This window comes from Leclercia barmai (assembly GCF_049312895.1).
Taxonomy (GTDB): Bacteria; Pseudomonadota; Gammaproteobacteria; order Enterobacterales; family Enterobacteriaceae; genus Enterobacter; species Enterobacter barmai.
Window position 1 is genome coordinate 1,481,988 of record NZ_JBMNWZ010000001.1, and the last position, 113,534, is coordinate 1,595,521.

Annotated in this window: 103 protein-coding genes and 2 pseudogenes (2 of these 105 cut by a window edge); 46 read left to right on the forward strand and 59 right to left on the reverse strand. The window is 58.2% G+C overall.

The window, feature by feature from the left end; genetic code table 11:
- Both ACOYA6_RS07055 and ACOYA6_RS07060 read left to right on the forward strand, forming a co-directional pair.
- Positions 1-416, forward strand: partial view of a Zn-dependent hydrolase gene (locus tag ACOYA6_RS07055; protein WP_422654353.1) — the 3' end only. It extends 811 nt beyond the left edge of the window; only the last 416 of its 1,227 coding nucleotides appear in the window; the start codon falls outside the window, past its left edge; the stop codon is at positions 414-416.
- A gap of 76 nt (positions 417-492) precedes the next feature.
- On the forward strand, positions 493-810 hold the full coding sequence (locus ACOYA6_RS07060) for a helix-turn-helix domain-containing protein (protein ID WP_039028717.1): 318 nt from the start codon (positions 493-495) through the stop codon (positions 808-810).
- A gap of 89 nt (positions 811-899) precedes the next feature.
- Here the strand turns inward: ACOYA6_RS07060 and ACOYA6_RS07065 are convergent, their stop codons facing one another.
- Positions 900-2,387 (reverse strand): MFS transporter, encoded by a 1,488-nt coding sequence (locus ACOYA6_RS07065; RefSeq protein ID WP_039028716.1) that lies wholly within the window; start codon positions 2,385-2,387, stop codon positions 900-902.
- A 115-nt stretch (positions 2,388-2,502) separates the two neighbouring features.
- Here ACOYA6_RS07065 and ACOYA6_RS07070 point away from each other — a divergent pair, with 115 nt between their 5' ends.
- The 8 genes from ACOYA6_RS07070 (at position 2,503) to mazF (ending at position 12,741) form a co-directional block, all read left to right on the forward strand.
- Positions 2,503-3,078 (forward strand): TetR family transcriptional regulator, encoded by a 576-nt coding sequence (locus ACOYA6_RS07070; RefSeq protein ID WP_422654354.1) that lies wholly within the window; start codon positions 2,503-2,505, stop codon positions 3,076-3,078.
- A 196-nt stretch (positions 3,079-3,274) separates the two neighbouring features.
- Complete coding sequence (locus tag ACOYA6_RS07075; RefSeq protein ID WP_422654355.1) at positions 3,275-4,666, forward strand: NarK family nitrate/nitrite MFS transporter; 1,392 nt, start codon at positions 3,275-3,277, stop codon at positions 4,664-4,666.
- A 66-nt stretch (positions 4,667-4,732) separates the two neighbouring features.
- Positions 4,733-8,473, forward strand: a complete 3,741-nt coding sequence (locus tag ACOYA6_RS07080; protein ID WP_422654356.1) for a nitrate reductase subunit alpha — start codon at positions 4,733-4,735, stop codon at positions 8,471-8,473.
- Complete coding sequence (gene narH / locus ACOYA6_RS07085; RefSeq protein WP_422654357.1) at positions 8,470-10,014, forward strand: nitrate reductase subunit beta; 1,545 nt, start codon at positions 8,470-8,472, stop codon at positions 10,012-10,014. The genes ACOYA6_RS07080 and narH overlap by 4 nt, the downstream gene beginning before the upstream one ends.
- Positions 10,014-10,709 (forward strand): nitrate reductase molybdenum cofactor assembly chaperone, encoded by a 696-nt coding sequence (gene narW, locus ACOYA6_RS07090; protein ID WP_422654358.1) that lies wholly within the window; start codon positions 10,014-10,016, stop codon positions 10,707-10,709. Before narH ends, narW begins: the two co-directional genes overlap by 1 nt.
- Positions 10,706-11,386 (forward strand): respiratory nitrate reductase subunit gamma, encoded by a 681-nt coding sequence (gene narI, locus ACOYA6_RS07095; RefSeq protein WP_039028710.1) that lies wholly within the window; start codon positions 10,706-10,708, stop codon positions 11,384-11,386. The genes narW and narI overlap by 4 nt, the downstream gene beginning before the upstream one ends.
- Before the next feature lie 780 nt (positions 11,387-12,166).
- The gene (locus ACOYA6_RS07100; protein WP_039028709.1) at positions 12,167-12,415 is read left to right on the forward strand and encodes an AbrB/MazE/SpoVT family DNA-binding domain-containing protein; all 249 of its coding nucleotides are present in this window, start codon (positions 12,167-12,169) and stop codon (positions 12,413-12,415) included.
- Positions 12,415-12,741: an endoribonuclease MazF gene (mazF, locus tag ACOYA6_RS07105; protein WP_039028708.1), complete on the forward strand. Its 327-nt coding sequence runs from the start codon at positions 12,415-12,417 to the stop codon at positions 12,739-12,741. Before ACOYA6_RS07100 ends, mazF begins: the two co-directional genes overlap by 1 nt.
- Positions 12,742-12,769: 28 nt before the next feature.
- Here mazF and nhoA read toward each other — a convergent pair whose 3' ends face one another.
- The 4 genes from nhoA to ACOYA6_RS07125 all read right to left on the reverse strand — a co-directional run bounded on the left by nhoA (position 12,770) and on the right by ACOYA6_RS07125 (position 17,038).
- The gene (gene nhoA / locus ACOYA6_RS07110; RefSeq protein ID WP_422654359.1) at positions 12,770-13,615 is read right to left on the reverse strand and encodes an N-hydroxyarylamine O-acetyltransferase; all 846 of its coding nucleotides are present in this window, start codon (positions 13,613-13,615) and stop codon (positions 12,770-12,772) included.
- A gap of 71 nt (positions 13,616-13,686) precedes the next feature.
- Complete coding sequence (locus tag ACOYA6_RS07115) at positions 13,687-15,342, reverse strand: ABC transporter permease (RefSeq protein WP_422654360.1); 1,656 nt, start codon at positions 15,340-15,342, stop codon at positions 13,687-13,689.
- A gap of 38 nt (positions 15,343-15,380) precedes the next feature.
- Positions 15,381-16,349 carry an ABC transporter substrate-binding protein gene (locus tag ACOYA6_RS07120; RefSeq protein WP_422654361.1) on the reverse strand — a complete coding sequence of 323 codons (969 nt, stop codon included), beginning with the start codon at positions 16,347-16,349 and terminating at the stop codon, positions 15,381-15,383.
- Entirely contained in the window at positions 16,346-17,038 is a 693-nt protein-coding gene (locus tag ACOYA6_RS07125) for an ABC transporter ATP-binding protein (RefSeq protein ID WP_422654362.1), read from the reverse strand. The genes ACOYA6_RS07120 and ACOYA6_RS07125 overlap by 4 nt, the downstream gene beginning before the upstream one ends.
- A 136-nt stretch (positions 17,039-17,174) precedes the next feature.
- On the opposite strand from ACOYA6_RS07125, the gene ACOYA6_RS07130 reads away from it, so the two are divergent.
- Entirely contained in the window at positions 17,175-17,750 is a 576-nt protein-coding gene (locus ACOYA6_RS07130) for a flavin reductase family protein (RefSeq protein ID WP_138369003.1), read from the forward strand.
- Here the strand turns inward: ACOYA6_RS07130 and ACOYA6_RS07135 are convergent.
- The gene (locus ACOYA6_RS07135; protein WP_422654363.1) at positions 17,744-18,361 is read right to left on the reverse strand and encodes a S1 family serine peptidase; all 618 of its coding nucleotides are present in this window, start codon (positions 18,359-18,361) and stop codon (positions 17,744-17,746) included. The genes ACOYA6_RS07130 and ACOYA6_RS07135 overlap by 7 nt on opposite strands.
- A gap of 13 nt (positions 18,362-18,374) precedes the next feature.
- A complete protein-coding gene (gene fusA, locus ACOYA6_RS07140; protein WP_422654364.1) occupies positions 18,375-20,477 on the reverse strand; it encodes an elongation factor G in 2,103 nt (700 codons plus the stop codon).
- A gap of 300 nt (positions 20,478-20,777) precedes the next feature.
- Here fusA and ACOYA6_RS07145 point away from each other — a divergent pair, with 300 nt between their 5' ends.
- Complete coding sequence (locus ACOYA6_RS07145) at positions 20,778-21,254, forward strand: DUF2778 domain-containing protein (protein WP_422654365.1); 477 nt, start codon at positions 20,778-20,780, stop codon at positions 21,252-21,254.
- Positions 21,254-21,496, forward strand: coding sequence for a hypothetical protein (locus ACOYA6_RS07150; RefSeq protein WP_422654366.1), 243 nt, complete (start codon positions 21,254-21,256; stop codon positions 21,494-21,496). Before ACOYA6_RS07145 ends, ACOYA6_RS07150 begins: the two co-directional genes overlap by 1 nt.
- 167 nt (positions 21,497-21,663) lie before the next feature.
- On the opposite strand, the gene ACOYA6_RS07155 is transcribed toward ACOYA6_RS07150, so the two are convergent.
- From ACOYA6_RS07155 to ACOYA6_RS07165, 3 genes are read right to left on the reverse strand one after another with little or no spacing between them, the layout of a single operon-like run.
- Positions 21,664-22,926 (reverse strand): glycerate kinase type-2 family protein, encoded by a 1,263-nt coding sequence (locus ACOYA6_RS07155; RefSeq protein ID WP_422654367.1) that lies wholly within the window; start codon positions 22,924-22,926, stop codon positions 21,664-21,666.
- Between the two features lie 3 nt (positions 22,927-22,929).
- A complete protein-coding gene (locus ACOYA6_RS07160; protein WP_223075305.1) occupies positions 22,930-23,997 on the reverse strand; it encodes a tartrate dehydrogenase in 1,068 nt (355 codons plus the stop codon).
- A gap of 15 nt (positions 23,998-24,012) precedes the next feature.
- The gene (locus ACOYA6_RS07165; RefSeq protein ID WP_039028697.1) at positions 24,013-25,320 is read right to left on the reverse strand and encodes an MFS transporter; all 1,308 of its coding nucleotides are present in this window, start codon (positions 25,318-25,320) and stop codon (positions 24,013-24,015) included.
- A 128-nt stretch (positions 25,321-25,448) separates the two neighbouring features.
- Between ACOYA6_RS07165 and ACOYA6_RS07170 the strand changes: the two genes are divergently transcribed.
- Positions 25,449-26,345: a LysR family transcriptional regulator gene (locus tag ACOYA6_RS07170; protein WP_422654368.1), complete on the forward strand. Its 897-nt coding sequence runs from the start codon at positions 25,449-25,451 to the stop codon at positions 26,343-26,345.
- Positions 26,346-26,493: 148 nt separating this feature from the next.
- On the opposite strand, the gene ACOYA6_RS07175 is transcribed toward ACOYA6_RS07170, so the two are convergent.
- From ACOYA6_RS07175 to ACOYA6_RS07255, 17 genes and pseudogenes are all read right to left on the reverse strand, one after another.
- Positions 26,494-27,876 (reverse strand): hypothetical protein, encoded by a 1,383-nt coding sequence (locus tag ACOYA6_RS07175; RefSeq protein ID WP_422654369.1) that lies wholly within the window; start codon positions 27,874-27,876, stop codon positions 26,494-26,496.
- Positions 27,876-28,160: a PAAR domain-containing protein gene (locus ACOYA6_RS07180; protein WP_422654370.1), complete on the reverse strand. Its 285-nt coding sequence runs from the start codon at positions 28,158-28,160 to the stop codon at positions 27,876-27,878. Before ACOYA6_RS07180 ends, ACOYA6_RS07175 begins: the two co-directional genes overlap by 1 nt.
- Positions 28,147-28,854: a T6SS immunity protein Tli3 family protein gene (locus tag ACOYA6_RS07185; protein ID WP_422654371.1), complete on the reverse strand. Its 708-nt coding sequence runs from the start codon at positions 28,852-28,854 to the stop codon at positions 28,147-28,149. Before ACOYA6_RS07185 ends, ACOYA6_RS07180 begins: the two co-directional genes overlap by 14 nt.
- Before the next feature lie 3 nt (positions 28,855-28,857).
- On the reverse strand, positions 28,858-29,565 hold the full coding sequence (locus ACOYA6_RS07190; protein WP_422654372.1) for a T6SS immunity protein Tli3 family protein: 708 nt from the start codon (positions 29,563-29,565) through the stop codon (positions 28,858-28,860).
- 3 nt (positions 29,566-29,568) lie between these two features.
- Entirely contained in the window at positions 29,569-30,276 is a 708-nt protein-coding gene (locus ACOYA6_RS07195; RefSeq protein ID WP_422654373.1) for a T6SS immunity protein Tli3 family protein, read from the reverse strand.
- Between the two features lie 9 nt (positions 30,277-30,285).
- Positions 30,286-32,421 carry a T6SS effector phospholipase Tle3 domain-containing protein gene (locus ACOYA6_RS07200; protein ID WP_422654374.1) on the reverse strand — a complete coding sequence of 712 codons (2,136 nt, stop codon included), beginning with the start codon at positions 32,419-32,421 and terminating at the stop codon, positions 30,286-30,288.
- Complete coding sequence (locus ACOYA6_RS07205; protein ID WP_422654375.1) at positions 32,418-32,600, reverse strand: hypothetical protein; 183 nt, start codon at positions 32,598-32,600, stop codon at positions 32,418-32,420. Before ACOYA6_RS07205 ends, ACOYA6_RS07200 begins: the two co-directional genes overlap by 4 nt.
- Positions 32,601-32,910: 310 nt before the next feature.
- The gene (gene pptA, locus ACOYA6_RS07210; protein WP_039028695.1) at positions 32,911-33,141 is read right to left on the reverse strand and encodes a tautomerase PptA; all 231 of its coding nucleotides are present in this window, start codon (positions 33,139-33,141) and stop codon (positions 32,911-32,913) included.
- A gap of 32 nt (positions 33,142-33,173) precedes the next feature.
- On the reverse strand, positions 33,174-33,794 hold the full coding sequence (locus tag ACOYA6_RS07215; protein WP_138369012.1) for a glutathione S-transferase family protein: 621 nt from the start codon (positions 33,792-33,794) through the stop codon (positions 33,174-33,176).
- A 43-nt stretch (positions 33,795-33,837) separates the two neighbouring features.
- On the reverse strand, positions 33,838-34,725 hold the full coding sequence (locus ACOYA6_RS07220) for a transporter substrate-binding domain-containing protein (RefSeq protein ID WP_422654376.1): 888 nt from the start codon (positions 34,723-34,725) through the stop codon (positions 33,838-33,840).
- A gap of 9 nt (positions 34,726-34,734) precedes the next feature.
- Entirely contained in the window at positions 34,735-35,508 is a 774-nt protein-coding gene (locus ACOYA6_RS07225) for an amino acid ABC transporter ATP-binding protein (protein ID WP_039028692.1), read from the reverse strand.
- Positions 35,492-36,415, reverse strand: coding sequence for an amino acid ABC transporter permease (locus tag ACOYA6_RS07230; protein ID WP_422654377.1), 924 nt, complete (start codon positions 36,413-36,415; stop codon positions 35,492-35,494). Before ACOYA6_RS07230 ends, ACOYA6_RS07225 begins: the two co-directional genes overlap by 17 nt.
- 9 nt (positions 36,416-36,424) lie before the next feature.
- The gene (locus ACOYA6_RS07235) at positions 36,425-36,934 is read right to left on the reverse strand and encodes a GNAT family N-acetyltransferase (protein ID WP_039028690.1); all 510 of its coding nucleotides are present in this window, start codon (positions 36,932-36,934) and stop codon (positions 36,425-36,427) included.
- 9 nt (positions 36,935-36,943) lie between these two features.
- A pseudogene (locus ACOYA6_RS07240) lies at positions 36,944-39,215 on the reverse strand (NtaA/DmoA family FMN-dependent monooxygenase).
- A 15-nt stretch (positions 39,216-39,230) separates the two neighbouring features.
- A complete protein-coding gene (locus ACOYA6_RS07245; RefSeq protein ID WP_422654378.1) occupies positions 39,231-40,352 on the reverse strand; it encodes a M20 peptidase aminoacylase family protein in 1,122 nt (373 codons plus the stop codon).
- Positions 40,349-41,344, reverse strand: a complete 996-nt coding sequence (locus ACOYA6_RS07250) for an LLM class flavin-dependent oxidoreductase (protein WP_422654379.1) — start codon at positions 41,342-41,344, stop codon at positions 40,349-40,351. The genes ACOYA6_RS07245 and ACOYA6_RS07250 overlap by 4 nt, the downstream gene beginning before the upstream one ends.
- 110 nt (positions 41,345-41,454) lie before the next feature.
- Complete coding sequence (locus ACOYA6_RS07255) at positions 41,455-41,994, reverse strand: P-loop NTPase family protein (RefSeq protein ID WP_422654380.1); 540 nt, start codon at positions 41,992-41,994, stop codon at positions 41,455-41,457.
- A gap of 344 nt (positions 41,995-42,338) precedes the next feature.
- Here ACOYA6_RS07255 and ACOYA6_RS07260 point away from each other — a divergent pair, with 344 nt between their 5' ends.
- Positions 42,339-43,874, forward strand: a complete 1,536-nt coding sequence (locus tag ACOYA6_RS07260) for a methyl-accepting chemotaxis protein (RefSeq protein ID WP_422654381.1) — start codon at positions 42,339-42,341, stop codon at positions 43,872-43,874.
- A gap of 136 nt (positions 43,875-44,010) precedes the next feature.
- Positions 44,011-44,157: a hypothetical protein gene (locus ACOYA6_RS07265; protein WP_138369021.1), complete on the forward strand. Its 147-nt coding sequence runs from the start codon at positions 44,011-44,013 to the stop codon at positions 44,155-44,157.
- Here the strand turns inward: ACOYA6_RS07265 and ACOYA6_RS07270 are convergent.
- The gene (locus tag ACOYA6_RS07270; RefSeq protein WP_139565156.1) at positions 44,154-44,768 is read right to left on the reverse strand and encodes a Fic/DOC family protein; all 615 of its coding nucleotides are present in this window, start codon (positions 44,766-44,768) and stop codon (positions 44,154-44,156) included. The two genes, ACOYA6_RS07265 and ACOYA6_RS07270, sit on opposite strands and share 4 nt — an antisense overlap.
- A gap of 233 nt (positions 44,769-45,001) precedes the next feature.
- Between ACOYA6_RS07270 and ACOYA6_RS07275 the strand changes: the two genes are divergently transcribed.
- Positions 45,002-46,246: an MASE1 domain-containing protein gene (locus tag ACOYA6_RS07275; protein WP_422654382.1), complete on the forward strand. Its 1,245-nt coding sequence runs from the start codon at positions 45,002-45,004 to the stop codon at positions 46,244-46,246.
- A gap of 2 nt (positions 46,247-46,248) precedes the next feature.
- Positions 46,249-47,556 carry an HdeD family acid-resistance protein gene (locus tag ACOYA6_RS07280; RefSeq protein ID WP_139565158.1) on the forward strand — a complete coding sequence of 436 codons (1,308 nt, stop codon included), beginning with the start codon at positions 46,249-46,251 and terminating at the stop codon, positions 47,554-47,556.
- On the opposite strand, the gene ACOYA6_RS07285 is transcribed toward ACOYA6_RS07280, so the two are convergent.
- Entirely contained in the window at positions 47,528-47,926 is a 399-nt protein-coding gene (locus ACOYA6_RS07285) for a (R)-mandelonitrile lyase (protein WP_422654383.1), read from the reverse strand. The two genes, ACOYA6_RS07280 and ACOYA6_RS07285, sit on opposite strands and share 29 nt — an antisense overlap.
- A gap of 111 nt (positions 47,927-48,037) precedes the next feature.
- Here ACOYA6_RS07285 and ACOYA6_RS07290 point away from each other — a divergent pair, with 111 nt between their 5' ends.
- Together ACOYA6_RS07290 and ansP are read left to right on the forward strand one after the other, a co-directional pair.
- On the forward strand, positions 48,038-48,928 hold the full coding sequence (locus tag ACOYA6_RS07290) for a LysR family transcriptional regulator (protein WP_422654384.1): 891 nt from the start codon (positions 48,038-48,040) through the stop codon (positions 48,926-48,928).
- A 346-nt stretch (positions 48,929-49,274) separates the two neighbouring features.
- Entirely contained in the window at positions 49,275-50,771 is a 1,497-nt protein-coding gene (ansP, locus tag ACOYA6_RS07295) for an L-asparagine permease (RefSeq protein ID WP_138369026.1), read from the forward strand.
- A 70-nt stretch (positions 50,772-50,841) separates the two neighbouring features.
- On the opposite strand, the gene ACOYA6_RS07300 is transcribed toward ansP, so the two are convergent.
- Positions 50,842-51,231, reverse strand: a complete 390-nt coding sequence (locus tag ACOYA6_RS07300; RefSeq protein WP_422654385.1) for a RidA family protein — start codon at positions 51,229-51,231, stop codon at positions 50,842-50,844.
- Here ACOYA6_RS07300 and ACOYA6_RS07305 point away from each other — a divergent pair.
- Positions 51,167-51,712 carry a TetR/AcrR family transcriptional regulator gene (locus tag ACOYA6_RS07305; RefSeq protein ID WP_422654512.1) on the forward strand — a complete coding sequence of 182 codons (546 nt, stop codon included), beginning with the start codon at positions 51,167-51,169 and terminating at the stop codon, positions 51,710-51,712. The genes ACOYA6_RS07300 and ACOYA6_RS07305 overlap by 65 nt on opposite strands.
- Positions 51,713-51,821: 109 nt before the next feature.
- Here ACOYA6_RS07305 and yncE read toward each other — a convergent pair whose 3' ends face one another.
- Positions 51,822-52,883 carry a 7-bladed beta-propeller protein YncE gene (yncE, locus tag ACOYA6_RS07310; protein WP_422654386.1) on the reverse strand — a complete coding sequence of 354 codons (1,062 nt, stop codon included), beginning with the start codon at positions 52,881-52,883 and terminating at the stop codon, positions 51,822-51,824.
- Between the two features lie 265 nt (positions 52,884-53,148).
- On the opposite strand from yncE, the gene pqqU reads away from it, so the two are divergent.
- Entirely contained in the window at positions 53,149-55,263 is a 2,115-nt protein-coding gene (gene pqqU / locus ACOYA6_RS07315) for a TonB-dependent receptor PqqU (protein ID WP_422654387.1), read from the forward strand.
- 35 nt (positions 55,264-55,298) lie between these two features.
- On the opposite strand, the gene ACOYA6_RS07320 is transcribed toward pqqU, so the two are convergent.
- From ACOYA6_RS07320 to ACOYA6_RS07335, 4 genes are all read right to left on the reverse strand, one after another.
- On the reverse strand, positions 55,299-56,837 hold the full coding sequence (locus tag ACOYA6_RS07320; RefSeq protein ID WP_422654388.1) for a methyl-accepting chemotaxis protein: 1,539 nt from the start codon (positions 56,835-56,837) through the stop codon (positions 55,299-55,301).
- A gap of 179 nt (positions 56,838-57,016) precedes the next feature.
- Positions 57,017-57,685 (reverse strand): GntR family transcriptional regulator, encoded by a 669-nt coding sequence (locus ACOYA6_RS07325; RefSeq protein ID WP_422654389.1) that lies wholly within the window; start codon positions 57,683-57,685, stop codon positions 57,017-57,019.
- Positions 57,686-57,942: 257 nt separating this feature from the next.
- A complete protein-coding gene (locus tag ACOYA6_RS07330) occupies positions 57,943-58,983 on the reverse strand; it encodes an NADP-dependent oxidoreductase (RefSeq protein ID WP_223075323.1) in 1,041 nt (346 codons plus the stop codon).
- A 65-nt stretch (positions 58,984-59,048) separates the two neighbouring features.
- Positions 59,049-59,624, reverse strand: a complete 576-nt coding sequence (locus ACOYA6_RS07335; RefSeq protein WP_039028673.1) for a helix-turn-helix domain-containing protein — start codon at positions 59,622-59,624, stop codon at positions 59,049-59,051.
- 151 nt (positions 59,625-59,775) lie between these two features.
- Here ACOYA6_RS07335 and ACOYA6_RS07340 point away from each other — a divergent pair, with 151 nt between their 5' ends.
- Together ACOYA6_RS07340 and ACOYA6_RS07345 are read left to right on the forward strand one after the other, a co-directional pair.
- Positions 59,776-60,294, forward strand: a complete 519-nt coding sequence (locus ACOYA6_RS07340) for a GNAT family N-acetyltransferase (protein ID WP_422654390.1) — start codon at positions 59,776-59,778, stop codon at positions 60,292-60,294.
- Positions 60,291-60,740 carry a DMT family transporter gene (locus ACOYA6_RS07345; RefSeq protein WP_138369033.1) on the forward strand — a complete coding sequence of 150 codons (450 nt, stop codon included), beginning with the start codon at positions 60,291-60,293 and terminating at the stop codon, positions 60,738-60,740. Before ACOYA6_RS07340 ends, ACOYA6_RS07345 begins: the two co-directional genes overlap by 4 nt.
- A gap of 1 nt (position 60,741) precedes the next feature.
- Here ACOYA6_RS07345 and ACOYA6_RS07350 read toward each other — a convergent pair whose 3' ends face one another.
- Entirely contained in the window at positions 60,742-60,975 is a 234-nt protein-coding gene (locus tag ACOYA6_RS07350) for a YdcY family protein (RefSeq protein ID WP_039028670.1), read from the reverse strand.
- 76 nt (positions 60,976-61,051) lie between these two features.
- On the reverse strand, positions 61,052-62,650 hold the full coding sequence (locus ACOYA6_RS07355; protein WP_422654391.1) for an ABC transporter substrate-binding protein: 1,599 nt from the start codon (positions 62,648-62,650) through the stop codon (positions 61,052-61,054).
- A gap of 281 nt (positions 62,651-62,931) precedes the next feature.
- Here ACOYA6_RS07355 and ACOYA6_RS07360 point away from each other — a divergent pair, with 281 nt between their 5' ends.
- The 8 genes from ACOYA6_RS07360 to ACOYA6_RS07395 all read left to right on the forward strand — a co-directional run bounded on the left by ACOYA6_RS07360 (position 62,932) and on the right by ACOYA6_RS07395 (position 76,658).
- Positions 62,932-64,275, forward strand: coding sequence for an SrfA family protein (locus ACOYA6_RS07360; RefSeq protein WP_422654392.1), 1,344 nt, complete (start codon positions 62,932-62,934; stop codon positions 64,273-64,275).
- Positions 64,276-64,279: 4 nt separating this feature from the next.
- The gene (locus ACOYA6_RS07365) at positions 64,280-67,261 is read left to right on the forward strand and encodes a virulence factor SrfB (protein ID WP_422654513.1); all 2,982 of its coding nucleotides are present in this window, start codon (positions 64,280-64,282) and stop codon (positions 67,259-67,261) included.
- Positions 67,258-69,420, forward strand: coding sequence for a virulence factor SrfC family protein (locus tag ACOYA6_RS07370; RefSeq protein WP_422654393.1), 2,163 nt, complete (start codon positions 67,258-67,260; stop codon positions 69,418-69,420). Before ACOYA6_RS07365 ends, ACOYA6_RS07370 begins: the two co-directional genes overlap by 4 nt.
- 233 nt (positions 69,421-69,653) lie before the next feature.
- Positions 69,654-70,895 carry an MFS transporter gene (locus ACOYA6_RS07375; RefSeq protein ID WP_422654394.1) on the forward strand — a complete coding sequence of 414 codons (1,242 nt, stop codon included), beginning with the start codon at positions 69,654-69,656 and terminating at the stop codon, positions 70,893-70,895.
- A gap of 27 nt (positions 70,896-70,922) precedes the next feature.
- Positions 70,923-72,050, forward strand: coding sequence for a LuxE/PaaK family acyltransferase (locus ACOYA6_RS07380; protein ID WP_422654395.1), 1,128 nt, complete (start codon positions 70,923-70,925; stop codon positions 72,048-72,050).
- A gap of 1 nt (position 72,051) precedes the next feature.
- Positions 72,052-74,460: an acyl-CoA reductase gene (locus tag ACOYA6_RS07385; RefSeq protein ID WP_422654396.1), complete on the forward strand. Its 2,409-nt coding sequence runs from the start codon at positions 72,052-72,054 to the stop codon at positions 74,458-74,460.
- 42 nt (positions 74,461-74,502) lie between these two features.
- Complete coding sequence (locus ACOYA6_RS07390) at positions 74,503-75,777, forward strand: phenylacetate--CoA ligase family protein (RefSeq protein ID WP_422654397.1); 1,275 nt, start codon at positions 74,503-74,505, stop codon at positions 75,775-75,777.
- Complete coding sequence (locus ACOYA6_RS07395) at positions 75,774-76,658, forward strand: GNAT family N-acetyltransferase (protein WP_422654398.1); 885 nt, start codon at positions 75,774-75,776, stop codon at positions 76,656-76,658. Before ACOYA6_RS07390 ends, ACOYA6_RS07395 begins: the two co-directional genes overlap by 4 nt.
- A 9-nt stretch (positions 76,659-76,667) precedes the next feature.
- Here the strand turns inward: ACOYA6_RS07395 and ACOYA6_RS07400 are convergent, their stop codons facing one another.
- Positions 76,668-76,841 carry a GhoT/OrtT family toxin gene (locus ACOYA6_RS07400; RefSeq protein WP_072036615.1) on the reverse strand — a complete coding sequence of 58 codons (174 nt, stop codon included), beginning with the start codon at positions 76,839-76,841 and terminating at the stop codon, positions 76,668-76,670.
- Between the two features lie 421 nt (positions 76,842-77,262).
- On the opposite strand from ACOYA6_RS07400, the gene ACOYA6_RS07405 reads away from it, so the two are divergent.
- Together ACOYA6_RS07405 and ACOYA6_RS07410 are read left to right on the forward strand one after the other, a co-directional pair.
- Positions 77,263-77,592 (forward strand): TehB family protein, encoded by a 330-nt coding sequence (locus ACOYA6_RS07405; protein ID WP_039028661.1) that lies wholly within the window; start codon positions 77,263-77,265, stop codon positions 77,590-77,592.
- A 15-nt stretch (positions 77,593-77,607) separates the two neighbouring features.
- A complete protein-coding gene (locus ACOYA6_RS07410; RefSeq protein ID WP_039028660.1) occupies positions 77,608-77,790 on the forward strand; it encodes a DUF1869 domain-containing protein in 183 nt (60 codons plus the stop codon).
- A 17-nt stretch (positions 77,791-77,807) separates the two neighbouring features.
- Here the strand turns inward: ACOYA6_RS07410 and ACOYA6_RS07415 are convergent, their stop codons facing one another.
- The 8 genes from ACOYA6_RS07415 to ymcF all read right to left on the reverse strand — a co-directional run bounded on the left by ACOYA6_RS07415 (position 77,808) and on the right by ymcF (position 86,835).
- Entirely contained in the window at positions 77,808-79,256 is a 1,449-nt protein-coding gene (locus ACOYA6_RS07415) for a flagellin N-terminal helical domain-containing protein (RefSeq protein ID WP_422654399.1), read from the reverse strand.
- A gap of 200 nt (positions 79,257-79,456) precedes the next feature.
- Positions 79,457-80,881 (reverse strand): aminobutyraldehyde dehydrogenase, encoded by a 1,425-nt coding sequence (patD, locus tag ACOYA6_RS07420; RefSeq protein ID WP_223075336.1) that lies wholly within the window; start codon positions 80,879-80,881, stop codon positions 79,457-79,459.
- 24 nt (positions 80,882-80,905) lie between these two features.
- Positions 80,906-81,712: an ABC transporter permease gene (locus ACOYA6_RS07425; protein ID WP_422654400.1), complete on the reverse strand. Its 807-nt coding sequence runs from the start codon at positions 81,710-81,712 to the stop codon at positions 80,906-80,908.
- Complete coding sequence (locus ACOYA6_RS07430; RefSeq protein ID WP_039028656.1) at positions 81,702-82,646, reverse strand: ABC transporter permease; 945 nt, start codon at positions 82,644-82,646, stop codon at positions 81,702-81,704. The genes ACOYA6_RS07425 and ACOYA6_RS07430 overlap by 11 nt, the downstream gene beginning before the upstream one ends.
- 1 nt (position 82,647) lies before the next feature.
- Positions 82,648-83,661, reverse strand: a complete 1,014-nt coding sequence (locus tag ACOYA6_RS07435; protein WP_422654401.1) for an ABC transporter ATP-binding protein — start codon at positions 83,659-83,661, stop codon at positions 82,648-82,650.
- Positions 83,662-83,678: 17 nt separating this feature from the next.
- A complete protein-coding gene (gene ydcS, locus ACOYA6_RS07440) occupies positions 83,679-84,824 on the reverse strand; it encodes a putative ABC transporter substrate-binding protein YdcS (protein WP_422654402.1) in 1,146 nt (381 codons plus the stop codon).
- 291 nt (positions 84,825-85,115) lie between these two features.
- Positions 85,116-86,534 carry an aminotransferase-like domain-containing protein gene (locus ACOYA6_RS07445; protein ID WP_422654403.1) on the reverse strand — a complete coding sequence of 473 codons (1,419 nt, stop codon included), beginning with the start codon at positions 86,532-86,534 and terminating at the stop codon, positions 85,116-85,118.
- A 112-nt stretch (positions 86,535-86,646) separates the two neighbouring features.
- A complete protein-coding gene (gene ymcF / locus ACOYA6_RS07450) occupies positions 86,647-86,835 on the reverse strand; it encodes a cold shock small protein YmcF (RefSeq protein ID WP_422654404.1) in 189 nt (62 codons plus the stop codon).
- Positions 86,836-87,192: 357 nt separating this feature from the next.
- Between ymcF and ACOYA6_RS07455 the strand changes: the two genes are divergently transcribed.
- From ACOYA6_RS07455 to ACOYA6_RS07485, 7 genes and pseudogenes are all read left to right on the forward strand, one after another.
- Positions 87,193-88,221 (forward strand): LLM class flavin-dependent oxidoreductase, encoded by a 1,029-nt coding sequence (locus ACOYA6_RS07455; RefSeq protein ID WP_223075340.1) that lies wholly within the window; start codon positions 87,193-87,195, stop codon positions 88,219-88,221.
- Between the two features lie 183 nt (positions 88,222-88,404).
- Positions 88,405-88,887, forward strand: coding sequence for an Hcp family type VI secretion system effector (locus tag ACOYA6_RS07460; RefSeq protein ID WP_422654405.1), 483 nt, complete (start codon positions 88,405-88,407; stop codon positions 88,885-88,887).
- Positions 88,884-89,362, forward strand: a pseudogene (locus tag ACOYA6_RS07465) (DUF2778 domain-containing protein). Before ACOYA6_RS07460 ends, ACOYA6_RS07465 begins: the two are co-directional and overlap by 4 nt.
- A gap of 450 nt (positions 89,363-89,812) precedes the next feature.
- Positions 89,813-91,219: a cytochrome ubiquinol oxidase subunit I gene (locus ACOYA6_RS07470; RefSeq protein ID WP_422654406.1), complete on the forward strand. Its 1,407-nt coding sequence runs from the start codon at positions 89,813-89,815 to the stop codon at positions 91,217-91,219.
- Positions 91,219-92,229 (forward strand): cytochrome d ubiquinol oxidase subunit II, encoded by a 1,011-nt coding sequence (gene cydB, locus ACOYA6_RS07475; RefSeq protein WP_138369053.1) that lies wholly within the window; start codon positions 91,219-91,221, stop codon positions 92,227-92,229. The genes ACOYA6_RS07470 and cydB overlap by 1 nt, the downstream gene beginning before the upstream one ends.
- The gene (locus tag ACOYA6_RS07480) at positions 92,229-92,357 is read left to right on the forward strand and encodes a DUF2474 domain-containing protein (protein WP_032610877.1); all 129 of its coding nucleotides are present in this window, start codon (positions 92,229-92,231) and stop codon (positions 92,355-92,357) included. Before cydB ends, ACOYA6_RS07480 begins: the two co-directional genes overlap by 1 nt.
- 165 nt (positions 92,358-92,522) lie before the next feature.
- Positions 92,523-92,753 carry a DUF2554 family protein gene (locus ACOYA6_RS07485; RefSeq protein ID WP_422654407.1) on the forward strand — a complete coding sequence of 77 codons (231 nt, stop codon included), beginning with the start codon at positions 92,523-92,525 and terminating at the stop codon, positions 92,751-92,753.
- On the opposite strand, the gene ACOYA6_RS07490 is transcribed toward ACOYA6_RS07485, so the two are convergent.
- A complete protein-coding gene (locus ACOYA6_RS07490) occupies positions 92,754-94,718 on the reverse strand; it encodes a peptidase U32 family protein (RefSeq protein ID WP_039028646.1) in 1,965 nt (654 codons plus the stop codon). It lies immediately after the preceding gene.
- Positions 94,719-94,798: 80 nt separating this feature from the next.
- Complete coding sequence (locus ACOYA6_RS07495; protein WP_422654408.1) at positions 94,799-95,326, reverse strand: helix-turn-helix domain-containing protein; 528 nt, start codon at positions 95,324-95,326, stop codon at positions 94,799-94,801.
- A 68-nt stretch (positions 95,327-95,394) separates the two neighbouring features.
- On the opposite strand from ACOYA6_RS07495, the gene ACOYA6_RS07500 reads away from it, so the two are divergent.
- The gene (locus ACOYA6_RS07500; RefSeq protein WP_255296768.1) at positions 95,395-96,582 is read left to right on the forward strand and encodes a benzoate/H(+) symporter BenE family transporter; all 1,188 of its coding nucleotides are present in this window, start codon (positions 95,395-95,397) and stop codon (positions 96,580-96,582) included.
- Here the strand turns inward: ACOYA6_RS07500 and ACOYA6_RS07505 are convergent.
- Positions 96,562-97,434 (reverse strand): AraC family transcriptional regulator, encoded by an 873-nt coding sequence (locus tag ACOYA6_RS07505; protein WP_422654409.1) that lies wholly within the window; start codon positions 97,432-97,434, stop codon positions 96,562-96,564. The genes ACOYA6_RS07500 and ACOYA6_RS07505 overlap by 21 nt on opposite strands.
- Positions 97,435-97,618: 184 nt before the next feature.
- On the opposite strand from ACOYA6_RS07505, the gene ACOYA6_RS07510 reads away from it, so the two are divergent.
- Positions 97,619-98,515: a DMT family transporter gene (locus ACOYA6_RS07510; protein WP_422654410.1), complete on the forward strand. Its 897-nt coding sequence runs from the start codon at positions 97,619-97,621 to the stop codon at positions 98,513-98,515.
- Positions 98,516-98,549: 34 nt separating this feature from the next.
- Here the strand turns inward: ACOYA6_RS07510 and ACOYA6_RS07515 are convergent, their stop codons facing one another.
- The gene (locus tag ACOYA6_RS07515; protein WP_422654411.1) at positions 98,550-99,221 is read right to left on the reverse strand and encodes a DUF3313 domain-containing protein; all 672 of its coding nucleotides are present in this window, start codon (positions 99,219-99,221) and stop codon (positions 98,550-98,552) included.
- Positions 99,222-99,358: 137 nt separating this feature from the next.
- The gene (locus ACOYA6_RS07520; RefSeq protein WP_039028640.1) at positions 99,359-100,951 is read right to left on the reverse strand and encodes an ABC transporter substrate-binding protein; all 1,593 of its coding nucleotides are present in this window, start codon (positions 100,949-100,951) and stop codon (positions 99,359-99,361) included.
- Positions 100,952-101,065: 114 nt separating this feature from the next.
- Between ACOYA6_RS07520 and pepT the strand changes: the two genes are divergently transcribed.
- Positions 101,066-102,295, forward strand: a complete 1,230-nt coding sequence (gene pepT, locus ACOYA6_RS07525; protein WP_422654412.1) for a peptidase T — start codon at positions 101,066-101,068, stop codon at positions 102,293-102,295.
- Positions 102,296-102,380: 85 nt separating this feature from the next.
- Here pepT and tehB read toward each other — a convergent pair whose 3' ends face one another.
- Both tehB and tehA read right to left on the reverse strand, forming a co-directional pair.
- Positions 102,381-102,977, reverse strand: coding sequence for a tellurite resistance methyltransferase TehB (gene tehB, locus ACOYA6_RS07530; RefSeq protein ID WP_139565192.1), 597 nt, complete (start codon positions 102,975-102,977; stop codon positions 102,381-102,383).
- Positions 102,974-103,978: a dicarboxylate transporter/tellurite-resistance protein TehA gene (gene tehA / locus ACOYA6_RS07535; protein ID WP_422654413.1), complete on the reverse strand. Its 1,005-nt coding sequence runs from the start codon at positions 103,976-103,978 to the stop codon at positions 102,974-102,976. Before tehA ends, tehB begins: the two co-directional genes overlap by 4 nt.
- 122 nt (positions 103,979-104,100) lie before the next feature.
- Here tehA and ydcK point away from each other — a divergent pair, with 122 nt between their 5' ends.
- A complete protein-coding gene (gene ydcK, locus ACOYA6_RS07540) occupies positions 104,101-105,081 on the forward strand; it encodes a YdcK family protein (RefSeq protein WP_422654414.1) in 981 nt (326 codons plus the stop codon).
- Here ydcK and rimL read toward each other — a convergent pair.
- The 4 genes from rimL to ACOYA6_RS07560 form a co-directional block, all read right to left on the reverse strand.
- Positions 105,076-105,627, reverse strand: a complete 552-nt coding sequence (gene rimL, locus ACOYA6_RS07545; protein WP_422654415.1) for a 50S ribosomal protein L7/L12-serine acetyltransferase — start codon at positions 105,625-105,627, stop codon at positions 105,076-105,078. The two genes, ydcK and rimL, sit on opposite strands and share 6 nt — an antisense overlap.
- Before the next feature lie 105 nt (positions 105,628-105,732).
- Positions 105,733-107,388 (reverse strand): glucan biosynthesis protein D, encoded by a 1,656-nt coding sequence (locus ACOYA6_RS07550; RefSeq protein ID WP_039028634.1) that lies wholly within the window; start codon positions 107,386-107,388, stop codon positions 105,733-105,735.
- Between the two features lie 376 nt (positions 107,389-107,764).
- Positions 107,765-108,538 (reverse strand): ABC transporter substrate-binding protein, encoded by a 774-nt coding sequence (locus ACOYA6_RS07555; protein ID WP_138369062.1) that lies wholly within the window; start codon positions 108,536-108,538, stop codon positions 107,765-107,767.
- A gap of 11 nt (positions 108,539-108,549) precedes the next feature.
- Positions 108,550-109,719 carry a pyridoxal phosphate-dependent aminotransferase gene (locus ACOYA6_RS07560; protein WP_422654416.1) on the reverse strand — a complete coding sequence of 390 codons (1,170 nt, stop codon included), beginning with the start codon at positions 109,717-109,719 and terminating at the stop codon, positions 108,550-108,552.
- Between the two features lie 110 nt (positions 109,720-109,829).
- Between ACOYA6_RS07560 and ACOYA6_RS07565 the strand changes: the two genes are divergently transcribed.
- Positions 109,830-110,672 (forward strand): LysR family transcriptional regulator, encoded by an 843-nt coding sequence (locus tag ACOYA6_RS07565; RefSeq protein WP_039028632.1) that lies wholly within the window; start codon positions 109,830-109,832, stop codon positions 110,670-110,672.
- On the opposite strand, the gene ACOYA6_RS07570 is transcribed toward ACOYA6_RS07565, so the two are convergent.
- Positions 110,659-112,167, reverse strand: coding sequence for a carboxylesterase/lipase family protein (locus tag ACOYA6_RS07570; RefSeq protein WP_422654417.1), 1,509 nt, complete (start codon positions 112,165-112,167; stop codon positions 110,659-110,661). The genes ACOYA6_RS07565 and ACOYA6_RS07570 overlap by 14 nt on opposite strands.
- A gap of 42 nt (positions 112,168-112,209) precedes the next feature.
- A protein-coding gene (hglS, locus tag ACOYA6_RS07575) for a 2-oxoadipate dioxygenase/decarboxylase HglS (RefSeq protein WP_422654418.1) crosses the window boundary here: on the reverse strand, positions 112,210-113,534 show its 3' portion. 19 nt of this gene lie beyond the right edge of the window; 1,325 of the gene's 1,344 nt are visible here — the last part of the coding sequence; its start codon lies off the right edge, out of view; the stop codon is at positions 112,210-112,212.

The following is a 113,534-nucleotide window of genomic DNA, read 5'->3' on the forward strand; positions in this document are numbered from 1 at the left end:
CGCGCAACGTCGTTCCGTCCCGGGTGGTGTGTAGCGTCGAGTTCCGTCATCCGCAAAGCGAGGCGCTGGAGGCGATGGAAGCAGCACTGCATCAGGCGGCGGCGGATCTCTCTGCCCGTGGCGTCAGCGCCAACGTCGAGCGCATCTTCGACTATGCGCCGATTGCATTTGACGAGGCCTGTCTTGCCCGCACGGAAAACGCCGTGGCCGCGCTGGGCTATTCCTCGAAATCGATGGTTTCCGGCGCCGGGCACGATACCTGTTACGTGAGCAAAATCGCCCCGGCCAGCATGATCTTTATCCCCTGCGTGAAAGGCATCAGCCATAACGAAGCGGAAAAAATCCTGCCGGAGTGGTCCGAGAAAGGGGCAAACGTGTTGTTGCACAGCGTGTTGAGCGCCGCGCAGGAATTGTAGGATTGAAAAAACCCGTAATCGTGACTATAGCCATGCTTACGGGTAGCTGATAAAGAACTGATAGAGGTAACTTGTGATGACTGAACGGCTGAAACGTATTCAGGGCATGGCTCAGCGTTACAACAAATTAGGTGTTGTTAAAGATGAGACGCTGGCATCCATAGATGCTGCAGTGGCTGCTCGTCATATTCCGGCAGTTCGCGAGATGACCGGTGGCGAGATTAAAGAAGTACGTACGCGCTATAACATGTCGCAGGCAGCCCTGGCCATAACGACCGGAATGTCGGTTGAAAGCGTATCGAAGTGGGAGCGAAACGAAAGTAAACCCAATAAAGCGGCGCTGCGAATTATTAATATCATTGATATCAAAGGTCCGGAAGTTTTTATGGTCTGACATGAGAGCTTAAAAAAGCCGGATGCGTTGCGCTTATCCGGCCTACGTGAAATTGTAGGCCCGGCAAGCGCAGCGCCGCCGGGCGTTTTTTACCGCTGCGACACCTTCTTCAGACTAAACCAGATCCCCACCGCCAGCACCAGCAGCATCGCCCCCGCACTGCCCAGCGCCACGCTGTGGGAGGTAATAAACGCCGTTTTCGCTGCCTCAATCACTGATTCCGCCAGAGTCGGTGGCAGATCCTGCGCGACTTTCACCGCCTCGCCAATTGAAGATGAAGCCTGCCCGGCAAGGGATGCGTCAAGCCCCTGGGGCAGTTCAATCGATGCCGAAAAACTGCGGGTCAGCAGCAGGCCGAAAATCGCAATCCCCAGCCCCGCACCCAGCTCATAGGACATGGTCTCAATCGCCCCTGCGGCGGCGGCTTTCTCTTTTGGCGCAGCGGCCATGATCGCCGAGGTGGACGCCAGCAGCGCGCTCGCCGCGCTAAACCCCAGCAGCACCATCAGGCTCCAGGCCTGCCACTGCTGGGTGCTGAAATCGAGCATCGACAGGCCCGTGAAGCTGAGCGCGCTTAACCCCATGCCGCCGGTCGCCACGATCCGCAGCCCAAGACGCCCCACCAGCACCCCGGCAATCGGCCCGCTGAAACCGCTGGCCACCATCACCGGCAGCATAAACATTCCCGCTTCAAACGGCGTGAAGCCGTGGACAAACTGCAGCTCCTGAGCCATCAGCAGTTCGAAGCCCACCAGGGCGATCATCGCCGTCATCGCCATCACCACGCCGCTTAAAATCACCCGATGGCCGAACAGCCGCATGTCGATCATCGGCGTGCGGGCGCGCAGCTGGATGCGTACAAAAGCAAACAGCATCATCCCGCCCGTTAAGAGCGTAACCGCCACCAGCCACGGCGAAAGCGCCCCTTTCAGCGCGGTTTTAGCGCTGAAGACCAGCAGCAAAATCGCCACGATCAGCATCAGGGCATGGGTGATGTTCAGCGGCTGTTCGGGCCGCCCTTCCTGCGCAGGCACAAAACGCGCCGCCAGAGAGACCACCAGCAGCACAATCGGGACGTTGATCAGAAACACCGCGCCCCAGTAGAAGTGCGCCAGCAGCATGCCGCCGATCAGCGGGCCAAAGGCCGCACCGCCCGATCCCACCGCCGCCCAGACGCCGAGAGCAATATTGCGCTGCCGTGCGTCGGCAAACAGCGTGCGGATCCCGGCGAGCGTGGCGGGAATAATCATCGCCGCACCGATGGCCAGCAGCGCCCGCGCCGCAATCAGCCACCCGGCCGTGGGCGCAAATGCCGCCGCCAGCGACGACAGCCCGAACAGGCTACTGCCCAGAATCAGCAAACGCTTAAAGCCAATCCGATCCCCAAGCGCCCCCATCGGCAGCACCATACCGGCCATCACCAGCGAGTAAATATCAATGATCCACAGCAGTTCATTGCCGCTGGCATCCAGGGTCATACTCAGCGTCGGCGCGGCGACGTGCAGCACCGTGGCGTCAATCGCGACCGGGATATAGACCAGCACGATAATCACTAACGCTAACCACTGACGAAACATAAATTTCCTTATTTTCCAAAACTGGACACATGTCCAGAACCGGATCCTACGTAAAGTTGAACGCATGTCCAGCTTTTTGTTACACTCGTTGTCCCCGGGTTGAGAGTGAAAAGAAATGAGCTATCTGAGCAAGGACGAACGGCGGGAAGAGATTTTGCAGGCCGCCATGCGCGTGGCCCTAAGCGAAGGCTTTACCGCAATGACCGTCAGACGTATCGCCGCCGAGGCAAAAGTGGCGACAGGTCAGGTCCATCACCACTTCTCCTCCGCAGGCGAACTGAAAGCCCAGGCCTTTGTGCGCCTGATCCGCACCCTGCTGGACGCCGACGTGGTGGCAGAAAACGCCAGCTGGCGTGAACGCCTGCATTCTATGCTCGGCAGCGACGACCGCAGTTTCGAGCCCTATATCCGCCTGTGGCGCGAAGCGCAGCTGTTAGCTATTCGCGACGACGAAATAAAAGGCGCCTACGTATTAACGATGGAGATGTGGCATCAGGAGGCGGTAGACATAATTCGCGCCGGGGCAGACGCAAAGGCTTTTACGCTTAACGATCGCCCGGAAAATATCGCCTGGCGCTTAATAGGTCTGGTCTGCGGCCTCGATAGTTTTTACGTGTTAAATATGCCGGAAATGGACGAGACCGCATTTAATCAGCATCTCGAAACCTTAATTACGCTTGAGCTTTATTAACCATTAATTTCATTTAACTGTTACGATTTGTAACACATTAAGCGAATCCTCTTCTCCCTTCTTTTGTCAGGGGTTCGCTTTTTTATCTATTCTTTCAGAAGACTCCCAAAACCACTCAAAAAATTCTCATCAGAATTTCAGGCATCTGCCTGAATGTATTTCTCTTTCTGCCATTTATGGAATGCAAGAGGGTAATATGTCGCAACAAACTGAGAAGAATAATCATTATCTTTTAAGTAACTGGAAACCGGAAAACGCTGCATTTTGGGAAAATAAAGGTAAGGCGATTGCGCGACGAAATTTGGTTATCTCCGTCGCCTGTTTGCTGCTGGCATTCTGCGTCTGGATGCTATTTAGCGCCGTTGCGGTGAATCTGAATAAAGTCGGATTTAATTTCACTACCGATCAGCTATTTATGTTAACCGCCCTGCCGTCACTCTCCGGGGCAATATTACGCGTTCCCTACTCCTTTATGGTGCCTATATTTGGCGGTCGCTACTGGACGGTATTAAGCACCGTTATTCTGATTATTCCCTGCGTGTGGCTGGGTATTGCGGTACAAAATACATCTACCCCCTATTCGGTATTTATCATCATCGCCCTGTTATGCGGTTTTGCCGGGGCCAACTTCGCCTCCAGCATGGGCAATATCAGCTTCTTCTTCCCCAAATCGAAACAGGGCAGCGCCCTGGGCATTAACGGCGGGCTGGGCAATCTGGGCGTCAGCGTGATGCAGATGGTCGCCCCGGTGGTGATCTTCCTGCCGATGTTTACCTTTCTCGGGGTTCACGGCGTGCCGCAGGAGGATGGCTCAAGCCTGTTCCTGGCGAACGCCGCCTGGATCTGGGCCCCGCTACTGCTGCTGGCGACCCTTGCCGCTTTTTTTGGCATGAACGATATCGCCAGCTCGAAGGCCACCATCGCCAGCCAGCTCCCGGTGCTTAAGCGTCTGCACCTGTGGCTGCTGAGCCTGCTCTATCTGGCCACCTTCGGCTCGTTTATCGGTTTTTCGGCGGGCTTTGCCATGCTGTCGAAAACTCAGTTCCCGGACGTTAAGATCCTGCACCTGGCCTTCTTCGGTCCGCTTATCGGTGCGCTGGCCCGTTCGGCGGGCGGGGTGATCTCCGACAAGCTCGGCGGGGTGCGCGTCACCCTGGTCAACTTCATCTTTATGGCGCTGTTCAGCGCCCTGCTTTTCCTCACCCTGCCGGGCACCGGTTCCGGCAGCTTTACCGCCTTCTATCTGGTGTTTATGGGGCTGTTCCTCACCGCTGGCCTCGGCAGTGGATCCACCTTCCAGATGATCGCTGTCATCTTCCGTCAAATCACCGTTTATAGAGTGAAACTCCACGGCGGCACCGACGAACAGGCGCAGAAAGAGGCGGTTACCGATACCGCCGCCGCGCTGGGCTTCATTTCGGCCATTGGCGCCGTCGGCGGGTTCTTCATTCCCAAAGCCTTCGGCACGTCGCTGGCGATGACCGGCTCGCCGGTCGGTGCGATGAAGGTCTTCCTGGTGTTCTACATCGTCTGCGTGTTCGTCACCTGGCTGGTGTATGGCCGTCGGCAGAAGCACGTCAAATCATAACGATATTCAATACTTTGTGAGCAGTGTAACCCCGGGGTGGTGCGTCGCCCCGTCAGGAGAAACGTCATGAGTAAACTGTTGGATCGCTTTCGTTATTTTAAACAAAAAGGCGACACCTTCGCCGATGGACACGGTCAGGTGATGCACACCAACCGCGGCTGGGAGGACAGCTATCGCCAGCGATGGCAGTTCGACAAAATTGTGCGATCCACCCACGGGGTGAACTGTACCGGCTCCTGCAGCTGGAAGATTTACGTCAAGAACGGGCTGGTCACCTGGGAAACCCAGCAGACCGACTACCCCCGCACCCGCCCCGACCTGCCCAACCACGAGCCACGCGGCTGCCCGCGTGGGGCAAGTTACTCCTGGTATCTCTACAGCGCCAACCGCCTGAAGTATCCGCTGGTGCGCAAGTCGCTGATTGAGCTCTGGCGTGAGGCGCTGGCTCAGCACAGCGATCCGGTCCTGGCGTGGAACGCCATCCAGAACGATCCGCAAAAGAGCCAGAGCTACAAACAGGCCCGCGGCCACGGCGGGTTTGTCCGCTCGAGCTGGAAAGAGCTGAACCAGCTTATCGCCGCCGCTAACGTCTGGACCATCAAACACTACGGCCCGGACCGGGTGGCGGGCTTCTCGCCGATCCCGGCGATGTCGATGGTCTCCTACGCAGCAGGTACCCGCTATCTCTCCCTGCTGGGCGGCACCTGTCTGAGCTTCTACGACTGGTATTGCGACCTGCCGCCCGCCTCGCCGATGACCTGGGGCGAACAGACCGACGTGCCCGAATCCGCCGACTGGTACAACTCCAGCTATATCATCGCCTGGGGCTCCAACGTGCCGCAGACCCGCACCCCGGACGCCCACTTCTTCACCGAGGTGCGCTACAAGGGCACCAAAACCATCGCCATCACCCCGGATTTCTCGGAAGTGGCGAAACTCAGCGACCAGTGGCTGGCGCCGAAACAGGGTACCGACAGCGCCTTAGCCATGGCGATGGGGCATGTGATCCTGAAAGAGTTCCACCTCGATAACCCCAGCGACTACTTCCTCAACTACTGCCGTCGCTATACCGACATGCCGATGCTGGTGATGCTCGATCCCCGGGACGACGGCAGCCTGGTGCCGGGCCGGATGCTGCGCGCCTCGGATCTCGCCGAGGGGCTGGGCGAAGCCAATAACCCCGAGTGGAAAACCGTCGCCTTCACCACCACCGGGGATCTTGTAGTGCCAAACGGCTCTATCGGCTTCCGCTGGGGTGAAAAAGGCAAATGGAACCTCGAATCGCTGGCGGCAGGCCTGGAGACCGAGCTGGCGCTCACCCTGCTCGGCACCCACGACACCGTCGCCGGGGTGGCTTTCCCCTATTTTGGCGGCAACGAAAACCCGCATTTCCGCAGCGTGAAGCAGGAGCCGGTGCTGGTGCGCCAGCTGCCGGTCAAAACCCTCTCCCTTGCCGATGGCCGCCAGCTGCACGTCGCGAGCGTTTACGATCTGGTGCTGGCGAATTACGGCCTCGACCGGGGGCTGGAGGATAACCTCGCGGCAAAAGATTACGCCGAGATCAAAGCCTACACCCCGGCCTGGGGGGAGCAGATCACCGGCGTGCCGCGTCGCCATATCGAACAGATTGCCCGGGAGTTCGCCGATACCGCCCATAAAACCCACGGGAGGTCGATGATCATTCTCGGGGCCGGGGTCAACCACTGGTATCACATGGACATGAACTACCGGGGGATGATCAACATGCTGGTCTTCTGCGGCTGCGTGGGCAAAAGCGGCGGCGGCTGGTCGCACTATGTCGGCCAGGAGAAGCTGCGCCCGCAAACCGGCTGGCTGCCGCTGGCCTTTGCCCTGGACTGGAACCGTCCGCCGCGCCAGATGAACAGCACCTCGTTCTTCTACAACCACGCCAGCCAGTGGCGCTATGAAAAACTGACCGCCAGGGAGCTGCTCTCCCCGCTGGCGGACGCCTCGAAGTTCACCGGGCACCTGATCGACTTCAACGTGCGGGCCGAGCGCATGGGCTGGCTACCCTCCGCGCCGCAGCTCAACCTCAACCCGCTGCACATTAAGGCCCAGGCCGATGCCGCAGGACTGTCGCCCCAGGAGTACACCGCCCGGGCGCTGAAATCCGGCGATATCCGCATGGCCTGTGAGCAGCCGGACAGCGGGCACAACCACCCGCGCAACCTGTTCGTCTGGCGCTCGAACCTGCTTGGCTCCTCCGGCAAAGGCCACGAGTACATGCTCAAATACCTGCTCGGTACCGAAAACGGTATTCAGGGTGAAGAGCTGGGCAACACCGATGACGTGAAGCCGGAAGAGGTGGAGTGGCAGACTGCCGCCATCGAGGGCAAGCTGGATCTGCTGGTCACCCTCGACTTCCGCATGTCCAGCACCTGTCTGTTCTCGGATATCGTCCTGCCTACCGCCACCTGGTACGAGAAAGACGACATGAATACTTCGGATATGCATCCGTTTATTCATCCCCTCTCCGCCGCCGTGGACCCGGCCTGGGAGTCGCGCAGCGACTGGGAGATCTACAAGGGCATCGCCAAAGTCTTCTCGGAGGTGTGCGTCGGCCATCTGGGAACGGAAACCGACGTGGTGCTGCAGCCGTTGCAGCACGACTCTCCGGCGGAGCTCTCCCAGCCGTTCGATATCGCCGACTGGCGCAAAGGCGAATGCGATCTGATCCCCGGCAAAACCGCGCCGACTATCGCCGTGGTGGAGCGCAACTATCCGGAAACTTACGAGCGCTTTACCGCCCTCGGCCCGCTGCTCGACAAACTCGGCAACGGCGGGAAAGGCATCTCCTGGAACACTCAGGACGAGGTGGATTTCCTCGGCAAGCTCAACTACGTCAAGCTCGATGGCCCGGCGAAAGGCCGCCCGCGCATCGAAACGGCGATTGACGCCTCGGAAGTGATTCTCGCCCTCGCCCCGGAAACCAACGGCCAGGTGGCGGTGAAAGCCTGGGAAGCGCTGGCGGAGTTCACCGGGCGCGAGCACAGCCATCTGGCGCTGAACAAGGAAGACGAGAAGATTCGCTTCCGCGATATTCAGGCCCAGCCGCGCAAAATTATCTCCAGCCCGACCTGGTCCGGCATTGAGAGCGAGCATGTCTCCTACAACGCCGGGTACACCAACGTTCATGAGCTGATCCCGTGGCGCACCCTCTCAGGGCGTCAGCAGCTGTATCAGGATCACCTCTGGATGCGCGCCTTCGGCGAAAGCCTGGTGGCCTATCGTCCGCCGATTGATACCCGCAGCGTCAGCCATATGCGCGAGATCCCGCCGAACGGCTTCCCGGAAAAAGCGCTGAACTTCCTGACCCCGCACCAGAAATGGGGCATCCACTCCACCTACAGCGAAAACCTGCTGATGCAGACCCTGTCGCGCGGCGGGCCGATTGTCTGGATCAGTGAAACCGACGCCAGGGAGCTGGGCATTGAGGATAACGACTGGATCGAGTGCTTCAACGCCAACGGCGCGCTCACCGCCCGGGCGGTGGTCAGCCAGCGCGTGCCGCCGGGGATGACCATGATGTACCACGCCCAGGAGCGCATCCTGAACATTCCGGGGTCCGAAGTGACCGGACGGCGCGGCGGCATCCATAACTCGGTGACCCGCGTCTGCCCGAAACCGACGCACATGATTGGCGGCTACGCCCAGCTGGCGTACGGCTTCAACTACTACGGCACCGTGGGCTCCAACCGCGACGAGTTCATCATGATCCGCAAAATGAAAAACATTAACTGGCTGGACGGCGAAGGTCGGGATCAGGTACAGGAGGCGAAAAAATGAAAATCCGCTCACAGGTTGGCATGGTTCTGAACCTTGATAAGTGCATCGGCTGTCACACCTGCTCGGTGACCTGCAAAAACGTCTGGACCGGGCGCGAAGGGATGGAGTACGCCTGGTTTAACAACGTCGAAACCAAGCCGGGCATCGGCTATCCGAAAAACTGGGAAGATCAGGAGCAGTGGCAAGGCGGCTGGATCCGCGGCATCTCCGGCAAGCTGACCCCGCGCCTGGGCGGCAAACTGGGCGTGCTGTCGAAAATCTTCGCCAACCCGCAGATGCCGCAGATTGACGACTACTACGAACCCTTTACCTTTGACTATCAGGATCTGCACCGCGCCCCGGAAGGCGGCCATCTGCCGACTGCCCGCCCGCGCTCGCTGATCGACGGCAAGCGCATGGACAAAATCAAATGGGGACCCAACTGGGAGGAGCTGCTCGGCGGCGAGTTCGAGAAACGCGCCCGGGATCGTAACTTCGACCGGATGCAGAAGGAGATGTACGGCCAGTTCGAAAACACCTTCATGATGTATCTCCCGCGCCTTTGCGAGCACTGCCTGAACCCGAGCTGCGCCGCGACTTGCCCGAGCGGGGCTATCTACAAGCGTGAAGAGGACGGCATTGTGCTGATCGACCAGGACAAGTGCCGGGGCTGGCGTCTGTGCATCAGCGGTTGCCCGTACAAAAAAATCTACTTCAACTGGAAGAGCGGTAAGTCGGAAAAATGCATCTTCTGCTATCCGCGTATCGAATCCGGCCAGCCGACCGTCTGCTCGGAAACCTGCGTCGGACGCATCCGCTACCTCGGCGTGCTGCTGTATGACGCCGATCGTATCGAAGAGGCGGCCAGCACTGAGCACGAAACCGATCTCTACGAGCGTCAGTGCGATGTATTTCTGGATCCGCACGACCCGGCCATCATCGAGGAAGCGGTTAAGCAGGGCATCCCACAGAACGTCATCGATGCGGCGCAACGTTCCCCGGTCTACAAAATGGCGATGGACTGGAAGCTGGCCCTGCCGCTGCACCCGGAGTACCGCACCCTGCCGATGGTCTGGTATGTGCCGCCGCTGTCGCCGATCCAGTCCTACGCCGATGCCGGTGGTCTGCCGCAGACCGACAGCATTCTTCCGGCGGTGGAAAGCCTGCGCATTCCGGTGCATTACCTGGCGAATATGCTCAGCGCGGGCGACACCGGCCCGGTACTGCGTGCCCTGAAGCGCATGATGGCGATGCGCCACTACAAACGTTCCCAGACCGTCGAAGGGGTGACCGATACCCGCGCTATCGAAGAAGTGGGCCTCAGCGTTGAGCAGGTGGAAGAGATGTACCGCTATCTGGCTATCGCCAACTACGAAGACCGCTTCGTGATCCCGACCAGCCACCGGGAGATGGCCCGCGACGCCTTCCCGGAACGCAACGGCTGCGGCTTCACCTTTGGCGACGGCTGCCACGGCTCCGACACCAAATTTAACCTGTTCAACAGCAGCCGCATCGACGCCATCAACATCACCGAGGTGCGTGAACACAGGGAGGGAGAGTGATGCAGATCCTCAAAATTATTGCCCTGCTGATTGAGTACCCGGACGAGGCGCTGTGGGAGAGCCGCGACGAGGCGCTGGCCCTGGTGGCGCAGGACGCCCCGGCGCTGCTGCCCTTTGCACAGCACTATCTCAGCGCCCCGCTGCTCGACCGGCAGGCGTCCTGGTGCGAGGTGTTCGAGCGCGGGCGTGCCACCTCGCTGCTGCTGTTCGAGCATGTGCATGCCGAGTCGCGGGATCGCGGCCAGGCGATGGTTGACCTGATGAACCAGTACGAGCAGGCCGGGCTGCAACTCGACTGCCGCGAACTGCCGGACTATCTGCCGCTCTATCTGGAGTATCTGAGCATTCTGCCGGAAGCCCAGGCCCGGGAGGGTCTGCAGAACGTCGCGCCGATCCTGGCGCTGATCGGCGGGCGGTTGAAACAGCGGGAGGTAGCGCAGTATCAGCTCTTCGACGCCCTGCTGAAATTTGCCGGCAGTAAGCTATCCAGTGACAGTGTCACCAAACAGGTGGCAGGCGAAAAACGGGATGACACCCGCCAGGCGCTGGACGCGGTCTGGGAAGAGGAACAGGTAAAGTTTATTGAAGATAACGCCACGGCCTGCGACAGCTCGCCGATGCAGCAGTATCAACGACGCTTTAGCCAGGACGTCGCGCCGCAGTACGTGGACGTCAGCGCCGGAGGCCCAAAATGACACAGCATCTGAACGTCTTTTTCTTCGATATTTACCCGTACATCTGCGCCGCGGTCTTTTTCCTCGGCAGCTGGCTGCGGTATGACTACGGCCAGTACACCTGGCGCGCCTCCTCCAGCCAGCTGCTGGACAAGCGCGGCATGAACTGGGGCTCGAATCTGTTCCACATCGGCATTCTGGGGATTTTCTTCGGCCATCTGTTCGGGATGTTAACCCCGCACTGGATGTACGCCTGGTTCCTGCCGATGGCGGTTAAACAGCAGCTGGCGATGATCGCCGGGGGGATTTGCGGGGTGCTGACGCTGATTGGTGGCTCGATGCTGCTCTACCGCCGCCTGTTCAACCAGCGGGTACGGGCGACGTCAACCACGCCGGATATCATCATCATGAGCATTCTGCTCACCCAGTGCGTGCTCGGCCTGACGACCATTCCGTTCTCGGCGCAATACCCGGACGGCAGCGAAATGCTGAAGCTGGTCGGCTGGGCGCAGGGGATCTTTACCTTCCAGGGGGGATCGTCTGAAATGCTGACCGGCGTGGCCTTTATTTTCCGCGTCCATCTGGTGTTGGGGATGACAATCTTCCTGATCTTCCCCTTCACCCGACTGGTGCACGTCTGGAGCGCGCCGTTCGAGTACATTACGCGGCGTTATCAGCTGGTGCGATCGCGGCGTTGAGTCCGGCATCTTTGCCCGGTGGCGCTTCGCTTACCGGGCCTACAAAAGCGGAGCGCAAGCCGCAGAGTCCGCACCCCCGCCGGGTGGCGGCTACGCCTTACCCGGCCTACCAAACCGCACCACGCCGTAGGCCGGGCAAGCGCACGCGCCGCCCGGCGTTATTGCCTGCAGAGTCCGAGCTCCCGCCGGGTGGCGGCTTCGCCTTACCCGGCCTACCAAACCGCACCACAACGTAGGCCGGGCAAGCGCACGCGCCGCCCGGCGTTGTTGGCCGCAGAATCCGTGCTCCCGCCGGGTGGCGGCTGCGCCTTACCCGGCCTACCCAACCGCACCACACCGTAGGCCGGGCAAGCGCAAGCGCCGCCCGGCGTTATTGCCCGCAGAGTCCGTGCTCCCGCCGGGTGGCGGCTTCGCCTTACCCGGCCTACCAAACCGCGCCTCACCGTAGGCCGGGCAAGCGCACGCGCCGCCCGGCGTTGTTGCCCGCAGAGTCCGTGCTCCCGCCGGGTGGCGGCTACGCCTTACCCGGCCTACCAAACCGCACCACACTGCAGGCCGGGCAAGCGCACGCGCCGCCCGGCGTTGTTGGCCGCAGAGTCCGTGCTCCCGCCGGGTGGCGGCTACGCCTTACCCGGCCTACCTAACTGCACCACACCGTAGGCCGGGCAAGCGCAAGCGCCGCCCGGCATTGCAGTACGACAAACGTATGGACAATGTTGACACATAAAATCCCTGCGCCTTATGATGTCGATACTATGTATCGACAACTGGAGTGCTGATATGCCACAAGTCACCGTAAAAAAATGGGGAAACAGCCCTTCTGTCAGGCTACCCGTCGCGGTCATGCGTGAGGCTGAATTGAACGTTGATGATGTAGTAAACGTTAACGTAGACGAAGAAGGACGAATTATTTTGACACCGGTCAGGAAGGACGAACCGACACTTGAATCGCTGCTTGCGGCAATCACTGACGACAATCTGCATCATGAAATCTCATTTGGGGAACCGCAAGGTAAGGAGCTGCTGTAATGGACTACATCCCGGAAGCGGGTGATATTGTCTGGCTGGATTTCGATCCGCAGTCAGGACATGAACAGGCAGGACATCGCCCTGCGCTGGTCATATCACCTGCAACCTACAACGGACGCACCGGCCTGATGCTTTGCTGTCCGATCACGTCACAAATTAAAAATTATCCCTTCGAAGTCAGCATTAGCGGCTCACGCCCTAACGTCGCCCTCGCCGACCAAATTAAAAATCTGGACTGGCGGGCACGCAACGCAGTGAAAAAGGGAACCGCAACCGTCGAAGAGTTAAATGCCGTCAGAGCACGCGCAAAGGTTCTCATCGGCTAACAGAAAGGGGCTTGCGCCCCTTCCCACTCTATTTCCCTGCCTGCGGATGGGTTTCAAACCCGGCCATCACCGCCGTCAGTTCGGCCAGGGTAAAGCCGTGCTTCGGATCGTCCACGCCCAGCTCAAAGCGTTCCTGCATCACCTGATATAACGCTGCCGCATCCGGCAGGTTAACCTGCTCAACCGCGTGACCGTCCTGCCAGTGGGTAAAATGGAAGTTGGTGAGGGTCAGCTTGCCACCGTCGGGCAGGTGCCGGCACATCAGCAGATGGTGGCGGAAATGGGACTGCGGCCAGTGCGCGGACCAGAAGTTGCCCATCACGTAATCGGCCTGATACTGCGCGGTGAGATCGAAGTGATACATCGACTGCCAGTGCTCGTGATGGCGGAACTGCAACACCCAGTCGCTGCCGTCGTTGATCAGCCGGTACAGCCCGTGGGGCGTCGCCTGCTCCTCTTCGGCGATCAGACGAATCGGCGCGGTCAGGGTCTGTCCGCCAAAGCCGACGTCGGCTATCCAGGATTCACCGTCGAGCTCCACCAGCAGCAGACGGTGGGTGCGCGGCGGCATGTGCGGCGGGTTCGCCAGTACCACCCTGCCCAGCAGGCTTCGCACGTTGAAGCCCACCTCGCGAAGCACCCGCTCGAACAGGCCGTTCTGCTCAAAGCAGTACCCGCCGCGCCGGGCGGTGACCAGCTTATCGACCAGAGAGTGATCGTCGAGCTGGATCTCGCGCGGCAAAACCACATCGATATTCTCAAACGGGATGGCGCTGTTGTGATGCAGATGCAGCGCCCGCAGGGTGGCGATATCCACGGAAACCGGCTGCTGCCAGCCGGTACGGGCGAAATAAGTGGTCAAAAACGGGGTCATGATGGGCTCCTTTAACATTTCTTCCTTGTTTATAAACTATATTTCTCAGCCCACTGTCGCAAAAGTGCTTTTTACCCGCGCGTTGAGCGCTGCATGATCCCCAGCGCCGTCAGCATCAACACCTGCCCGGTCAGCAGCGTCAGGGTGGCCATCGCCATTCCCTGCCCGACGGAGCCCTGCTCGAACTGCCGCCAGATAAACACCGACACGGTTTGCGTACCCGCCGGAGCCAGCAGCAGCGAGGTGACCAGCTCGCGGGAGGCAATAGCGAACACCATCAGCATCGCCGCCAGCATCGCCGGAGAGACCAGCGGCAACACGATAAAACGCAGCGCCTGCAATGCCGACGCGCCATGCACCCGGGCGGCAGGCTCGAGATTGCCCCCCAATTGGCGCAGCGCGCTACCGACATAGCGCACCGGCCAGGGAAGCAGCAGGCAACAATAGGAGAGCAGCAAAATCGCCCAGCTGTTATAAGGCGATACCGGCCAGAACGGGCGGTTCCACAGCAGGATCAGCCCCACCCCGACCACCACGCCCGGCAAAGCAGCGGGCATCAGGGAGAGCGCATCCAGCAACCCCCGACCTTTGATCTTCTGCACCACCACCAGCCAGGCGGCCAGCAGCCCCAGCACCCCGGTGATACAGGCCGCGCCCAGCGCCAGGGACAGGCTGGTGCCTAACGCTGAGAGCGCATCTCCGTGCTGGCTGAACAGCGCCGAATAGTGAGCGCCGGTCAGATTGGTCAGCGTCATCCCGCCGGACAGGGTTCCGAGTACGCCGGAAAGCGCCATCGACGCACCCGGCAGGATCACCGCAATACCCCCCACCAGCGCCATGAGCGCCACCACCGGCAGCGTAAACACCCCGGCGTTCGCCCCCATATTCTCCGTCGGTTTACCGGTAATGCTGGTCACATCCTGATGACCGGTCAGCTTTTTCTGCAGCCACCAGGCGCTAAGCGCGATAGCCACCAGAACCACGGACAGCATCGACGCTCCCGAGAGATCGATCGGCCAGTCGGCGAGCTTTTTCTCGATATCGGTGGTCAGCATCAGCACGCCTGCACGCGTACCCAGCGCGGCGGGCACGCCAAACTCTTCAATCGCCAGGGTGAAAGCCAGCAGCATCCCCGCCGCCAGCGACGGCGAGAGCATCGGCAAGGTGATATGCCAGAATGCCCGGCCGGGGCTGGCACCGTGAACGCGGGCCACCAGAGCCAGACGCTGCCCGCTCGCCAGCAGGCTGCGCGACACGGCAAAATAGACCACCGGGAAGATATTGAGCGCCATCACCAGCACGATCCCGGTCTTACTGAACAGCAGATCGTTGAGGTTGAGCCCGGTCAGCTGTTGCAGATAGCCGTTGGTTTGCAGCACCAGCATCCACGACAGCGCGGCAATATACGGCGGAGTTAAAAACGGGATCAGAAACAGTAGATCCCAGAGCTTCGGCAGGGGCAAATTAAACAGCCCGCGCGCCACCCCGAGGGGAAAACCAATCAGGGCACTGACCAGCGCCACACCGAGGGCGATTTGCAGCGTCCCGCCCAGCATACCCGGCAGCTGTGGCTCGGCCAGCAGCGTGCCGATGCCGCTGAATGCCCTGGAGAACTGCCCGGCGCTGAACTGCGGGAACACCGCCTGCAGCAGAATAAAGGTGAGCGGAAACGCCACCAGGATCAGCAGTAGCCCCAGCGTCGTCACCGAAAGATATTTAGGATTCACAAAGCAGTCCTGAAGACGGGGTTGCCCCCGTCGCATGATTATAAGGTGAAGAGCGTGTTGAAACGCTTGAGGATGTCGCTGCGTTCGCTGGAACCGTCACTTTTGGTCGGCAGGATTTTCAGGTCGTTAAGCAGCGGACGTTTGGCCTGCACGTCGCCACGGGCGGGCATTAGCCAGGCATCGGCTACCATCGCCTGGCCTTCTGGCGACAGAACGTAATCCACGAACGCTTTGGCGTCATCCGCATGCTGGCTGGATTTGAGGATCATCATTGGACGCGGGGCAATCACCGTGCCGCTGGCCGGGAAGATAACCTTCAGGGATTCGCCCTGGCTGATGTTGCCATACGAGACGTAGTCCACCGCGCCAAAGACCGCCGCTTTCGCCCCCTGCATCACCGGCGTCACCGCCTGCGCATTCGGGCCGCTCACCACCATGCCGTTCTTTTTCAGCTCATTAAACAGGGTCCAGGCCTTATCGCCCATACCATTTTGCAGCCCGATCAGCAGATCCAGCGACGCCCCAGACAGAGCCGGGTCCGGCGTAGTGACTTTATCTTTAAACGCGTCGGTGGTCAGATCGCGCCACTCTTTCGGCTCCGGGGTGCCGCTTTTGGTGTTCCAGACGATGCCTAACGCCGACACGCCCTGGGCGACAAAGTCGTCTGATTTCAGCTCCGCAGGCACGTTGGCCGCGTTAGCGCTCTGGTACGGCAGCAGCCAGCCACGGTTGTGCAGATCTTCTGCGGTATCCCATGAAGCGGAGATCAGAATATCGGCCTGCGGGTTGGCCTGCTCTGCCTCGAGGCGGGCCATCACTTTACCGGTGGTGGCCTGGAAAATATCCACCTTCACGCCGGTTTTCTTCTCAAAACCGCTGGCCAGATTTTTGGCAAGCGACCCCGGCCCCGCGGTGTAGACGGTCAGCGCGTGGGCGCTGGACATCATAACGGACGATAACGCCATGGCTAACAGCACTCCTTTTTTGACGGACATTGCAGCTTTCATGCGAACTCCCCTGAGGTGGTAATCAAACGATCGGCAGCGACGCTGCCAGCAGACAAATGCACGATGCGATCGGCCAGGATTTCAGCCTCCCGGCGGTCGTGGGTAACATAGACGGCGGTGGTGCCGAGCTGGCGCAGCAGCGTGGCCATCTCGTGACACAAGGTTCCACGCAGTTCGCTGTCGAGGTTGGAGAGCGGCTCGTCAAACAGCAGCACCCGCGGCTCGGCGACAATGGCCCGGGCCAGCGCCACGCGCTGTTGCTGCCCGCCGGAAAGCCCGGCCGGTTTGCGATCGGTGAAATCGCTTAAGCCAACGCGCGCCAGAGCCTGCGCCACGCGGCTGTCGCGCTCCTGACGCGGGACATTGCGCATTCTCAGCGGGAACATCACATTCTGTGCCACGGTCATGTGCGGCCAGAGGGCGTAATCCTGGAACACCATGCCGATGTCCCGGGCTTCCGGCGGCAGTGCCCATCCGGTTTTCGCCACCAGACGATCGCCAAAATGGATCTCCCCCTCTGCGGGCTGGGTTAACCCCGCCAGCAGACGCAACAGGGTGCTTTTGCCGCAGCCCGACGGCCCCAGCAGCGCAACCACTCTACCCGGCTCGATATGCAGATCGATTTGATTCAATACGGTATTCGCGCCAAAAGCGTACGACACGCCTTTGAGCGAGATGGAAGTGAGCATATTGTTATCCTCTTTGGGATTTGATGCTCGCCACTCTAGGCAGCTTATGTGACGTATATATGACGTGTTTGTTGCATATTGATTTCTGATGGCTTTCAGGCGTTTAATGCCTGCACCTGTCCTGCGAGGAAAATCTATGAGCCACTTCCGCCCCGTTGAGTTAATGCACGCCAGCCGCCTGTTGAATCACGGCCCGACCATCCTGATCACCAGCCGCGACGACACCCTTGATCGGCGCAACGTGATGGCCGCCGCCTGGTCGATGCCGGTCGAGTTCGAACCGCCGCGCATCGCCATCGTGGTGGATAAAAGCGCCTGGTCGCGGGAGTTGATTGAGCGCAGCGGCATGTTCGGGATCGTGGTTCCCGGCGTGGCGGCCACCAACTGGACCTACGCCGTGGGCAGCGTCAGCGGGCGCGAGGAGGATAAGTTTAACTGCTACGGTATCCCGGTGATTAACGGCCCGGTGCTGGGGCTGCCGGTGATCGAAGAGAAGTGCCTGGCCTGGATGGAGTGCCGTCTGCTGCCCGCCACCTCCGCCGCAGAAAAATATGACACCCTGTTTGGCGAAGTGGTTTCTGCCGCCGCAGACGAACGGGCGTTTGTGGCCGGACGCTGGCAGTTTGACGACGATAAACGCAATACCCTGCATCATCTCGGCGCGGGGACTTTTGTCACCAGTGGTCGGCAGGTGAAAGCGCCCGGTCAGTAAGTTTTATAGGGGATGCGCATCCGGTCCAGCACGTTAGTAAAATCCTGCACCGCGATAAAGACCACCGCTCCTTCCCCCGGGATGACGTTGGTGATGATCCCCACCGTCTCCCCGGTCAGGCTGTCGATCACCGGTCCGCCTGACATGCCGGAAACCGCCCCTGCCCCGGTCACAATCCCGTAGTAGCAGCCGTTGCGCTTAACGAAGCCGTCGATCTTGCCCCGGCTGGATTTCGGCAGGCTGTTGATGGCGCTGTAGCCGAACAGAGTGACGTTGCGCCCGGCCCGGGCGTAGGCCAGTTGATGCACGATCTTTCCGAGGTTGTTATCGGCAATTACCGCCACATCGCAGATGGGATGCTGGGCTTTGATCGGTTTCAGGAGCGGCACCGCGACGTGCGCGGCAGTGAGCGACAGAGTGCTGGAGACCGGAAACGTGGTGCCCTGCATCCCGGCCACCAACCAGTTCAGCGGTGCCGGCAGGCCGATAAAGACCATATCCGCCTGTTTCGTGGCGGCAAAGTCGGTCTTGCTGGTACCGGACATCACCACGCACCCCAGAAGCAACAGGGGGGCGGCGGTGACGGCGAGAGCGAGATGCAGGCGCTTCATGGTTCGCCCGGAGCTACTTTTTCGAGCGTCCGGCGATGATCTCATCGGCCACAACGCGCGGCGCTTCGGCGTAGTGGTGGAACTCCATGCTGTAAGTCGCCCGCCCCTGCGACATCGACCGCAGCGTGGTGGCGTAGCCGAACATCTCCGCCAGCGGCACGTCGGCGCGGATTATCTGGCTGCCGAACTGCTCCTCCATCCCCTGCACCAGCCCGCGCCGGGACGAGAGGTCGCCCATGATATTCCCGGCGTACTCTTCCGGGGTTTCGACCTCCACGTGCATCATTGGCTCCAGGATCACCGGGTCGGCCTTGCGCGCCGCGTCCTTGAAGCCAAAGATCGCCGCCATACGAAACGCCATCTCCGAGGAGTCGACGTCGTGATAGGAGCCGAAGGTCAGGATCGCTTTGATATCCACCACCGGATAACCCGCCAGCACGCCGCTGTTCATCGCCTCGCGCAGCCCTTTCTCAACCGACGGAATATACTCCCGCGGCACCACCCCGCCCTTGGTGGCATCGACAAAGGCGAAGCCGCTGCCCGGCTCCTGCGGTTCGAGGCTCAGCACCACGTGGCCGTACTGCCCTTTGCCTCCGGACTGGCGGACAAATTTGCCTTCGACGTCGCTCACCGTTTTGCGGATAGTCTCCCGGTAGGTCACCTGCGGACGGCCAATGTTGGCCTCGACGCCGAACTCGCGCTTCATGCGGTCGACGATGATCTCCAGATGCAGTTCGCCCATCCCCGAGATAATGGTCTGGCCGGATTCTTCATCGGTATGCAGGTGGAAGGAAGGATCTTCCGCCGCCAGACGATGCAGGGCGATGCCCATTTTCTCCTGATCGGCCTTGGTTTTCGGCTCGATGGAGAGGGAGATTACCGGGTCCGGGAACTCCATCCGCTCAAGGGTGATCACCGCATTGGGGTCGGTCAGGGTATCGCCGGTGGTGACATCCTTCAGCCCCACGCAGGCGGCGATATCCCCGGTTCTGAGCTCTTCAACATCATGACGGTCGTTGGCGTGCATCAGCACAATGCGCCCGATGCGCTCCTTTTTGCCCTTCACCGGGTTAAACACCGCGTCGCCTTTTTTCAGCACCCCGGAGTAGACGCGGATAAAGGTCAGCTGGCCGACGTAGGGGTCCGACATCAGCTTGAACGCCAGCGCCGAGAAGGGTTCGTCGTCGTTGGGATGACGCTCGGCGTGCTGGCCTTTTTCATCCACGCCGTCGATAGCGGGCACGTCGAGGGGCGACGGCATCAGCTCGATCACCGCATCGAGCATCCGCTGCACCCCTTTGTTTTTAAAGGCGCTGCCGCAGAGCATCGGCTGGATCTCCCCGGCCACCGTGCGTTTACGTAAGCCACGGATAATCTCCGCTTCGTCGAGATCGCCGGTTTCGAGGTATTTATCCATCAGCTCGTCGCTGGCTTCCGCCGCCGCCGAGACCATTTTTTCCCGCCAGGTTTGCGCGGTCGCCAGCAGATCGTCCGGCACCGGGGCATAGCTGAAGGTCATCCCCTGGGTAGCGTCATCCCAGAGGATGGCCCGCATGTGGATCAGGTCGACCACCCCGGTAAAGTGATCTTCCGCGCCGATGGGGATGACAATCGGCACCGGATGGGCTTTCAGCCGGTCGATCATCATCTGCACAACGTGAAAGAAATCGGCTCCCGGCCGATCCATCTTGTTCACAAAGGCAATGCGCGGCACCCGGTACTTGTTGGCCTGACGCCAGACCGTTTCCGACTGCGGCTGCACCCCGCCCACCGAGTCGTAGACCATCACCGCGCCGTCCAGCACCCGCATGGAGCGCTCCACCTCAATGGTGAAATCGACGTGGCCGGGGGTGTCGATAATGTTGATGCGGTGCGGCTCAAACTCGCGATCCATGCCCGACCAGAAGCAGCTCACCGCCGCCGAAGTGATGGTAATCCCCCGCTCCTGCTCCTGCGCCATCCAGTCGGTGATCGCCGCGCCATCATGGACCTCCCCCATCTTGTGACTCACCCCGGTATAGAACAGGATGCGCTCGGTAGTGGTGGTTTTACCGGCATCAATATGTGCCGAGATACCGATGTTGCGATAACGCTCGAGAGGAATGGGCCGGTTCATGATGCATCCTTATTTAATGGACATGAAAATCACGCGCTGGGTTAGCGCGTGGAGGTATGTAGATCAGTGTAGTGCCCTGTAAACCGGGGGACGGGTGATTTGGCGGTGGGAAGTCTGAGAAAATTTGAATGCGTGTGATTTTAGATGCCTGCCAGTTCAGTTGAATTTACTTTCATAAATGCAAAACCGCATCTGTTATCTGACTAAATATTTTTGCAAATAAACCTTATTTTAAGTATGGTTTTATTGAATTTATCAACTGTATAAAGGATTATATATCTCGGATAGCTGGAATTAACGATGATTCAATGCACCTTTCATCTAAATGGCAATCAACTCAGTAATCTGAGCTGCCCCGGGATAGGTTTTTTCCCTGCTTATTCTGGTACAGGCACGTCACGCAACAATGCTAATGATATTGCAATACCCTCTATCGGGCCGCTACCGCCAGGTTTGTACTACATTGTAACGCGTGGTACTGGCGGCATATTAACAGGGTTAAGTGATGCTTTTGCGTCATTTGTATCAGGCTCTGACAGGTCAGTATGGTTTGCTTTATACAGACATGACGCACAAATTGACGATATTACATTCATAGGATATGTAGAAAGAGGACACTTTCGTTTACATCCTGCAGGTTATAAGGGCGTAAGTGAAGGTTGTATTACTATGCCGCGTCTGTCTGATTTTATGCTTTTACGTGATGTTTTGCTTAAAACGCCAACCATACAAGTAACGTCCTCATTAACTGCTTTCGGTACTATACAGGTGTACTAATGAAGCCTATGCATTTCGTATTTTTATGGATTGGGGAAGTATTTCTGTTCACTCTGGCATTGATAACCTTGTATTTATTTATACCAGAAATGAAAGCCTATGATTTAATAAGATTGTATACTGGCGTTATTCCTGGTGATACATGGGACAAATATTACTTCCTTGCTATTTGCATCACTGCATTATTAACAGTTAGCGTCATTGTTTATATCCTTGCATTGTTTAAGAAAAGACAACATTAAAACATTTGTATAATTGATTGATATCAATATACAACAAGAGGAATTTCCTGAAGTAGCCTCTCAAAACGTTGAGAAAAACGCCGGGTGGCGGCTTCGCCTTACCCGGCCTACAGGGTCGGTGCAGTTGTAGGCCGGGCAAAGCGAAGCTGCCGCCCGGCGATACCCCCTCACCTGACCACTACCACCCGTATATCATTCACGTTGGTTAACGTCGGGCCGGTCACCACCAGATCCCCCAGCGCAGCGAAGTAGCTGTAACTGTCGTGTCCGCGCAGCATCGCCTTCGCATCCAGCGCCGTGCGCGACAGCGTATCCGGCGTGACGATGGCCCCTGCGGCATCCTCGGTGCCGTCAATGCCGTCGCTGTCCCCCGCGATGGCGTAGATCCCCTCCTCGCCCTTCAGCGCGCAGGCCAGCGCCAGCAGGAACTCGGTGTTGCGCCCGCCGCGTCCGCAGCCGGTGTCGCCGATGGTCACCGTGGTCTCGCCGCCACTCAGCAGCACCGCAGGGCCTTTCACCGGCAGGCCGTGCTGCTTCACGGATTTCGCGATCCCGGCCATCACAATCCCCAGTTGGGCGCTTTCGCCCTCCAGCGCATCGCCCAGAATCAATGGGGTGTAGCCCATCCGCCGGGCCACCTCTGCTGCGGCGGCCAGCGCCCCGGACGGCGTGGCGATCAGGCGGATATCCTCGTCAATGTCCGCAGGCGTCACCGGCGCGCGCGGGGTTCGCATCACCCGCATCACCGGCTCCGGCAGATCCAGACCGTAGCGGGCGATAATCTCCAGCGCCTCTTCGGTTGTTGAGCTGTCCGCCACCGTCGGGCCGGAGGCGATGCTTTGGGGATCGTCGCCAGGCACGTCGCTGATGATAAGCGTGATCACCCGGGCGGGTCTGGCGGCCAGCGCCAGGCGGCCGCCTTTAATGTCAGAGAGCTGCTTGCGAACGGTATTCATCTCGTTGATGGTCGCCCCGCTCTTCAACAGCGCCTTGTTCACCGCCTGCTTGTCGGCAAGCGTGATCCCCTTACGCGGCAGGGCCAGCAGCGACGAGCCCCCGCCGGAGATCAGCGCGATGACGCAGTCGTCGGCGGTAAGGTTTTTCACCTGCTCCATCATCAGCATCGAGGCCACTTCGCTCATCGCATCCGAGACCGGATGCGCCGCCTCGACGATGCGGATTTTTTGCGTCGGGGCCGCGTGACCGTAGCGGGTCACTACCACGCCCTGCAGATCCACATCCGGCCAGGCGGCCTCCAGCGCGGCGGCCATGGCGGCGCTGGCTTTCCCGGCTCCGACCACAATGCAGCGGCCGCGCGGTTTCTCCGGCAGAGCTTTGATAAGCGCTTCGTGGGGATCGGCACTCTTCACCGCCGCCATGAAGATCTCAGTAAGCGCCCCTCTCAGGGCGCTGTCGTCGTGTTGAGCCATAGGTCAGCCTTCTGCGATGGCGCGGATCACCGCCTGGGTGACCTCGCGGGTATTGGCCGTGCCGCCCACGTCCGGGGTCATGATCCCCTCGGCGCAGACCTGCTCCACGGCGGTCATCAGACGGGCGGCGGCTTCGCCTTCACCAAGATGCTCCAGCATCTGCGCCGCGGTCCAGAAGCTGGCGACCGGGTTGGCGATGCCCTTGCCGGTGATATCAAACGCCGAGCCGTGGATCGGTTCGAACATCGACGGGAAGCGGCGCTCCGGGTCGATATTGGCAGTCGGTGCCACACCCAGGCTGCCCGCCAGGGCGCCTGCCAGATCGGAGAGGATGTCGGCGTGCAGGTTGGTGGCCACGATGGTGTCCAGCGACTCCGGGTGCAGGGTCATACGGACGGTCATGGCATCCACCAGCATTTTGTCCCAGGTAACGTCCGGGAACTCACGGGCGACTTCGGCGGCGATCTCATCCCACATCACCATCCCGTGACGCTGGGCGTTGGACTTGGTCACCACGGTTAACAGCTTGCGCGGACGCGTCTGCGCCAGGCGGAAGGCATAGCGCATAATGCGCGTCACCCCGGTGCGGGTGAAAATCGCCACCTCGGTGCCCACCTCTTCCGGCAGACCGCGGTGCGCTCGCCCGCCGTGACCGGAGTATTCCCCTTCCGAGTTCTCACGCACAATCACCCAGTCGAGGGTGCCCGGCACCGCCTTGCGCAGCGGAGACTGAATGCCCGGCAGGATTTTGGTCGGTCGCACGTTGGCGTACTGGTCGAAGCCCTGGCAAATCGGCAGACGCAGCCCCCACAGGGTGATGTGGTCCGGCACGTCCGGGGCACCCACAGCGCCAAAGTAGATGGCATCAAAAGCTTTTAACTGCGCCAGTCCGTCCTCCGGCATCATCACGCCGTGGGTTTTGTAATAGTCCGAACCCCATTCAAAGGTGTGTACCGAGAAACGCATATTTCCCTGACGCTGCGCCAGCGCATGTAACACCTCCACCCCTGCGGTGATCACTTCCGGGCCGATACCGTCTGCGGGGATGGCTGCAATCGCGTAATCTTTCATCTGTGTTTCCTTTAATTAATGTTTTGACTGAACTAAGGGTTCGCTGGTCTGGGTTTTACGGCTGGATGCCGACAGCCAGAGCACAACAAGCGAGGAGAGAATCAGTAACCCGGCGACAAACCACAGCCCCCAGGTGTAACTGCCGGTGTGCTGCTTAATCAGGCCAATCATGAACGGGCCGACAAAGCCGCCGAGATTGCCGAGTGAGTTGATGGTGGCGATACCTGCAGCCGCCGCCGAACCGGAAAGGAACAGCGTTGGCATGCTCCACAGCGGCGGTTTAGAGGCGCTGATGCCGCAGTTAACGATGGTCAGGGCCAGGATCACGCCGACAATGCTTGCCGTACTGCCCGCCATAAACAGCCCGGCAGCAGCCACGATGCAGGCGGCAATCACGTGCCACGAGCGCTCGCCGGTTTTGTCCGAATGACGCGCCCAGAGCACCATCGCCACCACCGCAATCACCGCCGGAATAGCGTTCAGCAGGCCGACGGTCATGGAGGAGACGCCGAGGGTTTTGATGATCTGCGGTGACCAGATACCCAGGGTATAGAGTCCGGCGGAGGTGCCGAAGTAGACCAGGGAGAGCGCCAGCACGCGTTTATCCAGCAGCCCTTTCCAGACGCTGTGCTGCGCCGTGGCCTGTTTCGCCGCCTGCTCGCGTTGCAGGGTGCCAATCAGCCAGCCGCGCTCCTCTTCGCTGAGCCATTTCGCTTTTTCCGGGCGGTCGGTCAGCCAGAACAGCACCACCACGCCGAGGATCACCGCCGGAACCGCTTCCAGAACAAACATCCACTGCCAGCCGGCAAAGCCCATCATGCCGTGCATCTCCAGCAGCGCGGCGGAGATCGGCGAGCCGAGCGCGGTGGAGATGGGGGCCGCCGCCATAAAGATGGCTGTGACCTGAGCGCGCTTTTGTGCCGGGAACCAGTAGCTTAAGTAGAGGATGATCCCCGGGAAGAACCCGGCTTCCGCCACGCCGAGCAGGAAACGCAGGGTGTAGAAGCTGGTGGTGCCCTGAACAAAGGCCATGCCACCGGAGACCAGCCCCCAGGTGATCATCACCCGCGCAATCCAGATGCGCGCCCCGACCTTGTGCAGGATGAGGTTGGACGGGACTTCAAACAGGAAGTAGCCGAGGAAGAAGATCCCAGCCCCAAAGCCAAACACCGCCGGAGAGAATCCGAGGTCGGCATTCATGGTGAGCGCCGCGAAACCGATGTTCACGCGGTCAAGGAAGGCGATGAAGTACAACAGCATGATGAAGGGCACGATTCGCAAGGTGATTTTGCGCATTACCCGTTGTTCGATTGTGCAGGTCATGTGAGGTGTTCCTCTAATTATTTTGTAGGGTACGCAGTCGGGCTGCTTTGATGAGTATGCTGATATTTCTTGCATGATCATGCGCATCGGTTTATACAAAAAAATGCAATAATCACGAGCGAGCCAAAATGGAACTACAACACCTGCGCTGTTTCCTGGCGGTGGCAGAGACCCTGCATTTCGGCCAGGCGGCACAGCGGCTGGATATGCTGCCCTCCGCCCTGGGAAGAAACATTCGTCTTTTAGAAGAGGCACTTGGCACGCGTCTGTTTACCCGATCGACCCGCCGGGTGGCGCTCACCGAGAACGGCGTCCTGCTACGGGAAGAGGCGCGAAAACTGCTCGCCCATGCCGACGCGATTATGTTGCAATTTCGTCAAAATCCGCGCCGCTCGCAGCCGCTTTTACGCGTCGGAACTATCGACAGTGCGGCCATCGGCTTACTGCCCGGGCTGCTGCAGCTGTTCCGCCAGCACTACCCGGAGGTGGAGATCCAGCTGTTCGAGGATAAGACGGTGCATCTGCTGCCGAAGCTGAAAAGCGGCAGGCTGGACCTGGTGTTTATCCGCCCGCCTGCCCAGCTCGACGTGCAGTTTGGCCGGGCGTTTTTGTGCAACGAGCCGGGTATTCTGGCCCTGCCCGCCAGCCATCCTTTTGCGGAGCGCGACGCGGTGGATATTGTGGAGCTGGAAGGGATGCCGATGATCCTGCCCGAGCGGCGTTCACGCCCGCACAGCCACGACCTGACCATGAAGCTGTTCCATCACGCTGGCATTGAGGTGACAGTGTCACAGATGGCGGATGAGAAGCAGACCATTATCAATCTGGTGGCGGCGGGAATTGGGCTGGCGATTGTGCCCGCATGGAGCAGTCGCTATCTGATGCCGGGGGTAAAGTTTGTGAAGCTGAACGGTGCCGATCGGATGGGAATGCCGCTGGAGGCAGTGTGGATGGCCGGAGCACAGGATGAGATTCGGGATAATATGCTATTGATGCTTGACGAGCATCCGGAGTTGTATGTTTAGCACCGTGCGGTATGTTTGCCGGGCGGCGCTGCGCTTGCCCGGCCTACGAGTTCCGTGCCCGTGTAGGCCGGGCAAGGCGTAGCCGCCACCCGGCAAATCCAGGCTGCGGCCTGAACCCGGGAAGCACTCCTCGTGATAGAACCGCACACTAATATCCCATTTCCCTATAAGCTTCATTGGTTTTTAAAAAAAACGCTAAGCAACCTGTACTAATAAACCCGACGAAAGGGATGAAGATACTCGCAATAAGCCCCAAAAGAGATAGCGGGTCATTTTTATCTGAGAAACTAATGTGATACGCAAAGAGTGAAACTACACAGAAAAATGCAGCCATAACCGAAGGCATAATTGGATTACTCCAGTTCCCCCATTCGAGGTTTGCAGGGATACTGGTCTTCTGGGAAGAAAGCGCAGTAATACTAAATTTGTTTTTTTCTGAAGAAGCTACCAACTGCTCCCCTTGGGCATATTTTACCGCATCTGCGGCCATCGCCAGCGCCAGCCATCGATACCCGACACTCTTTTCACCGAAAGAGGCATCTACATCCAACCGCGCCGCTGCCAGCCCCCTTTCATCCAGAGCCTGCATTAACGGGTATTTCTCAGTGCGCGACAGACCAGTATGCCAGAGCGTTTTCGGTGTAAGTACCGATCCTGCCTCCAGATAGACAGGCATTTTTTCCTCAACGTCTGCCACACCGGCCATGGGCTGATACATATAAACCGGTTTTTCACCTTCTACCCGGACATAATGATTGGTTAGCAGGTATGCACTCGCATTTTCCATCCGCTTTGATTCGCGGTCTTCTTCATGCAAATCAACAATAACGATTAACCGGTTTTCAACCCTGTAATCCGACAGGTTGACCCACTTGTTGATAAGCGAGTAATCAGGGCATTCCGTACTGTACTCAATGTTGCAGGTATTGGTAGGAACCACACCTAACCGTTCCAGCGAGCGTTTCAATTCGTCAACGCAAGCTTCATTCCCCCCGCAAACCCAGACTACGATTTCAAGAACGCGATAATTATTTCCCTTTAGCTTTTCAGCCATTGGGGCCAGTAGACGGTTAAATATCTGTTCATTACGGGTCTGGTCGAACGACGCTTCCAGCTGAATTTTAACCGGTGTTTTTGGTGCAAGCGGAAACTCCCCTTCCAGCTTCAACATATTTAGCGCCGGATGTTCCAGCGGAGTAATTGCAGACCAGGATGCAATAGCTATATTTTTCCGGGCATAGGTTTGTAAATTAATTTCCCGTTCTTTTGCAATGAATTTACGGGTTTCAAAATAGTGAATACTGGCGTTATGAAACATGAAGGCTGTATAAACCAATACAGAAACCAGGCAGATGGGAAGAATAACTGAAGGCACAAAAAAAATGCCCGTAACATGTTCCTTTTCAGGCCAGGTTAATGCTCTGATCAACAGACCCGCGCCAGTGGCAACAACATATAAGACAATAATAACCGCGACGGGCACATCTTTATCTGCGTCTGGCTGTTTAGGGTATAACCACCACGCTTTCATCACGAAGCCCCCGCAACAGGCAAGGTACTTTTGATTTCGCAGCCACAGGCCGCATGACAACCATCCACCACAACCCCTCTGCCGTGCATAGTCCAGGTGGGATGACATTCATTGATAGGAAAAGTCCCTTTGTGCGTCGGGCATTGCACAAAATCACCTCTCAGGGCCACGGGCTTACCCATAAAGTCTGCACAGGAGGCTGTTGTTACCTTTCCACCGCTTACCAGCGGGTCATTTAATCGAATTACACCTTTCATTATTTTTATCTCCTTATTGTCCTGCATCCATGTCACAGCGCATACGATCCCAGCCGGTGTAGCCTTTAACTTCAGGTACTTTGTCGGGTAGGCCCTGATAGTTTGCTTTAAACTGGGCTGTATTATCTTTAAGAGCTTGTTTAGTGATGTAATCCATTCCCCAAGCTGGCCCTGGGAAACGGGGTTCCAGCCTCCCATTTACTGTGCTTCCCATACCGTCATCGACGGTATATTCAATCCCCGGTCCACCAGGCAGTATGCGCGGATCTTCAAACGGCTTTGACGACATATAGAGCCCATGTTTGGTCTGCAAAAAGCCCTGATCGTTGACAACGGTGAAAGATACGGCATCTTCGGCAGGCGCTCTGTTATCCCCGTTCGGTTCATTATGTCCGGGAGCAAAGCCAACCGCCCTCCAGGTTTGACCATAATCTTTTGAAACAAGGAAGCCATCAACTTGCCAGTTGGTAATTGCTATATATTTCTCAGAAGGATGGATGAATTTTCGTGTAAAAATTCGATAAAACTGACTGGCTGGTGTGGTGTGAATACCTCGTTTAGTATCCGTATACCAGAGTTCCCCTTCGCAACCCCAGCCCTTAAGCTCCAGGTAACGGTGATCATCAAACCGATAAACCACTTGTGTAGGCGGCTCTTTCGCCAAACTATTCGCAGTCAGTAAAATAGTGGCAACTGCGAGAACAATACATAATCCTTTCATTATTTATCGCCTCGCATCCATGTCACAGCGCATACGATCCCAGCCGGTGTAACCCTTCACTTCAGGAACTTTGTCGGGTAAGCCTTGCCAGTTCGTCTTGAATTGCTGTGTACTGTTTTCAAGTCCTTGCTTAGTCATGTAGATCATCCCCCATGACCACCCAGGTGAGCGTGGCTCTAGCTTCCCATTTACTGTGCTTCCCATACCATCATCCACGGTAAATTTAATACCCGGTCCACCAGGCAGAATGCGCGGATCTTCAAACGGCTTTGACGACATATAGAGCCGATGTTTGGTCTGCAAAAAGCCCTGATCGTTGACAACGGTGAATGATAATACGTCTTCGGCGGGAGCGTAGTCATCACCATTTGGTTCATTATGCCCTGGAGCAAAGCCAACCGCCCTCCAGGTTTCGCCATAATCTTTCGAAACAAGGAAACCATCCACTTCCCAGTTTGGGATAGAAATATAACGTTCTGAAGGATGAATAAATTTGCGGGTGAATATTCGATAAAACTGAAAGTAAGGCTGTGAATGAATGCCACGCTTTGTATCGGTATACCAGAGCTCTCCCTGACAATCCCAGCCTTTGAGTTCCAGATAGCGATGGTTATCGAACCGATAAACCACCTGAGTCGGCGGCTCTTTCGCGATACCCTTCGCAGTCAGTAGAATAGTCATCACTGCGAGAACAGCACATAATCCTTTCATCTCTTATCGCCCCGCATCCATGTCACAACGCATACGATCCCAGCCGGTATAGTTTTTCACTTCAGGGACTTTGTCGGGTAGGCCCTGATAGTTTACTTTAAACTGGGCCGTATCATCTTTTAGAGCTTGTTTAGTAATATAATCCAGCCCCCAGGCAAGGCCAGAAGAGCCAGGTTTCAGTTTCCCATGTACAGTGCCTCCCATACCATCGTCTACAGTATATTCAATGCCTGGGCCGCCAGGCAGAATACGCGGATCTTCAAACGGCTTTGACGACATATAGAGCCGATGTTTGGTCTGCAAAAATCCCTGATCGTTGACAACGGTAAAGGACACGGCATCTTCGGCAGGCGCTCTGTTATCCCCGTTCGGTTCATTATGTCCGGGAGCAAAGCCAACAGACCTCCATGTTTGACCATAATCTTTTGAAACAAGGAAGCCATCCACTTGCCAGTTGGTAATTGCTATATATTTCTCAGAAGGGTGGATAAATTTTCGTGTAAAAATTCGATAAAACTGACTGGCTGGTGTGGTGTGAATACCTCGTTTAGTGTCCGTATACCAGAGTTCCCCTTCGCAACCCCAGCCCTTAAGCTCCAGGTAACGATGATCATCAAACCGATAAACCACTTGTGTAGGTGGCTCTTTCGCCAAACTATTCGCAGTCAGTAAAATAGTGGCCACTGCGAAAACTATACATAGTCCTTTCATGCTCAATCCTTAAGCCAGCTGGCTGTCACTTTTAGGTTTTGGCATTTCCCATTGCAATAACTTCCTTTCCTGAAAGTCTTCTGCTTTGAAAACGCCCATATCGATATACTTCGGGTTACGAACATTAGGTCGGATACCGGCATAATTATTCTCCACGCCGTATTCCCCTTTAGGCAGCACTCCATCGGGCTTATTCATGTGAAATTTGGTAAGTATTTCTGGTAACCTACCTGACCGGAAGTACTCTTTCACGTCACTCTTTTTATTCAATGGATCTCGCCAGTCCGCCAGATGTAACAACTCTTCCCAGAACTTCCCGGCCTTATAATCAAACGATTTGCACTGCCCAATCGCCACGTCAAAGGCCATCGCCTGAGACGGCGCAAATTCACTCATCACAATGGAAGAGTGCTGGCTGTAGCCTACCGGATCCGTTTTCTGCCACTCTTTTTCCAGCTCTTCACGGGTTTTTAACCAGGTAACAGACAGTACCGGATACTCTTTTGAACCCGTAACCTTCCCTTCAATGACTGTATGTTTCCGGGCAATACTTTCAATCTCAAGTTCATCAGGCGTTAAGACATGCCCCGGTTTCCAGCTAATACGCTTATAGCTGTTGAGCATATACATTGCACAGTCCGTGCGCTTAATAGCGCGGGCTTTGGCGGAATAGGAGATGTAAGCGTCCGGACTGTCCGGATCGATATAATAGGTATAAGGTTTGTCACTGGTTTTTGGATCGTTATCAGGACGGTTATCCTGCCCCTGGAGTTTAAACGTAAACGGCTCCGGTAATTCCTCGCCGTTAATGACCACATCACGAAAGTTATAACTGCTGTTCGTCAGGAATGCATATTCTGCATCCCCCTCCTTTTGTGGCGGTAACTTAAAGGGATTTGCGTTCGGGGCTTTTCCCACCTCACCGTGCTGGTAAAAGACGCGCTGATACAGATTAGGAATATCACGGGCTATTTTCTGAGGGATGCCCCGCCAGCCGAACCCCTGCACATTCTCCAGCGATACGACGCCGTCGTTCGGGCAAAAATAGTTGTACACCTTGCCGTCATTGCTCCGACAATATCGGTCATCGGTTCGCAACGGGTTATCGGAAGGTTTACGCAGGGTACAGGAGGCTTCCAGCGCCAGTATGTCACTCTCCGATATATTTTCACCCCCTTTCCATTGCGTATACATCAGGTTACAGAAGTTTTTGAAGGTGTTCTGTCTTGCGGCGTTGGTCTGTTGATATCCAGGCTGAATATTTTCAGCCACACGCGATTCCAGGGAATAGGGGGAATGGTTAAGAATGACACAATTTACCGGGTCATAACCGGCTTGCTTAACCAGCATATTCGCCAGCATGGTTATGATCGTGCCCTGACTGTGTGCCACCACATTGATAGTATCATTTGCTGTTATGGGCTCTCGGCGGATAGTCATAATCAAATCCGCCAGTCGTTGAGCGGCAAAAAACTGATAAATGCGGTGCGGGTTTTCATAAATGGGATGCGTAAAGTCACCTCCATTGAAGTGCAAAGACGCAAATCCCGCTGCGGCCACACCAAAGCCACCCGCACCCGGCCCTAACATATCCGGGATAGTGGTAGTGGCATTAGCGAAGGTCCCGCCATTTTTGGCAAAGTGCATATCAAGCACATTTTTGAAGTTATCGTTCTGGTACTTAAACGGCCCTTGTCCGTCATTACCCAGCGCCTTTTTATTTTCCAGGTTATGTTCCTGATACGCATCATAGGGCAAACGGGCGTTATCACTCAGCTTGCCAACCTCCTCGCGGTAGCGCTTCTGGTCTTCCCGGTAGTCGTCAAATGTCACCGGTTTATATCCCCAGTAAAACGGGATGATGGGCGAGCGACCGGGAGCGGTGATTCTGTAATCTTTCCATTCATGGGGATAAAAATCCTGCCGGTTAAGCCGTTTGCCCAGTCCTTTAAGAATTCCCTTCTCCTGATTCTGGTAGGCTTCACCCACGTCGTTCACCCCGTGAACCAGAATCACGATACCCGGCATCGGGCGCGGCACCCCGACACTGCGCGTCTGGGCAACTTCACCCAGACTTTTATGTACCGGAATATCGCCCTCAGAAATCACACGCGGTGCGTAGGGTCTGGTCTTCGTCTCCGTCATTCCATCAGCTCCATCAGCTCCATTTTGTAATAATAGTTTCTGTCCAGCGAAGGCTCGCTTATTCCCTCAGTTCCTGTAAATGAATGGACATCAGGAATAATGTTTTTGTTATGAAGTATATATAATAAATATCGGTTTAAGGTGGCCTGCTGCTGAACCGCCTCGGTTTTCCCTGCCATAGCCGAACATCCTTTAATAAACGGTAATTTTATTTACATAATAACACCAAGCCTTATATTAAATATGATTTAGCCATGCAAAAACAAACATCGTAGAAATAAAAACATTCATTTAATGGATTTATAAATATAAGAGAATGATTGCGCGAATATAAAATACGCACCCTCCACCCAAATTTGAATAAAAAATGAAGAATAGATTCTTTTAATCGGCAGCTCCATTCGCCGGGCGGCGGCTACGCCTTACCCGGCCTACACGGGCACGGAACCCGTAGGCCGGGCAAGGCGTAGCCGCCGCCCGGCAAAGCACTTACATCGAATAACCCGGCTTCTTAATAAGCTCATCCAGCTTCGGGCCAATCTCCGTATCCCAGACCTGTGCTTTCCAGTCCGCTTCCTGAACTTCGTTCAGGGCCACGGAGATGGAGCGATCTTTACTGTTCAAATGACGGGTGATCACCTCGGCGATATCCGCTGCCAGGGCGGTTTTTTGTTCGTCGTTCAGGTCGCGGGGAAAACATTTGATATCAACGTGTGGCATATGCAGGGCTCCTTTTGAATGTGCATTCCAGACTAGCAGAGAATGTTGTTGTCTTTTAACACCTTGTGCAGTTTCGGGAGCTTGCACAGGCTATCGGCAATCGCCGTGATGTTCGGCGTGTTGGCGGCAAACCAGTCCGGGCGGGGTCCCCAGATGCGCATCACGCACAGGTAGCAGTCCACCAGCGTGATCTCTTCGCCAAAGGCATAGGGGGCGGCCTTCAGGTGATTATCCAGCCACAGATAGAGCGATTTACGGTATTCAATGCAGTTTTTTTGCAACTGGTCAGGCGCATCCGGCGCCCAACGCTCCGGGTAATCCGCATAGGTAAAAGTGGGATAAACGTTAGCGACCAGCCAGATCAGCAGGCGCTGAAACTGCTGACGCTCCGCGCGTCCGACCGGGGGCGCCAGCTCCGGACAGCGGTCGAGGATCATCAACGCGATCGCCGCCGTTTCTGTCATGATCTCGCCATTTTCCAGCTCGAGGGTCGGGACCTGACACAGAGGATTGAGTTTTTCCAGCAGCTCTCGCGTGGCACCCGGTTTATCGAAACCCTCGACGTCGATGAACTGATAGGGAATGTCGGCCAGGGTCAGCATCACCTCACTGATGGCTGAGCCCCAGCCCGGTACGCCATAGACTTTAATCATGCTCTCTCCACTTGCGGGTCAAAACCCTAAGTGTAGAGCAGCATCAGTAGGTGATCCCCGGCGGATTGACCACCGACTGCGCCACCGCTTCACCCTGCTCGCCCCAGCGCGCCAGCACCCGCTGGTACTCACCCCGCTGGATAGCCCCGTCCAGCGCGGCCTGTAAGGCATACACCAGCTCGTTACCCTTTTTGGTGGTGGTCGCCACATAGGCTTTTTTCGGCCCCAGCCCCACCACCTTTGTTTTGCCGGTAAGCGCCGCTTTATAGGCCGAGACCGACTGCGGGCCAAAGAACACATCCGCCCTGCCGGACTGAATATAGAGATTGCCGGAGGCGTCGTCGGTCAGGTAAACCGGTAGCGCTGGCTCACGCCCGGCATTTTTGTTCTCCTCGTTCCAGCCCAGCAGGATGCGTTCCTGGTTGGTGCCGGACCCGACAATCACCTTCTTGCCCGCCAGATCGGCGGCGTTTTTGATCGTCTGCACCTCACTGGTGGATTTCACCGAGAAGGCCAGGTTATCGACGCGATAGGTGGCGAAATCAAACTTCTGTTTCCGCTGCTCGGTCACCGCAATGTTCACCAGCGCCACGTCATAGCGCCCGGAGGTGATGCCCAGCGGCCAGTCCTCCCACGCCGTCGGCACCAGTTTGAGCTTTAAGCCGAGGCTGCCCGCCAGCAGCCGGGCGATGTCCGGGTCGCTGCCGATGCGGGTGCGGTTGTCGCTGGCCAGCAGCGCCAGCGGCGGTGAGTTGAGGGCCGAAATCGCCACGGTTAAGGTTCCTGGTTCAACAAACTTGTAGCTGGCCGGGATCTTCGCCACCGCCTGCGGATCTACCGTCACCGGCAGCGGCTGCTCGTTGGCCTTTAAATCAATCTCCGCGTGGCTTGCAGAGGCCACCAGTAACAATGCCAGTACTCCCTTTTTCATCTTCTCTCCTCAAAGCACTTTGGACAGGAACTGCCGCGTTCGGGCGTGGGACGGACGGTTCAACACCTCGTCGCTGCTGCCCTGCTCAACAATTTTGCCGTCGACCATAAACACCACCTGATCCGCCACTTCACGGGCAAAGCCAATCTCATGGGTCACCACCACCAGCGTAGTGCCGGAGCGGGCCAGCTTTTTGATGACGTCCAGCACCTCGCCCACCAGTTCAGGATCCAGGGCCGAGGTCGGTTCATCAAACAGGATCACCCGTGGGCGCAGCGCCAGAGCGCGGGCAATGGCGATCCGCTGCTGCTGTCCGCCGGAAAGATGGCGCGACCAGGCGTCGGCTTTATCCCGCAGCCCCACCACGTCCAGCAGATCGTAAGCCCGCTCGATGGCCGCTTTACGGCTCAGCTGTTTGTGGGCAATGGGGGCCTCAATCAGGTTCTCCAGCACCGTCAGATGCGGGAACAAGTTAAAGTTCTGGAACACGTAGCCCACGTTAACGCGCTGCTTGAGAATCGCCTTCTCCTTCAGCTCGTAGAGCGTGTTGCCCTCCCGGCGATAGCCGATGTAGTCCCCGTCAATCTGGATAAAGCCTTCATCCACGCGTTCAAGGTGGTTGATGGTGCGCAGCAAAGTCGATTTACCCGAGCCGGACGGCCCGAGGATCACCGTTACCGAGCCCGGGGGGATCTCCAGCGAGACGTTATCCAGCGCCTTGTGGCGGCCAAAAAACTTGCTTACGCCGGTAATGGAAATATGTCCTTCAGGAGAGGCTTGCATGGACAGGCTCCTGTGTCGATTGGGTGGTCACGGAACGGCTGCGGGTGGCGCGGGTGCTGTTCACCGCCGAGCGTCGCTCGCTGCGGGCCAGACCGCGTTCAACCAGATGCTGAATGGCGGAGAGCACGGTGGTGATCACCAGATACCAGACGGCACCGACCATCAGCAGCGGGATCACCTCCTGGGTGCGGTTGTAGATCATCTGGATGGTGTAGAACAGTTCCGGCATCGCCAGGACGTACACCATCGCCGTGCCCTTGGCGAGGCTGATAATTTCGTTGAACCCGGCCGGGAGAATGGTGCGCAGCGCCTGAGGCAGAATGATGCGCAGGGTGCGGCGCGATGCCGGTAAACCCAGCGCTGCGGCGGCTTCGTACTGGCCGTGATCGACCCCTAAGAAGCCGCCGCGAATGATCTCCGCGGTATAGGCGCTCTGCACCAGCGTCAGCCCCACCACCGCGGTGGAGAATTGCCCCAGTACGTTGATCGTTTCATAGCTGCCCCAGGTGATGCCGGTAAAGGGCACGCCAAGGGAGAGCGTGTCGTACAGATAGGAGAAGTTGTAGAGGATGATCAGGACCACAATCAGCGGCAGGGAGCGGAACAGCCAGATATAGCCCCACGCCAGACTGCTCAGCAGCCACGAGGAGGAGAGCCGTGCCAGCGCCAGCATGCCGCCGATCACCACGCTGAGGGCGGTGCCGATCAGCGTCAGCAGCAGCGTCTGTCCCACCCCTTCGAGGATCACCGGGTCAAAGAACCAGCGGGCAAAGACCGCCCATTCCCAGCGCGGATTAAAGGCCACCGACTGGATGACCACCGCCAGGACAAACAGCGCGACAACGGCGCCTGCGGTGCGCAGCGGGTAGCGCGCCGGGACCACTTTGATGGTTTCAACGTTGCTCATCGTCGTTCCTCATGCTGATTTACTGAACGCTTCGCGTACCAGCGTTTTGGTGAAGCGCAGCCGTCCATCGAACGGCGGCTGGCTGTACTCTTCCGGGTCGCGGGACAGGTCGAACTGCGCCGCGTAGCCCTGGCTCAGGTAGAGCCGTACCGCTTCCGGCTGGCGAAAGCCGGTGGTGAGGTAGATCTGGCTGTAGCCGGCCAGCACCGCCCGCCTCTCCAGCTCCTGCACCACCCGGGCGGCAAGCCCCTGCTGACGCAGGGATTTGTCGGTCCAGATACGTTTGATCTCGGCGGTCTGCGCATCAAAAGGTTTATATGCGCCGGTGGCGATAATTTTTCCGTCGCGCTCCAGCACAATAAACAGCCCCTGAGGCGCCAGATACCACTCGGTCAGTTCCACCTCGGCATCTTTAGAGAAGTAGTCGCCGTAGCGCGCCGCGTACTCGCCGAACAGCCCCTCGATAATGGGCTGAAGATCGGCGTCCTCCGGCGATACGTCGCGAAAAAGGTCGCTCATGGGATCTCCTTAGTCGCCGAGGCCGGCCGGGTTAACTTCTGAATTCGGGATGCGCTCCACGCCTTCACCCCAGCGGTTCAGCACCTTGTCGTAGTCGCCGTTCTTGATCACGCCGTTGAGCGCGGTCTGCACCGGCTCCGCCAGGCCGCTGCCTTTTTTCAGGGTCACGGCAATGTGCGCCGCTTTTGGCCAGCCGCCATCCACGCTGCCCACCAGTTTGGTCTTCCCGTTCAGGGCTGCTTTCCAGGCACCAATCACGTTCGGGCCAAAGTAGGCGTCCGCGCGGCCAGACTGCAGCGCCAGCGTCTGGGCGGCATCATCCTTGGTGTAGATCGGCGTGAACGGCTTCAGCCCCTTCTTCTGGTTTTCGGCATCCCACGCCAGCAGGATCGCTTCCTGGTTGGTGCCGGAACCCACGATAATCCGCAGCCCGGCGATGTCTTCCGCCGTCTCAAGTTTCTTGATTGGACTGGTGGATTTCACGTAGAAGCCCAGCGAGTCTTTACGGTAGGTGGCAAAGTCGAACTTCTCTTTGCGCTCTTTGGTAACGGTGATGTTGCTGATTGCCGCGTCGTATTTCCCGGACGTCACGCCCAACGGCCAGTCCTCCCAGGAGGTCGGCACCACATTTAGCTCCAGCCCGAGGCTGTCAGCCACCAGACGGGCGATATCGGCCTCGCTGCCAATCAGGGTTTTGTTGTCATCGGCAAACACCGTCAGCGGCGGCTGGCTGAGCCCGGCGATCGCCACGGTGAATTTCCCCGGCACTACCGGCTTAAAGCTGGCCGGGAGCTGGGCGATAGCTTCCGGGTTTTTCGCGGTATTGATCGGCGTTTTGTTGGCCTCGAGGCTCACCCCGGTGCCGTTAATATTGACGTTCTCTGCCCAGACGGCAGGGGTAAAGGCCAGCGCGAGCGCCAGAATAAGCGATGATTTTTTCATGGCAGGTTCTCTTAAGATTTCATTATTGTTGTGTGAACTGATTTACAGGCTGCTCTAACCCCAGGCTCTCACGCAGGGTGGTGCCGGGATATTCAGTGCGGAACAGGCCGCGCGCCTGCAACAGCGGCACCACCTGGTCAACAAAACGCGGGAAGGTGTCCGGCGTGCCGCCCTGGATGATAAAGCCATCCGCCGCATAGCCTTCAAACCACTGCTGCAGGCCGTCGGCCACCTGCTCCGGGGTGCCGGAAAAACGCGGACGCGGCGAGGCGGCTTCCAGCGCCACCTGACGCAGGGTTAAGTTGCGCTCCCGGGCGTTGCGTTTGATCTCGTCCGTGGTGCTGCGGAAGCTGTTTTTGCCAAGATCGCCGATATCAGGGAAGGCCTCATCCAGCGGATACTGGCTGAAGTCGTGATGCTCGAAGTAGCGGCCAAGATAGTTCAGGGCATCGTTGATGGAGACCAGCGCCGCGGTGGTCTGGTACTGCTCCTCCACGTCGTCAGCATCGTTTCCGACAATGACGCTCACCCCCTGGAAGATGTGCAGCTCGTCGGCACTGCGACCATGCTGTTTGAGCTGGCTTTTCACGTCGTGCCAGAACGCCTGGGCCTCCTCAAAGGTTTCGTGATGGGTGAAGATGGCGTCGGCATGTTTCGCCGCCAGCTTTTTGCCGTCGTCAGAGGCCCCGGCCTGGAAGACGATCGGCCTGCCCTGTGGGGTGCGGCCAATGTTCAGCGGCCCCGCCACCTTAAAGAAATCGCCGTGGTGATCGAGGGTGTGCAGCTTTTCAGGGTCGAAGAACTGCCCGGTCTCTTTGTTGCGCACAAAGGCATCGCCCTCCCAGGAGTCCCACAGCCCTTTCACCACGTCGAGATACTCGTCGGCGATGCGGTAACGCAGGGCGTGTTCGGGGTGCTTGTCGCGGGAGAAGTTCTTCGCCGACCCTTCCAGCGGCGACGTCACCACGTTCCAGCCTGCCCGGCCATTGCTCAGGTGATCGAGGCTGGCAAACTGACGCGCCACGGTGAAGGGCTCGCTGTAGGAGGTGGACAAGGTCCCCACCAGCCCCAGCCGTGAGGTGACGGTCGCCAGCGCCGACAGCAGGGTCAGGGGCTCAAAGCGGTTGAGGAAATGCGGAATCGACTTCTCGTTGATGTACAGGCCGTCGGCGACAAAGATAAAGTCGAGCTTGCCCGCTTCGGCCTTCAGGGCCGTCTCTTTGACGAATTCAAAATTGATGCTGGCATCGGCGGGAGCCGCCGGGTGACGCCAGGCCGACATGTTCCCCGATGCGCCGTGCAATATGGTGCCAAGACGCAGCTGTCGTGTTGCGGACATATTCACTCCTTACCCTTAAAGTTGATTCAGTGCTTTTTCCGCAAGCCGGGCGAAGTATCGCGCGGCGGGTTCGATTAAGGCTTCGTCCGGGTTAAAGGCCGGATGATGCAAACCATACTGGCTGGCGCTGCCGATGCTGACGAAGGCGCCGGGGATCTGCTGCAGGTAGACGGCGAAATCCTCCCCACCCATGTGCAGCTCGGCCTGCTGCGTTTCGTAGCCGGTTTCCCGCGCCACCGAGGTGGCAAACTCGGCCCAGGTCGCATCGTTGACCAGCGCGGTGGGCCCGGCGTACCAGGTGATATCGATCTGCGCGTTAAAGGCGCTGGCGAACCCGGCGGCGATCTCCGCCACCCGGGCCTTCACGTTCTGCTGCACCTCGGTGCGATGGGTTCTGAGGGTGCCTTCCAGCTCGACGCTTTCCGGCAGGACGTTCCAGGTGTTGCCCCCGGTAATGCGCGTTACGCTCAGCACCACCGAATCAAGCGTGTTTACGTTGCGGCTGGCGACGCTTTGCAGCGCAGTCACCAGCTGGCTGGCGATCACGATGGCGTCGTTGCCTTCATGCGGGCGGGCGGCGTGGGCCCCTTTGCCGGTAATGCGAAATACAAAGCGGTCGACGTTGGCGTAGAACGGGCCGCCACGGGTGGCAAAGTGCCCCACCGGTAAGCCCGGCTCGTTATGCATGCCGAAGATGGCGCTGACGTCGCGCAGGGCACCGGCGCGGACCAGGCTTTTCGCGCCGCCGAAGTTCTCCTCCGCGGGCTGGAACAGGATCCGCACCCTGCCGTTAAGCTCGCTTTCCCGCGCTTTCAGCTTCAGGGCCGCGCCGAGGATCACGCTGGTGTGAACGTCGTGGCCGCAGGCGTGCATGACGCCGGCGCGCTGAGAGGTGAAGGCCACGCCGCTGCGCTCCTCAATCGGCAGGGCATCGATATCCGCACGCAGGGCGATCTGTTTGTCGCCCTTGCCCACTTCGGCCACCACGCCGGTCGCCAGGTCGTAAGGCAGAACCTTAATCCCGGCATCCCCCAGCCACTGACGCAGGCGGGCGGTGGTTTCCACTTCTTCGCCGGAGAGCTCCGGGTTCTGGTGCAGTTCGCGGCGCCACGCGATCAGCTGTTGTTCGAGGCTCATACCGCCACCTCCTTTTGCTGTCTGGCCTGGGCCAGCAGACGCAGGGACTGTACGCGGGCCGCGCCGTCGGCGACGGGGGTATCGATGATGAACTCATCAATGCCCCACTGCTGATGCAGCGCATCCAGCTGTTCGAGCACGGATTCTGCGGTGCCTGCCAGCAAAGACTGGGCGCGACGGGCGATACGCAGCGGCTCGCTGCCCGCCTGACGGGCAAAGGCGTAAGCCTGCTCTTCGCTGGCGACGGTCACCCGCTGGCCGTTGGCAAGCTCAACGCCCCACACTTCTACTGCGCTTGCCAGCGCTTCGGCCTGCTCCTGGGTTGGGGCCACGATGGCCTGCACTGCGACAATCACCTCCCGGGCGCTGTGGGCGCGCCAGGTGCCGATCACCTCGCGAAGCAAATCGGGATCGCCATTCAGATGGGCGGCAAAAACGAAGTCCCAGTCGAGGCTGGCGGCGAGGCGCGCGCTCTCCGTGCTGGCTCCCAGCAGGAAACCCGCCGCAGGCACCTGCGGCTGCGGGGTGGCGCGAACCGCCTCCTCCTGTGACGTCGGCTTGATCCAGCCGTTCAACTGAGCCAATTGGGACGCGAAATCGCCCTTCTCCTGCTGGCTGAGGCCGAGCTGTAACGCCCTGGTCGAGAGCGGCAGACCGCCGGGTGCTTTGCCGACGCCCAGATCCACGCGACCGGGTGCGATGGCCGCCAGCAGGTTGAAGTTTTCCGCTACTTTGTACGGGCTGTAGTGTTGCAGCATCACCCCGCCGGAGCCGACGCGAATGCGACGCGTCTGCCCCAGGATCCAGGCAATCAGCAGCTCCGGCGACGGGCTCGCCAGCTGAGGGGTGTTGTGGTGTTCGGCAATCCAGAAGCGGTGATAATCCAGGGTTTCGGCCTGCTGCGCCAGGCTCAAGGTGCGCGCCAGCGCATCGGCGGCCGTTTCGTGTTCTGCGACAGGACTTTTATCCAGAATGCTGATTCGCCAGGACATGTTGCAATCTCGTTTGACTAAACATGTCGCCATTATTAAAGGGCGATTTCACCTCTGAGAAACAATTAATTTACATTTGGTTTGCCGGATTTCAGATATACAGCACTGGATTACAGCGAAGAACGTAGCCCGGCGATCAGGGCGTCGGCCTGCTGGCGGGAGGTGATGCGCACGAAGCGAATGTGGGCATAGTTCGGGTTGTGCATGTCTGATTCATAGCGGGCCCGGTTGCTGCGCCAGGTTTTGATGGTCCACAGCAGGATGGAATCACGGCTGAAGAAGGAGCGGCGAAAGCTCTCCCGGTTGCCGGTACCGGGCCACAATTCCTGCTGCGTCCAGGCGCGTTTCGCCGCGCGGGTCACCGCCTGGCGCAGGGTGCGGGCCAAGCCGTAATCCACCCACACCACCAGATCGACCTCACGCCACTTCACGGGGCGGGTGCGGTTGTAGTTACCGTCCAGCACCCAGCCGGGGCTGGCGCTGAGGGCGGTCTCCAGCTTCGCCAAGAGGACGTCATCCGGGGTGCCCTGCCAGTCAGGGCGCCAGTACAGGGTGTCCATTTCGATACAGGGAAGCGCCAGTTCGGCGGCAATTCTGCGGGCCAGGGTGCTTTTTCCGCTGCCGCTGGTGCCAATAATATTAATTTTCATCGTTTCATCGCGGATCGGATAACGGGGTCAATATCATAATGTTTAATCAGTGTTAATGAAACGCTATTTCTGGTAGTCCGGTTTTTGTCATGGATCCATTAATTCCTTTATATTTGGCTTAAGTCGGGTTATTCCCCGTCGGACTTTATATCTGCGCTTTGTTGATTGCATTTTTATTACATCAGATGCCGTTAACAGATAAAAAATAGTTAATTGTGACGCTATCCAACTGATTAGATTTTGTGGAGAATACGCCGTCCGTTCTTTTTAAAAATAACAATTTTCTCTTGCCTGAACTCTTTTTGGGCGGCTTTACTTTACTCAGACATCACCCGGAGTTATTCATGAGGCGTAACATTCACGTTACACAAAACGAGTATTTGCTTAACGAAGGCTCGACCTTAATGTCGACCACCGATACACAAAGTCATATTACTTACGCGAATTCAGCCTTTATTGATGCCAGTGGTTATAAAGAAGAACATCTTATTGGTGAGCCCCACAATGTGATCCGCCACCCGGATATGCCTCCTGAGGCGTTCGGCGATATGTGGTTTACCCTGCAGCAGGGCGAGAGCTGGACCGGCATGGTGAAGAACCGTCGTCACAACGGGGATCATTACTGGGTGCGGGCCAACGTGACGCCGGTTTATCAAAATGACGCCCTGACCGGTTATATCTCTGTGCGAAATATACCCTCGCGCCAGGAGATTGACGCCAGTGAAGCGCTTTACGAGCGGGTGCGAAATAATGAGTTAAAAGGCCACCGTTTTTATAAAGGCGTGCTGGTACGTCGGGGTGTTCTCTCTTTTCTTTCACTATTTAAACGGCTCAGCATCACGAAACGCGTTAATTACGCCCTTGGGATTACCGCCCTGCTCACTTTCGCCGTTCCTTTATTTCTTCCTGCCGGGATAATACAGACAGTGGCGCTGACGCTGCTGTTTATTATGCTTGGGTTGTTTCTTAACAACCAGATTTGTCAGCCGTTAAAAACCATCGTAAAACAGATGCAGCGTGTGGTTTCGGGTCGCAAAACGGATCACAGCCATTTCGATCGCGTCGATGAATTAGGCTTAATGATGCGGCTGGTTAATCAATCCGGCTTAAACCTCAACTCGCTGGTGGATGATGTCGGGGCGCAGATCGGCGGCATCCGCGATATCAGCCAGCAGGTGGCGCAAGAAGGCGATGCGCTGCAGGCCCGCTCGGAGGAGACGGCGGACGATCTGCAGCAGACCGCCGCCGCGGTAGAAGAGATTGCCAGCGCGGTTAAGCAGACTGCCGAAACCGCAGAAGAGGCGATCCAGATGGCCGACCAGACCAGCGCCAGCGCCTACCGCGGCGAGGCGGTGATGAAGCAGACCATCGGCGTGATGCAGTCTGTCTCGCGCGATAACGGCCAGATTGTGGATATCATCGCGGTAATCGACCGTATCGCTTTCCAGACCAACATCCTGGCGCTCAATGCCGCGGTGGAAGCCGCCCGCGCCGGGGAAGCCGGACGCGGATTTGCGGTAGTGGCCGCAGAAGTGCGTAATCTGGCCCAGCACTCAGCCTCTGCGGCGAAAGAGATCGCGGCGCTGATCGAGAAAAACGTCGCCAGCGTCAATGCCGGGGTGGATATGGTGGAGCAGACCGAAACCCAGCTGACCACTATGATTGGCAACGTGCTGAACATGTCGGCTCTGATAAAAGAGATTGGACACGCCACCCAGGAGCAGACCCAGGCCCTGAGCCTGATTAATGAATCCATTTCCCGTATTGGGGTGATGACCCACAACAACAGCGGGATGGTGGAGCACGTCACCCAGGCGGCTAACCACCTGACCCAGCGCACCACCCGCCTGCAGCAGGCGATTGCGGTGTTCGGGGGCTAAGATCGTTGGGGCGAAAATGTATTTTCGCCCTAATATTAAGAGAAGTGGTATCTGGACCTGGGTAAATTGACGAACCACCTTGCTAAAGGTTATGTTCATCCCTGGAATTTCCAGAATCGTTCAGAAGGTAACTGGCATGAGAAAAAAAACCGTCACAAAAGCCCAAATTTATCGTTCCGTTGCCAGTTCAACAGCCATCGAAACAGGCGTGTCTGTGCAAAAAATTGAGCAGCAACTTAAACAGAATCTGGCTCAGGCTAAAGCCGTTGGTCTCGCCCGTTAATCGGGCAAAATATCGTTAACCAGTTGCATCATTGGGCTGTAGTTCCCCGCTACACCGGCCTGGATAGCTCTGAAATAGAAATCTTTATGCTCGTCCCACAGGCTGTAATCCAGTACGCCTTTTCCCGCCAGAACCGAATGTACATCGCAAAGTAGGCGCGACAGACGCCCATTACCCTCTCTGAATGGATGGATTAAAATAAACTCAACATGACATTCAGCCAGATACTTCACCAGCTCAATACGAGTCAGGGATTTTAGTCCATCGGAACGGGTAAGAAACTGCTTCTCAAAGCCAGCAATCAGTAAAGGGATCCTGTCGGCTGCGGCAAATTGAAAACCGTCTTTCCTAAGGTTGGCATTGCGCAATCTCCCGGCCCAATCGTAAACATTCCCCAGCCACTGGCGATGCCACTCCCGGATATGTTCAAAAGTCAGCGGTGCAGTTGGTCGGTCTTCGATAAACAATTGTTCATACAGCAACAGCAATAAGCCGGACTCCAGTGCATCCATTTCACTGGCATCAATGATCCCTAACCTGTTCACCAGAACCGAGTCATCTGAGCCAGGCTGGTAACGCTCTTCAGCGGAATTAAGTTCATATTTTGGCAAGCATTAACCTCCCCTCCAATAAATTCACAACGTTGCATCCTGCATGATCTGGATGGTAATCGAACGATCGTAGCGTTTTAGATTCACCTTATCTACCGCGATTCAGTGAATGGTCGCTGCGTGGCCTGATATCTTACGCCCTGTTCCTGACGACTCACCACCGCCGCAAAAATGGCTAACCCGGCGAAAAGGTCATATCTTTTTATAGCGACGATCGCCGCCGGGGGCCCTGAATGAATGCAGAGAAACTGACGTTAGCGTGCTCACTGCTCGCCTGGGGGGTGCTCTATTATCTGCTGGGCTGGCTCTCGCTCTTCCTCGACGGGCCCGACATCCGGACCGCCTTTATCTGGTTGCCATCTGGCGTCGCCGTCGCCGCTTTTCTGCTCACCGCTAAAAAACAGTGGCTCGCGCTGGGGCTGGTGCTGTTTATCGCCCGTCTTGCACTGGGCATAACCTTCCACCATACGTTTCACGTGTCACTGGTGCTGGGGACGTTTTCACTCCTCAGCCATCTGGGTATCGCCTGGTCGGTGCGCCACTTCTCTCGGGGTTACGATCGGCTGCACAAAATCGTCAACTGGATCATTGCCACGGTTGTCTTCAGCACCCTGAGCGCGCTGGCGGGCGTGGTCTGGCTCTCTTACCTTGCGGGCACCCTGCAAATGGCGTGGTTCTGGCTCGCCTGGAGCGCCAACGTTACCGGCACGCTGTTCGTTACGCCGCCGCTGATGGGTCTGCTGGCACCGGATAAAGATCCGCGGCGTGAGTCGCTGGGGGGCGTTTGTCTGGTGTTCGCGATCCTGCTGGCCACGCTGTTTATCTTCAGCGAGGTGCCCGACCGCAGCGATAATATCGCCCTGATCTACTCTCTGGCCTGCCTGCCGTTGATTCTGCTCACCGCCACCACCGTGGTGTGCGGTAATCGCCTGGCGTCGCTGGCGTTTATCCTGTTCAGCGCGGTGGTGATCTACGCCTCCTGGCGGGAAACCGGCCCTTTCTGGCTCGCCCGCCTGACGGCTGAAGAGTCGATTTTGCTGGCGCAGTGCTACCTCTCCGCCGCCGCCCTGCTGCTGGTCTTTATCCGCGCCCAGAAAACGCACCGGCAAAGGGATATTCAGGCCCGGAGTATTGCCTACTCCCTCGATCCTGAGACCGGCAGGCTGGTGTGGGATCCCCATGCTGACCCGACACTTGCCGCGGCATTAGCCCCGGTTAACAGCCGGGAGGCGCTGCTCTCCCGCATTCCCGACCCGGAACAGCAGGCGCAAATGGCCGCCCGCTGGCAGGCAACGGCAAAAGGCCAGCCGGTCGCCGAACGATTTCGCTTTACGCTGACCCTTGCAGGCCACCCGCCCGTGGCGATAACAGAGCGAAATATGCTGCTGATGGCGGACAGGGATCGCCCGGTGATTGTGGCATTCTGGTCTGAGGATAAAGGAAGCCTGTTTCAGCCCACGCCGCAGGAGGAGAGTTAACGATGCTGCAAATCGCCTTTTTACTCGCCGGGGCAGGTTTTGTCCGCAAAGCGGCACCCTTCTTTATGCTGGCGGGCATTTTGTGGGGCGGACTGGGGCTGGCGATTTTTATCGACGGCTTACAGGGCGGGCTGCATTTTCCGCTGCATGTCTTTGGCCTGTTTCTGCTCCTCGACAGCCTGGTTTCTCTGACGCTGGGCTCGGCGGCGAAGGGAACCCAGCGCGGGATCTTCTACTTCAAGGGCGGTCTGTTTCTGCTGATCGCCATGTTGATTTTATCCGGGCGGCATGACGGCACCCTGGCGCTGGCCATCGTCTTTGGCATTGCGTACTTCATTACCGGCCTGTTCACCATCGCCTCTGCCGTGGTGGTGCGGTTCAGCCACTGGCGACGCGCCCTGATGGCAGGCGTAGCGCAGATCCTGTTTGCGATTTTCTTGTTCCTGCCGTTTCCTACGGAGCACGACGGCACCGTCTCGCAGTTTATCGGCATGGTGATGCTCACCGGCGGGGTGCAGTCGGTCATCCTCTCCCTGCGCATGCGCCAGATCCGCCACGGCCGCTCGGTGTTTGATATTCTCGCCCCGCAGGCGCTGATCCCCGGCCCGCGCGAGGCGCTGCCGCCTGTCGTTACGAACACCTCGGGCAATCAGCTGATCGTCCACGTCTGGACCCCGGAAGGATCGGCAAAACAGCAGACCCTGCCGCGTCCGGTGATTAACCGCTATATCGCCGCGGTGGATGCCAACGGCGTGATCTCAACCGGCCATGCGGCGCTTGAGTGCCCGCCGGAACTCTATATCAGCCTCTATCCGGCGGCGGAGATCGACCGTTCCCCTTCCGAGTTCTTTAACCTGCTGAAGGCCGTGGAGGCGAACACCGTGGCGGGAAAATACCAGCCCAGCTACCGCTACGAGGCAGGGATCTGGTGCGAGTCGGACCGCAAAATCCACTTCTCGACCTTTAATGCCGCCTCGTTAACCGGATTCTGGACCCAGTACCGGCAAACCGAAACGTACAACCTGACCTGGCGCAACTGCTCCAGCAGCGTGGCCTATGCTCTGGAGGCGGCGCTGGACGGCGCGCTAAAAGAGCGCTGCGCCCGGGGCGGCTTTGTGCGCCTGCTGTTTATACCGGAACTGTGGATCGCCGCGCAGTTGCGCAAACGCGCCACCAATATGGCCTGGACGCCCGGGCTGGTGCTGGACTACACCCGGGCGCTGCACGCCATCGTTCATCCCGGCGACGTCTCGCTTGTTGCGCTGATCAAAAAGCGGCTATTTACGCCTGCGGATACTGCTCGTCGCTAACCTTTTCCAGCCACTCCACCGGGCTGCCTTTCACCGCTTCGGCAATGGCGATATGGGTCATCGCCGTCTGAGCGCAGGCACCGTGCCAGTGTTTAACGCCCGGTGGGATCCACGCGATATCGCCCTGATTGAGTACTTCTGCCTCTTTGCCCCACTCCTGCAACCAGCCGCGCCCCTGGGTGACGATCAGGGTCTGGCCCAGCGGATGGGTGTGCCATACGGTGCGCGCACCCGGCTCGAAGGTGACGGTCGCCCCACCCACTTTCGCCGGTTCGGTGGCCTGAAACGGCGCGTCGATGCGCACGGTGCCGGTAAACCAGGCTTCCGGGCCACGGGCAGACGGTAATGAACCACTACGGATAATTTTCATGCTGACTCCTCGTTTGCTGTTGCGTTAACAGTAGCGCATGCGAACGGCGAGGATTAGACTGCATAATCAGAAAGGAACCATGAGCAAAATTCATATATCCGGAGAGACGCGATGCTGAAAGACAACTTCAACGATCTGCTGTCGTTTATGGTGGTTGCCCGGGAGCGCAGCTTCACCCGCGCGGCGGCCCAGCTTGGCGTGTCGCAATCGGCCCTCAGCCACGCCATGCGCAATCTCGAAGCCAGGCTGGATATGCGCCTGCTTACCCGCACCACCCGCAGCGTGGCCCCTACCGAGGCGGGAGAACAGCTGTTTATGCGCCTCAGCCCGCACCTGCTGGAGATTGAGCAGGAGCTGACCGCCCTGCGCGATATGCGTGACAAACCGGCGGGCAATATCCGCATTACCGCCGGAGAGCACGCCATGAGCGCGGTGCTGTGGCCGGTGCTGAAGCCCTTTATGGCCCAGTACCCGGACATTCATGTGGAGGTGACGGTGGATAACGGCCTGACGGATATCGTCGACGGGCGTTTTGATGCCGGGGTGCGCTTAGGCGAGCAGGTGGCGAAGGATATGATTGCGGTGCGCATCGCGCCGGATATGCGGATGGCGGTGGTCGGCTCCCCGGACTATTTTGCCCGCTTTGGTGAGCCGCAAAGCCCGGAACAGCTGGCGGATCACCGCTGCATCAACATGCGTCTGCCGACGCGCGGCGGTCTGTACGCGTGGGAGTTTACTCAGGAGGGGCGGGAGATCCGCGTCCGGGTGGACGAACAGCTCACCCTGAACAACCTGCCCCAGCGACTGGATGCCGCTGAGGCCGGTCTGGGGCTGACGTATGTCCCGGAGGACACGGTGCAGGAGGCCATCAGCCAGGGGCGGCTGTTACGGGTACTGGAGGCGTACTGTCCGGCGTTTGACGGCTATCACCTTTACTACCCCAGCCGCCGTCAGCACACCACCGCCTTTGCCCTGCTGGTAGAAGCGCTGCGGCGTAGCTGATCTATTTTCCGACGCGGGACATCAGATGCTGCAATACGTTTTTCTCTAAACGCATTCAATGTAGGCAGATTCATTTATGTCTACTACAGCCACAAACTGCTTGTGGTTATGAACAGAGTTCATCAATTACCGGCACGAACTATTTACTTCGATACGCATCACTTTCACTCCGTTATTTTTTGCGTCGAATATTAATTGCAGGTAGGATGCTTCGCCATGTTTTGCCTTATCCATACGCAGAATGACTGGAAAGGCAGAATATTTCCGCGCGGAAGCAATCGTTTGTATTGCCGCTGCGGGTTACGGACATCATGAAAGTGATTTTGACAGGTAAACAGGTAACTCAATGAAAACAAGCAATAAAAGCGCAGCCGATCATCATGCTGCGAAACGTCGCTGGTTGAATGCCCACGAAGAGGGCTATCACAAGGCGATGGGCAACCGTCAGGTGCAGATGATCGCCATCGGCGGCGCTATCGGTACCGGGCTGTTTTTAGGCGCAGGCGCACGTCTGCAGATGGCGGGCCCGGCCCTCGCGCTGGTCTATTTGGTGTGCGGGATCTTCTCCTTCTTTATTCTCCGTGCCCTTGGCGAACTGGTGTTACACCGTCCGTCCAGTGGCAGCTTCGTCTCCTACGCCCGTGAGTTCCTCGGTGAAAAGGCTGCCTACGTGGCGGGCTGGATGTACTTTGTGAACTGGGCGATGACCGGGATCGTCGACATCACCGCCGTGGCACTGTACATGCACTACTGGGGCGCGTTTGGCGATGTGCCGCAGTGGGTGTTTGCCCTTGGCGCGCTGGCTATTGTCGGTACCATGAACATGATCGGCGTGAAGTGGTTCGCCGAGATGGAGTTCTGGTTTGCGCTGGTAAAAGTGCTGGCGATCGTTATCTTCCTGGTAGTGGGTACCGTGTTCCTTGGCACCGGCAAACCGCTGGACGGCAACATGACCGGCTTCCACCTGATCACCGATAATGGCGGTTTCTTCCCGCACGGCCTGCTGCCCGCGCTGGTGCTGATCCAGGGCGTGGTCTTCGCCTTTGCCTCCATCGAACTGGTGGGTACGGCGGCGGGCGAATGTAAAGATCCCGAGAACATGGTGCCGAAAGCGATCAACAGCGTGATCTGGCGTATCGGCCTGTTCTATGTCGGCTCCGTGGTGCTGCTGGTGCTGCTTCTGCCGTGGAACGCCTATCAGGCGGGCCAGAGCCCGTTCGTGACCTTCTTCTCGAAGCTCGGCGTGCCGTACGTGGGCAGTATCATGAACATCGTGGTCCTGACGGCGGCGCTCTCCAGCCTGAACTCCGGTCTGTATTCAACGGGCCGTATTCTGCGCTCCATGTCTATGGGCGGCTCTGCGCCGAAGTTTATGTCGAAGATGAGCAAGCAGCAGGTGCCTTACGCGGGCATTCTGGCGACGCTGGTGGTCTACGTCTTTGGCGTGTTCCTGAACTATCTGGTGCCGTCGCAGGTGTTTGAGATCGTCCTCAACGTCGCGGCGCTGGGCATTATCGCCTCCTGGGCCTTTATCGTGGTGTGCCAGATGCGTCTGCGCAAAGCGATCAAAGAAGGCACTGCGGCTGACGTCAGCTTTAAAATGCCGGGCGCACCGGTCACCTCCTGGCTGACCCTGCTGTTCCTGTTCAGCGTGCTGGTGCTGATGGCGTTCGATTATCCGAACGGAACTTACACCATCGCCACTATTCCACTGCTGGCGGTTCTGCTGGTAGCAGGCTGGTTTGGCGTGCGTAAGCGCGTGCATGAGATCCACAGCACCGCACCGGTACACCCGAATGATGAAAAGCGGGATGGTCCGCTGGTGGAAGAAACATCACGGTAAAAGCGTAGATTAAAAAGGGAAGGCTTAGCCTTCCCTTTTTTTTGCCCGGCGGCGCTGCGCTTGCGCGGGCCTAGGGTTTCGGAGGGATCCGCGCAATCACCTTAATTTCGAAATCAAACCCTGCAAGCCAGGTCACCCCGATGGCGGTCCAGTTCGGATAAAGAGGCTTCGGAAAGAGAGACTGTTTAACCTGCATGATCGTTGAAAACTGATTTTGCGGATCGGTATGAAAGGTGGTGACATCAATTAGATCCTCAAAAGTACACCCCGCCGCAGCCAGTGTCGCTTTCAGATTATCAAACGCAAGCTGCACCTGAGCGGCAAAATCCGGCTCCGGCGTACCGTCGGCGCAACTTCCTACCTGACCAGAAACAAACAGCAAATCACCGGAACGGATCGCGGCAGCGCGAAAAGCCTTTGCTGAGAAGGGCTTTGCTGAGGCATCAATGGATGAACTCACGGCCAGCGTGGGGCTGACCCGCGGGGCGCTGTACCACAATTTTGGCGATAAAAAAGGTCTCCTCGCCGCCGTTGTCGCTCAGATGGACGGTGAAATGGCGCAACGCGCTAAGGCTGAGGCCGCAGATGCGGGTGATGATTGGGAGAAACTGTTAGCGGAAGGCGTCGCCTATATCAAAATGGCGCTCGACCCCGAAGTCAGACGTATCGTTCTGCTTGATGGGCCCGCTTTTCTGGGCGATCCCGCGCAGTGGCCTGGCCAGCTGAGCTGCCTTGAATCCACCCGCCAGAGCATCCAGAAAATGCTCGATCGCGGTGTGATAAAAGCGGTGGATGCTGACGCCGCGGCCTATATGTTAAACAGCGCAGCCATGAATGCTGCTCTGTGGATAGCCGCCAGCCAGGATCCACAGAGGGCGCTGCCTGCCATTACGGAGGTGTTTACACTGCTGGCAAGCGGCCTGTGCCAACGTCCGCAATAAATGTACCGCCTTTTGCCCGGCGGCGCTGCGCTTGCACGGGCCTACAAAACCGCACACAACCGTAGGCCGGGTAAGGCGCAGCCGCCACCCGGCACAACCACGCGCGAACTTACAGCGCGATACGGATCACGTCATCCGGTTGGGTGGCTTCCTGCTGGCGGGTCGACTTCTGCTTCACCGTCACGTACAGGGTTTTACCGTCGGCGGAGAGCGCCAGGCTGTTCGGGAAGGTCGGGGTGTCGTGGGTTTTGGTCACTTTATAGGTTTTCGCGTCAATCACGCTCACCTTACCCGCTTCACGGTGGGTCACGTAGGCTTCATCACGTGCCGGGTTGAACAGCACCGCCAGGGATTCAGGCGCGGCCACTTTGCTGATGACGCTGCCGTCTTTCAGGGAAACCACCAGCACTTCCGGCTGTTTGGAGTCGGTAATAAACGCACGCTGGCCCTTCACGTCGAGGCTCAGGTTCAGGTAGAAGTGCTCTTTCCCGTCGTCCTGCAGCTTCTTACGCTCGATGATTTTGTTGATGGCAGTGTCGATAGTCACCAGCTCGCCGTCGCCGTTAGTGGTGTACAGACGCTTCGCCTGCGCATCCAGCGCCAGGCCGGTGCTGAACTTGCCGGTACCGGAGATGGTCTCTTTCAGCTTCAGCGTTTCGCCATCCACCACCCAAATCACGCTCTCTTTACCGATGCCGGTAATGTACACGCTGTTGGTAGTGTCATCCGCGACCAGCTCGCGCGGCTGCAGCGGTTTTACCGTTTCGCTACGCTTGCGGTCATCAAGCACCAGACGGCCCTTCACGTCACCGGTTTTAGCGTCAATGGCGGTTACCGCACTGTTGGTGGTGTTACCAAACCACAGCGTCTGGGTGGCGTTGTTGATGGTGGCACCAAACGGTTTCAGGTCGCTATGAATGGCCTGCGTCACTTCCAGCGTCAGCGGATCGAGACGGTACACCACCCCACCTTTATCCGTTTTGCGGCTCTGGGTGGTGGCAACCCACAGCGCATTCTCCTGCTGGCTGACGGCCATTTCGTACGCGCCTTTACCAACCGCTTTACGCAGCATCTCTTCTGCGGCATGAACATTAAAAGTACCGGCGACCAGCAGAGAACCCAACAGCAATGAGCCACGCAGACGCGGCGAGCACAGGTGACGTAAATTCATAACAACTCCCTTTTGAGTAAATGGTATCGCTGACATCGCTTCCGGCTGGCAAAGTCATCGCTTCGCCTGATTATTGATGAGAATAGTAATCATTATTTATCTCAATGTGGAGTAATTCTTGCTCGCAACGGGCCCGTTCGCTGATTTAACCTACACTTGGGTTAACGCTATGTGCTGTTTTGGTTTTCAAAATATTTACAAAAGATTTACCATACACGCACATGTTCCATTTGGTTCGTCCTTTCCTTAACCGGTTTCTTAATCCATGAAAATCTTTTCTGCCCGCAGGGAAACGCTTCCCCTGCTGTTGGTTCCTGTTGTGTTAGTCCCTGTCGGGGCGATGGCCGCCGACGAACAGACCATGATCGTCAGCGCATCGCCGCAAACGCTCTCCGAGTTAGATACCCCTGCCGCCGTCAGCGTGGTAAACGGCGAAGATATGCGTCAGGCCGCGCCGCGCATTAACCTCTCTGAATCTCTCGGCAGCGTGCCGGGGCTACAGATCCAGAACCGGCAGAACTACGCCCAGGATCTCCAGCTCTCTACCCGCGGTTTTGGTGCCCGCTCCACCTTTGGGGTGCGCGGGATTCGCCTCTATGTGGACGGTATCCCGGCGACCATGCCGGACGGCCAGGGGCAAACTTCGAACATCGATCTCAACAGCATCGAGAGCGTGGAAGTGCTGCGCGGCCCCTTCTCCGCCCTGTACGGCAATGCCTCCGGCGGCGTGCTTAACATGACCACCGAAACCGGACGTGAGCCCAACACCGTCGAGGCCAGCAGCTACTACGGCAGCTACGGCACCTGGCGCTACGGCATGAAAGCCACCGGTGCGATGGGCGACGGCACCCACCCGGGCGACGTGGATTACACCGTCTCGACCACCCGCTTCACCACCCACGGCTATCGCGATCACAGCGGCGCGCGTAAGAATCTTGCCAACGCCAAACTGGGCGTGCGCATCGACGACGCCAGCAAGCTGAGCCTGATTTTCAACAGCGTGGATATGAAAGCCAACGATCCGGGCGGACTGGACTATCAGGAGTGGCGGGACAACCCGCGCCAGTCACCGCGCGGGGATCAGTACAACACCCGTAAAACCATCAAGCAGACCCAGGCTGGCCTGCGCTATGAGCGCCAGCTCAGCGCCCAGGACGACCTCAGCGTGATGGCCTACGCCGGTGAACGCGAGATGACCCAGTACCAGTCGATCCCGTATCAGCCACAGCTCAGAGCCACCCACTCCGGCGGCGTGATTGATATGCAGCGCCACTATCAGGGGATCGACACCCGCTGGACCCACCGTGGGGAGCTGCTGGTGCCGATGACCTTCACCACCGGCCTGAACTACGAAAACATGAGCGAAGATCGTCGCGGGTATGAAAACTACGTGATGAACAACGGGGTGCCGGACTACGGCGTCAAAGGGGCGAAACGCCGCGACGAACGCAACCTGATGTGGAACGTCGACCCTTACCTGCAAACCAACTGGCAGCTGACGCAGAAGCTCTCTCTCGACGCGGGCGTGCGCTACAGCTCGGTGTGGTTCGACTCGAACGACCACTACGTGCAGGGGGCCAACGGCGATGACAGCGGCGACGCCAGCTATCACAAATGGCTCCCGGCAGGCGCGCTGAAGTACCGCGTGACCGACGCCTGGAACCTGTATGCCGCAGCGGGTCGCGGGTTTGAGACCCCGACCATCAACGAGCTCTCTTACCGTACCGACAACCAGAGCGGCCTGAATTTCGGCCTGAAGCCGTCGACCAACAACACCTATGAGGTGGGGAGCAAAACGCGCATCGGCAACGGCCTGTTCACCGCGGCGCTGTTCCGCACCGATACCGACGATGAGATCGTGGTCGATGCCAGCGCGGGCGGGCGCACCAGCTACAAAAACGCCGGTAAAACCCGCCGTCAGGGTGTGGAGCTCTCCCTCGATCAGCAGTTTGCTGAGAACTGGAAGCTGAAAATGGCCTGGACGTACCTGGATGCCACCTACCGCACCAACGTCTGTGGCGATGGCGACTGTAGCGGCAACCGGATGCCGGGCATTGCGCGCAATATGGGCTATGCCTCCTTTGGCTGGCAGCCTGTCGAGGGCTGGTACGCGGGCTCTGACGTGCGCTACATGAGCGACATCATGGCCGACGACGAAAACAGCGCCAAAGCGCCGTCCTACACGGTTGTGGGCCTGAACACCGGGTATAAGTTCAACTACGGCAACTGGGGAATGGACGTGTTTGGTCGGGTGGATAACCTGTTCGACAAAGAGTATGTCGGCTCGGTTATCGTCAACGAATCGAACGGTCGTTACTACGAACCTGCGCCGGGGCGTAACTACGGGGTGGGTCTCTCCGTCTCGTATCGCTTCGAGTGATAATAAGACCGGCAGCCCAGGCTGCCGGTTCTGTTTTACGCCATCTGCGCCTGCTGATCGAGGCGGAACGCCGCCACCAGCGACTCCAGCAGACGGGCCTGATCTTCCAGCGCCCCTGCCGCCGTCGAAGAGGCTCCTACCAGCGAGGCGTTTTGCTGGGTGGTCGTGTCCAGCTCCATCACCGCACGGGAAATCTGCTCGATGCCGCGACTCTGCTCCTCGGAGGCCGAGGAGATCTCACCCATGATGTCATTCACCCGGGTCACCGAGTCCACCACCTGCTCCATGGTCTGCCCGGCTTTCGCCACCAGGTCGCTACCGGTTGAGATGCGGGAGACGGACTCGCTGATCAGCTGTTCAATATCTTTAGCCGCCTGGGAGCTGCGCTGGGAGAGGCTGCGCACTTCGCTCGCCACCACTGCAAAGCCTCGCCCCTGCTCGCCCGCCCGCGCCGCTTCAACGGCGGCGTTCAGCGCCAGGATATTGGTCTGGAACGCGATGCTGTTGATGACCGCGGTGATATCGGCAATTTTTTGCGAGCTGGTGTTAATGTCGCTCATGGTGCTGACCACATCGCGCATGACGCGTCCGCCGTGGGTGGCGGTTTGCGAAGCTTCAGCCGCCAGCTGGCTGGCGTGACGGGCGTTATCGGCGTTGTTTTTCACCGTGGCGGTCAGCTCTTCCATGCTGGCGGCGGTTTGCACTACCGCCGCGGCCTGCTGCTCGGTGCGCGAAGAGAGGTCGGTATTGCCTTCGGCAATTTCACTGGCCGCCAGCGACACCTGCGCCACGCTGCTGCGCACCTCGCCAATCATCAGGCGCAGTTTGTCGTTCATCCGCCCCATCGCCCCGGTCAGTTTGCCCAGCTCGTCTTCGCCCTGCGGGCGGATTTCAGAGCTGAGATCGCCGCTGGCAATGCGTTCCGCAAGCTGAAGGTTATGTTTGACCGGACGGGTGATCTGGCGGGTCACCCACCAGGAGACGAGGATGCCGAAGAGGATCGCCGCCACTCCGATGATGGCGGTGATGGTGCTGGAGCTGTAGGCCAGCGAGTCGTTATGGGTTTTGACCAGGGCGATGATGTCGCGGATAGAGGCACTGCTGTTATCCCCGGCGGTTTTGACCTTGTCTTCCGCCGCTTTCAGGGCTGCGGTGGCCGCCGGGTCGTTTTTGTCGGCGTTTAAGGCCGTCATTGCGGTCTGCATTTCGCTCACGCTGCTGGCAAACTGGGCCAGATGCCCGGCAATCGCGTCAACGATAGCCTTCTCTTTTGCCGTCCACTCCAGCTGCTGTGCCTCTTCGGTCAGTTCCGCGGCGTGTTTGACGTAGTTCGCCATCAGCTGGCCGGACTTTTCGTCGCCGTTGTAGAGGAATTTCAGGCGGTTAATCTTGGCCTGGAAGACCTCGATATTGATGTTGTAGATCAGGTTGGTTTGCTGGTAAACGTCGCGAATCTCTTTAAAGCGCTGCACGCTGAGCAGGGTCGAAACTGCCACCAGCAGCAATACCAGACCAAAACCCGCCGCGAGCTTTCTGCTCATTTTTATATTACGTAATCGTTGACTGACACTCATTCCTGGCTCCTTAAAAGGCGATTGTGCCTTTTAAGGTTATCGGCAGGCTTCAGGGTTATTTCATAGTTAAGCTGGTCTTATCTGTAGGATAAAAAATAGCCTCTTCCGGCAGCGACTTGTCTGCCGGAAAATAATTACCGAGCGAAATTAGCGCTATTACCGCTTCGCTTATTTAGCAGTTAGTTTTGAAACTGTCTGATTAATATTTCATTCGCTTCGTCGATCACTTTATCGATAGCCGCCCGACTGGCGTTCTGATCGCCCTTTTCCAGTGCATCAAGCAGTTCATCGTAGCGATAGGATTTGCAGGGAAGCACAAGGTCGGGATCGTACAGACAGTTAAAACAGGGCCCGATGCGCACCCAGAGCTGCTCGATAAGCGAGGTCAGGGTTGGCATGTCGGCAAAATGGTAAAGCGTGAAGCGAAACGCCCGGTTGGTATGCAGCGCGCGCTCCACTTCCCCGTTGCTCATCGCATCATGAAATTTCTCTGAGAGTTCGCGCAGCGTATCTAACTTTTCGTCAGACATCTGGTTGCAGGCCGCCGCCACCGCCATGCACTCCAGCTCCTTGCGGATAGCGTTGACTTCGTTGTAACGCTCGAGCGTCACTTCCGGCACCAGAAAGGCCTGCGCCGGGGTAGCGTGCAGCGCGCCTGCGGAGACCAACCGCAGCAGCGCTTCACGAACAGGAGTAATACTGGTACCGAGTTTATCCGCAATCTCTTTAGTGACGAGCCGTGCCCCTGGTTTTAGTGCCCCGGCAATCAGCGCACTTTTGAGACTCATTTCCACCTGCATCGTCAGGCTCATTCGTTGAGCTTTTTCAAAATTATCCAAATCCAGCATGTTCTATTCCTGTAACCAACACTTAACTTATATTCCACAGGCGGTTAAATACGGACCGCTGAGTATTTGATATATCCTGTATCTGCATGCCTGATTTACGTCAAAAGAAAACCATCAATCAAAACAAAAATTGATTGATTAAATAATAAAAACCGTTTCGTATACTACGTTTTGACTATTCTATGCCTGTATAATTAAAGACGTTATTTGAAATTTTGCACAGTTTAGTATGGCGGAATAATCCGCCATATACGTTACTATTCGTTATTGTTCGCGACGCGTATCACGACTTTGCCAAAGTTTTTACCATTCAGCAAACCTATAAGTGCCTCTGGCGCATTTTCGAGGCCATCGGTCACCTGCTCGCGGTAGTGGATCTTGCCCTCTTTGACCCAGCGCCCCATCTCCTGCTGAAACTCTTCGATGCGGTGGCCGTAATCCTGGTTGATGATAAAGCCCTGCATGCGGATGCGTTTTTTCAGGATGGTGCCCATCAGCAGCCCGAGACGATCCGGCCCTGGCGGCAGGTCGGTGGCGTTGTATCCGCTTACCAGCCCACAGACCGGCACCCGCGCCTGGGTGTTCAGCAGCGGCAGTACCGCATCAAACACTTTCCCGCCCACGTTCTCGTAATAGATATCGATGCCGTCCGGGCAGGCCTGCTTAAGCTGTTCGGCAAAATCGTCGGCATGGTGATCGAGACACTGATCAAAGCCCAGCACCTCGGTGGCGTGGCGGCACTTCTCCGCCCCACCGGCAACGCCTACCACCCGGCAGCCTTTCAGCTTGCCCACCTGGCCGACGGTGGAGCCCACCGGACCGGTCGCCGCGGCCACCACCAGCGTCTCGCCCGCTTTCGGTTGCCCGATATCCAGCAGCCCCATATAGGCGGTGAAGCCCGGCATCCCCAGAATGCCTAGCGCCCATGAGGGGTGATCCGGGTTTTCGCCCAGTTTAACCAGGCCGCTGCCGTCGGAGAGTTCATACTCCTGCCAGCCGCTGTAGCCGAGCACCCATTCACCGGACTTATAATCAGGATGGTTCGACGCCTCAACGCGGCTGACGGTGCCGCCTACCATCACGGCATCGATCTCCACCGGCGGTGAATAGGACGGCGCGTCGCTCATGCGGCCACGCATATAAGGGTCGAGAGAGAGCCACATTGTGCGCAGCAGAAGCTGGCCATCGGCGGGCTGGGGAATATCGGTGGTTTCTAAGCGAAAGTTGTCTGCGGTGGGTGCGCCCTGGGGACGAGAAGCCAGAACCCATTGACGATTCTGCGTTGAAGATTGACTCATACCTCACTCCTTTTTATACAAACGTCCTTAGAGCCTAGCTTCATCTGCTTCTGTCTGCTTTGGCATTATGAGCCAGACTGGTTAAGCCTGACGACCAGATAGACACACGGCGCATCGCTCTCGTTGATAAACCGGCAGTCGTTCGGCGGGCCCAGTTCCAGACAATCCCCGGCCCGCATTTCATGGCGGGTATCCCCCTCCTGAAAGACCAGTTCCCCTGACTGGAGCCAGATAAGCTGGCGCGCCAGGGCGTAAGAGGACGCGGGCATCGGCACATCGCTGGCGGCGGGCAGTTCCACCTGCACCAGGTCGATTGGCAGATCGGTACGCGGGGAGACGTGCCGACGCAGATAGTGCGTTTGCGGGTCGCGCCAGACGGGCTGGCTTTCAAAGCGCAGCAGCTTGCCTTCCTGCATCTCGGCGCGGGCGATCAGCGTGGACATGCTGATGCCAAAGGCGCCAGAGAGACGGGCCAGCAGGGTCGCGGTGGGGCTGCTGTCGGCGCGTTCGATCTTGTGGATCATCGCCCGTGACACTCCCGCCCGCTCGGCAAGTTCGCTCAGGGACCATCCCCGCGATTCGCGTTCAAGGCGAATGCGCGCGCTGATCCGTTGATTCATATTGTCTGACATATTGTTCATCCCGTCATACTATAGTGAAAGTAATGGATTACAACGGGCTTTTTTCATAACTAAAAGATATGAGTTATGCCGTAGCCATTCCAGTGTCTGTTTGTGTAATATCGTGACAAATCGTACTACTATAGTGAACAACACAGACTGAGGTTTCACCATGCTTATTCGCCATGCCCTTAAAGAGGATTGCGCCGCTATCGGCGAGATCTATAACCACGCCGTGCTGCACACCGCCGCCATCTGGAATGATACAACCGTCGATACTGATAACCGCATCGCCTGGTTCGAGGCGCGTCAGCTGATGGGCTATCCGGTCCTGGTCAGCGAGCACGACGGCGTGGTCACGGGCTATGCCTCCTTTGGCGACTGGCGCGCTTTTGACGGCTTCCGCCATACGGTTGAGCATTCGGTTTACGTCCATCCGGATCATCAGGGCAAGGGCATTGGGCGGGCGCTGATGAAACAGCTGATTATCGAGGCGAAGCGCATCGGTAAACACGTGATGGTGGCAGGAATTGAAGCGCAGAACAGCGCCTCCATTCATCTGCACGAGACGCTGGGCTTTGTCACCACCGGCCAGATGCCGCAGGTGGGCACCAAGTTTGGCCGCTGGCTGGATCTGACCTTTATGCAGCTGCAGCTCGACGAGCGCAGCGAGCCGGATAACATCGGATGAACCAGTCCCTGACGCTGGTATTTCTGGTTGCGGCGGGCATTGGCCTGGTGGTGCAGAACACCTTAATGGTGCGCATCACCCAGACCTCCAGCACCATTCTTATCGCCATGCTGCTTAACTCGCTGGTGGGGATTGTGCTGTTTGTTTCGATCCTGCTGATTAAAAACGGCGTCGCCGGGTTCAGCGAGCTGGTGCACCATGTGCGCTGGTGGACATTGATTCCTGGCCTGCTGGGGTCGTTTTTTGTCTTCGCCAGCATCAGCGGGTATCAGTACGTCGGCGCCGCGACAACCATCGCGGTGCTGGTCGCCAGCCAGCTGATTGGCGGTCTGGTGATGGACGTGGTGCGCAGTCAGGGGGTGCCGCTGAAGGCGCTGATCGGCCCGGCGTGCGGCGCGGTACTGCTGGTGATTGGCGCCTGGCTCGTCGCAAGACGCCAGTTCTGAATTACAGGATCACCCCGCCTTTGGTCAGGCTGTCATGGCGGGCATCCTGATCTTCTTTATACTGCTTCCCGTGATGGGCAATGGCGTTGCGCAGGCGCTGCTGCTGGGCATAGCGATCTTCACGGGTCAGTTCTGTGTCTTCGCTTAAGGCGATCAACAGTTCGTTCATATGTGTAATCACGCTTTCGGCGATCGCCGCGTCAACGCGGGCGATCACATCCTCTAAATGTGACATTGTCACTCCTTGTACGGTTTTTTCCCTCTCCCCTATGGGGAGAGGGTCAGGGTGAGGGGCTCAGGCCGCACCAGACTTAATTAACTTTCGCCTTCGAGAAATCACTTCCCATCAGGCTCACGCTGTACCCGGTAATATTGCTGCGGGTGGCGTAGAAGGTTTTGCCGTTAGCCAGCGCAATCCAGGGTGCCTGCTGGTAGAAAATCTCCTGCGCCTGGCCGTAGAGCTTCGCGCGGGCTGCCGGATCGCTGGTCAGCTTCGCTTTCTGCACCAGGTCATCATAGCCCTTGTCGCACCAGCGTGCAGCATTGGAGCCGGTTTTGATGCTGTCGCAGCCCAGCAGCACGTCGGCAAAGTTATCCGGGTCGCCGTTATCCGACATCCAGCCAAACAGCGCGCTGTCGTGCTCACCTTTGCGCATGCCGGAGAGATATTCGCCCCACTCATAGGAGACAATCTTCGCCTTGATACCCACCTTCGCCCAGTCGCTCTGGATCATCTCGGCAATACGGCGTGAATTCGGGTTATACGGACGCTGCACCGGCATCGACCAGAGCGTCACTTCCGCCCCCTGCTCCAGCCCGGCCTGCTTCAGCAGCGCTTTCGCTTTTTCCGGATCGTAACCGTAATCCTGCAGATCTTTGTTAAAGCCCATCATGTTCGGCGGGATCGGCGATTTTGCCACCGTGCCGGAGCCGAGGAACACCGCGTTGACGATCGCTTTTTTATCGGTGGCGTAGTTCAGGGCCTGACGCACCAGCACATTATCAAACGGCTTTTTCTCGGTATTGAACGCCAGGTAGCCGACGTTTAACGCATCAACGGTATGCAGGGTCAGGTCTTTGTTCTTCTTGATCACGTCAAACTGCACCGGCGATGGCGCAGGAATGATCTGGCACTCGTTGGTTTGCAGCTTCGCCAGACGGGTTTCCACGTTCGGGGTGATAGAGAAGATCAGGTGTTTTGTCGGAACCGCGCCATCCCAGTAGTTCGGGTTAGCCAGATAGCGGATCTGCGAGTCGACCTTGTACTGCTGGAGCACGTATGGCCCGGTGCCAATCGGCCAGGTGTCCACGTTCTCCGGGGTGCCCTTTTTCAGCATCGCGTCGGCATATTCCGCAGAGAGGATCGAGGCGAAGTCCATTCCCCAGTCGGCGAGGAAGGCCGCATTCGGTTCGCTCAGGACAAACTGAACGTGGTTATCGTCGATCTTTTTCACTTCCTGGATCAGCTTATCCAGGCCGACGTCGTTAAAGTATTCGTAGTTGCCCTGGGAGACATTGTGGTACGGGTGCTTAGGGTCTTTCTGACGCAGCACCGAGAAAATAACGTCGTCGGCATTAAAGTCGCGGGTCGGTTTGAAGAATTTATTACTGTTGAACTTCACCCCTTTGCGCAGGGTAAAGGTATAGGTTTTGCCATCCGGAGAGATGGTCCAGGACTCCGCCAGCGATGGCACCGGGGTGTTTTTCACCGGATCGAAGTTAATCAGGCGGTTATACAGCACCTGCGAGCTGGCGACAAAGGTCGGGCCGGAGCTGGCAATCTGCGGGTTAAACGACTCCGGCGAGGCTTCAGAGCAGTAGATAATGGTGTCGGTATTGGCCGCCCATGCGGCGCCCGCTGGCAGCAGCGCGCTTAACGCCAGCGCAAGGAGAGTTTTCCCTGTAGACATAGTTATTACCTGTTTGGTTTTATTATAAAGAACTGTAATAACAGCACAGCCCTATTCCTGTGGCAAATAACGAAACACTATCAGGTTATTCTAAAGCAGTTATTTCCGCTGATTTTCCCGCCAATGGCCGGACGGTGATTTGCCTTAAGGTACATTCAACGTCAAGCACTTTCCGTCATCTCAATGCTGCAAGAAATCGCCCCTTTTGCCGTCTCTTCTGCCGTTTGCTTGCCGGCAGATTTCGTAAAGTAGACGCGTGAAAAAGTCTATGGGACCAAATCGTGGCAAAAACCCTTTTACGCAGCGGCAATCTGGATGATTTTCAGGCCGTTGGTGGCGGCGGACAGGCCGTTTTTGAATCAGCATTGCAAATCCGTGAGGCGCTGCGTCTGCGCAAACAGCAGGCGATCGTCGATTGTCTGGCTATCCCGCAGGTCAACGATGAAGGCGACCGGGTGGACTGGTACTCCCCGGTAGACGGCGCGGTTAGCAGCTGGAAAGCCGCCGACGAAGATGCGCGCTTCCGTGCGCTGCGCCTGCTGGAAAGCACCCTGTCGAGCGTGGAGTCCCTGAGCAAAAAGTCGCTTCAGTCGCCGAAAACCGCCCAGCAGCTGTTTGGTTCCCTGCTGTCAAAAGCCTTTCAGTTCCCGGGTGAAAACTTCCTGTTCCTCGTCGACGGTAAACCGGTGATCACCTTCTGGGGGTTTGTGAACCTCAATGAAAACGCGCGCGAGGATATTCTCGACTGCCTGCGCGCCTCCCTGCTGCCGGTCCCGATGCCTGCCGCCGAGCCTGAGCCTGAGCCAGAGCCGGAAGCCGCCCCGGCCATCGTCTTTGAAAAGGCCGATGAACCGCTGGTTGCCGCCCCTGCAACGGTAAGCATCACCGCGAACGATCTGTACGAAACGCAGCCTGCGCCGGTGATGACCGCCAGCGAGCCGGAGCCAGAGCCAGCTCCGACGGTCGTGGCGAAGAAAAAGCGCCGCGTTCCGCTGTGGTCCCTGCCGGTTGCCGCCGTGGTGGTTGCCGCCGTTGCCACCCCGCTGCTGTGGCCGAAACAGTCCCCGACCGCCGAGCCGGTAAAAGCCGCCGTCGCCGCCGCTCCGGTGGCGATTGAGCCCAAAGCGGTTGCCGCGGTTGAACCTTTGCCGCTGAAGCTGCCGTTACATCAGGCTGAAGTGGCGGAAGTAAAAGCCCCTGAACCTGCCCCTGCGGAGCCGGTCGTGATTGCCGCGATCCCGAAAGACGCCCTGGTGATGGAAGCCGGTCAGGTGAAATCCGGCTCGACGCGCTTTCTCAACGGGAGCTGGCGGGTGATGCTGGACGTGACCGATCCGATCACCGGCAAGCCGCCGTCAATGCGCTATCAAATTCAGAACAACAAAGGGTCGGCCCGCGTCGTTCATGGCGATAACGTGGTCTGCCGCGTGGAGGTCTTCTCCGGGCTGCACAGCAACGGCGAGCTGCTGATTAAAACCCGTGGCAACGCCCGCTGCGCTGACGGCTCGCGCTACCCGATGCCGGAAATTACCTGTAAGGCCGGCACCAGTGACGTGGCGGAATGCAGCGCGCGCTACGACGCGAAGACCGTGGTTCCATTGACATTCAGGAAGACAGGTGCGTGATCCTATGCTGGTAAACCTTTGCGACTACAAACAGAGCGTCACGCTGATTGCCAACAGCGGCGTACAGTTTCTTGATTTCGGCCTGACCCCGCAGGACTCCGCCCAGAGCGGGCGTTTTGTGCGTAAAACCGCCAACGGCCCCCTGTTGCGCCTGGATTACGATCTGGTCAATGGCCGCTACACCCTGCCCGCCACCCACGGCGGACAGCCGGAAGTGGTTAAACCGGAAAGCACCATCCCGCTGCAGCAGTCGCTGGCGGTGCTGGACGGCGTCTGGCTGCCGGTACCTTTCCTGCGCTTCAACCCGCCGCGCACCTTCGTCGAAGGCCCGGATAACTGGGCGCGCGTGCAGGTCCGCAAGCTGGAGACCCCGGATAACGCCGGAAACAGCCACCGCGTCACCCTGGCGCTGGACAGCCAGATTGCTGCCCACGCCACCAGCCCCCTGTCGCCGGTGGAAAATGACATTCTCAACGGTACCCGCTTCGCGCTGGCCTGGCGCGATGACGAAGTGGCGAACTTCCTCGACCAGACCTGGATTGACGGCTGGCTGCGCGAGGCCTTCACCCAGTACGCGACCGGCGTGGAGAACCGCGCTGAACGCGATCTTCAGCTGGCGATGCGCAACTTTGAGTACCAGGCGCACTGGCTGAACATTCTGGCGATGCTGGGCGAGCAGCTCACCGTCCCGGAAGTGAAATTTGTCACCCACACCCTCAGCACCCCGGCGATCCCGGTGGATCTGATTCTGGATGTCGGCAACACCCACACCTGCGGGGTGATCATCGAAGACCACGGTGACGCCAACGACGGCCTGCGCCAGACCGCCGAGCTGCAGGTGCGCTCGTTAAGCGAGCCGCAGTTCCTGAATGAGCCGCTGTTTACCAGCCGCCTGGAGTTCTCCGAAGCCCGTTTCGGCAAGCAGCACTTCTCGGTGGAGAGCGGGCGCGAAGACGCCTTTGTCTGGCCCTCCATCGTGCGCGTGGGCGACGAGGCGCGCAAGCTCGCCACCCAGCGTCTGGGCACCGAAGGCAACAGCGGCATCTCCAGCCCGCGCCGCTACCTGTGGGATGAAACCCCGGTGGTGCAGGACTGGCGCTTCAGCCAGATGAATGCCAAAACCCAGCGCGAGCCGCTGGCGACCGCCTTCCCGCTGATGAACCTGATGAACGACGACGGCCAGCCGCTGTTCACCCTGCCGCAGGATGAGCGTCTGCCGGTGTTTTCCCCGCAGTACAGCCGCAGCACCCTGATGACCCACATGCTCTGCGAGCTGCTGGCGCAGGCGCTGGGCCAGATCAACAGCGTTGCCACCCGTCTGCGTCTGGGCTTCCCGGCCTCACCGCGTCAGCTGCGCACCCTGATCCTCACCTTGCCGTCGGCGATGCCGAAGCAGGAGCGGGAGATCTTCCGCCGCCGCATGTTCGAAGCTATCGCCATCGTCTGGAAAGCGATGGGCTGGCACCCGCAGGATGACGACTTCTCCAGCCGTAAGCAGCAGGAAAAAAGCGTAGTGCCGGTGCCGGAGATCCAGATGGAGTGGGACGAGGCCAGCTGCGGCCAGCTGGTGTGGCTCTACAACGAGGCCATCTCCCACTACAACGGCCAGACGGAAGCGTTTTTCGCCGCCCTTGCCCGCCCGGATCGAGAGCCGGAGCCAGGTTGTCAGCCGGGGCGCGCCCTGCGCGTGGCCTCGATTGATATCGGCGGCGGTACCACTGATATGGCGATCACCCATTACCAGCTCGACGATGGTTCCGGCAGCAACGTCAAGATCACCCCGCAGCTGCTGTTCCGCGAAGGCTTTAAGGTGGCGGGCGACGACACGCTGCTGGACGTCATTCAGCGCTACATCCTGCCAGCCCTGCAGACGCAGTTGCAGAAATCCGGCATTGCCGATGCCTCCCTGCTGATGGCCTCGCTGTTTGGCGACTCCGGGCGCATCGACACCCAGGCGGTGCTGCGCCAGCAGACGGCGTTGCAGTTGTTTATGCCGATTGGCCATGCGATCCTCGCCGCCTGGGAAGCCAGCGACGTCGACGATCCGCTGGACGGGCTGCACGCCACCTTTGGCGATCTGCTGACCCGCAAGCCAACGCGCAACGTGATGAACTACCTGCAACAGGCTATCGAACACGCCCTGCCTGCGGGCTCCGCGCCGTTCGACCTGTTTGCCGTGCCGCTGCACGTCAACTTCCGCGAGATGCAGGACGCGATGCTGGCCGGGCACTTCACCCTGGCCGCGCCGCTGCACGCGGTGGCCGAGGCGATCTCTCACTACGCCTGCGATATTCTGCTGATCACCGGGCGTCCGGGCTGTCTGCCGGGCGTTCAGGCGCTGATCCGCCATCTGCAGCCGGTTCCGGTCAGCCGTATGGTGTGGCTGGACAAGTACCGGGTGCATGAGTGGTATCCGTTCAGCCAGCAGGGGCGCATCGGCAACCCGAAATCCACTGCCGCGGTCGGGGCGATGCTCTGTAGCCTGGCCCTGGATCTGCGCCTGCCGCGCTTCAACTTTAAGGCGGCGGATATCGGCGCCTACTCCACGGTGCGCTACCTGGGCGTGCTGGATAACACGGTGAATACCCTGCGCGACGAGAACGTCTGGTATCAGGACATCGACCTCGACAAGCCGGGAGCGAAGCTGGATACCCGGCTGCACTTCCCGCTGCGCGGCAACGTCACCCTCGGTTTCCGTCAGCTGGCGAACGCCCGCTGGCCTGCCACCCCGCTTTATACCCTGAGCATTAACTCGGCCGAGCTGGCAAAGTCCATCGCCGGGGACGGGGTGCTGAACGTGCGCCTGAAGCTCTGCGGCGGCACTAAACAGGAAGGCCCGGAAGCCTTTGAGCTGAGCGACGCCTGGCTGCAGGACGGCACGCCGGTGGCGGCTGATGCCCTGACCTTTAAACTGAATACTCTGGCCGATCGCCGACACAGCGGTAGCCATTACTGGATCGACAGCGGGAGCGTATACCTGAAATGACAGCCACGACGACCACTACTCAGGCGTTAATCGGGTGGATCAACGCAACGCGTCAGCACGCTCCGATCCTCGATAATGACGCCGACGCCCTGCTGGCGCGACTGGCGATGGCCGACGCGCGGGAAAACGCGATTGCACGTGCGCTGACCGCAGGCAGCACCATCGGCCTGTACGGCCACTCCCAGGGGGCGAAAGCGCATCTGCTCGCCACCCTGTGTGGCAGCGACAGTCAGCGAATGAACGTGACCGTCGGCCAGCGAACCTTTGACTATTTTTCGCATATCAACCCCGGCCACGCTCTGACCAACATGGCGCTGCGCTTCACTCCGAACGCGGCAGAAGTGGCAGACGACGCCTTTCCACTGCGCCTGAGCCTGCTCAGCGAAGCCGAACTGGTGCAGGTGTTTCTGGCCCGCGCCACGCTTCCGGCGGTGGATAAATCGGTTATCGAAGCGCGTCTGGAGAAGTGGCGCGCCCTGCGCCAGCCCCAGAGCGTACCGGGGATCACCCCCGCTGACGTTGGGACTATCGCCCACTACTGGCGCGACACGGTTCCCGCTGCGGCTCAGCAGATGGACGATGCCCTGTGGCACCAGTTCGCCCTGCTGCTGCCGTCGCTGGATCTGAGCACCCGGGCCAGCGTCTGGTCTTTACTCTGGGGCGAGCAGCAGGAGCTGACCCAGGAGTGGCTCAAGCTGGCGCATATTCTGCACCAGACCAGCCATGCCCAGGAGCTGGCCGCGCCGCTGAGCCTGCTGGTGGACAACTTTGGTCTGCCGACCGAAGGGTTCCTCACCCGCGGCGACATCGCCCTGCCGGACGTTCAGCAGGCGGTGCTGCATCCGCTGCACAACGGCGAACTGCTCAACGCCATCAGCATTCCGCTGGACGTGCTGGCCCTGCTGACCCGGGAGCTGATCCTGCCGGTTGAACAGTGCGCCCTGGCCGGGGTGGATATCATTGATATTCCTGCCCCGTCGGCCCAGCCGGATCTGCCTCTCGCCCAGGCCAAACAGCAGTGGCTGCTGGAGCACTATCGCCAACAACTGCAGCCGGACGTGCTGGTGATCTGCAATGCCACCGCCCATCACGGCCAGACCGCCCGAACCGCGAAAATGCTGCTCAACTGGGTGAAAGCCACCCAGCCGGGCGACGATGCCGCTCTGCCGGGCCTGGTGTGGGCCATTACCCCGCAGGATGCGCGTTTCACCCGCCGTACCAATCTTGACGAAGCCGTGCAGCAGCTGCTGGGTAAACCCGGCCAGCACTGGGGAACCTTGCAGGCGCTCGACACCAGCAGCATGCAGCGGGTGATCGAGTGGTTGTCCCAGGCGACGTTGTCCTCCCAGCGCCAGACCCGTTTGCAGGCGTTACGCCAGCAGCATCAGCGCCAGCTCCACCAGCTGATGCAGGGGTATATCGCCCCGCTGACTCAGGATCCTGCCGCTCAGCGCCTTGCCGCCGAAGCGATGGTGCGAGCCCTGCAAGGGAGCGCCGCCCGTCACGGCGAGCTTCTGGAGGGGCTACTCCCGCCGCTGCGCGCCTTTGAGACGCTGCTCGCCGTGCAGCAGCCGCGCGAGGAGCAGGTCAATGGTCTGTTTACCGACGCCATCGACCTGTTTGCCGACAGCGCCCATGACAGCGATGAGATCCTACAGCCCACCGACAAGGCCCGTCTGGCGCATCAGGTGTGGATCAATCACCTGCGCCAGTGGAGCCGTGACGAGGCGGTCGCCAGCCGTCTGGGTCTTGAGACCGCGATCCTCCAGCAGATCGGCGATGTGCTGGTGATCGCCAGCTACCGCCTGAACCTGCTTGCGCAGCTGAAGAAAATTGTCGATACCGATAAAAGCAGCGCCGCGCAACTGCATGCCGCCCTGGGTAACTTTGTCGGCTGGGTCGGCTACGCGCAGACCCCAGCCTCTGAACGCCCGGTCAGCCGCATCCGCAAGGGCCAGCCGGTGTTTGTGACGCCAGCGGTCATCAGCAGCGCGCCACGCTTAACCCGCCTCGGGGAGCAGCCGGTGCATGCCGCCACGGCCTATGTTTACGACTGGCTGGTGGCGCTGTACACCCAGGCGATTGATAACATCGGGTATCAGCATCCCCATGACCTGACGCAGGAAGACCGTCGCCAGTTGCAGGGCTTGCTCGCCTGAAACCGACGCCTGATGGCGCTACGCTTATCAGGCCTACAGTCAATGCAGATTGTAGGCCTGATAAGGTGCTTGCACCGCTTCCGGCGAATATAAATTTCACTGATGTTCGAAAATATATTAATTCAGCAAAATAATATGAAATAAACCAACGCGTAATTTCAATAAAACTTGAGAGACATTTTTCTTCATACGGTGTTAAAAACACAGGCTAATTAAATACCTCTCAGGCCATTATGTTTAATTCCCTGCTCTATATTTCACGCCGTCAGGCGTTGCTGTTTTGCTTATTACTCGCCTTCTTTGAACTTCTGACCTATATCGCCAGCGATGCCATTATGCCCGGCATGCTGGCGGTGGTCGCCGATTTCCACGCTGAGCCGCACTACGTGCCCTGGTCGCTGAATGCCTATCTGCTTGGCGGCGTGGCGTTTCAATGGCTGCTGGGACCGCTGTCAGACTGCCATGGCCGACGCCCGCTATTGCTGGCAGGTTCCGCCCTGTTTGCCATCGCCTGCGTGATAACGCCCTTTACCGTCACCATTGAGCAGTTCACGGCGCTGCGCTTTATTCAGGGTATGGGGCTGGGGTTTGTGGTGGTGGTCAGCTACCCGGCATTGCAGGAGAGTTTTAACGAGGCGGACGCAATACGCCTGATCGCGATCATCGCCAACATCGCCCTGCTTTCCCCTCTGCTGGGGCCGCTGCTGGGAACCGTACTGCTCACCTGGATCTCCTGGCAAAGCCTGTTTATTCTGCTTGCCGCCTTCGCCGCGCTGTGCACGCTCGGGCTGCTGCGCTGGATGCCTGAAACCCTCGGCGTCGCACGGCGGGACGCCAGTCCCCTTGCCCGTCAGCCCTTTAATCTGAAAAGCCTTGCCCGGACCTATGGCGAACTGCTGCGTAACCGCCGTTTTCTGGCGGGGTGCGCCGCGCTCGGCCTGACCGGACTCCCCCTGATGGCCTGGATCGCCCTTTCTCCGCTGCTGCTGGTGAAAAATCTGGGTATGAGCAATCTGGAATATGCCCTCTGGCAGCTGCCGATATTTGGCGCGTTAATCGCCGGAAATATCACGCTCAATTTCATCGCCGATAAATACGATCTTTCCCGACTACTGTTTTTATCTTCCATTCCGCTGTTTGCCGGTCTGGTTATTGCGTTAATTAGCACTCTGCTGTTTGACTCAATTTATGTGCTGGCGGCGGGGCTGGGGATTTACGCCTTCGGGCTGGGAATTTGCAACGCCACGCTGTACCGCCTCACCCTCTTCTCCTCGTCGCATGGTATGGGTTCGGTCTCTGCCATGCTGGGGATGATCTCGGTCGGCATCTTCAGCCTCGGCGGCACCCTGCTGGCCCTGCTGGGAGCCGGAGAGAGCCTGGTCGACTTTATTGTTCTTACCGCGCTCCCGGCGCTGGTTGCGCTGCTGCTGATAAAAACACTTCTCACCCGGACGGATGAACCGGTTGCCGCTTAAGTCACTAACAGAATATGGACGTTAATTATGATGACTATCCCCAGTGTTGAGGCGCTATGCGCGCTTGCACACCCCTACCAACGCAGTGCCGAAACGGATCGGCTGTTCGACTCGGCCATGCGCGAAATTGTCGCCTATCATGCGCAAAACACGCCCGACTATGCCCGCTGGCTGAGCCACCATGGCATCGATCCCGCATCCCTGACGCTGGATTCCTGGGCGCATCTTCCGCCCGTTTTCGCTAACTACTTCAAGCGCAACCTTCTCCTCAGCGCCAGCGGACAAGAGGCGCTGGAGCTGACGTCGTCGGGCACCAGCGGTCAGAAAAGCCGGATGCGGTTTGATTCCCGCAGCATCGGAGCCGCGCAGTTTATGGTGGACAGGATCTTTGACCATTACGGCTGGAACACGCCGGATACCCCCTGCAACTATCTGCTGCTGAGCTATGAACCGGCAGAGACCATCACCCTCGGCACCGCCTATACGGATCAGTTTCTTTGTAAATATGCCCCGGTCAAATCCGCCGTCTACGCCCTGCGCCACACCGGTCGCGGCCATGAGTTTGATCCTTTTGGCGTGATCCGCGCGCTGCAGGCCTTTGCCGAAGATGGTGCCCCGGTGCGGATCCTGGGCTTCCCGGCGTTTATGTGGTTCGTGCTTGAACGGATGCGGGAGATGGGGCTGCCTGACCTGAAACTGCCTGCCGACTCACTGACCTTTTTTGGCGGCGGCTGGAAGACCCACGCCGACCAGGAGATCCCGAAACAGCACTTCTATTCCCGCCTGGGGGAGCAGTTGGGGATCGACGATGGTCGTTGCCGGGATGGCTACGGCTCAGTTGAGCACTGCGTGCCTTACGTGGAGTGCGCCCATCACCATTTCCATCTGCCGGTTTACGCCCGGGCGTGGACCCGCGATACCGCGACCTTTGCCGTTAACGACTACGGCAAGAGCGGCTTTTTGCAGTTCGTCTCGCCTTATATCACCTCCAGTCCGGCGCACAGCGTGGTGATGAGCGACCTAGCGGTGCTGCACCGGGCAGAAACCTGCGGCTGCGGTCTGCAGACAGACTGGTTTGAACTGCTGGGACGCGCCAGCAACAGCAAGGCCCGCAGCTGTGCGCTGGCGGCGTCTGAACTGATTCGGGAGAAATAATATGTATCTGATCCATGGAGAGTGTCATTCACAGATGACCCCAGAGCAGGCGCTGGCTCTGCTGAATAAAAGCGTGCCAACCACCCTCAGCAAGCCGCTGCCGCCGGAGATCCTGCTGGCCTGCGCCGGACGCTTTGTGGCGCGCTTAGCCGACCCGGCTTTTCTGCCGGAGATCGCAGGGACTGTCCGGGAGGACGTGCGCCAGTTCTGCCAGCCTGAGACACTGCGCAACAAAATGGAGCATGAGCTTGGGGAAAGCCCCTTCTCGCTGCGTCGCCGGGATTTCCGCAAACCTCACTTTGAGAGCTGGCGTCCGCTGGGCGTGGTAGTGCATATCACCCCGGCGAATGCCGAGCTGCTGCCGTTTATGGCGACCCTGGAGAGCCTGCTGGCGGGCAATATCAACTGGCTGCGTACCAGCGCCAGAGATAACGGAATAACCCGCATCCTGCTCCAGGCGTTTATACGCTGCGATGAGACCGGGATGCTGACCAACAGGGTGGCCATTCTTCCCGTTGCCACGAAAGCGCTGCCGCTGCTGCTGAAACACGCCGACGGCGTCTCCGCATGGGGCGGTGATGCGGCGCTGGATGCCATCCGTCAGCAGCTGCCGGGCGGCTGCCGCTGGATCCCCTGGGGACACAAAATCAGCTTCGCCTGGCTGGTGCCGGATGCCATCACCGACACTACATTGGGTGCGCTGGCCGACGAGATCTGCCAGTTTAACCAGCAGGCCTGTTCCAGTCCGCAGGTGGTCTTTGTGGATACCTGCAATATGCGCACGATGAAAGAGACCGGCGAGCGGCTGGCAACGGCGATGCAGCGTCGTTGCGTCCACTGGAGCACGCTGACGCCGGACGAGAAATCGGCGGCCGATATCACCAGCATGGCGGCGTTTCTTGAACTGGATAGCGTTTTTACCGGCACCCAAAGCCAGCAGTGGACCGGTGACGGCTGGCGAATTCTGCTGCAAAACAGCGTTGCGCTCGAACCCTCACCGCTCTATCGCACCGTACTGCTGCGCCCGCTTCCCCGCCACGAGCTGGTTCAGACCCTTCTCCCCTGGCGGCACTACCTGCAAACCTGCGGCCTGCTGGCTCGCGACAGGGATATCGTGACCCTGAGCCAGCTTTTACTGGCGGCGGGCGTGAACCGGGTCACCCCGGTGGGCGGAATGCATCAAAGTTATGACGGCGAGCCGCACGACGGCGTGTTTGCCCTTACCCAACTGACGCGCAGAGTCAGCGTCACGCTGGATGAGGCGACCCTGCCTCGCCAGGCAACGCTGGATCTGAATCCTGGTGCGCCGCAGCTGCCCGCGAATCAGCCGATTATGGATAAATTGGCCTTCAATGAAAGCGCCATGCAGGCCAGCGCCCAGCTCTGGTTCCGCAGCGGCGGCAGCAGCGGCGTGCCGAAGCTCTCGGGCTTTACCTATCGCGATTATCACCGCCAGATGCAGGCTGCCGCCCACGGTATGTTTGCCGCCGGGCTCGATCCCGCCCACGACAAGGTACTCAACCTGATGTATGCCGGAAATCTGTATGGCGGCCTGCTCAGCTTCTTTACCGTGCTAGACAATCTTGGGGTGACGCATCTGCCAATGGGCGGGCCGCACGATGAGGATTACGCCGGGATTGCCCGGACCATTGTGGACCAGCAGGTTGATACGCTGATCGGCATGCCAAGCACTCTTTATCAGCTTTTCTGCCGGGAAGAAAAACAGCTGCGCGCCTACGGCGGCGTCCGCAAGCTGCTGCTCGGGGGCGAACATATGGGAGCCGTCCAGCGCAAGTTTATCGAGAGTTTTGGCGTCGGGACGATCCGCTCCGCGCTGTACGGCTCGGTGGATGCCGGGCCGCTGGGGCATGCCTGTACGGCCAGCCCTGACGGTGTATTCCATTTGATGGCGGATATCCAGTGGCTGGAGATCGTCGATCGGGAGTGCGACAAACCGGTCGGCGTCGGGGAGGTGGGCCGCCTGCTGTTCACCTCCCGGGCGCGCGAGGGGCAAAAGGTGGTGCGCTATGAGATTGGTGATCTGGGACGCTGGGTTGAGGGCGAGTGCGCCTGCGGTGCGGTCACGCCGCGTTTCGAACTGCTGGGCCGTCACGGCAGCATGGTGCGTATCGGCACGATGTTTATCCAGCCTCAGGCGCTGGCGGCACTGGCGGGCGTGCAGGTGCAGCTGATCCTTGAGCATAACGCCGTGAGCGGGCTGGAGCGTATCAGGGTGCTGACCGAGGGCGATCGGCGGGAAACCCTCCACCGCATCAGCAGCGACCCGGAGCTGGCGATGGCGCTGGCGTCGTCGTTACTCGAAGTGAAAGTGGAGCGGCGCGATTACAGGGAATTTGAGCGCCATTCACAAAGCGGTAAGACGCCGTTAGTGATTGATAGACGTCGATAAGCTCTGTACCAGGATGGTATGAAATTTAAAGGAATATGACAGATGACAAACTCAGATAGTCTGCGACAGCTGGTCGATTTCGCCCGGCAACACTCGCCGTTTTACGCGCACCATTTTCAGCATCTGCCGGATCGCGGCTGGACGCTGACGGACCTGCCGCTGGTCGACCCCGAGCGCTACTGGAAAGAGAGCGCGGGCTTAAAGAACTGGCCGGTGCTGACGGGCACCGTTGAAAACGGCATTGTCTTTAAAACGGGCGGCACCACCGGCGGAGGGAAACTCTCCGTTTACAGCCGCGAAGAGTGGCAGGTGTTCGTCACCAGCTTTGGCCGTAGCCTGTCGGCCCAGCTTAAGGCCGGGGATCGCGTGGCGAACCTGTTCTTCGCCGGGGATCTCTATTCCAGCTTTCTGTTCATCCACGGCGCGCTGTCGCACATGGAAACGCCGGTGTGTGAATATCCGTTCAGCGGGATGATGGAGCCTCACGCCCTGGCGGGGCAACTCGTCCAGCACGACATCAACGTGCTGGTGGGCGTACCCGCGATGCTGCTGAATTTTGCCGCCATCATGGCGGAACAGCAGCGCCAGTTTCCGGCCATCACCACCCTGCTGTTTGGCAGCGAAAGCCTGTTCGCGGAGCAGATGCAGCTGCTGAAACAGGTCTTCCCCCACGCCCGCGTCGCCTCCATCGGCTGCGCCAGCGTGGATGCCGGACTGATAGGCGCAAGCACCCTGGATTGCCGCTCCGGCGAGCACCGGGTGTTTGAGCCCGAAACGCGGGTAGAAATTATTGACGAAGTGACAGGCGAACCTATCGACGAGATGGACCGCAGCGGGATGCTGGTCGTGACCAACCTGACCCGCAGGCTGATGCCGTTAATTCGCTATCCAACGGGAGATCGCGCCGCGTGGCGTGAACCTGTCGGCAGCCCGACGCGCAAATTTGTACTTCAGGGGCGCAGCAGCCTGGGCCATCGGCTGCGGGTGGGCTATGCGTCGATATTCCCGGATGAGATCGACGCCCTGATAACAGAGCAGCTCGGCAAGACGCAGTGGCAACTGCTGCTGGAGCACAACGATAACTGTGATTATGTCACCCTGCGCATCGCCTGTTCCGGCAGTGAGCATCACGCCGAACGTGTGATTCACGGGCTGGTCGATGGCGATCATGCCCTGGCGGAGATGATCGCCGCCCGCCAGCTGCATCTGCGCATTCAGTGGTGCCAGCAGGTGGAACTCATCTGCAATCCTCGCACCGGAAAACTGCTGCGGGTTATCGATCTTCGCGCCTATCAAACCGTCGGAGAGACATCGTGATCGCTATCCGCTGCTTTCAGCCAGATGATGCCTCGGGCGTCAGCGCGCTGTTTCGCCTGGTGTATGGCGAACGTTATGTCTATCCGGATATCTATTTGCCGGGCATGATCGGCTGGCATAACAGCCAGGGCCACTGGCGCAGCGCCGTGGCGGAACAAAACGGCGTGATTGTCGGGCATGCCACGCTCTGGCGGCAGCAGCCAGAGGATCGGCACGCGGAACTGGCGATGTTCGTCACCCATCCGTCGATACGCCATCGCGGTATTGCCACCGCCCTGGGGCAGCATCTGTGTGCCACGGCGCAAAAGATGCGGCTCAGTACGCTGACCATCAAAATGGTATGCAGCCATCCCCACTCCCAGCAGCTGGCAAAAACGCTGGAATTTCACGCCACGGCACTGCTGCGGGATTACGTCGCATCCCCCTTTGCCGCCGGGCAGCGCGAGAGCGTGATTTTTGGCGTGCGGGCGCTGAAACCGCGTCCCGTTCCCCTGCTTTGTGCGCCGCATAACGGCTGGTTATCGTTGCTGGCAAACGGGTTTGGCTCAGCCCCGCTGCCCCAGGCCAGCCCCGCAATCGTCCCCGTAGAAACGACGCTCGCCGGTGAGCGGGTGGATATCACGGTTCATGCCTTGCAGGGAGCCATTTGCGACGACCTCGCCCGCTTCCCCGAAAATCGCCTGGTCTATGTTCGGATACCGGTTGATGACGGGCTGATGACCCACCTGCCGGTTTTACATCATGCGGGATTTCGGGATATGGGGCTTAAACCTGCCAGCGAGGGCCGCTGGTGGTGGTTGTTACAACGGGGATTCAGTACGCAGGAACTGCCGCTCAGTTGCCCTTTCGCCAGCGCATTGCAGGCGAACGCGCGGGTCTGAGCGGGAACATCAAAACAGCGAGATCAGCAGTGCGACCGGGAAGCTCATCGGCCAGGTGGAGCCCACCAGAAAGGCGCTCAGAAAGCGGATACGTTTACGATCTTTGGAGAGAAACCAGGTGATCAGGGCGCTAATCGTCGCCATGACGGCGTAAAACATTAACATCTTTTGGTACAACGTCATTTCAATGACCCAATTTGCTGTTCAATAACCGCGCGCAATATGCGACATATGTTGATAAGGATCAAGTTTTTTTGTTACACATTATCCACGTTTTTTGCGTGGTAATAACAGTTGGGTAGCATTCGCTACAACTTTTTGACGGGGTTTTTCGGGGCTATCAATAACCAGAGCCGCACTAAGCGGCCCTGGTTTCCGGCTCTATTTCTTAACCGGTTGAGGCTTTTTGTTACCCGAATCGGGTACTTTACGGGATTTGTCTTTATCGACTTGTAGCATCAGACTCTCCTTTGTGGCCCTCGGAATAAGTAAGTATAGCCTACCTGAGGAGTACCACTTAAAAGCGCATTTTAAATGCACATTTTAGCAACTACTGCGCATCCATCCGTGCTGTAATAACCCTAATTCTTACAGGGAGGATGTTATGCTGCGTATTCCGCAAAGTTGTATTCATACCCGTTCCACACCGTTCTGGACCAAAGCCTCTGCCCCACCGGGCATCTTTAAGCGCCATCTCGATACCGGCACCCGGCCGGGCGTCTATCCACGTCTTAGCGTCATGCAGGGCGCGGTACGTTATCTCGGCTACGCCGACGAAACCTCACCTGAACCGGACAGCATCCTGATTATTGAAGCTGGCCATTTTGGCGTCTTTCCGCCTGAACGCTGGCATCACATCGAGGTGATGACCGAAGACACGTATTTCAATATCGACTTTTTCGTCGAACCCGACGTGTTGAGAAGTCGTAAATAGAGAAGGAGTTACATCATGGGTAAAGCAACCTATACCGTCACCGTTACCAATAACAGCAACGGCGTATCGGTGGATCATGAGACGGAGACGCCGATGGAGCTGTTGATCCCGGACGTCGCCGCTGAGGTGGTGAAAAACCTGGTGAATACCGTGCGCGCTTACGACACGGAAAATGAGCATGAGGTGTGCGGCTGGTAGTTTACCGCCGCAACCAGTTACATCTTAAGCAGTTCAAGCACCGTTTGCGGCACCTGATTCGCTATTTTCAGGGCCGCATTCTGGCTCTGCTCCAGGATCTGCGCCCGGGCAAGCTGGCTGGCCTCGGCGGCATAATCGGCGTCCTGAATTCGGCTGCGGGCGGTTTGCATCGCCACGCTCTGCTGGGACAGCACCGCTTTGCTCGATTCAAACCGGTTCATCATCGCGCCATACTGCCCGCGATAGCTGCTCACCTTGTCCAGCGCAGCATCCAGTAATCCCATGCTTTTCCGGGCACCCGCTTCGGTGGTCATGTCGGTACCTTCCAGCTGCAGCGTCTTCAGATCCGTCGGGGTCGGCTCAATGGTGGTGGTCTGCATCTCCTCCCCGAAGTTGGCGCTGGTGACGACCTCTATCGGCCGACTCTGCTTCGGCGGAACCGCAGGCGTAATAGTGGGCGCTGGCAGCGTTCCCCAGGTAATGTTGCTGGTGAAAGAGCCGCTCCCCACCACCATCACCAGCAGATCTTCCGTCACCGTATCCAGCGTGACGCGTTCGATGCGGTTAGAACCGTTGGCACCATCGTTCCAGGCACCGCTCGCGACGTCTTCATACCGGTCGCCATCGCCGCTGTAGGTAATAGTCATGCCGTTATAGTTGAGCGCTTCGCCGCTCAGGCTCCAGCTGGGGCCACCGTCGATCAGCTGAGAGTCATCGTAGACCGCCCCGCTGCTGAAACCGTTTTTGGCGGTTAGCACCGATGCGGTGGCTTTCGCCCCGTCGGTGATTCCCCGGCTGACCCAGGTGTAATCCGCATCCGGGCCGTTTAACGGCGTGCCGGCGAGATGTTTCCCGTCGCGGGTAAATATCTGCAGATCGTCATCCAGGCCCAGTGAATCAATAGTGATGGTGATATTTGTCGATCCGGCGGGAATATAGGCCAGTGGAATAATTCCCGAGCTGAAGGAATAATCGGTACCCGCCACCGGGAATTTGGTATTCAGCGGCGCGACATCGCCAATTAATTGTGGTGGTAATACCGGCTTGTCAGTCGCCAGCGGATATTGGCCAAAAATCTCAGTTTGTTCAGATATCTGGGTAATGGTTGCCAGGATCTGCTGATACTCCTGGTTAATACTGTCCCGATCCGACTGCGATAAGGTGCCGTTCGCCGCCTGGATAGCGAGACCTTTGGCTTTGATCAGCATATTACCGATATCGCTGAGGCTCCCTTCCGCCGTCTGCGCCAGGCTTATGGCGTCGTCGAGCCCCCGGGTGATAACGCTATCGGCATTGATATTTGAGAACATCCGGTTGGCAATTGCCTGTCCGGCCGCGTCATCCTTTGCGCTGTTAATACGAAGTCCTGAGGAGAGCCGCTCAATGGATTGAGAAAGCAACGTGGTGTTAGCTTTCCGGGACTTAAGCGAGAGCCCGGCAATCTCGTTATGATTAATTGCAAGCATGATGAACAGGGCCGTTTGTCTGGTCTGACTACTCTATCGGCCCGCTCAAAATTTTATTTAGGAAATATTTAATAAAACCAAACGATATATTTTCCAGGTGGCAACGTGGTCATTTTAATATATTCACCAAGCCAATGTATTTAAAAAAATATATTCCGTTCCCGCCGATTGCAAGGGCTGCAAGCGGCGGAAACGCAGGATCAGTGTTTGATCATGATATGGCGAACCACGGTGTAATCCTCCAGGCCATACACCGACATATCCTTGCCATAGCCAGACATTTTCATCCCGCCGTGAGGCATTTCACTCACCAGCATAAAGTGGGTGTTGACCCAGGTGCAGCCATACTGCAGATGGGCGCTGACGCGGTGCGCGCGGCCAACGTCCTGGGTCCATACCGAAGAGGCCAGCCCGTACTGTGAATCGTTGGCCCAGTTGAGGACCTGCTCTTCATCGTCGAACGCCGTTACGCTCACCACCGGGCCAAAGACTTCCCGCTGGACGATGGCATCCTCCTGCTTCGCCCCCGCCAGCACGGTAGGCTGGAACCAGTAGCCTTTGCCGTCGTGCTTGCTGCCGCCGGTGATCACCTGCACATGCCCCAGCGCCTTTGCCTCATCCACCGCTTTGCACACCCGATCCAGGTGCGCCTGAGAGCTTAGCGGGCCCAGTTCGGTGCTTTCGTCATCCGGCGCGCCGATTTTCAGGCTCGAGACCGCAGCTCCCAGCTTTTCAACCAGCGCGTTGTAGATCCCTTTTTGGGCGTAAATGCGGCAGGCGGCGGTACAGTCCTGCCCGGCGTTATAGAAGCCGAAGGTGCGAACGCCCTCCACCACCGCGTCAAGATCGGCATCGTCAAAGACAATCACCGGCGCTTTGCCGCCCAGCTCCATATGGGTGCGCTTAATCGTCGAGGCGGTATGGCCGATGATGTGCTCCCCGGTAGCGATTGAACCGGTGAGCGACACCATTCGCACCTTGTCGTGCCCGGTGAGCGGGTCGCCAACGGTTTTACCCCGGCCGAACAGGACATTAAGGACCCCGGCCGGGAAGATATCTTTTGCCAGTTCCGCCAGTTTGAGCGCCGTGAGCGGCGTAATCTCGGACGGTTTGAGCACTACGCAGTTACCGGCGGCCAGCGCGGGGGCCAGCTTCCACGCCGCCATCATCAGGGGATAGTTCCAGGGTGCGATTGACGCCACCACCCCCACCGGGTCGCGGCGGATCATCGAGGTATGCCCCTCAAGATATTCTCCCGCCGCCGAGCCGTGAAGGGTGCGCGCCGCCCCGGCAAAGAAGCGGAACACATCGGCAATGGCCGGGATCTCATCGCCTTTAACGCAGTGCAGCGGCTTGCCGCAGTTTTGCGACTCCAGCCCTGCTAAGGCGTCGGCATTGTCTTCAATGGTGTCCGCCAGTTTCAGCAGGCATTCGGCGCGGCTTTTCGGCGTGGTACGTCCCCAGCTGGCGAACGCCCGGTCGGCGGCCTGCACGGCGGCATCCACCTGAGCCGCCGAGGCTTCGGCGATCTCCAGCAGCACCTCGCCGGTGGCAGGGTTATAGACCGGCTGCTTTTCCCCTTCGCCGTTGACCAGTTCACCATTTATCAGCAGTTGAGTTTGCATAGCATTTTCCTGTTGAAATCAATGTTATTTGCCGCTTCCGGCTAGGTTTTCGCCGTCGCGGGTTAGCCACCAGGCCCCCAGAATTGGAATGGCGGTCACCAGCATCACCAGCAGTGCCACCACGTTAGTTATCGGGACATCACGCGGGCGTCCGAGCTGATTTAACAGCCACAGCGGCAACGTCCGCTCGTGTCCGGCGGTAAAGGTCGTCACGATGATCTCATCGAACGACAGGGCAAACGCCAGCATCCCTCCGGCCAGCAGCGCCGACCCGAGATTCGGCAGCACCACGTAACGAAAGGTTTGCCAGCCGTTCGCGCCCAGATCCATAGAGGCTTCAACCAGGCTCCAGGATGTGCGCCGGAAACGGGCAATCACATTATTGAACACCACCACCACGCAAAACGTGGCGTGACCGAGAATGATGGTAAAGAAACCGGGCTCCAGGTTGATGGTTTTGAAGGCCGTCAGCAGCGCCAGACCGGTAATAATCCCCGGCAGAGCGATGGGCAGGATCAGCATCAGCGACACGACGTTTTTGCCAAAGAAATCCCGACGCCACAGCGCCGCGGCCGCGAGAGTGCCCAGCACCAGCGCAATGACGGTAGAGAGCGCGGCGATTTTGAGTGACAACGTCACGGATTCGATGATATCACTGCGTCCCGCTGCGGCGCTGAACCACTTCAGCGTCAGCCCCTGAGGCGGGAAACTGAACGCCGCATCCTCGGTATTAAAAGCATAGATGGCAATAATCAGCAGCGGGAAGTGCAGAAAGATCACCCCGCCCCAGGTGGCTATTTTCAGAAACAGCGGCGCGCGTTCAGAGTGCATCAAAGGCTCCCAGGCGCTTCACGAACGCCAGATAAACAGTAATGAGCACAATCGGCACTAAGGTAAAGGCTGCCGCCATCGGCATATTGCCAATCGCCCCCTGCTGGGAGTAGACCATCTGGCCGATAAAGTAGCCCGGCGGGCCCACCAGCTGCGGCACGATAAAGTCGCCCAGCGTCAGGGAGAAGGTAAAAATCGATCCGGCGGCGATGCCCGGGATCGCCAGCGGCAGGACGACATAGCGGAAGGTCTGCCGTGGACGGGCACCCAGATCAGCCGAGGCCTGCAGCAGCGACGGCGGCAGACGCTCCAGCGCCGCCTGCACCGGCAGGATCATAAACGGCAGCCAGATATAGACGAACACCAGGAAGCGCCCCAGCCCGGAGGTGGAGAGCGTACTGCCACCCACGCCCGGCACCGTCAGCAGCGAGGTCAGCAGCGGCTCCAGCCCCATATGGCTGAGGAACCACTGCGCTACGCCGTCTTTCGCCAGCAGCAGCGTCCAGGCGTAGGCCTTGACGATATAGCTGGCCCACATCGGCAGCATCACCGCGATATAGAAGAACGCTTTCCACTTCCCGCTGGTGTAGCGCGCCATATACCAGGCCATCGGAAAGGCCAGAATGGCGCTGCCGATGGTGACGGCAATCGCCATCGTCAGGGTTCGCAGGATGATGTCATAGTTGGCGGGATTGAACAGCGCGCGGATATTGGCGAAGGTCAGATCTGGCGTCACCGCCATGGTGAAGTCATCAAAGGTGTAGAACCCCTGCCACAGCAGGGCAAACAGCGACCCGAGATAGACGATGCCGAACCACATCAGCGGCCCGAGCAGGAGTAAAAACAGACCCAGCGACGGCCTGCGCCAGAACAGCGCCGACAGACGCCCCGGCAGGCCGTGGGAGGCCGGTGGAGGTGACACGCTCATGTCCATCTCACCCCTCCTCATTCAGCGGCACCATGGCGTCGCGCGCCCACGAGGCGGTGACCAGCTGGCCGGGCTCAACCCCCGAAACCTGGGTCAAACCGCTCAGGTTGGCCTGGCTTACCAGCAGTTTCTCCCCTTCGGCAAGACGCAATTCGTAGCGGGTGGCCGCCCCCTGGAACTGAACCGCCTGCACCTGGCCCTGTACCTGAATTTCACCCTGCCCGTCCAGACGGATATGCTCCGGGCGCAGGGAGTAGCTGCCGGACATGCCGCAGACGCGCCGTGCCGTCGCGTCGGTAAAGACGTTCGAGGTGCCGACGAAGCTGGCGACAAAGGGCGTGCGCGGGCGCAGATAGAGCTCGCGCGGGGTATCCACTTGTTCAATACGCCCGTTGTTAAACACCGCCACCCGGTCAGACATCGACAGCGCTTCGCCCTGATCGTGGGTGACGAAAATAAAGGTGATCCCCAGCTCCTGCTGCAGCTTTTTCAGCTCAAACTGCATCTGCTCGCGCAGCTTAAGATCCAGCGCGCCGAGAGGTTCATCCAGCAGCAAAACCCGGGGCTGATTGACCAGCGCCCGGGCAATCGCCACCCGCTGGCGCTGGCCACCGGAGAGCTGCGAGGGCTTGCGCGCTTCGGCAAAGCTGAGTCCGACCTTCTCCAGCGCTTCCCGCGCCTGTGCCTGGCGGGTGGATTTGTTGATCCTTTTAACCATCAGCCCGTAGGCCACGTTCTCAAGGATCGACATGTGGGGAAAGAGCGCGTAGTCCTGAAAAACGGTGTTGACGTCGCGCTCCCAGGGCGGAAGCAGGCTGGCGTCTTTACCGAAAATGGAAATCGTGCCCCCGCTCAGCTGTTCGAAACCGGCAATCAGGCGCAGGCAGGTGGTTTTGCCGGAGCCCGAAGGCCCCAGCATGGAGAAAAACTCGCCGTCACGTATCCGGATCGTCACCCCATCCACCGCACGCACGTCGCCATACAGGCGTGAGACTTCGTTAAACTCGACTGCGTACGTCATAATCCGCTCCCTGGCGCTTAACGACCGCCCATAATGGCGATGTAGTCCTGAACCCAGCGGCTGTACGGAACGAATTTCCCGCCGTTGGCGGTCGGCGTTTTCCAGAACATGATTTTGTCGAAATAGTTATAGCCGTTGGTTTCGCAGCCCTTGTCGCCGAGCAGGGTGCTGGCTTTACAGCCTTCCGCAACCACCGGCAGCGAGCCGAACCACCCCGCCAGATCGCCCTGCACTTTCGGCGTCAGGGACCAGTTCATCCACTTATAGGCGCACATCGGGTGTTTGGCGTCGGCGTGCAGCATGGTGGTATCCGCCCAGCCCGTAACGCCCTCTTTCGGGAAGACGGTGCCAATTGGCTGATTCTCACCTTTCAGGGCGTTGGCCTGATACGGCCAGGCGCTGGAGGCCACCACCCCTTCGTTTTTGAAATCACTCATCTGGACGGTGGTGTCGTGCCAGTAGCGGTGAACAAGCGCATGCTGATCTTTCAGCACCTTCACCACCGCCGCGTACTGTTTTTCCGTCAGCTGGTAAGGGTCGGTTATGCCCAGATCCGGCTGGGTGGCTTTGACGTACAGCGCCGCATCGGCCACGTAAATCGGGCCATCGTAGGCCTGGACGCGCCCTTTGTTGGTTTTGCCATCCGGCAGGTTTTGCTCTTTAAACACCACAGCCCAGCTGTCAGGCGGCGTCGGGAAGGTTTTGGTGTTGTACATCAGCAGGTTTGGCCCCCACTGGTAGGGTGTGCCATACGCTTTGCCCTCGACGTTAAACCACTCGCCTTTGACGATGCGCGGGTCGATGGTTTTCCAGTTGGGGATTAAATCGGGATTGATCGGCTGCACGCGTTTGCCCATGATCAGGCGCAGGGAGGCGTCGCCGGAAGCGGTGACCAGGTCATAACCGCCCTTCGCCATCAGGCTGACCATCTCATCCGAAGTGGCGGCAGTTTTAACGTTAACTTTGCAGCCGGTCTCTTTTTCAAACTGGGTGACCCAGTCATAATTTTTATCGGTCTCACCCCGTTCGATATAGCCCGGCCAGGCGATGATATCCAGCCGCCCTTCACCCTTGCCGATCTCTTTTGGAGGCTCTGCCGCCTGCGCAGTCAAAATAGTCATGCCGAGCGCGCACAGGCTGCTACGGGCAAATTTTTTGCTCATACGTAATACTCCTGTCGTAATGAAATCAGACGGCAGCCGTGCCGGTAGAATATCTCCTTAATTAAACGTAGACCGCGCCATTGCGGCGCACCCGGCAGGCCTGAGAAATTTCACCAGGTTGTGACCGGGGGCGCATTCCCCGGTAACTGGATTATAGACAAGGGGTTAGCAGACGAAGGGGTTATGCATATTTCCTATGAGCGGTAATAAAAAACGCCGCAAATTAATTGCGGCGTTATTAACGGGATAAGAAATAATTATTCAGACCGGCAGATCACTAGCGCAAAAAACCTATTTTTGAGTTTTTAACATGTCGCTAATTATCCGCGCTAACTGGATCACCGCCTGCTCTTCCCGCTCTCCCCAGGCCCACGAGGTATTAAAGCGGAAAAACGGCGTCCAGGTATCGGAGGTGGAAAACATTTTACCCGGGGCGATACTGATGTGATGCCCCAGCGCCCGGGCGCTAAGCTCCCCGGCATCCAGCGGCGCGGGCAGTTCCAGCCATAAGAAGTAGCCGCTGTCGCTGTGGTGGATTTTGACCTCGGCGGGCAGATGGCGCAGCAGCGCCTGCCACGCCTGCTGTTTGCGGTCGGCCAGGGTACGGCGCAGACGCCTGAGATGGGCGTCGTAGCGTTTGGTGGCGAGATAATCCACCAGCGCCAGCTGCATCGGCGAACTGGTGGATAAGGTGCTCATCAGCTGAAGCTGCTGGATGCGGCGTGCATGTTTCCCGGCGGCGACCCAGCCAATACGAAATCCGGCCACCAGGCATTTGGAGAACGACGAGCAGTGCAGCGTCATGTCGTTTCGATCCCAGGCTTTCGCCGGGAGCGGCTTTTCGCGGCCGTAATAGAGCTCGCTGTACACATCATCTTCAATCAGCGTGACGTTATGTTGCGCGAGCAAAGCAATAAGCTGCGCTTTCTTTTCGGCACTGAGGGTAAAGCCCAGCGGGTTCTGCCCGTTGGTCATCAGCCAGCAGGCTTTCACCGGATAGTCGTTCAGCGCCTGTGCCAGCGCATTGAGGTCGATCCCGTCGCGCACGTCGGTGGCGACCGACAGCGCCTTCAGCTTCAGCCTCTCCAACGCCTGCAGCGCGCCATAGAAACAGGGGTTTTCGACGATAACCCAGTCGCCCGGTTCGGTCACCGCCTGCAGGCTGAGGTTGAGGGCTTCGAGCGCCCCGGCGGTAATAACGATTTCATCCGGGGAGATATTCATCCCCTGCTGGGCATAGCGGCGGGCGATGGCATGGCGCAGATCGACGTTCCCCGGCGGCAGGTTCTCGATCACGCTCATGGCGGTAGCGGTTTTGCTGACGTTCGCCAGGGAGCGGTTCAGCTGCTGTAAGGGGAAGAGGCGCGGATCGGGAAAGGCCGAGGCAAAAGGCACCACTGAGGGATCGCGGCTGGCCTGCAGGACGTCGAAGATATAGGTATTGATATCGACCGCCTCGTCGCGCATCACCTGCGCGGGCGGCACCGGCTGTTGCCCGCTGGGACGGGCCGCGACGTAATACCCCGACTGCGGACGCGCCACAATATGGCCCTGACTCTCCAGCATCTGGTACGCATGACCGACGGTCATAAAGCTCATTCCGCTGCTGGTCACCTGCTCGCGCAGCGAGGGAAGCTTATCGCCGGGCTGCCAGACGCCGAGTTCGATCTGCGAAATGATTTGCTGCGCCAGGCGCTGGTATTTTTTCATCGGGTTCTCCTTGCTGCGTTCCATAGTATATCAGCAGGAGAAAAAAGGCAGAATTAATAAACTGTTATAGGTGTGAGGGGGATGTCAGCAGGCGTGACGGCGCCTGGCTGGATTACTTACGCAGCTCAAACGGCACCTGGCGGGCATGACGGGAAGCCGCTAAGTGGTCGAGGGCGATCATGGATGATTTGCAGAAAATGCACTTTGCGCCGTGTGGATTTTTTTCAGACACGTCAAAAATGGAAGTGCGGAACTGCGAGCCATGACAGCATGGGCAACGAAAATGGATAGTAGAACTCATGTAAATCTCCTGTACGTATACACGTAAAACTAATGGGCCTTAAAGGCAAAAGGGTCTGAGACAAAACTAATCAGAGCGTAAAGATAAAACCCAGGAGCGACTGTGGAGAGGCACAACGTGATGAGAGATGCTTTAAATACTGCTTAGATATCTTTTGGATTTCAAACCGAAAGAGCATTAACGCATGAATCCAGGAAGGAGGCAAGCGTTATTTACGCTAAAATTCTGTCGGTTACTCTACTCGCTGTATTCATTCAAATTTTTTGATGGGTTCTGTGAAATAAACGGCATTTCATCTCTTTACGTAATCCGTAAAGTAACGATCACGCTATTTCTCTGACATCAGGAAAACCCGGAATGAAAAAGATCGGTTTTTTATCATTTGGTCACTGGACCCCGTCGCCGCAGTCCGGCACCCGCAGCGCCGCTGACGCGCTGCTGCAGTCCATCGATCTGGCGGTCGCCGCCGAAGAGCTGGGCGCCGATGGCGCTTATTTCCGGGTGCACCATTTTGCCCGTCAGCTCGCCTCCCCCTTCCCGCTGCTGGCAGCGATTGGCGCGAAAACCAGCCGGATTGAGATTGGGACCGGCGTTATCGACATGCGCTATGAAAATCCGCTCTACATGGCGGAAGATGCGGGCTCGGCCGATTTGATCGCCGGCGGGCGCTTGCAGCTGGGCATCAGCCGCGGCTCCCCGGAACAGGTGATCGACGGCTGGCGCTACTTTGGCTACGTGCCGGGCGAAGGTGAAAACGAGTCGGATATGGCGCGTCGTCACACCGAAGTATTGCTGGACGTGCTGCGCGGCGAAGGCTTTGCCAAACCCAACCCGCAGCCGATGTTCCCTAACCCGCCGGGACTGCTGCGCGTTGAGCCGCATTCCGAAGGGCTGCGGGATCGCATCTGGTGGGGCGCAGGCTCCAATGCCACCGCCGTATGGGCCGCTAAGCTGGGGATGAACCTGCAAAGCTCCACCCTGAAAGACGACGAAACCGGCGAGCCATTCCATATCCAGCAGGCAAAACAGATCCGCGCCTACCGCGAAGCCTGGGCCGAAGCGGGACATACCCGCACGCCGCGCGTCTCGGTCAGCCGCAGCATTTTTGCCCTGATGGACGATCGCGATCGCATGTACTTCGGCTCCAGCCGTAACGAAAGCGACAGCGTGGGCTATCTGGATGAGAAAACCCGCGCCATCTTCGGGCGCAGCTACGCCGCCGAGCCAGACAAGCTGATTGCCCAACTGAAACAGGACGAAGCCATCGCCGAAGCGGACACGCTGTTATTGACCGTACCGAATCAGCTGGGTGTGGAATATAACGTGCACGTGATTGAGTCGATTCTGAAGCATGTGGCACCGGCTATGGGCTGGCGTGACGCGTAACTAAAATGACGTCTCGCGTGATAGCATTACGCGAGACGTTAAGGGCTGATGGTTAAGGTCAGTTATTTATATAACTGCCTGATATATTTGCAATAACTATGGCACGTTATGCCTGGCCTTTGTCATAAAACTGATGTTAAGTAATGCCTGTTTTTTTAAGCTTACTGACAAAAGGAGTTTGGCATGGCAATTCCGGCGTACTTATGGTTAAAAAATGATGGCGGGGCAGATATCCGCGGTTCTGTAGATGTTCGTCATCGCGAAGGGAGTATTGAAATATTAGGATTTGGCCACGGTCTTCATTTACCTACAGACAGCAACACTGGAAAGATAACGGGTACACGTATCCACAGCGCGTTAGTTTTTGAAAAAGAGTTCGATTCTTCTAGTCCTTATCTTTATAAAGCTGTTGCCCATGGGCAAACCCTGAAGTCAGCTGAATTTAAATGGTATCGCATTAATTACGCGGGACTGGAAGAAGAGTACTTTAATATGCTCCTCGAAGGGGTAAAAGTCGTATCTGTTTGCCCGCTCATGCATGATGTAAAAAATCCTTCAACAGTTAAACACAACCATCTTGAATCAATCGCCCTGCGCTATGAAAAAATCACGTGGAAACACTGTGACGGGAATATCATTTTTTCCGATGCGTGGAATGAAAGATGATTCGTTGCACATTTCATTTGAATGGTGGGCAGTTGTCTACCCTGAGTTGTCCGGGGGTCGGGTTCTTTCCTGCATATTCTGGACACGCCGGAGCCAACAGAAATAATCCAGATTCTGTTGCCTTGAAAAAGAAAGGGCCTTGCCTCCTGGGAAATATTTCATTGTTACTCGTTACCGTGGAGGTCTCGGTTCCCGTTGGCACGATATGTTCAAAGAACTTGAAAGTGGTTCAAACCGTGACTTTTGGTTTGCACTTTACCGGGACGATGGGGTTTTCGATGACTCAACATTTATAGAAAACGTAGAGCGCGGTGCTTTTCGTCTTCATCCAGCAGGCAGTTCAGGAATTAGTGAAGGATGTATTACATTGCCAAATCATTCCCACTATCGAATTCTCCATCATGCATTGTTAAGCACAGGTTCTTTGCCTATTACAGCCGAGCTTAAAGCATTTGGCACAATACAGGTCTATTAATGAAACCCAGCACCAGCGTAGTTATATGGTTAACAGAGTTAGCTCTTCTGTGTCTCGTTTATTCTTTTATTTGTCTCGTTATGCCCGACGTCTGGTTATATGACATCTACACAGATACGTTTGGTTTTCTGACCGAGGCTCAGTGGTACGATCGTTACATATTTGCTTTGTCCATTTTATCTCTGTTGTTTACCACGCTTTTAATCTGGCTGTTCGCTCGCTACAGGTTTAAGCGTCATACCCGTAGAGAATAACGCCCAAACACAATGCCAGCGCCTAGGCCCGTGCAAGCGAAGCGCCGCCGGGCAATAAGCCCATCGACTATAACAGTCCCGGTTAACTCACCATTTCATTCAAACTGTTATACATAAATTCCCCGTTTCTGTCTCTGATACTCACTTTTGCGCTGATTTACCATAACAGACACACCGATTGACCTTGAGGCTGTGCATGTTTGGTTTAGATGCGTTTCACCTTGCGAGGATCCAGTTTGCGTTTACTGTCTCCTTCCACATTATTTTCCCGGCGATCACCATTGGTCTCGCCAGCTATCTGGCGGTGCTGGAGGGGTTATGGCTGAAAAGCAAAAACCCCGTCTGGCGCTCGCTGTACCATTTCTGGTCGAAGATTTTCGCCGTCAACTTTGGTATGGGCGTGGTCTCCGGGCTGGTGATGGCCTACCAGTTTGGCACCAACTGGAGCGGCTTTTCCCAGTTTGCGGGCAGCATTACCGGCCCGCTGCTGACCTATGAAGTGCTGACCGCGTTCTTCCTCGAAGCCGGTTTTCTGGGCGTGATGCTCTTCGGCTGGAACAAAGTTGGGCCGGGGCTGCACTTCTTTGCCACCTGCATGGTGGCGCTGGGCACTATCATCTCCACCTTCTGGATCCTTGCCTCGAACAGCTGGATGCAGACCCCGCAGGGCTTTGAGATCGTCAACGGCCAGGTGGTGCCGGTGGACTGGTTCGCGGTGGTATTTAACCCCTCCTTCCCCTATCGCCTGCTGCATATGTCCATTGCCGCGTTCCTCAGCAGCGCGCTGTTTGTCGCGGCTTCTGCGGCCTGGCATCTGCTGCGCGGAAATAACACCCCCGCCATTCGCCGCATGTTCTCGATGGCGCTGTGGATGACGCTGATCGTCGCCCCCATTCAGGCGATGGTCGGGGATATGCATGGCCTCAACACCCTCAAGCATCAGCCGGCCAAAATTGCCGCCATTGAAGGCCACTGGGAGAACCCGCCCGGCGAGCCGACCCCGCTGCTGCTGTTTGGCTGGCCGGATATGGAGCAGGAGCGCACCCGCTACGGGCTGGAGATCCCAGCGCTCGGCAGCCTGATCCTCACCCACAGTCTGGATAAGCAGGTTCCGGCGCTGAAGGAGTTCCCGAAAGAGGATCGCCCCAACTCCACCATCGTCTTCTGGTCGTTCCGCATTATGGCCGGGCTGGGCATGCTGATGCTGATGTTGGGTGCCGTCGCCCTGTGGCTGCGCTACAAGCAGCGGCTCTACCACTCCCGGCCGTTCCTGTGGTTTGCCCTGTTGATGGGGCCGTCGGGACTCATTGCCATTCTCGCCGGGTGGGTGACTACCGAGGTAGGCCGCCAGCCATGGGTGGTGTACGGGCTACAGCGCACCAAAGATGCGGTTTCTGCCCACGGCGACCTGCATATGAGCGTCAGCCTGCTGGCCTTCATCGTGGTCTACACCTCGGTGTTTGGCGTGGGATACAGCTACATGGTGCGCCTGATTAAAAAGGGGCCGCAGGAAGAAGAGACCTTCCCGACCGAAAACGATGGACGCCCGGCACGCCCGCTCTCAGCTGCGAGCACTGAGTTTACTACCAAGGAGACACCATAATGGGCATCGATCTCTCCCTGATCTGGTTTGTGATCATCGTCTTCGCCACCCTGATGTACATCGTGATGGACGGCTTTGACCTCGGCATTGGCATTCTGTTTCCCGCGATTCAGGACGCGGACGATCGGGATGTGATGGTCAACAGCGTCGCCCCGGTGTGGGACGGGAACGAAACCTGGCTGGTGCTGGGCGGGGCCGCGCTGTTTGGCGCCTTTCCGCTGGCCTACGCGGTGATCATCGATGCCCTGACCATCCCGCTGACCTTGATGCTGATTGGGCTGATTTTCCGCGGCGTGGCGTTTGAATTCCGCTTCAAGGCGACGCCCGCGCACCGCCCCTTCTGGGACAAGGCGTTTATTGGCGGCTCCTTGCTCGCCACCTTCACCCAGGGCGTGGTCGTGGGCGCGGTGATCAACGGTTTTCCGGTTTCAGGCCGCGCCTATGCAGGCGGTCCATTCGACTGGTTCACGCCGTTCAACCTGTTCTGCGGCCTGGGACTGGCAGTAGCCTATGCCTTTTTAGGCGCCACCTGGCTGGTGATGAAAAGCGAAAACCCGCTGCAGAGCCGGATGCGACAGGTCTCTAAACGCCTGCTGCTGGCGCTGCTGGCGATCATCGCGGTTATCAGCCTCTGGACACCGCTGGCGCATCCGGCCATCGCCGAGCGCTGGTTTAGCCTGCCAAACCTGTTCTTCCTGCTGCCGGTGCCGGTTCTGGTCGTCATTCTGGGGCTGTGTCAGTGGCGTAGCCTGAATAACCCGCACAGCCATCATCTGCCGTTTGTATTGACCCTCGGGTTAATCTTCCTGGGCTTTAGCGGGCTTGGGATCAGCATCTGGCCGCACATCATTCCACCGTCCATTACCTTATGGCAAGCCGCTGCGCCTGCCCAGAGTCAGGGCTTTATGCTGGTGGGGGCGCTGTTTATTATCCCGATCATCCTTGTCTACACTTTCTGGAGCTACTACGTATTTCGCGGAAAAGTCCAGCCTGGGGAGGGCTATCACTGATGAATCAACCGGTCTGGAAACGTCTGATGTGGATGGTGATTATCTGGGGCGGCAGCGTGTTAGCGCTGGCGCTGGTGGGAATGTTTTTCCGGGTGCTGATGACGGCGGCGGGGTTTAAGTCTCACTGATTTTCACCCTCACCCTAACCCTCTCCCTGAAAGGGAGAGGGGATAGTCTGGTGCCCTTCTTACCGACGAATCCTGACAAAACCTTTTCCGCGTTTGAATATTTGAATAATAACCTAACGTAACTGTTGGCATCATACCCTGTAAAGGTAATCAACCGGTGGCAAGATGTTTACAAAAGCGTTATCGATAATGTTACTGACCTGTGCGTTATTTTCGGGTCAGCTGATGGCAGGCCACAAAGGGCACGCGTTTTTTTGGGTGAAGAACGTCGAGCAGCAGTTACGCCACGAGGCGGACAGCGATGAGCTGCGGGTAGCAGCAGAGGAGTCGGCTGACGGCTTGCGCGAACATCACCACTGGCAGAAGTCGCGCAAACCGGATACACATTTTCGCTAATTAACTGCCTTTGCGCTTCGGCAGCGTTTTCAGCAGATCGTCAGGGCTGACGGAGGCCACCACGCTGCCCGGCTGAGGCATTTTGAAGATGTGGTTTTTCATCTTGCCGATGACGTGCATTTCGCACGGACGGCAGTCAAATTTCAGGGTTAACACCTCGTCCCCATTCACCAGCTGCATCGGCGTCGCTTTCCAGCTTTTGATATTGCCCTTCGCCTGTTTCGGGCACAGGTTGAAGGCGAAGCGCAGGCAGTGCTTGGTGATCATCACCGGCACGTCGCCCTTCTCTTCATGGGCTTCATAGGCGGCGTCTATCAGCTCCACGCCGTAGCGCTGATAGAACGCCCGCGCTTTATGGTTGTAGACGTTCGCCAGGAACGAGAGATGCGTATCCGGGTAGACCGGCGGCGGCACGGAGACCGGTTTGCGGCTGCCGCGAGGGTAGTTTTCCAGACGCGCCGCGTCCAGCATCTCTGCCGTTTCACGACGGAACTGGTTCAGCAGGCTGTTAGGGACAAACAGCGCACCCGGCAGATTGACCTGAATATCACGCGCGTAATAGATGGTCTGGCCCAGTTTAGCGACACCGTCTTTCAGGTTGTTCAGCGCCTTTTCGGCGTTGTTCGCCACCTCAAACTGCCCGTCCAGCGTGTGAGTCACGCTGGTGCCGTCTTCGCTGGTCATGGTGAGGATCAGCTGCTCTTCCCAGCCGCCCAGCTCGATATCCACCGCAATGCGACGCTCGCTGGAGGTTTTCAGCAGCGCCTGCTGCCAGTTGTGGTCGAGGTTACGATTAAGCGCCGCATGCGGACGCGCTTTATACAGGTCGGCAGGCATCTCGTTCGGCCAGACGCGGTAGCGGTTTTCTGCGGTTTTTTCTACCGTATTGGCGCGGAAGCCGACCACTTCACGCTTGATCATCACGTTCAGACCGTCGCCGTTGGCCAGCGGTTCGGTCACTTCGACATCCAGATACTCTTTCGTCACCTTCAGCACTTCACCCACCGGCAGGCCGATAAACTTCGGTGAATCGAATGCGCCGATATCGTCTTTACGCGCGTTCACGAAGTAATCGGTGCTGCCGCGATGGAAGGTCTTGTCGGTGGACGGGATAAAGAAGTGCTCGGTGCGCCCGGCAGAGCTGCGCGCCAGACCGCCGCGATCTTCGATGATGGCATCGAGCATCTGACGGTAATGGGCGGTGATGTTTTTCACGTAGCTCATATCTTTGTAGCGCCCTTCAATCTTGAAGGACTGCACGCCCGCGTCGATCAGCGCGCCCAGGTTGGCGGTCTGGTCGTTGTCTTTCATCGACAGAAGGTGTTTTTCAAAAGCCACCACGCGGCCCTGATCGTCTTTCAGGGTATAGGGCAGACGACACGCCTGGGAGCAGTCGCCGCGGTTGGCACTGCGTCCGGTCTGGGCGTGGGAGATGTTGCACTGGCCGGAGTAAGCCACGCACAGAGCGCCGTGAATAAAGAACTCAATAGTGGCGTCGGTCGCCTGGCGGATGTCGCGGATCTGATTGAGGTTCAGCTCGCGGGCCAGCACGATCTGGGTAAAGCCCGCATCAGACAGAAACTTCGCTTTCTCTACGCTGCGGATATCGCACTGGGTGCTGGCGTGCAGCTCAATCGGCGGGATATCCATTTCGAGGACGCCCATATCCTGGACGATCAGCGCGTCGACGCCGGTCTGGTACAGATCGGTGATCAGACGCTGCGCCGGTTCCAGTTCATCATCATGAAGAATGGTGTTCAGGGTCACGAACACTTTCGCCCCAAAACGGTGGGCGAACGGCACCAGGTCGGCGATATCGCGCAGGCTGTTGCTGGCATTATGGCGGGCGCCAAATCCAGGGCCGCCGATATAAACCGCATCGGCACCGTGAAGAATAGCTTCACGGGCAATGGCGGCGTCACGAGCCGGGCTTAAAAGTTCAAGATGATGGGATGGCAGGCGCATACTTCGTCGTTATCCGTTATGGTCAAAATGGCGGCTATTGTAGTCAGAAGTATGGGCCAGTGAAACAGTTTTGCGTGCCTTTAGCGGGGATAATGGATGAGTGAGTGAAAGTGCACCGTCTGGCCGCTGCTGTTGAGGTAGGCGTGCGGTTTATCCCCGGCAAATCGCAGGCCGGTATCGGGCATAAGTGTCTGCCAGACGCCGTCGATCTGCATCTCCAGTTCGCCGCTGATCACCACCACGTGTTCAATCACCCCCGCCTCGTGCGGCGTGGATTCGCTGAGCGCGCCGGGTGCCAGGGTTATGGAAAAATGATCGTACTTCAGCGCGTCATCCCATGGGAACAGCGGTTTCACCACCATCGCCTGCTGCTGGGGATCAAACACAGCCGGGTTCTCCGCTTCGGGGGTGATAAAGGTCGAGAACGGCACGTTAAGCCCGGTGGCAATTTTCCACAGCGTCGAAACCGTCGGGCTGGATTCGTTGCGTTCCACCTGGCCGAGCATCGCTTTCGACACCCCGGTCTCTTCTGCCAGCTTCGACAGGCTCCAGCCGCGCGCCTGACGCAGCGTTTTCAGTGTGATGGCAAGATGTTGTGTGATGTCCATGGTCCCTCCCGTTGCCGCGAGTGTAGCACTTGTATGCTATAACGCACAGTGCTACATTCACGGCTGTTATAACGCACAACGGAGTTCCCATGCGCGCATCCTCGCTCACCTTTCCCACCGTCCTGTCCGGCTTTGTCGCCGTGCTGGTGGGCTACGCCAGTTCCGCCGCCATTATCTGGCAGGCCGCCGCTGCCGCAGGTGCAACGGCACCGCAGATAGCAGGCTGGATGACCGCATTAGGGCTTGGTATGGGCATCAGCACCCTGGGGCTGTCGTGGTGGTATAAAGCCCCGGTGCTGACCGCCTGGTCGACGCCGGGTGCCGCCCTGCTGGCGACCAGCCTGCAGGGGGTGAGCCTGTCGGAAACTATCGGCATCTTTATCTTCGCCAATGCGTTAATCCTGATTTGCGGCGTCAGCGGCCTGTTCGCCCGGCTGATGAAGATCATCCCCCACTCGCTGGCGGCGGCGATGCTCGCCGGGGTGCTGCTGCGTTTTGGTTTGCAGGCCTTCAGTAACCTGGAGGGGCATCTACTGCTGTGCGGCAGCATGCTGCTGGCTTGGCTACTGACTAAAGCCTTTGCCCCGCGCTATGCCATTGTCGCCACCCTGCTGGTGGGCGGTGCGGTGGCGGCCCTGAACGGTGACGTTGTCACCGACAGGCTCACCTTCGCCGTGGTGATGCCAGAATTTATTGCCCCAACCTTTAATCTGACCACGCTTATCAGCATCGGTCTGCCCTTCTTCCTGGTGACCATGGCTTCGCAGAATGCGCCCGGGTTCGCCACCATGAAAGCCTCCGGCTATCCGGTGGCCGTCTCGCCGCTGATTATCGTCACCGGCGGGCTGGCGCTGCTGCTGTCGCCGTTCGGCGTGTACTCCATCTGCATCGCGGCCATCACCGCCGCCATCTGTCAGAGCCCGGACGCGCACCCGGATGCCAGCAAGCGCTGGCTGGCCGCAGCGGCGGCAGGCGTGTTTTATCTGCTGGCGGGGATTTTCGGCGGCTCGATTAGCGGGCTGATGGCGGCCCTGCCGTTAAGCTGGATCCAGACCCTGGCGGGCCTGGCGCTGCTGGGCACTATCGGCGGCAGTCTGCACCAGGCGCTGCACAATGAAGCCGAGCGCGATGCGGCTATCGTGACCTTTCTGCTCACCGCCAGCGGGGCAACGCTTGCAGGAATTGGTTCGGCGTTCTGGGGATTAGTGGCGGGCGGCGTCTGCTACGCCCTGCTGTTACGCACTCGCCGCGCGTAGCTGGGACGGCGTAAGCCCTGTCGCGGCGCGAAAGCGGTTGCTGAAATGGCTGGCGGAGCTGAACCCGCAGGCCAGCGCAATATCGGTAAGCGGCTGACGGGTGCTGCGCACCAGGGTTTTGGCCTTCTCCATCCGCCGCTGCATCACATACTGGTGCGGGGCCATCTGCATCGACTGACGGAACATGCGGGCAAAGTGAAACTCACTCAGGCTCGCCTGCGCCGCCAGATCCGCCAGGGTCAGCGGCTGGGCCAGATTCTCTTCGATAAACGCCAGCACGTTGCGCAGCACGAACGGCGACAGCCCGCCGGTAACGGTCGGCAACGTCCACTGAACGTTGCTGTAGTGCTGCACCAGATGGGTCAGGAGCAGCGTCGAGGCGGTGCTCAGCGTCAGCTGATTGGCAGACTGCTGCCAGTCGCAGCCAAGGATAAAATGACGGTACAGGGCGGTAATGCTGGCGTCATCGCCAAACAGATTTTCGTCGAGGGTAAAACTGTACGGGCTTTTGTCCCATACCTGCTCCCCCACGTTGCGCAGGTGATCGTCGGTACAGTAGAGATGCACAAATGACAGATCGTCGCGAATATCCCAAGTGGACTCGCTCTCTTTCGGCATCAGACAAAAACGATCCGGCCCGCCGCCGTTTTTCCAGCCTGCGGTGGTTTTGTGATAGCTCTCGTAACCGTCGGCGATATAAAGGCTCAGCGTGTGGTGATCGCAATATTGCGTAATGGTGTCACGTTTATTTGACCATGCCGCCAGCTGGATCCCTGAATTCAGCGCCACGGCATTATGTAATACCGCTTTATGCTTGCGCAGATTTTCAAAGGCACCGTAGGTCTCAGCCATAACCACTCACACACTGTTAATAAGAATTAACAAGTCTAAAAAGATCTGCCCTTCAGTGCCAGTCCTCTTCTGCCTGCGTCAGGAAAAAAGCGCAAGAATATGCAAGTCCGCCGCAAGTCCGTGAAAGAAGGCATGAGCCTCTGTCGCCATACTGAGCGCAGACTTTGCTGAGAAGAGAAATAAGATGAACGCATTTTTGTACGCGCTGGTTGTTGTTATCTGGGGAACCACCTGGATTGCCATTTTCCTGCAACAGGGGCCGGTCCCCGCGCCGGTCTCTATTTTCTGGCGCTTTGCCGTCGCCACCGCCACCATTATGACGGTGCTGCTGATCCTGCGACGCCTGCGCCCGCTTGCCTTACGTGACCACCTGTTTTGCGGCCTGCAGGGGTGCTGCGTCTTCTGCTTTAACTTCTGGTGTTTTTACACCGCCGCGGCCTATATCAATACCGGACTGGAGTCGGTGATTTTCTCAATGGCGGTGCTGTATAACGCCCTGAACAGCTTCCTCTTTTTTGGTCAGCGCCCGCCTGCCCGCTTTTATCTGGCGGCGGCGCTTGGGCTGCTCGGCATTATTACCCTGTTCTGGAACGACCTGCTGGCCAGCGGCTGGAGCGCCGGTCTGCTGTTCGGGATTGCTCTGTCGGCGCTGGGCACCTACGGTTTCTCGCTCGGGAATATGATCAGCCTGCGCCACCAGCGCAAGGGGCTGGAAACTATGACCACCAACGCCTGGGCGATGCTGTACGGCACCCTGGTGATGGGGGCGATTGCGCTGATCCGCGGGGATGACTTTACGCCGGTCTGGTCGGTGAGCTATATGGGCGCGCTGCTCTATCTGGCGCTGTTTGGCTCGGTGATCGCCTTTGGCGCGTACTTCACGCTGGTCGGAAGGATTGGCGCGGGCAAGGCTGCATACAGCACGTTGCTCTTTCCGCTGGTGGCGCTCTCATTTTCGACGATGTACGAGGGATATGTCTGGCACAGCAACGGGATAGCGGGGTTACTGCTGATTTTAACGGGGAATCTGGTGATGTTTGCCCGACCGGAGAACTGGTTCAGACGTATGCGGACGGCATAAAAAAACGGCCTGCGCAATGCAGGCCGTTTTTGTGTTATTGGGTTTTATGCACATCAAACATGGTGGCATCGGTCGCCATGTCATCCACAACCTGTTTCAGGGTCGCGAAGGTCATCGGCGTGCTTTCGTTATTCAGCTCTTTACCTTCACCCTTACGCACTACTTTCATGACCGGTTTGTTGGTCTTAGCGTCAATCAACTCGCCTTCAAAGTAGAGGTGGGTATCCATGGTACGGTGACCCGTTGCCATCTGCGTACCGGCAACGACCAGCGCAACAGGGACAACTTCATAGAACTGCAGGCCTTCTTTCTGCGAGCTAACACCGGTAATAGCACCACGGAAGATCAGGCTACGTGGGCCCGGCGTCGCCACGATTGGCTTACGCTGGCCAATCGCGTTTTTCATTTTATCGTTGGTGTAGTTCAACAGTTCATCCAGCGTACGCTGACCGATCTGGGTGGTTGGCTTCGGCGCCGGATAATAGGTGATGTGGTTCCAGACAATGCTGTCGTAATTCGCTTCGTTATATGACGGATCAACCCAGCGAAGCGTCGGTTTACCCGTTGCTGACGTGGTTGATTTCAAACCGGAGTAATCTTTTAAAAAGCCTGAATATTGATCGGGCTCTGCCACTTTTGACGCACAACCCGCCAGCAGCAACAGGCCGGAAAGCGCGGCAACTTTAAATAAAGTATTAGTACGCATGGGTGTATCCCTGTGAAGTGCAAATATGCAATTGAAGTTATAGCAAATGTTTGCTGAAAAAAAAGTGACAAAAAATGAGGGAGGCAGCATAAATAAGAAAAAGACTGCCCGTAACCATTACGGGCAGCGTTAAATGATTATTTTATATCCACTTGCCAGAATAAATGCTTACCGAACGGGTCAATTTCGTAGCCTGTGACTTCTTTGCGTACAGGCTCAAAAATAGTTGAGTGCGCAATCATTACCGCCGGCATTTGATCGTGCATCATTTGCTGCGCCTGTTTATATAGCGCGACGCGTTTATCGTGATCGGTAATAGATTTAGCCTCGGCAATAATTTTATCAAAAGGTTGATAACACCATTTTGCGGAATTAGAACCGCCGTTGGCTGAGGTGCAGGTAAAGAGCGGACCAAAGAAGTTATCCGGATCGCCCGTTGCCGTGGTCCAGCCCATCAGCGCCGCCTGGTGTTCGCCCCCCTTCACGCGCTTGAGGTATTCTCCCCACTCGTAGGTGACGACTTTGGTCTGCACGCCAATTTTCGCCCAGTCGGCCTGAATCATCTCGGCCATGCGTTTGGCATTCGGGTTGTACGGACGCTGCACCGGCATTGCCCACAGGTCAATGGTCATCCCGTTGGCAAAACCGGCCTCTTTCAGCAGGGCTTTGGCTTTTTCAGGATCGTAATCGTAGTCTTTCAGCTCGCTGTCGGCACTCCACACGCCCGGCGGCAGCAGATTTTTCGCCGCCGTACCGGTGCCCTGGAATACCGCCTCAATGATGGCCGGTTTATTGATGGCCATCGCCAGCGCCTGGCGCACTTTGACGTTATCCAGCGGCGGTTTCTGGGTGTTAAATGACAGGAAGCCGGTATTCAGCCCCGCCTTGCTCATCAGATTAAGATCTTTGTTCGCCTTCATCCGCGGCAGATCGGCGGGGTTCGGGAACGGCATCACCTGGCACTCGTTTTTCTCAAGTTTGGCGAAGCGCACCGACGCATCCGGGACGATGGTAAACACCAGACGATCCAGCTTCGCCTTGCCCTGCCAGTACTCCGGGAACGCCGTGAACAGAATGCGCGAGTCTTTCTGGTATTTCGCAAGCTTAAACGGCCCGGTGCCAATCGGCTCCATATCCACCTTCTCTGGCGTGCCGGCTTTGAGCATCGCGTCCGCATACTCGGCGGAAAGGATCGACGCAAAGTACCAGGCCAGATCGGGGACAAACGGCGCTTCCGGGTGCGCCAGGGTGAAGCGCACCGTGTGTTCGTCCACTTTATCGATGGCGGTGATCAGCTTGCCGAATTCCAGGCTTTCGAAATTCGAGTAGTTGCCGTTAGAGACGTTGTGATACGGATGCTTAGGGTCTTTCTGCCGCATGAAGGAGAAAATCACATCATCGGCATTAAAGTCGCGCGTCGGGGTGAAGAGCTTGTTGCTCTGGAACTTCACCCCTTTGCGCAGATGGAAGGTATAGACCTTGCCGTCCTCGCTCACGTCCCAGCTTTCGGCCAGGCTCGGCACCAGATCGGTGGTGCCCGGGGTAAAATCCACCAGCCGGTTGTACACCGGCACCGCGCTGGCATCCACGCTGGTGCCAGAAGTATAGAGCTGCGGGTTAAAGTTCTCCGGCGATCCTTCGGAACAATAGACCAGCGTTTTAGCGGCAACGGTGGAACTGACCGTCAGTGCAGCTACGGTTAGCGCCAGTTTTGTGAGGTTGCTTTTCATCGCGTTTTCCTGTCTTTTAATTTGACGGCTAATGAATTTTTGTCGTGCCGAACCATAAATATCATTAAAGTGATTTTGCAAACACCTGATAACTCAAATAAAGAAGGATCCACCATGGCTTCTGCGCTCGCCAGACAATTAACCCAACGCTTCTTTCGCTACCTGGCCGTCACCAGCCAGAGCGATCCGAAGGTCAAAACTCTGCCCTCCACACCCGGCCAGCACGAGATGGCGCGGATGCTGGCGGCAGAGCTGCAAACGCTGGGCTTGTCGGATATCGTCATTGACGAATTTGCCACCGTTACCGCGGTGAAAAAGGGGAATGTGCCGGGCGCGCCGCGGATCGGTTTTATCACCCATATCGATACCGTCGACGTGGGATTGTCACCGGACATTAATCCGCAGATCCTGACATTTACAGGCGATGATCTCTGTCTCAACGCCGAAAAAGAGATCTGGCTGAAGGTCAGCGAGCACCCGGAAATTCTGGCCTACCCCAATGAAGAGATCATCTTCAGCGACGGCACCAGCGTGCTGGGCGCCGACAACAAATCGGCGGTGACCGTGGTGATGACGGTGCTGGAAAACCTCACCGCTGGGCACAAACATGGCGATATCGTGGTGGCTTTTGTGCCGGATGAAGAGATTGGCCTGTGCGGGGCGAAGGCGCTGGATCTGAAGCGTTTTGACGTCGATTTCGCCTGGACCATCGACTGCTGCGAGCTCGGGGAGATCGTCTATGAAAACTTCAACGCGGCGGCGGCGGAAATTCGCTTTACCGGCGTGACGGCGCATCCAATGTCGGCCAAAGGCGTCTTAGTGAACCCGCTTCTGATGGCGATGGATTACATCAACCACTTCGATCGCCTGCAAACGCCGGAGCACACCGATGGCCGCGAAGGCTATATCTGGTTTAACGGCATTCAGGCCGGGCAAAACGAGGCGCTGCTGAAGGCGAGCATTCGTGATTTTGATCGCGACAGTTTCGCCGCGCGCAAAGCGCAGATTGGCGACGTGGCAGAGAAGATCGCCGCCCAGCACCCAACGGCTAAGGTGAGCTGGCACATCGAAGATACTTACAGCAACATCAGCAACGCGGTGGGCGAAGATCGCCGGGCAATCGACCTGATGTTTGAGGCGATGGAAAGTTTAGGCATCACGCCAAAACCGACCCCGATGCGCGGCGGCACCGACGGCGCAGCGCTGTCGGCGAAAGGGCTGTTAACCCCGAACTTCTTCACCGGAGCCCACAACTTCCACTCGAAGTTTGAGTTTTTACCGTTGAAGTCGTTTGAGGCGTCGTATAACACCGCGCTGCAGATTTGCCTGCTGGCGGCGCGTTAAGCCGGGTGGCGGCTGCGCCTTACCCGGCCTACAACGGCACTCACCCGTAGGCCCGTGCAAGCCTAGCGCCGCCGGGCAATGCCCGTTAAGCCGGTTTACGCGCCAGAAGCGTGGCAAAACGCAGCTTGATGCGGTTTCCCTGGGCGTCGGTGCGGTGCAGCTCGCCGACGTCCTCGTTATATTTCAGCTGCTCCCAGCCCGCATAGTATTGGCTCAGTTCGCCGGTTTTAAACGCAAACGGGAAGCCCACGTTGCACGGATAATCTTCGGTATCCATTGCCGCCACAATCAGGTTATAGCCGCCGGGTTTGGTGCAGCGCTGCATATTGTCGATAAGGCCCGGAATAGTTTCTGACTGCAGGAACATCAGCACCACGGTGGAGAGAATAAAATCGTATTCACCGTCGAAGCGCAGGCTGTTGAGATCCTGAATCGCCGTCTGCAGGTTAGTGATGCCCTCTTTCGCCTTGATGCTCTCGATATTCTCGATGCTCATCGGGTTCTTATCCCACGCGGTCACGTCGTAGCCGTTGGCCGCCAGGTAGAGGCTGTTACGTCCGTTGCCACAGCCGAGATCCAGCGTTTTGCCCGGCTTAACAATCCCGGCGCTGTACAGCACTTCTGAGTGGGTGCGGGTCAGGCCATATTTTTCGGTGAAGTAGTTCTCATCAAACACAGTCATTCTTTTTCCTCAGCTTGCATAAGCGTTGCTTTGTCTGCACGAACCAACAGTTTTCCCTGCATCAACAGGATAAAGGTTCGCACCAGTAATAGCGCAATGATGGCATTGGTAAAAATAAACAGCGGGATGGCGATGGCGTGGAAGAATCCGGACGGGCTGCTCTGCCCCAGATGTAGACCGGTGGTGGCCAGCGCCGACACGCCGAACGAAAAGCTCCAGAACGACGCATTAAACGGCTGCACCAGATACCAGGGCATCAGCCGCAGAGTAAACAGCAGCTGCAGCAGGCCGTATCCGAACAGCATTTTGGCGAAGGTATCCGCTTCTCCACCGTTCACGCTGAACCAGGCGCTACAGGCCACCAGCGCCGGTGCCAGCTGAATACCGAGGGATGAACGCATCGGCGCAGGCAGTTCCCCCGCGCTGCGCAAGCGCTGCAAAATCACCGGTTCAAGGCTCAGCCAGGAGAAGACTCCCGCGCCGAGAAACACCAGCCCGGCATCGTGAAAACCCAACGCGCCGCAGGCCATGGCGCTGATAAAGTTGTTCGCCACCGTCGGCAGATAGAGACCCGGCGTCGTCGCCTCCTCCGGATGTTTGCCGCGCCACAGCCCGGCGGACTGCCACGCCGCATAGCTCAGTTGAACCACTACGCCCACGCTAAACAGGCACAGCGCCAGCGGGCGATACCAGGGCACAAAGCCAATCGCCACCAGCATCGTGGTGGCCGGAAACAGGCTGACAAAACTGCTCATCACCGGATGGCGCATCTCCGCCAGCACGCTGCCCGGGAAACGCACCAGACGGGTGATAAACGCCACGGTTAACAGCAGCCAGATAACCATTGCCAGCGATACCAGGATCTCGCCCGGCCAGTGCGATACCGGCCAGATCGTGCTGGCGTAACGCCAGGCAAAGCCCATACCGATGGTCCCCAGCACCATGCCGTAGTAGCCAGCGGGCAAATTCAGAACGCGTTCAGTGGATTGAGTCTTATACATTTATTTTAAGGTATAAAATATATTTGAAATGCTAGTTTAAAGCGTTTCATTTGCGTATGCCACTCTTTCGATCAACGTAAACTTTGCTACGTTTAGTGAAGAGGACAACGGCGGGCACAGTGATGAATAAATATCGACTCAGCGATGAGAGCCGTCTGCACCACTGGCAGGACGGCGAGACCAGAACAGCGGTAAAAGTGCGTCAGATTATCGCCGCGCGGGATTTTAGCGATGTAAAAAGCGGCACGCGGGGCGGTTGGGTTGATGACGAATCGGCCTTGTCACACGAGCACGACTGCTGGATCTATGACGAGAACAGCGTGGTCTTTGCCGGAGCCCGGGTGAGCGGCAATGCGCGTATCACCCAGCCCTGCGTCATCAGCCATCAGGCATCAGTGGGCGATAACGTCTGGGTGGATGGCGCGCAGATCAGCCACGGCGCACGAATAAGTGACAACGTCACTATTCAGTCGTCAGTGGTGCGCGGGGAGTGCCACCTTTTCGACAATGCCCGGGTGCTGCACAACAGCATGGTGATTGCCGCCAAAGGCCTCACCCCGGACCATGAACAGATCCTGCGTATTTTCGGTGAGGCCACGGTCAGCCAGTCGCGGGTGGTGCATCAGGCGCAGATCTACGGTAACGCCATCGTCAGTTACGCCTTTGTCGAGCATCGCGCCGAAGTGTTCGAGAACGCGCTAATCGAAGGCAACGAGGTGAATAACGTCTGGGTGTGCGACTGCGCCAAAGTGTACGGCAACGCGCGCCTGCTCGCCGGGCTGGAGGACGATGCTATCCCCACCCTGCGTTACAGCTCCCAGGTGGCGGAAAATGCGCTGGTTGAGGGCAACTGCGTCATCAAACACCATGTCCTGATTGGCGGTGAGGCCTGGCTCCGCGGCGGGCCGATCCTGATTGATGACAAAGTGGTGATCCAGGGTCGGGCACGCATTCAGGGTGAAGTGCTGATCGAACATCATATTGAAATTACAGATGATGCAGTGATCGAAGCCTCTGACGGGGAGATGATTCACCTGCGCGGTGCGAAGGTGATTAACGGCGCGCAGCGCATTATGCGCACGCCGCTGCTCGGGGCATTATGAAGCGCTGATACGGGCGTAGATGTTCTGGTCGTCATAATTCCCGTTGAGGAACTCGGCCTCTTTCAGGCACCCCTCCAGCACAAAGCCGTTGCGCTGCGCCACCTGATTGCTGGCGGCGTTGTCGACGCGGCACTTGATGACGAAGCGGCGGATCTCCCCACGCGAGGCGTAGTAGTCAATAAACGCCTCCAGCGCGCGGGACAAAATCCCCTGCCCCTGATGCTTTTCATCCAGCCAGTAGCCGATATAGCCGGTCTTATTCAGCGGCTCGATGGCGTTAAACGACAGCACCCCCACCAGCGCGTTATCGTTAAAGATCAGGAACATTTTGGCGTAACCGCGCTGGTGCAGCATCTGGTTGCTCAGGATGTTCTGGCGGGTATCAGCTTCAGTGCCGACAAACTGCGGCCAGTTGAGGAAGTCCTGCAGATATGCCCGGTTTTTAACCACCAGATTGTGCAGTTCGGTAGTGTAACGTTCGTCGGCGGCGCGAAGTTCGATATGCGCGGTGACGGGGATAATTTCTTCTTCGTTAGTGGTGTTCATCAGTCAGCCTTTGTAGGCCGGGTAAGGCGTAGCCGCCACCCGGCGTGAACACGGACCCTGCGGTCTGCAATGCCGGGCGGCGCGTGCGCTTGCCCGGCCTACGGTTTATCGCATTACGCGGTCATCAACGTACTGGCGTTTATCCGGCGCAGGCGGGAAGTAGTGATACAGCCAGGTCTCGCTAATTGCTTCACCCTGGCAGCGCAGGAACATACGCATATCCACCGTATCGGTCGAATCGCTGGTCGGATACCAGTCAAACAGAATGCGGTATCCGTCGAACGGCTCCACGTACAAAATTTCAATCTGCTTCGCTTCGCCGCTGGAGAGGGTGATCACCGGCTCGATCCCTTTCGGGGCGGCCGCTTTCAGATCGCCGCCAACGAAATCAACCGCGAAACGGCGCGCCCAGACTTTCGGGTAGTTCTCGCCCGGGGCCCAGCCTTCCGGGAAGCCGCCCATGCCGGTACGGGTAGCCATCACGTTTGCCAGCGGGGAACGCACCGGCGGCTTAGCGCTCCAGTAGAGACGGTACTGGAAGTCCAGCTTGTCGCCCGCCTTCACCGGTTTTTCCGGCTGCCAGAAGCAGACCACGTTATCCAGCGTTTCACCGGTGGTTGGGATCTCCATCAGGCTCACGGTGCCTTTACCCCACTGGTTACGCGGCTCAACCCACAGGCTTGGACGCTTGTTGTACCAGCCCATAATGTCCTGATAGTGCGAGAAGTCGCGATCGAGCTGTAACAGACCAAAACCTTTCGGGTTTTTGTCTGTATAGGCGTTGAACTGCAGCTTTTGCGGGTTATTCAGCGGACGGCAAATCCACTCCCCGTTGCCGCGCCACATCGCCAGACGGTCGGAGTCGTGGATCTGCGGGTGAATGGTGTCGCACATGCGGCGTTCGTTGTTGCCGCAGGCGAACATGCTGGTCATCGGCGAGATCCCCAGCTGCTGGATGTCCTTGCGGGCATACAGGTGGTTTTCGACGTCCATGATCACCTGGGTCTTCTCGCAGTGGATCACGAACTTATAGGCACCGGTGATGCTCGGGCTGTCGAGCAGGGTGTAGACCGTGAAGGTGGTCGCGCCCGGTTTCACGGTTTCAAACCAGAACGAGGTGAAGTCCGGGAACTCTTCGGTGCTGTCGGCGTAGGTGTTCAGCGCCAGGCCGCGGGCGGAGAGCCCGTACTGGTAGGTGTCGTCCACCGCGCGGAAGTAGCTGGCGCCGAGGAACGAGACAATATCGCGACGCGCCAGCTCCGGGGATTTAAAGGCGCGGAAACCGGCAAAACCTAAATCGCTCTGGCCTTCCAGCTGCTTCGTATCAACGCCCGCGTCGTGGTAGTTGAACAGCTCAGGGCGGAAGTGGATCTCGCGCGCCTGGGAGGTCTGGTTGTCCAGCGAGAACATGCGCACCCGACGGCGGAAGCCCATCCCGACGTGGAAGAACTGCACGTCAAGCTGGCGGTTTTCGATGTTGTTCCACAGCGACTGCTTTGCGTCGTACTGGATGCTGTTGTAAGCCTGCGGCGTCAGCGTTGCCAGGGTTTCAGGCAGCGGACGCGGCGCACCGCCCCACGGTGTTTGCGCCAGGTCGTGCGCCATGGATTGCAGCACAGAAAAGTCGAAACGGCGGCTCGACCCGTCCGCGATATCCGATTCAGCCGCATGGGCTGCCTGGGAAAAGAGGGCGGAAAGTCCGGAGGTCCCGCTCACTGCGGCTACGGCCAGAGAGCCTTTTAAAAAACGTCTGCGATTCATGCCTGGAAAAACGTCCTTATGGTCGTGGGTAGTGGGTTTCGCTTACGGCGAAACAACGGCAAGAAAGAACATCATTAAAGGGGCACAGCCTAAACAAAAACGGTTAAGAATCCAATTATTGACAGGCGAGAATATGAACAAAGCGTGAAAGATTTTTCTGTCGAGGGGAATTGCCTGAAACGCGGGTAAAGAAAAGTATATACCCTAAATAATTCGAGTTGCATGAAGGCGGCGACGCAGCGAATCCCCAGGAGCTTACTAAAGTAAGTGACTGGGGTGAGCGAGGAAAGCCAACGCACAGGCAACTTGAAGTATGACGGGTATAAAAAAGCCCCTGCCGGACATCAACGCCAGGGGCTAAACGATCAGATTATTGCTATTTTACGCTGACATCGATGCCCGGGAAGTACTTCTTCGCCAGCTTGTCGATGGTGCCGTCAGCGCGGACTTTATCAATCGCAGCATCAAGCTGTTTTTTCGTGGCCTCATCGCCTTTACGCAGGCCATAGCCGATCCCGCTGCCGAGAATGGTGTCATCCGACACCGGCTTGCCGATAAAGCCGAAGCCCTTGCCCTGCGGCTTGCTCAGGAAGCCAGCCTGCCCGGCGGCGGACATCACCAGCGAGGCGTCGATACGGCCATTGAGCAGATCGCCCCAGGCCATGTTCTGATCTTTATACGACACCACGGTGACACCCTGCTTCTCCCAGTGCTCTTTGGCGTAGGTTTCCTGAATGGAGCCCTGCAACACGCCAATGGTTTTACCCTTCAGCCCTTCCGGCGTGGCGTCAACCACGCTGCCGGTCTTGCCCACCAGCTGGGACGGGATCCGGTAGATCGGCTGGGTAAAGTCGATGCTCTGGCGACGCTGCTCAGTGATGTTCATCGCCGAGTTGATGGCGTCGAATTTCTTCGCTACCAGCCCCGGGATCAGCGCGTCGAACGAGGTTTCGACCCAGCTGCATTTCAGCGACGCCGCCGCGCAAATCGCGTTGCCCAGCTCAATATCAAACCCTTCCAGCTCACCGGAAGAGTTGCGGCTCTCAAAGGGCGGATACTCTGCTTCAACGCCATAACGTAATTCGGTTGCGGCAAAAGAGGAAAACGAACACAGCAACCCCAGGCCGACAACGAAGGCTTTTAATTTCATGACTGAACTCCTTAGCGTGGTTTTACCCGACACAGGGCCTGCGCACCTGCCCGTAATGTCGCCTCATCTTTCGCAAAAGAGAGACGGATTAATTTGTTATCTGTCCCGTCGGTATAGAACGCCGAAAGCGGGATTGTGGCAACACCGTAGTCAACAATCAGCCGCTTCACCAGTTCGCTGTCGCGTTCATCGCTGAAATGGCTGTAATCCGCCAGCAGGAAGAACGAACCTGCGCTCGGCAGCAGGCGGAACGGGGAATCGGCCAGCAGGTTGACCAGCAGATCGCGTTTGCGCTGGTAAAACGACGCCAGCGACAGCCAGGTTTGCGGATCGGCCATATGTTCGGCAAACGCGTACTGCATAGGAGTATCGGCAGAGAACATCAAAAACTGATGGATTTTGCAGATCTCATCCATCAGCTGCGCCGGGGCGACGCAGTAGCCGACGCGCCAGCCGGTAACGTGGTAGGTTTTACCAAACGACGAGACGATGACGCTGCGCTCAGCCAGCCCCGGAAGGGTCGCCATGCCGTGATGCGGTACATCGTCGAACACCACGTGCTCGTACACTTCGTCAGAGAGAATAATAATGTCGGTGTTGCGGGTGATCGCCGCGAGCTGTTCCAGATCGTCGGCCGAGAAGACCTGTCCGCTCGGGTTATGCGGCGTGTTGACGATGATCATCCGGGTGCGCGAGGTGATGGCGGCGCGCACTTCATCCCAGTTCACCGCGAAATCCGGCACCGTCAGCTTGATGGCGATCGGCGTTGCGCCCTGCAAACGCACAATCGGCGCGTAGCTGTCGAACGATGGTTCAAAGTAGATCACTTCGTCGCCGGGATGCACCAGGCCGCTGATGGCCGAGTAGAGCCCTTCGCTGGCGCTGGCGGTAACAAGTACCTCGCTGGCCGGATCGTACTGCGTGCCGTACAGCGAGGCGATTTTATCAGCGATGCGCTCCTTTAGCGGCGTCAGCCCGGTCATCGACGCGTACTGGTTGTGGCCCGCCTGCATGGCGCGGTGGACGCCGGCTACCAGCGCGGGGTCGCAGTCGAAGTTCGGCGCGCCCTGTGAAAGGTTGATGGCATTGTGCTCAGCGGAGAGCTGACCGATAACGGTAAAAATGGTGGTGCCAACGTCCGGCAGTTTGGAACGGGTTTGTATCGGAGTGCGCAGCGTCATCTTAAATCCCCCTGGTGGATAGTGCATAACTATTCAACCTGAAGGCTATTGTGGCGACAATCGAATTGTTGTCATAATAGCCATGACAAAAAATCATACCTGGAGGTTCTGTGTCGCATCGCGCGTTCCCGCTTACTGCCGTTGAGGCGTTTATTGTTACCGCCCGGCACCTGAATCTGACCCATGCGGCAAAAGAGCTGTGCCTGACCCAGGGGGCCGTGAGCCGCAAGATCGCCGCCCTTGAAGGCTGGTTCGGTTTTCCGCTGTTTGAGCGCCACGCCCGCGGGCTGCGCCTCTCCTCCCAGGGCAGCGCCCTGCTGCCGGATCTGCGCGCCTCGTATGAACAGGTTCTGACGGTGGCGGACCAGGCCCGGGCGCAGCAAACCGTGGTGCGCCTGAAAGTGCCCACCTGCGCCATGCGCTGGCTGGTGCCGCGACTGCTGCAGGTGGAGCGCGAGCAGCCCGAGTTGCAGATTGCGCTCACCACCACCAACGATCACAGCGTGAATTTCAAAACCGAATCCTACGACGCGGCCATTGTTTTTGGCACCCACCTGAGCGCGGGAGATCTGCTGTTCGAGGAGGCCTTAACCCCGGTGATCAGCCCGTTACGCCAGGGCTCAGCGGTGGAGTCATTGACCTTTTTGCATCCGACGCGGGATAAAACCGACTGGTCGCTGTGGCTGGAAAAACAGGCCGTGCAGTCGCCTGTCATGCACAAAAATCAACACTTCGACACCATGGATCTGGCGATCACCGCCGCCATCCAGGGGCTCGGCGTGGCGATAGCCGACGAGACGCTGGTGGCCGAAGATATCCGCGCCGGGCGGCTGGTGCGGCCTTACGCCAGCAGTATCAAAACCGGCGCCAGCTACCGGCTGGTGCTGCGGGAGTCTCGCGGCAAAGCGGCGGGGCTGGCCGCCTTTCGCGAATGCCTGCTTAATCCAGGCTGACGTGGTGCTTCATTACCCGTTTGAACAGCGCCATACGGGCGCGCATAAATCGATTTTCAAGCTTAAAACCCGCATGTTTATTCACTCCAATGCGTAGCAGCACGTCCCGCCCGTGGTGACAGGCAGGCCAGCGCGTCGGGCCATTCAGCGTGTCGCACTGCCGGCTGGCATGGCGGGCGAAGTTGACCCAGTAATCGGCGACCTGAGCGGAAAACGCCAGGTCGTTGGCATTCACATACTGTCGGGCGGGCTCGGCTAGGGTGAGCGTATCAAACACGTAAGGCACCTCGTTGCCATGCCACGCCCCGTTGGCGTAGGTGGCGTGCTCGGCTTCAGCCACATAGTCAAACCAGTAGCGCCAGCACGGCTCCCCTACCCGCCGCTGGGCCTGCATCACCACAAACCCCAAGGTGGTGAAGGCCATATCGCGGCACACCTGACGCCCCAGCTCGGCATCGTCTTTGATGCCGGGATAGAGCAGCTTAATTAATCCTAACCCCAGCCGCCGCTCCCGGCGCAGCTTCTGGATCTGCCCGGCAAGATCGACGCCAAACACCGCCATCACGCTCGCCTCATCGCTGTTCGAGCCAACCATGATCGGCACAGGATGCTGGCGCGCGGCAAAAAAGACCTCCAGCATCGGCTCCGGCAGTACGCAATCTCCGACTATCGGGGCCGGGCCCACGTTGAGGGGTGCCGTCAGCGGCCAGAGCGCCTCGGCCGGGATCGCCCGCAGCTGCTCAGCGGTGGCATCCTCAAGACCAAAATGGGCCGCCAGCGCCTCGCCCTTGCTGAGTGCCTGCTCCCGGGGCGTATCCGGCAGGGTGTAGCCGCTCTGGATTATCGCCTTATGGAACAGTCCCTTAGCCAGCGGCGAAGCCAGTAACGACAGCACGCTGCGCGCCCCGGCAGACTCGCCAAACAGGGTGACGTTGTCCGGGTCGCCGCCAAAGCGGGCGATGTTGTCCCGCACCCACTCCAGGGCGGCCATCTGATCGAGCAGAGCAAAATTATGCACCACCCGCTCCTCTTCCCCCGCCAGCGCCGGATGGGCAAAAAAGCCCAGATGGCCGAGCCGGTAGTTGAGGGTGACGATCACCGCCCCGCGCTGCGCCAGCGCTTTGCCGTCGTAGGGCGGCAGCCCGCCTGCGCCAATGGTAAAGCCCCCGCCGTGCAGCCAGACCATCACCGGCAGCGGCGCGGAGCGCTCCACCGGCGACCAGACGTTCAGGTAGAGGCAATCCTCCGAGAAGCGGCCCGGATCGCCCCCGCCCAGCTGCTGACAGTACTCACTGCTCTGCCAGCTCGACGGCGAAAAGGCGGTGGTTTGACGCACGCCCTGCCAGCTTGCCACCGGCTGCGGCGAACGCCAGCGTAACGCGCCCACCGGCGCTGCAGCATAGGGAATGGCGCGCCAGACCTGCACATCGCCCTCGGTTATGCCGCTAATATCGCCGTTGCGCGTGGTCACTATCGGGGAAGAGACGTTGTCCATATCGATCTTCAGTTGATGTCACATCCCCGCAGAGTACCGTTTTCAGAGCAAACCGCAACGTCGCTTGCTGCGCTCTTCCGCCTCCTGGTAGAGGGTGAACTCGTCCAGCACCGGGCAACCCAGCGCTTCTTCAAAGGCATCGCGGCTGGCGTTGCCGTGGCTGCGGGCCTGGGTTTCGTTGCCAAGATTCGACTGGAAGATCCCCGCGGCGCTCACCGGGAGGAAATCCTCATAGGTGATGGGCTGAGCGACCACCCAGCCACGCTCGATCAGCGGCTGCGGATCGTCGCCGGGGCCAAAGGCCTGGCGGTGCGCCTCTCCGGCGGGCGTCAGGCGATAGCGGAACCACGCCAGCCCCTGACGGCGCAGGAAGATATAGCTGTCGGGAAATGCCTGGAAGACCTCCTGCAGGTGCAGCTGATGGGTCAGGTTATCCTTACCGGTACCGGCCTCCGCCAGCAGACGATCGTAGAGGTCGCGCCCTTTCGGGGTTAACGCCACCCCGCGCTGCTCAATCTCGCCGAAGCGCGCGGTATGGGTGCCCCGCTGCTCTCCCGCAAACAGCACCGGCTCCTCCAGCGCCTTGAAGCTGGTCTGGCGCAGCAGCAGAGGCGTCTCCCGGCGCGGCGGCCCTTCGATCAGCATCTTCGGTTCAATACCGTATTCGGGCATTAACGCCTGCACCCGGTCGATATCCAGCGTGCGCGGCGTCAGGTGGTTGATGTGGCAGCCTGGGAAGCAGACCACGTCGGCAATCAACCGGTGTTCATTGTGCAGCGCCTGGTAGGTGTCGTGATCCACCGTGGCGTGGCGATGCCAGCGGAAGGTCTCCAGCGCTTCCTTAACAAACTCTTCGGCCTGCGCCGGGGTAAACGCCCCTTCCGCCTCGTACAGGTCGATCAGTTCCAGGCAGCGGGGGGTGAAGATGTTGCGTCGGGCGAGGATCTCCGCCGCTTTCTCGCGCAGGGGCAGGTTGTCGATCAGATCGAGGCGCAGCAGCGAGGTAAAAATACGAAACGGGTTGCGGCACAGCGCGGCGTCATCAACCGGACGAAACGCGGTTGAGTGGACCGGCACCCCGGCCTGGGAGAGATCGTAATAGCTGACCGGGAACATCCCCATAATGGCGAACATGCGTCGCAGGGTTGCCAGTTCCAGGGCCGTACCGACACGGATCGCCCCGTGGCGTTCGAGGTTGAGGCGAGCGAGTTCATCCGCGTTGGCCAGTTGTTCGTGCAGCTTCGGGTTGTTTTCCAGGACTGCCAGATTCACATCCGCTACCAGCTCCAGCAAGGTTCCGTACTGCGGAACTTCCTGCTGGTACATCGCCGACATAGCCTGCGAAAAGTTTTCCCGAATATCATCAG

What these genes read in the sequence shown, in the direction of transcription:
- ACOYA6_RS07370 (WP_422654393.1), top strand. Translation starts at nt 67,258, where the DNA reads ATGACAGCCACGACGACCACTACTCAGGCGTTAATCGGGTGGATCAAC.
- ACOYA6_RS07415 (WP_422654399.1), bottom strand. Translation starts at nt 79,256, where the DNA reads ATGCTTGCAATTAATCATAACGAGATTGCCGGGCTCTCGCTTAAGTCC.
- ACOYA6_RS07275 (WP_422654382.1), top strand. Translation starts at nt 45,002, where the DNA reads ATGAATGCAGAGAAACTGACGTTAGCGTGCTCACTGCTCGCCTGGGGG.
- ymcF (WP_422654404.1), bottom strand. Translation starts at nt 86,835, where the DNA reads ATGAGTTCTACTATCCATTTTCGTTGCCCATGCTGTCATGGCTCGCAG.
- ACOYA6_RS07285 (WP_422654383.1), bottom strand. Translation starts at nt 47,926, where the DNA reads ATGAAAATTATCCGTAGTGGTTCATTACCGTCTGCCCGTGGCCCGGAA.
- ACOYA6_RS07490 (WP_039028646.1), bottom strand. Translation starts at nt 94,718, where the DNA reads ATGCGCCTGCCATCCCATCATCTTGAACTTTTAAGCCCGGCTCGTGAC.
- ydcK (WP_422654414.1), top strand. Translation starts at nt 104,101, where the DNA reads ATGAATAAATATCGACTCAGCGATGAGAGCCGTCTGCACCACTGGCAG.
- ACOYA6_RS07320 (WP_422654388.1), bottom strand. Translation starts at nt 56,837, where the DNA reads ATGAGTGTCAGTCAACGATTACGTAATATAAAAATGAGCAGAAAGCTC.
- ACOYA6_RS07350 (WP_039028670.1), bottom strand. Translation starts at nt 60,975, where the DNA reads ATGTCACATTTAGAGGATGTGATCGCCCGCGTTGACGCGGCGATCGCC.
- ACOYA6_RS07345 (WP_138369033.1), top strand. Translation starts at nt 60,291, where the DNA reads ATGAACCAGTCCCTGACGCTGGTATTTCTGGTTGCGGCGGGCATTGGC.
- tehB (WP_139565192.1), bottom strand. Translation starts at nt 102,977, where the DNA reads ATGACTGTGTTTGATGAGAACTACTTCACCGAAAAATATGGCCTGACC.
- ACOYA6_RS07220 (WP_422654376.1), bottom strand. Translation starts at nt 34,725, where the DNA reads ATGAAAAAGGGAGTACTGGCATTGTTACTGGTGGCCTCTGCAAGCCAC.
- ACOYA6_RS07145 (WP_422654365.1), top strand. Translation starts at nt 20,778, where the DNA reads ATGATTCAATGCACCTTTCATCTAAATGGCAATCAACTCAGTAATCTG.
- cydB (WP_138369053.1), top strand. Translation starts at nt 91,219, where the DNA reads ATGGGCATCGATCTCTCCCTGATCTGGTTTGTGATCATCGTCTTCGCC.
- ACOYA6_RS07130 (WP_138369003.1), top strand. Translation starts at nt 17,175, where the DNA reads ATGAGCCACTTCCGCCCCGTTGAGTTAATGCACGCCAGCCGCCTGTTG.
- ACOYA6_RS07135 (WP_422654363.1), bottom strand. Translation starts at nt 18,361, where the DNA reads ATGAAGCGCCTGCATCTCGCTCTCGCCGTCACCGCCGCCCCCCTGTTG.
- ACOYA6_RS07555 (WP_138369062.1), bottom strand. Translation starts at nt 108,538, where the DNA reads ATGAAATTAAAAGCCTTCGTTGTCGGCCTGGGGTTGCTGTGTTCGTTT.
- ydcS (WP_422654402.1), bottom strand. Translation starts at nt 84,824, where the DNA reads ATGAGCAAAAAATTTGCCCGTAGCAGCCTGTGCGCGCTCGGCATGACT.
- ACOYA6_RS07155 (WP_422654367.1), bottom strand. Translation starts at nt 22,926, where the DNA reads ATGGCTCAACACGACGACAGCGCCCTGAGAGGGGCGCTTACTGAGATC.
- ACOYA6_RS07225 (WP_039028692.1), bottom strand. Translation starts at nt 35,508, where the DNA reads ATGCAAGCCTCTCCTGAAGGACATATTTCCATTACCGGCGTAAGCAAG.
- ACOYA6_RS07445 (WP_422654403.1), bottom strand. Translation starts at nt 86,534, where the DNA reads ATGAAAAAATACCAGCGCCTGGCGCAGCAAATCATTTCGCAGATCGAA.
- ACOYA6_RS07175 (WP_422654369.1), bottom strand. Translation starts at nt 27,876, where the DNA reads ATGAAAGCGTGGTGGTTATACCCTAAACAGCCAGACGCAGATAAAGAT.
- ACOYA6_RS07230 (WP_422654377.1), bottom strand. Translation starts at nt 36,415, where the DNA reads ATGAGCAACGTTGAAACCATCAAAGTGGTCCCGGCGCGCTACCCGCTG.
- ACOYA6_RS07455 (WP_223075340.1), top strand. Translation starts at nt 87,193, where the DNA reads ATGAAAAAGATCGGTTTTTTATCATTTGGTCACTGGACCCCGTCGCCG.
- ACOYA6_RS07205 (WP_422654375.1), bottom strand. Translation starts at nt 32,600, where the DNA reads ATGGCAGGGAAAACCGAGGCGGTTCAGCAGCAGGCCACCTTAAACCGA.
- ACOYA6_RS07520 (WP_039028640.1), bottom strand. Translation starts at nt 100,951, where the DNA reads ATGAAAAGCAACCTCACAAAACTGGCGCTAACCGTAGCTGCACTGACG.
- narI (WP_039028710.1), top strand. Translation starts at nt 10,706, where the DNA reads ATGACACAGCATCTGAACGTCTTTTTCTTCGATATTTACCCGTACATC.
- ACOYA6_RS07080 (WP_422654356.1), top strand. Translation starts at nt 4,733, where the DNA reads ATGAGTAAACTGTTGGATCGCTTTCGTTATTTTAAACAAAAAGGCGAC.
- ACOYA6_RS07355 (WP_422654391.1), bottom strand. Translation starts at nt 62,650, where the DNA reads ATGTCTACAGGGAAAACTCTCCTTGCGCTGGCGTTAAGCGCGCTGCTG.
- ACOYA6_RS07435 (WP_422654401.1), bottom strand. Translation starts at nt 83,661, where the DNA reads ATGACGTACGCAGTCGAGTTTAACGAAGTCTCACGCCTGTATGGCGAC.
- nhoA (WP_422654359.1), bottom strand. Translation starts at nt 13,615, where the DNA reads ATGACCCCGTTTTTGACCACTTATTTCGCCCGTACCGGCTGGCAGCAG.
- ACOYA6_RS07215 (WP_138369012.1), bottom strand. Translation starts at nt 33,794, where the DNA reads ATGATTAAAGTCTATGGCGTACCGGGCTGGGGCTCAGCCATCAGTGAG.
- ACOYA6_RS07260 (WP_422654381.1), top strand. Translation starts at nt 42,339, where the DNA reads ATGAGGCGTAACATTCACGTTACACAAAACGAGTATTTGCTTAACGAA.
- ACOYA6_RS07125 (WP_422654362.1), bottom strand. Translation starts at nt 17,038, where the DNA reads ATGCTCACTTCCATCTCGCTCAAAGGCGTGTCGTACGCTTTTGGCGCG.
- ACOYA6_RS07325 (WP_422654389.1), bottom strand. Translation starts at nt 57,685, where the DNA reads ATGCTGGATTTGGATAATTTTGAAAAAGCTCAACGAATGAGCCTGACG.
- ACOYA6_RS07410 (WP_039028660.1), top strand. Translation starts at nt 77,608, where the DNA reads ATGGGTAAAGCAACCTATACCGTCACCGTTACCAATAACAGCAACGGC.
- yncE (WP_422654386.1), bottom strand. Translation starts at nt 52,883, where the DNA reads ATGAATTTACGTCACCTGTGCTCGCCGCGTCTGCGTGGCTCATTGCTG.
- ACOYA6_RS07495 (WP_422654408.1), bottom strand. Translation starts at nt 95,326, where the DNA reads ATGGACATCACACAACATCTTGCCATCACACTGAAAACGCTGCGTCAG.
- ACOYA6_RS07280 (WP_139565158.1), top strand. Translation starts at nt 46,249, where the DNA reads ATGCTGCAAATCGCCTTTTTACTCGCCGGGGCAGGTTTTGTCCGCAAA.
- ACOYA6_RS07120 (WP_422654361.1), bottom strand. Translation starts at nt 16,349, where the DNA reads ATGAAAGCTGCAATGTCCGTCAAAAAAGGAGTGCTGTTAGCCATGGCG.
- tehA (WP_422654413.1), bottom strand. Translation starts at nt 103,978, where the DNA reads ATGTATAAGACTCAATCCACTGAACGCGTTCTGAATTTGCCCGCTGGC.
- ACOYA6_RS07510 (WP_422654410.1), top strand. Translation starts at nt 97,619, where the DNA reads ATGAACGCATTTTTGTACGCGCTGGTTGTTGTTATCTGGGGAACCACC.
- ACOYA6_RS07560 (WP_422654416.1), bottom strand. Translation starts at nt 109,719, where the DNA reads ATGACGCTGCGCACTCCGATACAAACCCGTTCCAAACTGCCGGACGTT.
- ACOYA6_RS07340 (WP_422654390.1), top strand. Translation starts at nt 59,776, where the DNA reads ATGCTTATTCGCCATGCCCTTAAAGAGGATTGCGCCGCTATCGGCGAG.
- pepT (WP_422654412.1), top strand. Translation starts at nt 101,066, where the DNA reads ATGGCTTCTGCGCTCGCCAGACAATTAACCCAACGCTTCTTTCGCTAC.
- ACOYA6_RS07185 (WP_422654371.1), bottom strand. Translation starts at nt 28,854, where the DNA reads ATGAAAGGATTATGTATTGTTCTCGCAGTTGCCACTATTTTACTGACT.
- ACOYA6_RS07460 (WP_422654405.1), top strand. Translation starts at nt 88,405, where the DNA reads ATGGCAATTCCGGCGTACTTATGGTTAAAAAATGATGGCGGGGCAGAT.
- ACOYA6_RS07470 (WP_422654406.1), top strand. Translation starts at nt 89,813, where the DNA reads ATGTTTGGTTTAGATGCGTTTCACCTTGCGAGGATCCAGTTTGCGTTT.
- ACOYA6_RS07070 (WP_422654354.1), top strand. Translation starts at nt 2,503, where the DNA reads ATGAGCTATCTGAGCAAGGACGAACGGCGGGAAGAGATTTTGCAGGCC.
- rimL (WP_422654415.1), bottom strand. Translation starts at nt 105,627, where the DNA reads ATGAACACCACTAACGAAGAAGAAATTATCCCCGTCACCGCGCATATC.
- pptA (WP_039028695.1), bottom strand. Translation starts at nt 33,141, where the DNA reads ATGCCACACGTTGATATCAAATGTTTTCCCCGCGACCTGAACGACGAA.
- ACOYA6_RS07060 (WP_039028717.1), top strand. Translation starts at nt 493, where the DNA reads ATGACTGAACGGCTGAAACGTATTCAGGGCATGGCTCAGCGTTACAAC.
- ACOYA6_RS07200 (WP_422654374.1), bottom strand. Translation starts at nt 32,421, where the DNA reads ATGACGGAGACGAAGACCAGACCCTACGCACCGCGTGTGATTTCTGAG.
- ACOYA6_RS07065 (WP_039028716.1), bottom strand. Translation starts at nt 2,387, where the DNA reads ATGTTTCGTCAGTGGTTAGCGTTAGTGATTATCGTGCTGGTCTATATC.
- ACOYA6_RS07380 (WP_422654395.1), top strand. Translation starts at nt 70,923, where the DNA reads ATGATGACTATCCCCAGTGTTGAGGCGCTATGCGCGCTTGCACACCCC.
- ACOYA6_RS07075 (WP_422654355.1), top strand. Translation starts at nt 3,275, where the DNA reads ATGTCGCAACAAACTGAGAAGAATAATCATTATCTTTTAAGTAACTGG.
- ACOYA6_RS07335 (WP_039028673.1), bottom strand. Translation starts at nt 59,624, where the DNA reads ATGAACAATATGTCAGACAATATGAATCAACGGATCAGCGCGCGCATT.
- ACOYA6_RS07515 (WP_422654411.1), bottom strand. Translation starts at nt 99,221, where the DNA reads ATGCGTACTAATACTTTATTTAAAGTTGCCGCGCTTTCCGGCCTGTTG.
- ACOYA6_RS07330 (WP_223075323.1), bottom strand. Translation starts at nt 58,983, where the DNA reads ATGAGTCAATCTTCAACGCAGAATCGTCAATGGGTTCTGGCTTCTCGT.
- ACOYA6_RS07165 (WP_039028697.1), bottom strand. Translation starts at nt 25,320, where the DNA reads ATGACCTGCACAATCGAACAACGGGTAATGCGCAAAATCACCTTGCGA.
- ACOYA6_RS07365 (WP_422654513.1), top strand. Translation starts at nt 64,280, where the DNA reads ATGCTGGTAAACCTTTGCGACTACAAACAGAGCGTCACGCTGATTGCC.
- ACOYA6_RS07195 (WP_422654373.1), bottom strand. Translation starts at nt 30,276, where the DNA reads ATGAAAGGACTATGTATAGTTTTCGCAGTGGCCACTATTTTACTGACT.
- ACOYA6_RS07400 (WP_072036615.1), bottom strand. Translation starts at nt 76,841, where the DNA reads ATGACGTTGTACCAAAAGATGTTAATGTTTTACGCCGTCATGGCGACG.
- ACOYA6_RS07255 (WP_422654380.1), bottom strand. Translation starts at nt 41,994, where the DNA reads ATGAAAATTAATATTATTGGCACCAGCGGCAGCGGAAAAAGCACCCTG.
- pqqU (WP_422654387.1), top strand. Translation starts at nt 53,149, where the DNA reads ATGAAAATCTTTTCTGCCCGCAGGGAAACGCTTCCCCTGCTGTTGGTT.
- ACOYA6_RS07190 (WP_422654372.1), bottom strand. Translation starts at nt 29,565, where the DNA reads ATGAAAGGATTATGTGCTGTTCTCGCAGTGATGACTATTCTACTGACT.
- fusA (WP_422654364.1), bottom strand. Translation starts at nt 20,477, where the DNA reads ATGAACCGGCCCATTCCTCTCGAGCGTTATCGCAACATCGGTATCTCG.
- patD (WP_223075336.1), bottom strand. Translation starts at nt 80,881, where the DNA reads ATGCAAACTCAACTGCTGATAAATGGTGAACTGGTCAACGGCGAAGGG.
- ACOYA6_RS07170 (WP_422654368.1), top strand. Translation starts at nt 25,449, where the DNA reads ATGGAACTACAACACCTGCGCTGTTTCCTGGCGGTGGCAGAGACCCTG.
- mazF (WP_039028708.1), top strand. Translation starts at nt 12,415, where the DNA reads ATGGACTACATCCCGGAAGCGGGTGATATTGTCTGGCTGGATTTCGAT.
- ACOYA6_RS07235 (WP_039028690.1), bottom strand. Translation starts at nt 36,934, where the DNA reads ATGAGCGACCTTTTTCGCGACGTATCGCCGGAGGACGCCGATCTTCAG.
- ACOYA6_RS07485 (WP_422654407.1), top strand. Translation starts at nt 92,523, where the DNA reads ATGTTTACAAAAGCGTTATCGATAATGTTACTGACCTGTGCGTTATTT.
- ACOYA6_RS07390 (WP_422654397.1), top strand. Translation starts at nt 74,503, where the DNA reads ATGACAAACTCAGATAGTCTGCGACAGCTGGTCGATTTCGCCCGGCAA.
- ACOYA6_RS07375 (WP_422654394.1), top strand. Translation starts at nt 69,654, where the DNA reads ATGTTTAATTCCCTGCTCTATATTTCACGCCGTCAGGCGTTGCTGTTT.
- ACOYA6_RS07480 (WP_032610877.1), top strand. Translation starts at nt 92,229, where the DNA reads ATGAATCAACCGGTCTGGAAACGTCTGATGTGGATGGTGATTATCTGG.
- ACOYA6_RS07430 (WP_039028656.1), bottom strand. Translation starts at nt 82,646, where the DNA reads ATGGACATGAGCGTGTCACCTCCACCGGCCTCCCACGGCCTGCCGGGG.
- ACOYA6_RS07505 (WP_422654409.1), bottom strand. Translation starts at nt 97,434, where the DNA reads ATGGCTGAGACCTACGGTGCCTTTGAAAATCTGCGCAAGCATAAAGCG.
- ACOYA6_RS07290 (WP_422654384.1), top strand. Translation starts at nt 48,038, where the DNA reads ATGCTGAAAGACAACTTCAACGATCTGCTGTCGTTTATGGTGGTTGCC.
- ACOYA6_RS07425 (WP_422654400.1), bottom strand. Translation starts at nt 81,712, where the DNA reads ATGCACTCTGAACGCGCGCCGCTGTTTCTGAAAATAGCCACCTGGGGC.
- ACOYA6_RS07385 (WP_422654396.1), top strand. Translation starts at nt 72,052, where the DNA reads ATGTATCTGATCCATGGAGAGTGTCATTCACAGATGACCCCAGAGCAG.
- ACOYA6_RS07180 (WP_422654370.1), bottom strand. Translation starts at nt 28,160, where the DNA reads ATGCAGGACAATAAGGAGATAAAAATAATGAAAGGTGTAATTCGATTA.
- ACOYA6_RS07550 (WP_039028634.1), bottom strand. Translation starts at nt 107,388, where the DNA reads ATGAATCGCAGACGTTTTTTAAAAGGCTCTCTGGCCGTAGCCGCAGTG.
- ACOYA6_RS07250 (WP_422654379.1), bottom strand. Translation starts at nt 41,344, where the DNA reads ATGTCCTGGCGAATCAGCATTCTGGATAAAAGTCCTGTCGCAGAACAC.
- ACOYA6_RS07100 (WP_039028709.1), top strand. Translation starts at nt 12,167, where the DNA reads ATGCCACAAGTCACCGTAAAAAAATGGGGAAACAGCCCTTCTGTCAGG.
- ACOYA6_RS07570 (WP_422654417.1), bottom strand. Translation starts at nt 112,167, where the DNA reads ATGGACAACGTCTCTTCCCCGATAGTGACCACGCGCAACGGCGATATT.
- ACOYA6_RS07245 (WP_422654378.1), bottom strand. Translation starts at nt 40,352, where the DNA reads ATGAGCCTCGAACAACAGCTGATCGCGTGGCGCCGCGAACTGCACCAG.
- narW (WP_422654358.1), top strand. Translation starts at nt 10,014, where the DNA reads ATGCAGATCCTCAAAATTATTGCCCTGCTGATTGAGTACCCGGACGAG.
- ACOYA6_RS07160 (WP_223075305.1), bottom strand. Translation starts at nt 23,997, where the DNA reads ATGAAAGATTACGCGATTGCAGCCATCCCCGCAGACGGTATCGGCCCG.
- ACOYA6_RS07405 (WP_039028661.1), top strand. Translation starts at nt 77,263, where the DNA reads ATGCTGCGTATTCCGCAAAGTTGTATTCATACCCGTTCCACACCGTTC.
- ansP (WP_138369026.1), top strand. Translation starts at nt 49,275, where the DNA reads ATGAAAACAAGCAATAAAAGCGCAGCCGATCATCATGCTGCGAAACGT.
- narH (WP_422654357.1), top strand. Translation starts at nt 8,470, where the DNA reads ATGAAAATCCGCTCACAGGTTGGCATGGTTCTGAACCTTGATAAGTGC.
- ACOYA6_RS07265 (WP_138369021.1), top strand. Translation starts at nt 44,011, where the DNA reads ATGAGAAAAAAAACCGTCACAAAAGCCCAAATTTATCGTTCCGTTGCC.
- ACOYA6_RS07150 (WP_422654366.1), top strand. Translation starts at nt 21,254, where the DNA reads ATGAAGCCTATGCATTTCGTATTTTTATGGATTGGGGAAGTATTTCTG.